At 44.0% G+C, this 115,343-nt stretch carries 89 protein-coding genes, 1 riboswitch and 3 other annotated features (2 of these 93 cut by a window edge); of the genes, 58 read left to right on the top strand and 31 right to left on the bottom strand.

Annotation, left to right across the window (positions count from 1 at the left end):
- The 3 genes from LJD61_RS07265 to LJD61_RS07255 form a co-directional block, all read left to right on the top strand.
- On the top strand, window positions 1–955 hold the end of the coding sequence (locus LJD61_RS07265; RefSeq protein ID WP_255226865.1) for an S-layer homology domain-containing protein. It extends 1,016 nt beyond the left edge of the window; the window shows 955 of its 1,971 coding nt (coding positions 1,017–1,971); its start codon lies beyond the left edge, outside the window; its stop codon occupies window positions 953–955.
- 131 nt (window positions 956–1,086) lie between these two features.
- On the top strand, window positions 1,087–7,773 hold the full coding sequence (locus LJD61_RS07260) for an immunoglobulin-like domain-containing protein (RefSeq protein ID WP_255226864.1): 6,687 nt from the start codon (window positions 1,087–1,089) through the stop codon (window positions 7,771–7,773).
- 265 nt (window positions 7,774–8,038) lie between these two features.
- Window positions 8,039–9,241 (top strand): RtcB family protein, encoded by a 1,203-nt coding sequence (locus LJD61_RS07255; protein ID WP_255226863.1) that lies wholly within the window; start codon window positions 8,039–8,041, stop codon window positions 9,239–9,241.
- 250 nt (window positions 9,242–9,491) lie between these two features.
- Here the strand turns inward: LJD61_RS07255 and LJD61_RS07250 are convergent, their stop codons facing one another.
- From LJD61_RS07250 to LJD61_RS07240, 3 genes are read right to left on the bottom strand one after another with little or no spacing between them, the layout of a single operon-like run.
- On the bottom strand, window positions 9,492–10,067 hold the full coding sequence (locus LJD61_RS07250; RefSeq protein WP_255226862.1) for a DUF3841 domain-containing protein: 576 nt from the start codon (window positions 10,065–10,067) through the stop codon (window positions 9,492–9,494).
- Window positions 10,043–10,600, bottom strand: a complete 558-nt coding sequence (locus tag LJD61_RS07245; protein ID WP_255226861.1) for a DUF3841 domain-containing protein — start codon at window positions 10,598–10,600, stop codon at window positions 10,043–10,045. Before LJD61_RS07245 ends, LJD61_RS07250 begins: the two co-directional genes overlap by 25 nt.
- Window positions 10,601–10,657: 57 nt before the next feature.
- Complete coding sequence (locus LJD61_RS07240; protein WP_255226860.1) at window positions 10,658–11,317, bottom strand: B3/B4 domain-containing protein; 660 nt, start codon at window positions 11,315–11,317, stop codon at window positions 10,658–10,660.
- Window positions 11,318–11,755: 438 nt separating this feature from the next.
- Window positions 11,756–12,018, top strand: a binding site (T-box leader).
- 54 nt (window positions 12,019–12,072) lie between these two features.
- Between LJD61_RS07240 and LJD61_RS07235 the strand changes: the two genes are divergently transcribed.
- From LJD61_RS07235 to LJD61_RS07185, 11 genes are all read left to right on the top strand, one after another.
- A complete protein-coding gene (locus LJD61_RS07235; RefSeq protein WP_408615005.1) occupies window positions 12,073–13,842 on the top strand; it encodes an alanine--tRNA ligase in 1,770 nt (589 codons plus the stop codon).
- A gap of 140 nt (window positions 13,843–13,982) precedes the next feature.
- A complete protein-coding gene (locus LJD61_RS07230) occupies window positions 13,983–14,516 on the top strand; it encodes an RNA polymerase sigma factor (protein WP_255226858.1) in 534 nt (177 codons plus the stop codon).
- Entirely contained in the window at window positions 14,503–15,630 is a 1,128-nt protein-coding gene (locus tag LJD61_RS07225; protein ID WP_255226857.1) for a hypothetical protein, read from the top strand. Before LJD61_RS07230 ends, LJD61_RS07225 begins: the two co-directional genes overlap by 14 nt.
- A 643-nt stretch (window positions 15,631–16,273) precedes the next feature.
- On the top strand, window positions 16,274–16,657 hold the full coding sequence (locus tag LJD61_RS07220) for an iron chaperone (protein ID WP_255226856.1): 384 nt from the start codon (window positions 16,274–16,276) through the stop codon (window positions 16,655–16,657).
- Between the two features lie 35 nt (window positions 16,658–16,692).
- Window positions 16,693–17,586 (top strand): DMT family transporter, encoded by an 894-nt coding sequence (locus tag LJD61_RS07215; RefSeq protein ID WP_255226855.1) that lies wholly within the window; start codon window positions 16,693–16,695, stop codon window positions 17,584–17,586.
- Window positions 17,587–17,899: 313 nt separating this feature from the next.
- Entirely contained in the window at window positions 17,900–19,066 is a 1,167-nt protein-coding gene (locus LJD61_RS07210; RefSeq protein ID WP_255226854.1) for a MalY/PatB family protein, read from the top strand.
- A gap of 228 nt (window positions 19,067–19,294) precedes the next feature.
- Window positions 19,295–21,202, top strand: coding sequence for a peptide ABC transporter substrate-binding protein (locus LJD61_RS07205; protein ID WP_255226853.1), 1,908 nt, complete (start codon window positions 19,295–19,297; stop codon window positions 21,200–21,202).
- 6 nt (window positions 21,203–21,208) lie between these two features.
- A complete protein-coding gene (locus LJD61_RS07200; RefSeq protein WP_255226852.1) occupies window positions 21,209–22,150 on the top strand; it encodes an ABC transporter permease in 942 nt (313 codons plus the stop codon).
- A 4-nt stretch (window positions 22,151–22,154) separates the two neighbouring features.
- Entirely contained in the window at window positions 22,155–23,093 is a 939-nt protein-coding gene (locus tag LJD61_RS07195) for an ABC transporter permease (RefSeq protein ID WP_255226851.1), read from the top strand.
- 8 nt (window positions 23,094–23,101) lie between these two features.
- Complete coding sequence (locus tag LJD61_RS07190; protein ID WP_255226850.1) at window positions 23,102–25,129, top strand: dipeptide ABC transporter ATP-binding protein; 2,028 nt, start codon at window positions 23,102–23,104, stop codon at window positions 25,127–25,129.
- Window positions 25,114–26,031 carry a cyanophycinase gene (locus tag LJD61_RS07185; RefSeq protein WP_255226849.1) on the top strand — a complete coding sequence of 306 codons (918 nt, stop codon included), beginning with the start codon at window positions 25,114–25,116 and terminating at the stop codon, window positions 26,029–26,031. The genes LJD61_RS07190 and LJD61_RS07185 overlap by 16 nt, the downstream gene beginning before the upstream one ends.
- Here LJD61_RS07185 and LJD61_RS07180 read toward each other — a convergent pair.
- Window positions 25,968–26,348 (bottom strand): hypothetical protein, encoded by a 381-nt coding sequence (locus LJD61_RS07180; RefSeq protein WP_255226848.1) that lies wholly within the window; start codon window positions 26,346–26,348, stop codon window positions 25,968–25,970. The genes LJD61_RS07185 and LJD61_RS07180 overlap by 64 nt on opposite strands.
- A 57-nt stretch (window positions 26,349–26,405) precedes the next feature.
- Here LJD61_RS07180 and LJD61_RS07175 point away from each other — a divergent pair, with 57 nt between their 5' ends.
- Window positions 26,406–28,460: a sigma 54-interacting transcriptional regulator gene (locus tag LJD61_RS07175; protein ID WP_255226847.1), complete on the top strand. Its 2,055-nt coding sequence runs from the start codon at window positions 26,406–26,408 to the stop codon at window positions 28,458–28,460.
- Window positions 28,461–28,542: 82 nt separating this feature from the next.
- Entirely contained in the window at window positions 28,543–29,709 is a 1,167-nt protein-coding gene (gene iadA / locus LJD61_RS07170) for a beta-aspartyl-peptidase (protein WP_255226846.1), read from the top strand.
- Window positions 29,710–29,726: 17 nt separating this feature from the next.
- Here the strand turns inward: iadA and LJD61_RS07165 are convergent, their stop codons facing one another.
- The 6 genes from LJD61_RS07165 to LJD61_RS07140 form a co-directional block, all read right to left on the bottom strand.
- Window positions 29,727–30,920, bottom strand: coding sequence for a 4Fe-4S binding protein (locus LJD61_RS07165; RefSeq protein WP_255226845.1), 1,194 nt, complete (start codon window positions 30,918–30,920; stop codon window positions 29,727–29,729).
- A gap of 13 nt (window positions 30,921–30,933) precedes the next feature.
- Window positions 30,934–32,517 (bottom strand): molybdopterin-dependent oxidoreductase, encoded by a 1,584-nt coding sequence (locus tag LJD61_RS07160; RefSeq protein ID WP_255226844.1) that lies wholly within the window; start codon window positions 32,515–32,517, stop codon window positions 30,934–30,936.
- Between the two features lie 11 nt (window positions 32,518–32,528).
- Window positions 32,529–33,251, bottom strand: coding sequence for a molybdopterin-dependent oxidoreductase (locus LJD61_RS07155; protein ID WP_255226843.1), 723 nt, complete (start codon window positions 33,249–33,251; stop codon window positions 32,529–32,531).
- 311 nt (window positions 33,252–33,562) lie between these two features.
- Window positions 33,563–38,635, bottom strand: a complete 5,073-nt coding sequence (locus LJD61_RS07150) for a ligand-binding sensor domain-containing protein (RefSeq protein ID WP_255226842.1) — start codon at window positions 38,633–38,635, stop codon at window positions 33,563–33,565.
- Between the two features lie 92 nt (window positions 38,636–38,727).
- A riboswitch (molybdenum cofactor riboswitch) is annotated at window positions 38,728–38,851 on the bottom strand.
- Window positions 38,852–38,923: 72 nt separating this feature from the next.
- Window positions 38,924–40,267 (bottom strand): MATE family efflux transporter, encoded by a 1,344-nt coding sequence (locus LJD61_RS07145; protein WP_255226841.1) that lies wholly within the window; start codon window positions 40,265–40,267, stop codon window positions 38,924–38,926.
- 157 nt (window positions 40,268–40,424) lie between these two features.
- Window positions 40,425–42,407, bottom strand: a complete 1,983-nt coding sequence (locus LJD61_RS07140) for a helix-turn-helix domain-containing protein (RefSeq protein WP_255226840.1) — start codon at window positions 42,405–42,407, stop codon at window positions 40,425–40,427.
- Window positions 42,408–42,653: 246 nt separating this feature from the next.
- Here LJD61_RS07140 and LJD61_RS07135 point away from each other — a divergent pair, with 246 nt between their 5' ends.
- The 5 genes from LJD61_RS07135 (at window position 42,654) to lpdA (ending at window position 48,030) form a co-directional block, all read left to right on the top strand.
- A complete protein-coding gene (locus LJD61_RS07135; RefSeq protein WP_255226839.1) occupies window positions 42,654–43,646 on the top strand; it encodes a dihydrolipoamide acetyltransferase family protein in 993 nt (330 codons plus the stop codon).
- Between the two features lie 68 nt (window positions 43,647–43,714).
- Window positions 43,715–44,695 carry a thiamine pyrophosphate-dependent dehydrogenase E1 component subunit alpha gene (locus LJD61_RS07130; RefSeq protein ID WP_255226838.1) on the top strand — a complete coding sequence of 327 codons (981 nt, stop codon included), beginning with the start codon at window positions 43,715–43,717 and terminating at the stop codon, window positions 44,693–44,695.
- Window positions 44,692–45,663 (top strand): alpha-ketoacid dehydrogenase subunit beta, encoded by a 972-nt coding sequence (locus LJD61_RS07125; RefSeq protein WP_255226837.1) that lies wholly within the window; start codon window positions 44,692–44,694, stop codon window positions 45,661–45,663. Before LJD61_RS07130 ends, LJD61_RS07125 begins: the two co-directional genes overlap by 4 nt.
- A 50-nt stretch (window positions 45,664–45,713) precedes the next feature.
- Complete coding sequence (locus LJD61_RS07120) at window positions 45,714–46,508, top strand: SDR family NAD(P)-dependent oxidoreductase (protein ID WP_255226836.1); 795 nt, start codon at window positions 45,714–45,716, stop codon at window positions 46,506–46,508.
- A gap of 115 nt (window positions 46,509–46,623) precedes the next feature.
- A complete protein-coding gene (gene lpdA, locus LJD61_RS07115) occupies window positions 46,624–48,030 on the top strand; it encodes a dihydrolipoyl dehydrogenase (RefSeq protein WP_255226835.1) in 1,407 nt (468 codons plus the stop codon).
- Here lpdA and LJD61_RS07110 read toward each other — a convergent pair.
- From LJD61_RS07110 to LJD61_RS07070, 9 genes are all read right to left on the bottom strand, one after another.
- Window positions 48,027–49,133, bottom strand: a complete 1,107-nt coding sequence (locus LJD61_RS07110) for a LuxR C-terminal-related transcriptional regulator (protein ID WP_255226834.1) — start codon at window positions 49,131–49,133, stop codon at window positions 48,027–48,029. The genes lpdA and LJD61_RS07110 overlap by 4 nt on opposite strands.
- A gap of 95 nt (window positions 49,134–49,228) precedes the next feature.
- Window positions 49,229–49,864 (bottom strand): BUD32 family EKC/KEOPS complex subunit, encoded by a 636-nt coding sequence (locus LJD61_RS07105; protein ID WP_255226833.1) that lies wholly within the window; start codon window positions 49,862–49,864, stop codon window positions 49,229–49,231.
- Window positions 49,864–50,364, bottom strand: a complete 501-nt coding sequence (gene mobB, locus LJD61_RS07100) for a molybdopterin-guanine dinucleotide biosynthesis protein B (protein ID WP_255226832.1) — start codon at window positions 50,362–50,364, stop codon at window positions 49,864–49,866. Before mobB ends, LJD61_RS07105 begins: the two co-directional genes overlap by 1 nt.
- Window positions 50,365–50,401: 37 nt before the next feature.
- Entirely contained in the window at window positions 50,402–51,127 is a 726-nt protein-coding gene (locus tag LJD61_RS07095; protein WP_255226831.1) for an energy-coupling factor transporter transmembrane component T family protein, read from the bottom strand.
- Window positions 51,124–51,783: an energy-coupling factor ABC transporter ATP-binding protein gene (locus LJD61_RS07090; RefSeq protein WP_255226830.1), complete on the bottom strand. Its 660-nt coding sequence runs from the start codon at window positions 51,781–51,783 to the stop codon at window positions 51,124–51,126. Before LJD61_RS07090 ends, LJD61_RS07095 begins: the two co-directional genes overlap by 4 nt.
- Window positions 51,731–52,474 carry an energy-coupling factor ABC transporter ATP-binding protein gene (locus LJD61_RS07085; protein ID WP_255226829.1) on the bottom strand — a complete coding sequence of 248 codons (744 nt, stop codon included), beginning with the start codon at window positions 52,472–52,474 and terminating at the stop codon, window positions 51,731–51,733. The genes LJD61_RS07090 and LJD61_RS07085 overlap by 53 nt, the downstream gene beginning before the upstream one ends.
- The gene (locus tag LJD61_RS07080; protein ID WP_255226827.1) at window positions 52,471–52,986 is read right to left on the bottom strand and encodes a molybdopterin-dependent oxidoreductase; all 516 of its coding nucleotides are present in this window, start codon (window positions 52,984–52,986) and stop codon (window positions 52,471–52,473) included. The genes LJD61_RS07085 and LJD61_RS07080 overlap by 4 nt, the downstream gene beginning before the upstream one ends.
- Window positions 52,976–53,527: an ECF transporter S component gene (locus tag LJD61_RS07075; protein WP_255226826.1), complete on the bottom strand. Its 552-nt coding sequence runs from the start codon at window positions 53,525–53,527 to the stop codon at window positions 52,976–52,978. Before LJD61_RS07075 ends, LJD61_RS07080 begins: the two co-directional genes overlap by 11 nt.
- Window positions 53,524–54,627 carry an alkaline phosphatase family protein gene (locus LJD61_RS07070; RefSeq protein WP_255226825.1) on the bottom strand — a complete coding sequence of 368 codons (1,104 nt, stop codon included), beginning with the start codon at window positions 54,625–54,627 and terminating at the stop codon, window positions 53,524–53,526. The genes LJD61_RS07075 and LJD61_RS07070 overlap by 4 nt, the downstream gene beginning before the upstream one ends.
- Window positions 54,628–55,174: 547 nt before the next feature.
- Window positions 55,175–55,424 (top strand) — a binding site (T-box leader).
- A gap of 55 nt (window positions 55,425–55,479) precedes the next feature.
- Here LJD61_RS07070 and LJD61_RS07065 point away from each other — a divergent pair.
- Window positions 55,480–57,210: a proline--tRNA ligase gene (locus tag LJD61_RS07065; protein ID WP_255226824.1), complete on the top strand. Its 1,731-nt coding sequence runs from the start codon at window positions 55,480–55,482 to the stop codon at window positions 57,208–57,210.
- Window positions 57,211–57,301: 91 nt separating this feature from the next.
- Window positions 57,302–57,517, top strand: a binding site (T-box leader).
- Between the two features lie 54 nt (window positions 57,518–57,571).
- Window positions 57,572–60,667, top strand: coding sequence for an isoleucine--tRNA ligase (ileS, locus tag LJD61_RS07060; RefSeq protein ID WP_255226823.1), 3,096 nt, complete (start codon window positions 57,572–57,574; stop codon window positions 60,665–60,667).
- A gap of 339 nt (window positions 60,668–61,006) precedes the next feature.
- On the opposite strand, the gene LJD61_RS07055 is transcribed toward ileS, so the two are convergent.
- A complete protein-coding gene (locus tag LJD61_RS07055; protein ID WP_255226822.1) occupies window positions 61,007–62,392 on the bottom strand; it encodes a sodium-dependent transporter in 1,386 nt (461 codons plus the stop codon).
- Between the two features lie 344 nt (window positions 62,393–62,736).
- Here LJD61_RS07055 and LJD61_RS07050 point away from each other — a divergent pair, with 344 nt between their 5' ends.
- On the top strand, window positions 62,737–63,312 hold the full coding sequence (locus LJD61_RS07050; protein ID WP_255226821.1) for a DUF3841 domain-containing protein: 576 nt from the start codon (window positions 62,737–62,739) through the stop codon (window positions 63,310–63,312).
- A gap of 1 nt (window position 63,313) precedes the next feature.
- Here LJD61_RS07050 and LJD61_RS07045 read toward each other — a convergent pair whose 3' ends face one another.
- The gene (locus tag LJD61_RS07045; protein WP_255226820.1) at window positions 63,314–63,979 is read right to left on the bottom strand and encodes a TetR/AcrR family transcriptional regulator; all 666 of its coding nucleotides are present in this window, start codon (window positions 63,977–63,979) and stop codon (window positions 63,314–63,316) included.
- A 238-nt stretch (window positions 63,980–64,217) separates the two neighbouring features.
- Between LJD61_RS07045 and LJD61_RS07040 the strand changes: the two genes are divergently transcribed.
- From LJD61_RS07040 to LJD61_RS07030, 3 genes are read left to right on the top strand one after another with little or no spacing between them, the layout of a single operon-like run.
- Window positions 64,218–65,543 carry a glycine/sarcosine/betaine reductase component B subunit gene (locus tag LJD61_RS07040; protein WP_255226819.1) on the top strand — a complete coding sequence of 442 codons (1,326 nt, stop codon included), beginning with the start codon at window positions 64,218–64,220 and terminating at the stop codon, window positions 65,541–65,543.
- A gap of 13 nt (window positions 65,544–65,556) precedes the next feature.
- Entirely contained in the window at window positions 65,557–66,879 is a 1,323-nt protein-coding gene (gene grdH / locus LJD61_RS07035; RefSeq protein WP_255226818.1) for a betaine reductase selenoprotein B, read from the top strand.
- Window positions 66,880–66,897: 18 nt separating this feature from the next.
- Window positions 66,898–68,370 carry a glycine betaine uptake BCCT transporter gene (locus tag LJD61_RS07030; RefSeq protein ID WP_255226817.1) on the top strand — a complete coding sequence of 491 codons (1,473 nt, stop codon included), beginning with the start codon at window positions 66,898–66,900 and terminating at the stop codon, window positions 68,368–68,370.
- Window positions 68,371–68,835: 465 nt separating this feature from the next.
- Here LJD61_RS07030 and LJD61_RS07025 read toward each other — a convergent pair whose 3' ends face one another.
- Window positions 68,836–69,201, bottom strand: coding sequence for a helix-turn-helix domain-containing protein (locus LJD61_RS07025; RefSeq protein WP_255226816.1), 366 nt, complete (start codon window positions 69,199–69,201; stop codon window positions 68,836–68,838).
- Window positions 69,202–69,420: 219 nt separating this feature from the next.
- Between LJD61_RS07025 and LJD61_RS20710 the strand changes: the two genes are divergently transcribed.
- The 4 genes from LJD61_RS20710 to LJD61_RS07005 all read left to right on the top strand — a co-directional run bounded on the left by LJD61_RS20710 (window position 69,421) and on the right by LJD61_RS07005 (window position 73,961).
- Window positions 69,421–69,492 carry a hypothetical protein gene (locus LJD61_RS20710; RefSeq protein ID WP_255226884.1) on the top strand — a complete coding sequence of 24 codons (72 nt, stop codon included), beginning with the start codon at window positions 69,421–69,423 and terminating at the stop codon, window positions 69,490–69,492.
- A 221-nt stretch (window positions 69,493–69,713) separates the two neighbouring features.
- A complete protein-coding gene (locus LJD61_RS07015; protein ID WP_255226815.1) occupies window positions 69,714–71,153 on the top strand; it encodes an amidohydrolase in 1,440 nt (479 codons plus the stop codon).
- Window positions 71,154–71,203: 50 nt separating this feature from the next.
- On the top strand, window positions 71,204–72,595 hold the full coding sequence (locus LJD61_RS07010; RefSeq protein ID WP_255226814.1) for an MFS transporter: 1,392 nt from the start codon (window positions 71,204–71,206) through the stop codon (window positions 72,593–72,595).
- 70 nt (window positions 72,596–72,665) lie between these two features.
- Entirely contained in the window at window positions 72,666–73,961 is a 1,296-nt protein-coding gene (locus LJD61_RS07005; protein ID WP_255226813.1) for an SLC13 family permease, read from the top strand.
- Window positions 73,962–74,025: 64 nt separating this feature from the next.
- On the opposite strand, the gene LJD61_RS07000 is transcribed toward LJD61_RS07005, so the two are convergent.
- Together LJD61_RS07000 and LJD61_RS20705 are read right to left on the bottom strand one after the other, a co-directional pair.
- Complete coding sequence (locus LJD61_RS07000) at window positions 74,026–74,346, bottom strand: hypothetical protein (protein WP_255226812.1); 321 nt, start codon at window positions 74,344–74,346, stop codon at window positions 74,026–74,028.
- Window positions 74,347–74,736: 390 nt separating this feature from the next.
- Entirely contained in the window at window positions 74,737–74,904 is a 168-nt protein-coding gene (locus LJD61_RS20705; protein WP_255226883.1) for a M56 family metallopeptidase, read from the bottom strand.
- Window positions 74,905–75,082: 178 nt separating this feature from the next.
- Here LJD61_RS20705 and LJD61_RS06990 point away from each other — a divergent pair, with 178 nt between their 5' ends.
- Both LJD61_RS06990 and LJD61_RS06985 read left to right on the top strand, forming a co-directional pair.
- On the top strand, window positions 75,083–76,219 hold the full coding sequence (locus LJD61_RS06990; RefSeq protein ID WP_255226811.1) for an aldo/keto reductase: 1,137 nt from the start codon (window positions 75,083–75,085) through the stop codon (window positions 76,217–76,219).
- A 190-nt stretch (window positions 76,220–76,409) separates the two neighbouring features.
- Complete coding sequence (locus LJD61_RS06985; RefSeq protein ID WP_255226810.1) at window positions 76,410–76,823, top strand: DUF3842 family protein; 414 nt, start codon at window positions 76,410–76,412, stop codon at window positions 76,821–76,823.
- On the opposite strand, the gene LJD61_RS06980 is transcribed toward LJD61_RS06985, so the two are convergent.
- Complete coding sequence (locus tag LJD61_RS06980; protein WP_255226809.1) at window positions 76,810–77,388, bottom strand: uridine kinase family protein; 579 nt, start codon at window positions 77,386–77,388, stop codon at window positions 76,810–76,812. The two genes, LJD61_RS06985 and LJD61_RS06980, sit on opposite strands and share 14 nt — an antisense overlap.
- Before the next feature lie 3 nt (window positions 77,389–77,391).
- On the bottom strand, window positions 77,392–77,913 hold the full coding sequence (locus tag LJD61_RS06975; protein ID WP_255226808.1) for an ECF transporter S component: 522 nt from the start codon (window positions 77,911–77,913) through the stop codon (window positions 77,392–77,394).
- A 268-nt stretch (window positions 77,914–78,181) separates the two neighbouring features.
- On the opposite strand from LJD61_RS06975, the gene LJD61_RS06970 reads away from it, so the two are divergent.
- From LJD61_RS06970 to LJD61_RS06875, 19 genes are all read left to right on the top strand, one after another.
- Window positions 78,182–79,021, top strand: a complete 840-nt coding sequence (locus LJD61_RS06970) for an AraC family transcriptional regulator (protein ID WP_255226807.1) — start codon at window positions 78,182–78,184, stop codon at window positions 79,019–79,021.
- A 284-nt stretch (window positions 79,022–79,305) separates the two neighbouring features.
- Window positions 79,306–79,905: a TetR/AcrR family transcriptional regulator gene (locus tag LJD61_RS06965; RefSeq protein ID WP_255226806.1), complete on the top strand. Its 600-nt coding sequence runs from the start codon at window positions 79,306–79,308 to the stop codon at window positions 79,903–79,905.
- Between the two features lie 6 nt (window positions 79,906–79,911).
- Window positions 79,912–82,284 (top strand): HelD family protein, encoded by a 2,373-nt coding sequence (locus tag LJD61_RS06960; protein WP_255226805.1) that lies wholly within the window; start codon window positions 79,912–79,914, stop codon window positions 82,282–82,284.
- Window positions 82,285–82,294: 10 nt separating this feature from the next.
- Window positions 82,295–82,531 carry an acyl carrier protein gene (locus LJD61_RS06955; RefSeq protein ID WP_255226804.1) on the top strand — a complete coding sequence of 79 codons (237 nt, stop codon included), beginning with the start codon at window positions 82,295–82,297 and terminating at the stop codon, window positions 82,529–82,531.
- Between the two features lie 218 nt (window positions 82,532–82,749).
- Window positions 82,750–83,052 carry an LPS biosynthesis protein gene (locus tag LJD61_RS06950; RefSeq protein WP_255226803.1) on the top strand — a complete coding sequence of 101 codons (303 nt, stop codon included), beginning with the start codon at window positions 82,750–82,752 and terminating at the stop codon, window positions 83,050–83,052.
- An 8-nt stretch (window positions 83,053–83,060) separates the two neighbouring features.
- The gene (locus tag LJD61_RS06945; protein ID WP_255226802.1) at window positions 83,061–83,627 is read left to right on the top strand and encodes a YdcF family protein; all 567 of its coding nucleotides are present in this window, start codon (window positions 83,061–83,063) and stop codon (window positions 83,625–83,627) included.
- Window positions 83,628–83,716: 89 nt separating this feature from the next.
- Window positions 83,717–87,163, top strand: a complete 3,447-nt coding sequence (gene addB / locus LJD61_RS06940) for a helicase-exonuclease AddAB subunit AddB (protein WP_255226801.1) — start codon at window positions 83,717–83,719, stop codon at window positions 87,161–87,163.
- 73 nt (window positions 87,164–87,236) lie between these two features.
- The gene (gene addA, locus LJD61_RS06935) at window positions 87,237–91,055 is read left to right on the top strand and encodes a helicase-exonuclease AddAB subunit AddA (protein WP_408614972.1); all 3,819 of its coding nucleotides are present in this window, start codon (window positions 87,237–87,239) and stop codon (window positions 91,053–91,055) included.
- Window positions 91,003–92,481, top strand: coding sequence for a sigma-54 interaction domain-containing protein (locus LJD61_RS06930; protein WP_255226799.1), 1,479 nt, complete (start codon window positions 91,003–91,005; stop codon window positions 92,479–92,481). The genes addA and LJD61_RS06930 overlap by 53 nt, the downstream gene beginning before the upstream one ends.
- 442 nt (window positions 92,482–92,923) lie before the next feature.
- Window positions 92,924–93,229, top strand: a complete 306-nt coding sequence (locus tag LJD61_RS06925) for a (2Fe-2S)-binding protein (protein WP_255226798.1) — start codon at window positions 92,924–92,926, stop codon at window positions 93,227–93,229.
- Entirely contained in the window at window positions 93,226–94,305 is a 1,080-nt protein-coding gene (locus LJD61_RS06920; protein ID WP_255226797.1) for an NAD(P)/FAD-dependent oxidoreductase, read from the top strand. Before LJD61_RS06925 ends, LJD61_RS06920 begins: the two co-directional genes overlap by 4 nt.
- A gap of 12 nt (window positions 94,306–94,317) precedes the next feature.
- A complete protein-coding gene (locus LJD61_RS20480; RefSeq protein ID WP_333783065.1) occupies window positions 94,318–95,082 on the top strand; it encodes a (2Fe-2S)-binding protein in 765 nt (254 codons plus the stop codon).
- The gene (locus LJD61_RS06905; protein ID WP_255226796.1) at window positions 95,075–96,223 is read left to right on the top strand and encodes an NAD(P)/FAD-dependent oxidoreductase; all 1,149 of its coding nucleotides are present in this window, start codon (window positions 95,075–95,077) and stop codon (window positions 96,221–96,223) included. The genes LJD61_RS20480 and LJD61_RS06905 overlap by 8 nt, the downstream gene beginning before the upstream one ends.
- 334 nt (window positions 96,224–96,557) lie before the next feature.
- Window positions 96,558–96,941 carry a 4Fe-4S dicluster domain-containing protein gene (locus LJD61_RS06900; RefSeq protein WP_255226795.1) on the top strand — a complete coding sequence of 128 codons (384 nt, stop codon included), beginning with the start codon at window positions 96,558–96,560 and terminating at the stop codon, window positions 96,939–96,941.
- Between the two features lie 18 nt (window positions 96,942–96,959).
- The gene (locus LJD61_RS06895) at window positions 96,960–99,083 is read left to right on the top strand and encodes an aldehyde ferredoxin oxidoreductase family protein (protein WP_255226794.1); all 2,124 of its coding nucleotides are present in this window, start codon (window positions 96,960–96,962) and stop codon (window positions 99,081–99,083) included.
- A gap of 12 nt (window positions 99,084–99,095) precedes the next feature.
- Complete coding sequence (thiS, locus tag LJD61_RS06890; RefSeq protein ID WP_255226793.1) at window positions 99,096–99,293, top strand: sulfur carrier protein ThiS; 198 nt, start codon at window positions 99,096–99,098, stop codon at window positions 99,291–99,293.
- Window positions 99,294–99,421: 128 nt separating this feature from the next.
- A complete protein-coding gene (locus LJD61_RS06885; RefSeq protein ID WP_255226792.1) occupies window positions 99,422–100,915 on the top strand; it encodes a YjjI family glycine radical enzyme in 1,494 nt (497 codons plus the stop codon).
- On the top strand, window positions 100,908–101,744 hold the full coding sequence (locus tag LJD61_RS06880; protein WP_255226791.1) for a YjjW family glycine radical enzyme activase: 837 nt from the start codon (window positions 100,908–100,910) through the stop codon (window positions 101,742–101,744). The genes LJD61_RS06885 and LJD61_RS06880 overlap by 8 nt, the downstream gene beginning before the upstream one ends.
- A 93-nt stretch (window positions 101,745–101,837) precedes the next feature.
- Window positions 101,838–103,313, top strand: coding sequence for a methyl-accepting chemotaxis protein (locus LJD61_RS06875; RefSeq protein WP_255226790.1), 1,476 nt, complete (start codon window positions 101,838–101,840; stop codon window positions 103,311–103,313).
- A 42-nt stretch (window positions 103,314–103,355) separates the two neighbouring features.
- Here LJD61_RS06875 and LJD61_RS06870 read toward each other — a convergent pair whose 3' ends face one another.
- The 4 genes from LJD61_RS06870 to LJD61_RS06855 all read right to left on the bottom strand — a co-directional run bounded on the left by LJD61_RS06870 (window position 103,356) and on the right by LJD61_RS06855 (window position 108,289).
- Window positions 103,356–104,954 (bottom strand): sensor histidine kinase, encoded by a 1,599-nt coding sequence (locus LJD61_RS06870; RefSeq protein ID WP_255226789.1) that lies wholly within the window; start codon window positions 104,952–104,954, stop codon window positions 103,356–103,358.
- Entirely contained in the window at window positions 104,932–105,618 is a 687-nt protein-coding gene (locus tag LJD61_RS06865) for a response regulator transcription factor (RefSeq protein ID WP_255226788.1), read from the bottom strand. The genes LJD61_RS06870 and LJD61_RS06865 overlap by 23 nt, the downstream gene beginning before the upstream one ends.
- A 124-nt stretch (window positions 105,619–105,742) precedes the next feature.
- On the bottom strand, window positions 105,743–106,111 hold the full coding sequence (locus tag LJD61_RS06860) for a DUF2500 domain-containing protein (protein WP_255226787.1): 369 nt from the start codon (window positions 106,109–106,111) through the stop codon (window positions 105,743–105,745).
- 174 nt (window positions 106,112–106,285) lie between these two features.
- A complete protein-coding gene (locus LJD61_RS06855; RefSeq protein ID WP_255226786.1) occupies window positions 106,286–108,289 on the bottom strand; it encodes a methyl-accepting chemotaxis protein in 2,004 nt (667 codons plus the stop codon).
- Between the two features lie 292 nt (window positions 108,290–108,581).
- Between LJD61_RS06855 and LJD61_RS06850 the strand changes: the two genes are divergently transcribed.
- From LJD61_RS06850 to LJD61_RS06830, 5 genes are all read left to right on the top strand, one after another.
- Window positions 108,582–109,853, top strand: a complete 1,272-nt coding sequence (locus LJD61_RS06850; RefSeq protein WP_255226785.1) for a double-cubane-cluster-containing anaerobic reductase — start codon at window positions 108,582–108,584, stop codon at window positions 109,851–109,853.
- 3 nt (window positions 109,854–109,856) lie between these two features.
- Window positions 109,857–110,108 carry a DUF3343 domain-containing protein gene (locus LJD61_RS06845; protein WP_255226784.1) on the top strand — a complete coding sequence of 84 codons (252 nt, stop codon included), beginning with the start codon at window positions 109,857–109,859 and terminating at the stop codon, window positions 110,106–110,108.
- Window positions 110,109–110,134: 26 nt separating this feature from the next.
- Window positions 110,135–110,896, top strand: a complete 762-nt coding sequence (locus tag LJD61_RS06840; protein WP_255226783.1) for an acyl-CoA dehydratase activase — start codon at window positions 110,135–110,137, stop codon at window positions 110,894–110,896.
- Window positions 110,897–111,010: 114 nt separating this feature from the next.
- The gene (locus LJD61_RS06835; RefSeq protein ID WP_255226782.1) at window positions 111,011–111,517 is read left to right on the top strand and encodes a gamma carbonic anhydrase family protein; all 507 of its coding nucleotides are present in this window, start codon (window positions 111,011–111,013) and stop codon (window positions 111,515–111,517) included.
- 157 nt (window positions 111,518–111,674) lie between these two features.
- Complete coding sequence (locus LJD61_RS06830) at window positions 111,675–112,976, top strand: glycosyltransferase family 2 protein (RefSeq protein WP_255226781.1); 1,302 nt, start codon at window positions 111,675–111,677, stop codon at window positions 112,974–112,976.
- A 182-nt stretch (window positions 112,977–113,158) separates the two neighbouring features.
- On the opposite strand, the gene LJD61_RS06825 is transcribed toward LJD61_RS06830, so the two are convergent.
- Window positions 113,159–113,722 carry a DJ-1/PfpI family protein gene (locus LJD61_RS06825; RefSeq protein ID WP_255226780.1) on the bottom strand — a complete coding sequence of 188 codons (564 nt, stop codon included), beginning with the start codon at window positions 113,720–113,722 and terminating at the stop codon, window positions 113,159–113,161.
- Between the two features lie 493 nt (window positions 113,723–114,215).
- Between LJD61_RS06825 and LJD61_RS06820 the strand changes: the two genes are divergently transcribed.
- Window positions 114,216–115,343 carry the 5' portion of a histidine--tRNA ligase gene (locus LJD61_RS06820; RefSeq protein WP_255226779.1) on the top strand. 183 nt of this gene lie beyond the right edge of the window, so only the first 1,128 of its 1,311 coding nucleotides appear in the window; it begins with the start codon at window positions 114,216–114,218; its stop codon lies beyond the right edge, outside the window.

Here is a 115,343-nt window from a genome sequence, read left to right as displayed (position 1 = left end):
AGCGGATGAATACGGACTGATACCCGATTCTCTGAAAGGGGCCGACATGACAAAGCCTATAACCAGAGAGGAATTTGCAGAACTGGCAGTAAAGCTGTATGAAAAGACAACTAATATGACAGCAGTGGCTGCTTCACCAAATCCTTTTACAGATACGGCTAATGCCGAGATATTAAAAGCATTTAAGCTTGGTATAACTACCGGTACATCTGCAACCACCTTTGCACCTAAAGCGCTGACCAACCGGGAGCAGGTTGCCACAATGCTGAGCCGCGCCATAAGGGTTATGGCACCCGGTGAAGATTTCTCCGCTGCGGGAGCTCCCAGCTTTACGGATGAGAAGGACATATCCCCCTGGGCATCGGAGCATGTGAAATTTATGAGCAAGAACGGGATCATAAAAGGCGCGGACGGCAAGTTTATGCCCAAGGCTATCACCACGGCACAAACAGCAGCAGGCTATGCCACCACCACAAGAGAGCAGGCTATTGCCATGAGCGTGCGCTCCTATGAGCAGTTCAAGGATATAAGCACCGCCGCTCCATCAGGAAGCAGCACCAATTCGGTTGCAGGGACATGGGTCCTCGGTACCCTGTCCGGGGGAACATTCAATGCGGTTTCAGGGAAATATGAAGGCGGAGCCTCAGGCCTGGGACAAATATATACTTTCAAGGGGGACGGAACCTATACAGCATTGGTGATCTGGTCAAACGCAATGTATTTAACAGGAAGCTACAGCGTAAAGGACGGAGTTCTCACACTTACCGACAGGGTTGCCGAGGAAAGCGATGATGACGGCAAGAGCTGGAGCGCCGAGGAAAAGTTGCCTGACAGCTGGGCATATTTCAATAGCATAATAGAGGGATCGGAGAAGTATCTTCTGATTGGACAGGAAGGTGCAGCACCCCCCCTCGTTGATAAGGCAAACGCCTTAAAATATAAGCTTAAAGAATAAATATTTTTCGGCTCCGGGTATTGTAAGAAGCTGTTTTGATAAGATCTGGCATTTTAAAATAAAAAGCTCTTTTTGCAATGATAAGGATAAAGTTATATCTAAATTTATAAGGTATGAAAGGAGAATAAGTTATGCGATTTTGCTTTATAAGAAACCGAATATTATCCGCCTTGCTGGCGGTATGCCTCATGTTGCCTCTATCGCCCGTGACGGCGAGTGCAGAAGGAATGCCCTTGGGAAATGCAGCCCCACTGGCTGCGGGTACCGTTAGCGTTACAACTGAGGCTGAGCTAAGGGACACTGTCGCTAATGCAGTTTATAAAGACTATACAATTAACATTGATGATAACATCAATCTAATCAGTCCGCTGACTATTGGCCAAAACATTGCCCTTACTTCGGATAATGGCTCAACATTGACTGCAGGAGCAAACAACATTGCCATTATCAATGATGCGGAGGTAACATTCAACGGGGATCTTCGGATCACGGGCAGCGGCAATTCTGTAGTCCAGGTAGAGGAAGGAGAATTTACCTTGGAGGGCACAGCATCCTTGGCAGGAACGGGAGCAAGTGCCAAAACTGTTTATGTACCGGCTGGCAAGGGCGGACAGATAAATATTAAGGGCGGTACTATAACAGGAGCGCGGGGGATAGGCATAGACGGAAAGTCTGCCAGCGTTACTGTCAGCGGCGGGCAAATCAACGGGACGGAAAATGCGATCCGCCTTGGGGGAACCGATTGTCAAGCGAGTATCAGCGGCGGGACGATGAGCGGGACATATGCTGTTCATATTGGTTCCAAGGATTGGATCAATATTTCCGGCGGTGATATTACTGGGAGCGCTCACGCTTTGTATGCCCTGAGCAAAGACACATATCTGACCGGCGGCAATTTCTTCGGCAAGGTTTCAGCAGGCGCTAATGGCGCTGCCATTAACATTACTGCTGGAAATGTAACTTTTAGCGGTTCCACTCCGGGAGTGTACTATTATGATACTATTGGCTATTATAGGGCATTTCTCACGGCACTCCCCGGCGTTCCGCTCGCCGCAATCCAGGGACAGCAGTCCACTGTATCGCTGACGGGAGCCTATAACGGGGTGACCTTTGCGGTTGATGCGGCTACCAGCGCTGAGTTAGAGGCAATCTCAAGCGGTTTAGGCGGCACAGCCGCGGTAAGCATGATGCCCACGGCTGCGGGAAACTACAGTCTGGTGCTGAACTCAGAAGTCGGTGGTCAGAAATTTAAGCTGACTTTGCCGGTCACAGTCGAATCGGCGGCTCCGCCGAGCGGTGTCTGCGCCATCGGCACAACCGTTTATCCCACTTTGGATGCAGCCCTGGCTGCGGTAGAGGATGCAACCCCTACCACCATCCGGCTGCTGCAGGATATTACCGTGACCCGTGATGCTGTTGGGACAGCAATTCCGGTATTGGGCATTGCCAATAAGCAGATCAGCTTTGATTTAAATAACCATACCTTGACTATCATGAACTCTTCTAATGCCTGGGTTCAGCAAGCCCTCAAAGTTCAAAACAGTACCATCACCTTTTCAGGACCTGGTATCTGCAATGTGGAGAACTACCGAGAATACGGGCTGTATGTTGACAATAGCACTATCACTCTTGACGGTGCAGCAGAACTGCATGTAAATGGTAATGTTAACGGAGTACAGGCATGGTCGAATTCCAATGTAACTGTAACCAGTACACAGCAGAGTGCTGACTACGGCAGTGCCGCCGATGCCCGCACCAAGTCACGAATCACAGTCAAAACTGATGCCGCTGCCAAGAATTATGCGGTTTATGCCACTGATGAAGACAGCATCGTACAGGTTGATGGCAACGCAACCTCCAACAACAGCACCGGGGTATATGTGTGTGATTTGGGAGCAGCATGGGTTAAAGGAAATGTATCGGGAACCACGGGCTGTGAAATCAGTGGCGGAGGCAATATCACCATAGAGGGTTCGCTGAATGGCATCGATAAGTATATCCGCATTTCAGGACATGATTATACCTCCGGCGATATAACAACGCCTACTGGTAAACAAGGTTATCTCACTTACGGCTCAGGTAACGGCACCAGCACCGTCTGGGTGAAGGATAACACAGTACCGGCAGGTACAACAGGCAATCCGGCTTGGGAGAAAAAAGCCTCACTGCCGTCCAGCAGTCCCATAGAGGATATGAAGTATCTTAACAGCACATTCTGGGCTGTAGGCTACAACAGCACGCTGCTGAAATCCGCTGATGGCGAAACCTGGACTAAGGTGGATGTGGGAAGCGAGTTTGACCGATTAAAGGGCGTTGCCTATGGGAATGGAACCTATGTCTTAGTGGGCACGTCAGGCGACTACTCCAGCCGAATCTATACCTCCGGTGACGGAGATGCCTGGACAGAAAAAGCAGCGGCCCCACAGCAGCTTAATGATGTCGCCTTTGGAAGCGGAAAATTTGTGGCCGTAGGCGGAGACAGCAATGTTTTAATCTCCACTGACAATGGCGAAACATGGCAAAGCAGGAAGCTGAACCAAGAAAGAGGCAAGATAACGAATCTCTTGTCCATCACTTATACAGGAACCAAGTTCGTGGCCGTGGGAGGGCGATCAGACACCGGCCAGCAGTACAAAGGCAGCATTTTAACCTCTGCTGACGGTGAAACCTGGACCTGGGCCCATGGAGACGTCAATAACACCATATGGGATATCACTTATGGCAATGGGACCTTAGTGGCCGTGGGCGGTAAGGACAGTGGCCCCTCGCTCATCTGCACCTCCTCGAACGCGGAAATATGGACAGTACTCAATACTTCAATTAAAACTTATTCATCTCTTTTCTCTGTAGAATTTGATGGAACCCGATTTATTGCAGCGGGTCGCACTAATTCCGGTAACAACGCCTTTATCACAATTTCAACAGACGGTGCTACTTGGACCGAAAATACAGATGGCGGGAAAGATGGCTTTAATGCGGCCGCCTCCAATGGCACTAAGCTTGTAGCCATGGATGGCTATGGGAGCATCTATAGCTCTGCTGTCACGGGCATTGGCTGGGAATACCGCAACAATGGCAGCACCTGGACGCTGAATGACGTGGCTTATAACAATAGCCTCTTTGTAGCGGTGGGAGTTAAGGGAGTCATCCAGACTTCAACTAATGGAACTAACTGGACCCTCCAGATTTCAAAGACTACGAAAGATCTGAATAGGGTGGAATATCTGGGCGGCCAGTTCATCGCAGTAGGGAAGAATGGAACTATTCTCACCTCAGTAAACGGTAAAGACTGGACGGTTAGAACCTCGGGAACGACGAATGAGCTAAAGGGAATCGCCTACAGCGGGGGCCAGTATGTTGTAATCGGGGGAGACAGCTCCCTTGGTTCGGTGGTGCTTGTGTCGGCTGATGGCGCAAGCTGGATATCCGCAGCCAGCGGCAGCCTGGTACGCTTTGACGCCGTGGCATACGGGGATGGTACGTTTATAGCGCTGACCAAAAACGGTGCGGCATATAGATCAACAGATGGCACGAATTGGACCCAAGCCACAGATCTACACAGATTCGCAAAATACCCCACTGACATGATCTACGCAGCCGGGAAATTCGTTGCGGTGGGCGGCTCGGGAGAGGTCTATTTATCCTCCGATAAGGGTGATAGTTGGACGATAGCCGAGATCGCTTTTGACCGATACAATAGGGGCATCGCTTACTCTAATGGCAACTTCATAGCCGTTGGAGAGTTGGGAAACATTATAGCTTCGGCGGATGGCGGCATCACTTGGTATAGCCAGCCCTCCGGCTTAGAATTAAACTCCCAGTCTTCAGATAATGATATGTACACCAACCTAAACGGCGTCACGGCAGGCCCCAATTGCTTCCTAGCAGTGGGTGAGCGTGGCTTGGTGCTTCAGTCCGATATGAGCGCAGTCTCGTCAGATACCGATGCCCATGATGTGGCTGTAGCCAAGGCTGCTCTCTGGGCTAACAGCATAAAACATAATGCAGACAATAGTCTGGGAAGCATCACAATGAATATGCATCTGATGACAGAATTATCTGCATCGAGTGAAGTAAATATAAGCTGGCAGAGCAGCAAGCCTCAGTATATCGCCAGTAACGGCACAGTCACCCGCCCTGCCTTGGCAGACGGCGATCAGGTGGTCTATCTGACTGCAACATTTACAAAGAATGCGGCTGTCGACAGGAAAACCTTTATAGTGTGTGTGCTTGCCTACGAAAATCAAGATATTGAGGATGTGCAAAACGCTCTGAATGCACTTACCTTTGATAAAATAAAAAATGCTAATACAGCCTTTGATAATATCATATCCGACTTGGATTTGAGCTATGCCCCGGGCAATGGAGTAAGCATAAGCTGGGCAAGCGACAGCAACTTGATTTCAACCGATGGCAGAGTGCTCCGTCCCGGGCAATCAATGGGTGATGTGACCGTTATGCTGACTGCAACCCTCACCAAGGGCAGCGTAACCCGCACAAAGAACTTTAATCTGACGGTCAAGGCAATACCAGCCTCTCATGTGCCTGTGACAGCTATCACAAACGGACCGTCAAGTGCAACGGCGGGAGCGCCGCTTACCCTGATGGCTACAGTCGTTCCGGCGAACGCTACGATACAGGTCATCACCTGGAGCGTAAGGGATGCCGGCGGCACAGGGGCAGCTATCGACGGCGATACGCTTCGCACAACAGCAGCCGGAACGGCAGTAATACGCGCTACTGTTGCAGGAGGCGGCTCCCATGGCGCAGATTACGCCGCTGATTTCCCCGTGACGGTGAGCGCACCAACCTACTCAATAACCATCAACAATGGTGCATCAAATATGTCAACGGCGGCAGCGGGTACGGTTGTTACGATTACAGCAAATACTCCGGAATCCGGCAAGCGTTTCGAGGGATGGATATACTCTCCCGGTATTTTCTTTGTAAACGGTACGGGAGTAAAAGATACTACGGCACAATTTACCATGCCTGCCCAAGCGGTTACACTGACGGCAACCTATGAACCTCTGCCGCCCGCTATTTACTCCATCACTGTGCAAAATGACGGCAACGGTATAGCAAGGGCCATGGTCAATTCAGGTAATGTCAGCTCGGCAGCCCCAGGCACAGAGATCACACTTGCAGCCACAGCAAACAGCGGTTATAAATTCAAGACATGGGAAGTTATCGGCGGCAGCGTGAGCATCACGGAAAACAAGTTCACCATGCCCGCAGAAAATGTAACTATAAAGGCAGTTTTCGAGCCGATTCCCCCAGCATCTTACAAAGTGGTTGTAAACGGCAGCTATGCGGCAGCCAGCGGTGCAGGAAGCTATGTACAAGGTGCGTCTGTTACCATCCATGCTGGCAGCCGAAGTGGTTACAGCTTTACAGGCTGGATTTCTCCTGATGGTGTTGCCTTTGCTAATGCAAGCAGTGCCACAACCACCTTTGCCATGCCTGCCAAAAACGTGACCGTCACGGCCAATTGGAGCTATAACGGCGGCGGAGGAAACTCCAGCGGCGGTTCCGGCTCCGGCAGCGGCTACACCCCTCCAGCCGGCTGGAACATCACCACCGACAAAAAGCCCAATCAGCCGACGATAGCATCAATGGACATAAATGCCGCAATCGGCACGAACGGGAACGCTGCCATCGCCATAACCGACGCAATGACCAAGGCATTGATTGAGAGAGCACAGGCCAAGGCAAAGGCAGGCGGTGAAACTGCGGACGGTATCGGCGTTGCGCTCAATATCCTGTTCGGCAAGAGTTTGGGAAGCATCACCATTACGGTTGAAGCCGCTGCCATTGACAGGCTGGAGCGGGAGGGTGCGAAGCTGTTTGGCATGAACAACCCCCTTGTGAGCTTTACACTGGATGCGGAGGCGATCAAGGAAGTCAACAAGCGGTCAGCCGGCAATGTGAGCTTTAACGCTTCACCCATAACAAAGCTCTCTGATGCGGCGAAGGGCCTCATCGGAAGCCGGCCGGTGTTTGACGTCACCGTCAGCTATCAGAAGGACGGCAAAAGAGCATATGTCTCCGACCTCAAAAAGGGTATGATTACGCTGGGTATAGCCTATACCCTCACAAGCATGGAGAAGAGCGGCAATCTCTACGGCGTGCATGTGGATAAAAACGGCAAGCAAACCCTGCTCACGAACTCCGGCTATGATAATAAACGCCTTATCTTTTCTTGTAATAAGATGGCAGCCTACGGCGTAGGCTACAAAACTCCGCCTCCTGTATTTACCGATACTGCAAAACACTGGGCAAAGGATGACATTGACTTTGCTGCCGGTCGCGGGCTTATCTCAGGCACGAGTGCGACCACTTTTTCTCCCAATATGGACATTACCCGCCAGGACTTCCTTATGGCATTGGGTAAATTGTCCGGCGCAGACATAAGCGGTTACAAGGAAAGCAGCTTCTCCGATGTTTCAGGCGCAAATCCCGCTATGCCCTATATCCAATGGGCGGTGAAAAATGGGATAGTGCAGGGCATTGGCGGCGGGAAATTCGGCCCGGACAGCGTGATCAACCGTGAGCAGATGGCGGTTATGATGGTAAATTATGCTGAATACGCAGGCTATAAGCTGCCTGTGTCACTTCAGGCCGTCACCTTTGCGGATGATGCGAAAATCAGTTCATGGGCAAAAGAAGCGGTAAAAGCCATACAGCAAAGCGGCGTTATCATAGGTAAAAATAACAATCGCTTTGATCCTGCCGGAAATGCTACCCGTGGGGAGGCTTCGACCATCCTGCGCCGGTTTGTGGAGCTTGTCATCGGTGAGGGCATGGTGCGAAGCTGAAGCCGGGATGGACGGCAACAAAGTAAAAGAAATCTATTGGGGTATATAAGCAGAATGGTATGTATATCTGAGCACGGTTATACATACCATTTACTTATTCCCATATGTGAAATAGCATTCATGTACTGTAGGGATAGAGCTTGGCGTACCGACAAATATCATCGAATATTGACTTATATTCTTAGTTTTCATAGAATAGAAGCAATGGCTGTCAAGTTGCATAGAACGGCGACAGATATTTGAATGTAATGAAAGGAAATCCCCTATGTTTGAGATAAAAGGAAAATACAATAGCGCTATTGTATATACGGAAAATATAGAACCCGGTGCCGTGGGTCAGATTGAAACCCTATGCAGTCAGGAGTTTGCAAAAGGCAGCGTTATCCGCATCATGCCCGATGTCCACAGCGGCGCTGGCTGCACAATAGGGACCACAATGACCATTGAGGACAAAGTCGTGCCAAATCTTGTGGGCGTTGACATCGGCTGCGGCATGGAGGTCATAAAGCTTGAAGACCGTCACATAGAACTCCAGAAGCTGGATAAGCTGATCTATGAGAAGATTCCCAGCGGATTTAATATACGGGATAAGGAGCACAGCTTCAATGATGAAATAGATCTGAGCCAATTGAAATGCAAAGGCGAGGTAAATCTGATAAGGGCGAGGCGCAGCATAGGCACACTTGGTGGAGGCAATCACTTTATTGAAGCCGACAGGGACAGCGAGGGCAGCTTATATATCGTCATCCATTCCGGAAGCCGCCATTTGGGGCACGAGGTTGCGAGCCTTTATCAGGAAGAAGCCTTTAAATCCCTTAATAAGAATACCAAGGCTGACCTTGAAGGCTTGATTGCCGAATTAAAAGCTTCCGGACGTGAAAAAGAAATACAGAAGGAGCTGAAAAGGAAAAAGGCAGAGATTCTCACCGATATACCCAAGGCCTTGGCTTATGCTTCAGGAGAGCTTTTTAAGGATTATATCCATGATATGAAAATTGTACAGAGGTTTGCAGATCTTAACCGCAAGGCTATGATACAGGAAATTGTAAAGGGTATGAAGCTTAAGGCTGCTTCACAGTTTACCACTGTTCATAATTACATTGATACAGAAAATATGATATTAAGGAAAGGTGCTGTTTCAGCTCAAAAGGGCGAGATTCTTTTAATCCCCATAAATATGCGTGACGGCAGTCTGATCTGCATAGGTAAAGGGAATGCCGATTGGAATTTCTCGGCTCCTCACGGTGCCGGGCGGATTATGAGCAGAACACAGGCCAGGAGCTCATTTACACTTAGCCAATTTAAAGAAACCATGGAAGGAATTTATACAACCTCTGTAAATAAAGAAACTTTGGATGAATGCCCTCTTGCGTATAAGCCTATGGATGATATAGTAAGAAATATAGGCGATACTGTGAAAATTATAGATAACATAATACCCATATATAATTTTAAAGCAGCGGAATAGGATATTGTTGATTGGTCATAAATACAGCCCTGTAAGTAAATATTCATTAAATATTAATTTGTAGGGCTGTATTTTTTTGAATAAAAGGAACATCGGAAGAAAAGTTCTTGAAATTCAAGATTATACCTGTCCTATTAGACTTACGGCAGTTGTCATAAACCAAATGGGAGGAACTGTTTTTCAAAATATACATTTTTCATTTCCTTTTTATTGGATACTTGAAGGCAAATTAGATAGTATTTAAAGCAGATCACACAATCCACTCTTTTTTTAGCTGCCATAATCCGGCCTGCACACTTCCTACACCGTCGGTATTTCCTGACTTTATCTTTTCATGATGGCGAAATAGCCTTTTCCAGCTATCCTGCACCTGACGCTTCATGTCGGGGTAAAAATTTGTGAGGATTACATCGCTTTCATTCCGAATTCCATAGTCGGCAAGCATTTGACTGAACCGTGCCTCATCAGCCTTGGTCTCGCCGATATATTGAAGGCAAAGTATCTTGTTCCAGTCATACATATCGAAAAATATCGCTTCATCTGCTGGAATACACAGCTGCAAAATCCTGCTGTTTGTTGATTGTTCAATACTATATAAATCTCTAAAAGCCCAGTAAGGGTATTCAGCTCCTTCCGGCTTTGGAAGATACTCTTCTGCTTCCATGGCAAACCAACTGTATGCCGCTACAAAAATCGGAGCGCTTTCTTCATATTTTTTTACCACATATTGCTGCTTGGAAAAGCAAATACCATCCCGTTCAAGAATGCTCACTACAACCTCTGATTGCGAGGAATAAAGCATTACCGTATTATCTTTGTCACCCATTCCTTTTTTACCTCCCATATGTTACCATAATTTTTATTGCTGCCAATAACGATAGATTCATCGAACAATCGGCTCCAACTGTCAATGATTTTCCTTTTTATCTGAGGATAAAACTGGGACATATAGGCTTTGGCATCGCTTATCCCATATTGCTCCAGAAGTTGCCGGTGGTGTTTGGCATCTTGCTCATCTGCCGGAATATAGGAATAATTGAGGATTGTCCCCCACTTGTCGATATTCACTCTCGTGATCAAGGAGGGATCCAATGTAAGCTCCAGTATTATGGTTCCCGTACTGGGAAGCATGGTTGCCTCCCTTGTGAAAGATACCCATATGGGGAATTCTGCATCATCCGGCTTTTGGGCGGTGCCGGGAGTATTTTTTACCAGCCAATTATAAGCCTCTAACACCAAATATGCGTGCTCATCCAAATCCTTGAAAATATATTCTTTTTTAGCTATATACCTGCCGGTTTCGTCAAGTTCTTTGGCGACATTTTCATTTTGCTTCGTCCAGACTGTAATGCTGTTCATCGGTTTTAACCTCCTCTCCTTTAGTATAGAGGCCTGCAAGGCAATATGTCTATATCATTAACTTATAATCTTAACATCAATTTCCTTTGCCCTGCAATGAGCAATAAGCAATTCTTGATACTGAGATGCAATTAAATCCAATTCATGGTTGCCCGAAAAGGAATAAACTACGCTTGAAATCCGATGTATACCCGGAGAAATCATTGCTCTGCGGCTATCACTGGTCGGATTCCCAAAAGCTCCTTTTTCGTCATATAAGGTGGGGAGATGCTCAATATTCAAAATGTCCTTGCCGATTCCCAGATAGCTCTCACCGTCGGGAGCACGCTTCCATTCTACTGTGCCGGATAAACAATCCGTATCGTAAGATCCTACCGAATATCCCGTTGTGATAGAAATCAAATTATTTATTTCCACCACATTGTTGATATGATATAAACCGTTCCCTTTTACGATACGCCGGAGCATTGCTTCCGCCGCATTGCGGTATGCTGTGGGAGATTTGCCAAGGTTGCGATAGGCAGTACGGGTATCTTTGATATGTATAAGCTCGGCCAAATCCGTCATTGTATAGCGGCTGTGGATATTGTCTATTGTTTTATCCAATAAAGCAAGCAGTTCAGCAGAGCTTTCTTTAACCTCGGCCTCGTAGCTCAGCACCATCAAAGCTGCTCCCGGACGTAACTCAGACAATTCTTTTGAGATTTTGACGTCCATTTTATTTCTCCTTTTGTTATAGTGAATCAGGCTCCTGCAGGTTTTGCGCCTGCTTTTTTTCCATTATCCTTTTATAGTTTTAGTATATAATGAAAATTGTATTAAGTAAAATGACACTTTTTGAACTTTAAATTGAAAATATCTCATATATCGGAAGATGGATTGGGATTTTTGAACGAGACTTCATTCAGAGGGGGATGGGAGCCCCCATTGAATGTTAGTCGAGTCCATACAAGGTGAATTGCCCCGCAAGGGCAAGAGAAGGTGCCCTGGGGCACTGGACTTAGCCGCTCTTGGCACCCGCCGCCTATAGAGGCGGGGGTCGCCTGTGCCCTGTGGGTATAGAGCGGGTTAGTTCAGTGATAAAAGCATTTAAAAGTGTCAAAGATAATCTTGACATATGTCAATGTTTGTGTTAACTTTTATACAACTTAAAATGCAAAGGTTATGAAGAGAGAGAGTAGATATTGGCCGGAGTCGCAGAGAGAAGATGGAAGGTGCGAATCTTCACAAAGGTTATATTGAAGCAGTCTCGGAACTATGAACCGAAAAGAGTGATCTTAGTAGGCTTCGTCGGAGCTTCCGCCGTTAAAAGGAACACGGTATCGGGTTATGATAGTATAAATGGCCTCGTACCGGCAGAGTGCAGAGATGATCTCTGAATTTAGGTGGTAACACGGACCGTATAGTTCGCCCTAAGCTGAATGAAATATCAGCTTGGGGCTTTTTTATTGAAAAAAGAAAGGGGAATGGCTATGAAAGCAAATGAATTGAGAAGAATGTATGTGGAATTTTTTGAAGAAAGGGGCCATAAAGAGATAGGCTCAGCTTCTTTATTTCCTGATAATGACCCAAGCGTATTGTTCACGACGGCAGGGATGCATCCTTTAGTTCCTTATCTATTGGGAGAAAAACACCCTCAGGGGAATAGGCTGGTTGATATTCAGAAATGCGTCAGGACAGGCGATATAGATGATGTTGGAGACGATACTCATGTGACATTTTTTGAAATGCTCGGGAACTGGTCTCTTGGGGACTATTTCAAGGAAGAATCTATCGTGATGAGTTATGAATTCCTTACTGAATATTTAAGAATACCTGTTGAGAAGCTTGCAGTGACAGTATTTGAGGGGGACGAAGCAGTTCCGAGAGATACGGAAGCAGCAGAGCTATGGATGAAAAATGGGCTGAAGGAAGAGCAGATTTTTTTCTATGGAAGAGAAGAGAACTGGTGGGGACCTGCCGGGAGAACAGGGCCATGCGGACCTGATACAGAAATCTTTTATGATATGGGGAAAGCGAAATGCGGGGATAATTGCGGTCCGGCATGCAAATGCGGAAAATATGTGGAGATATGGAACAATGTTTTCATGGAATACAACAAAAATGAGGCTGGAGGATATTCAGAGCTTTCACAGAAAAATGTTGACACAGGAATGGGTCTGGAACGCGTGCTTACGATCATGAATGGATTTCAAAATGTATATGAGACGGAATTGTTTCGGCCTATCATGAAAAAAATTGAATGCCTGACCGATTTGGATTGCGATGAAGGCAATACAAGAATGTTCAGGATAATCAGCGAGCATATGAGAGCTGCGGCTTTTATTTTAGGAGATCCGAAAGCGATCGCACCGTCAAATTCTGAGCAGGGGTATATCCTGAGAAGATTGATAAGGCGCGCCATTCGTATGATAAAAAAACTGGGCATAAACGAAAATATCCTATGCAATATCGCGGAAGCAGTCATTGAAGAATATGGAGGAATTTACGCTGAATTGGTAAGAAATAAAGCCTATATTTTAGAACAGCTTGAAAAGGAATACAATTTGTTCTCAAAGACTTTGGACAGCGGTCTGAAAATGGCAGAGAGGTATTTTTCCAATCTGGATGAGGGAAGCAATCTAAGCGGCGAGTTAGCATTTAAGTTATATGATACATTCGGGTTCCCGGTTGAATTTACTGTTGAGCTTGCTTCAGAAAGAAAAATAAATGTAGACATATCGGAGTTTGAACAAAAATATAGAGAGCATCAGGAAAAATCCCGGATAGGTGCAGGTGAAAAATTTAAAGGAGGCCTGGCAGATAATAGTGAACAGACGACAAAACTGCATACAGCTACACACCTGCTGAACGGAGCTCTCAGAGCTGTATTAGGGGGCAGCGTTTACCAAAGAGGCAGTAATATCAATGCAGAAAGGCTGAGGTTTGATTTTTCTTTTCATCGTAAGATGACGAAGGAAGAATTGGAAGAAGTCGAAAGAATAGTCAATGAGGCAATATTAAAAGAAATTGATGTTGAATGCAAAGAGCGGACTGTAGAAGAAGCCAAGGCGGAGGGTGCCATCGGTATTTTTGACAGCAAGTATGGAGAAGCTGTAAAGGTATATACCATTCCCGGCTATTCAAAGGAGATATGCGGAGGCCCCCATGCTATGAATACGGGAGAGCTCAAGAGGTTTAAGATTCAGAAGGAAGAAAGCTCATCCTCAGGAGTAAGGAGGATCAAAGCAACCATCGGATAAGTTATGATATAAGGGAAGAAATATAAAATTTTTGAACCAAATCAGAAGTTATTACAATATACAGGTGAGGAGTTAATCAATATATGACCCATTAAAGTTTGAAGGCGCCGTCAAACTGAGCTAAAGGAGGAAACAGCAGATTGGATGTAGAGGAATTGAGTCATTTAATTGAGAACTACGGCAAGGATGTCTATGGATTTTGCTGCAAACTGACAAGAGATAAGCACCAAGCAGATGATCTCTATCAGGAGGCTTTTTTAAAAGCCACGGAACTGTGCCATAGAATAGATGATACCCAGAATCCAAAGATATTCCTTATATCTATAGCAGCAAATACATGGAAGAATCAGCGGCGAAAATTCGGCTGGCGGCAGAGGATCGCAAAGATGGTGGCATTTCATGATGATCTTGATAATGCACCTGATATGATCGATGGAGCCACACCGGAGCATGTTGCGCTGAACAATGAACTTCATGCAATGCTCGATATGGCTTCGGCATCATTGAATGACAAATTTAAAATACCGCTGTATATGTATTACACTGCCGGGCTGCCGGTTGAGGATATCGCTTCTGCGCTCAAGATACCTGCAGGTACTGTAAAGAGCAGGCTTTACAAGGCCAGAAAAATGATTAAAGAATATATGGAGGTCAATGGCTATGAAGGATTTTGAAAAGTTAGACCAATTGCTCAGACAGGCTATTTCTTCAAACGATGAACCGGATGACAGTTTGAACCAGCTGATTATCCGTCAGGTGAGAGAGAAAAATCGGATGAAACGGGGAAATAGGAAGAAAATGCCCGCTGCGATAATATTTGCGATACTTGTCATAGTAACGTCTGTTTCGGCATTTGCCGCATGGCAGCTGCTCACACCGAAACAGGTTGCGGAGAATTTAGGAGATAAAAGTCTTGCCATCGCATTTGAAGGGAAAGATGCTTTAGCTATAAATCAGACTCAAGTCAGCGGTGATTATAAAGTGAGCTTGCTTGGGATTGTATCCGGCAAAGAGCTCAGCGATTTTAAACATTCAGCGGAAGACATCTATCCGGATAGAACCTATGCGGTAGTTGCTATTGCTAAAGCAAATGGTGCGCCGATGCCGGGAATGGACGATCCGGAATATGACGAAGTATCCTTTCTCGTTTCACCTTTCATAAAAGGCCAAAATCCTAAAGACATTAATATCTTTACAATGAATGGCGGATACAGCGCCTTTATAAGAGACGGGATAATGTATCGAATCGTGGAATGCGACGGTATAGAAATTTTTGCAGACAGGGGTTTGTATCTTGGTGTTATTTCCAATACCTTTTATGATATCAATGCCTTTAATTTTGACTCGGAAACAGGAGAGATCAGCCCTAATGCTGATTATAAAGGAGTCAATCTCTTGTTTGATTTGCCCATTGATCCATCAAAAGGAGACTACGAAAAGGCCGAAAAATATATTCAGACATTATCCGATGAGCAGTCATCGGATCAGAAGGATATAGATGAGGAACCGGTAGATTTGGAAACTTTATTGATAGGAGCTGCGATTATTCCGGAATCCGTGCAAGAAATTGCTCCGGACAAGGAAGGCATCATCGCTTATAGCTTCGATGGGCATGAAACCAGAACTCCTTTGGAGATCTTATTTGATGAAGGTCAGGTTGGCTTCTCCAACAATATCTATATGGGCGGCGATGAACATACAAAAAACATTATTGTTTTTTCAAGAGATGCTGATGGGGTCATCAAAGGCATGACATATAGGAAGAATAATGAGGATGCAAAGAGGTGATCACTGCGGCAACAAGAAAGCATACAAGGACGCTTAAAAAAGCGTCCTTAACTTGTTGATACAGCACCGATAAGCAGAATGGTATGTATATCTGAACAGGCCGGGGGACGGAAACCACTGAAAGACACAGAAATGTTTAACTAATCCCATATCACACTACAGTAAAATAGCATCCATGTATAGACTAAGTATGCTTATATAAAAATTGCCAATGACCCTTATGAGCTGAGCCTTAGAAAAGCCGTAAGCGAGGCACGGACGCCGAGCAAGCTTTCCAGGTCACGGATGACCTTTGGGAAGCGTAGGATTTTCTTAGGCTCAGTGAATTAGTGTCATCAATTTTTATATACTATACGTGACTATACATGGATGCTATTGACTATGGGGCTTTTATGCATGAAATCAACCTGGAAGCCCTTTTTTTATTGCCAAAACAGGAAAAACACTTTATGCTAAATATAACGAGGCTAATGTTATATTGAACGAGACTTCATTCAGAGGGGGATTCAACCCCCACTGAATGTTAGTCGAGTCCATACTGGACTTAGCCGCTCTTGGCACCCGCCGCCTATAGAGGCGGGGGTCTTAGAGCGGGTTAGTTCAGTGATCAATGAATGAATTTACAAAGAGGGGGAATCAAAGCATGGAAGAAAATAAGATTGATTCGGTAGATGAATATATCATGAATAGCCCTCCTGAGCTTCATGAAAGGCTTGAAAAGCTAAGAAAAGTTATAAAAGAAGCGGCACCGGATGCGGGGGAAAAGATTAGCTGGGGAATGCCTACTTTTGTACTGCATGGAAACTTGGTGCATTTTGCCGTGCATAAAAATCATATAGGATTTTATCCTGCTCCCAGCGGAATCGAGGCATTTAAGGATGAATTAGCGGAATATAAAAGCTCTAAAGGAGCGGTGCAGTTCCCCATAGCAAAGCCCCTGCCCTTTGAATTGATAAGCAATATAGTTAAATTCAGAGCTGCCGAGAACAAAAAATCAGCAGAGGAGAAATTGGAAAAGAAGAAATAGGTTTATATGCCGAATCGGCATCAGAGGAGGAAAGTATGCAGTCACATATTGGAGAAATGGCAGCTTTGGCTACGGCCATATGCTGGACAATCAATGCGATCGCTTTTGAGTCTGCAGGTAAAAAAGTAGGCTCTATGTCGGTAAATTATATAAGACTATTCATTGCCTTCTTTTTGCTTGGAATTTGTTCGTTTATTTCCCGAGGCGTTGCCCTTCCTGTTGATGCAAATGCACACACATGGTTTTGGCTTTTGATATCGGGCTTGATAGGCTTTGTGCTAGGTGATCTGTTCCTCTTTCAAGCATATGTGGAAATAGGGTCAAGAATATCGCTGCTCATCATGTCCGCAGCACCTCCTATAACCGCATTAGCAGGATTTTTGATCATGGGAGAAAAGATTTCTATCCTCGGTCTGGCAGGGATGTTTATCACCATGGGAGGCATATGCCTTGTAATACTTAGCAGAAACCCTGCGGAGAAAAAAATCCGGTTCAATCGTCCGGTGAAAGGCATTGCATATGCCTGCATAGGGGCCTTAGGACAAGCCTTCGGGCTTATTTTCAGCAAGCTTGGAATGGGCTCATACAATCCTTTTGCGGCGACACAGATCAGGCTGATCGCTGCCTTCATAGGCTTTACCGTTATCATAACAATGAAAAATAAATGGCTGGAGATAAGGGCTGCTTTTGAAGACAGGAAGGCAATAGGCCAGATAGCCATAGGAGCCGTATTCGGGCCCTTCATCGGAGTCACATTCTCTCTTTTGGCAGTTCAATATACTGCGACAGGCATTGTTTCATCCATAACATCCGTATCGCCGGTGCTCATAATACCGATTTCAATCATGATATTTAAAGAAAAGATACTCCCGAAAGAGATAGCAGGAGCCTTTATTTCCATAGCAGGAGTGATCCTATTATTTTTATAATTTAACTCGTTATGGTAGATGATAAAAGAGTATTTCACTGAACTAACCCGCCCTAAGAACCCGCCTCTATAGGAGGCTAATACTAAGGACGGCTAAGTCCAGCATGGACTCGACTAACATTCAGTGGAGTTGAAACCCCACTGAATGAAGTCTCGTTCAATGTGAAGAGGCTTAGAGTTTGTTAGTTTTGACGCAGCCCTATACAAGCTTACAAAGTCTTAGCCTCGAAGCTTTATACTTGTTATCAGCCAGCACAACGAGTTAAATCATAAGAAAATTTAAATATGCTTAAAAAGAATAAGGAGGAGAACTAATGGATTTTGATGTTTTGGTGGATAGAAGGAATACCGATTGTGTCAAATGGGATGGACTGAAAGACATTTATGGGCGGGATGATGTCTTGCCCCTGTGGATTGCCGACATGGATTTCAAATCAAGCCCGAAGATAATTGAAGCAATAATAGAAAGAGCAAAGCATGGAGTCTTTGGGTATCCCCTGGACTCTATGAAGACTTTCCAGTCCTTTATAGAATGGAACAGCAAAAGAAACAGCCTTTATATAGATGCGGAGTGGATATTGACATGCCCGGGGATAGTGACAGCATTTTGCCTTGGAATACTTGCCTATACAAAAGAAGGAGAAAAGGTGATGATACAAACTCCAGTGTATCCTCCATTCCATTCCGGCGTAAAGGACAATGGCAGGGTGCTGATAGAAAATGAGCTCATAGAAAAGGATGGATACTATACCATAGATTTTGAAAGCTTCGAAAAAAAGATAAAGGATAACAATGTCAAGCTCTTCATACTATGCAACCCTCATAACCCCATAGGCAGAGTCTGGAGTAAGGAAGAACTGGGAAAAATGGCAGACATCTGTTTGAAGCATGATGTGAAAATATTTTCCGATGAGATCCATTCAGACTTAATATTTCCGGGAAATAAATTTACCTCTATATTATCATTGGATGAAAAATACAGAAGCATAACAGCGGCGGCCATGGCACCGAGCAAAACCTTCAACATAGCGGGGCTTTCATCCTCCATAGTGCTGATACCCGGTGGGGATATGAGGAAGAGGTATGAAAAAATCAGTGAAGGTGTTGCAATAGGAGGGCTTAACATATTCGGGCTCACTGCCATGGAAGCAGCTTATAAATATGGAGAAGAGTGGCTGGAGGAAGTTTTAAAGTACATAGAGAAGAATTCCGACTATATGGAAGGCTTTATAAAAGAAAACATGCCCGAAGTCAAATATAGAAAGCCGGAGGCTACATATTTAGGCTGGCTGGACTTTAGAAAGATTTTCTCAAAGCAGAAAGATTTAGATGACTTTTTAATAAACAAGGCCAAAGTAGCGTTAAACAGCGGTATAACCTTCGGCAAAAACGGAGAAGGCTTTGTCAGAATAAATTTAGGCTGCCCAAGGTTTGTACTCATTGAGGCGCTCAACAGGATCAAAGGTGCGCTGGCAATATGATTTGAAGAAGCAGTGAATGCAGCTATTCGGCTGTGCTCACTGCTTTCGATGTACATAGCCGGAGTTCTTTTGGCGCTTATTGGTAGAAAATGTCCGCCAAATAGGCACCATTATAAAAATGCTTTTGCAGAGCCCTTATGTTTCAAGGCTTCCCGTTATGGCATAGATATTGCTTATAATTATTAATAAGTTCAAGGAGTATCTAAAAACAAAAAGGGGGAAGGAACTATGAAAAGACTGGCAGTATGGATGGTCATTATCAGCATGGCGGCTTTAGCTTTTACAGGATGTTCAAGCCAAACAAGCTCTGAAGTGAAATACGAAGATGTTTACCGCACAACTTTTTCCACTGAATACAAGACATTAAATCCTTACAACTTGTCATCCACTTCAGCCTATACTATGGTTGCCAATTCTATCGACGGGCTGGTTGAAAACGATAAATACGGAATGATCGTACCTTCATTGGCGGAAAGCTGGAAATCGAATGATGATTACACAGTCTGGACATATAAGCTCAGAGAAGGTATATTCTGGGTGGATCACACCGGTGCCAAGACCGAGTATGAAGTAACGGCCGATGACTTTGTCGAGGGTATAAGATATATTGCAGATCCCAAAAACGGAGCCAAGAATATCAGCACTATAAGCAAGGTCATAAGCGGATTGTATGATTATTATTGGGATCTTGCGGATATTGACGACGGAGAAGATATAGGCAAGACCCGCGAAGATGTTTTGAAATCCTTTGATGAAAAAGTGGGGGTCAAGGCGTTGGATAAATATACGGTGGAATACAGCCTTGATTCGTCTACTCCTTTTTTCAATTCATACCTGGTCATCGAATTGTTCTATCCCGTAGAGAAAGCATTTCTGGACAAGGTTGGGGAAGACTTCGGCACGTCAATGGACAAGATGCTTTATAATGGTGGTTACTATATATCCACATGGGAGAGAGATAAGCTGGTAGTGCTCACAAAGAATGAGCATTATTGGGATAAAGACAATATTTTTGTCAAAGAATTGAATTTCCAGAGGGTCGGAGATGAGATAACAGGTCTTGAGATGTTCCAGAGAGGCGAGCTCACTGGATGCTCCATAACGGCGGATCAGCTGAAGGCCTTAAAGGGCAGCGAATGGGAAAAGTATATCTATCTGAAGGATAAGAATACGGTCACATTTTGGTTCACGATGAACTTCATATCAAAAAATCAGGAATTCAGAACCTTTATAAACAATGTTAATTTCAGAAAAGCGCTGCTTTATGGTATAGACAGGGTGAAGATATCTGCTCTTTACGAGCCTGACAACCCGGAATTTTTCGTCAGAAACACTATTATTCCCGAAGATACGCTGATAGATCCCAATGGTGTGGATTATACGGATTATCCCGATCTGAAACCGATCAAAGAAAATATCCCATACGATCCTGCCAAGGCCAAGGAATATATGCAAAAAGCCGCAGCTGAGCTGTGCAATCCGGATGGGACCATAAAAGGATTGTCACCTGCAAAGGTTGATATGGGGAATATAGCGGAGTTTCAATCCGATGCAAAGCTTCCCGTGGAGCTTGTTCTTGCAACGACCACAGATCCGCTGGAGACTAAAAAAGCTTTGCTCATAGCTGAAATGCTTAAGCAGAATCTTGGAGAAGAGAATATAAAGGTCATCGTCGGTTATTCCGCAACAAGCTTCCAGGACGAAGTATTTTCACCCATGAATTTTGATCTGGTTGACGATTCCTACAGCTTCCGCTTCGCAGATCCTTCGGCAAACCTGGCAAGGCTTACCACGGATGGAAGCTTGAATGAAGGCGGATATGACATACCTGAGTATGATCAGCTTGTGGGAAAGGCATCTTTGGAAAACAACATAGCGGAAAGATATAAGCTGTTTTCGGAGGCTGAGAAATATATGTTGGACAATGTATATCTGATGCCTTATATGACGGGAGGAGGCTCATACAGGATGAGCAAAGAGCTGCCGTACCAGACTCCTATGGGCGGCTTCGGCCTTACCAGATTCAAGATGAAGGGCGCCAAAATACAGGATAAACCTGTAACCATCGAGCAGTATAATGAGCTGAAGGTGCAGCATGAAAAAGAAATGGCAGAAAAATTTTCAAAGGGGAATTAGAGTTCTATGAAAAGATATATATTGAGGAGGTCGCTGCAGTCCCTTGCAACGATCTGCCTTGTGATATTTGTCGTATTTATGATGCTTAGGATGATGCCTACCTCGGGGTATTTCACCAGAGAAGATTATCTGAACATGACGGAAGAGATGAGGATGGTGTATCTCAAAAATTTGGGGGTACTTGACCCGCCCCTCACTCAATTCAAAAATTTTGTGGTGAAGCTGGCCCAAGGAGACCTTGGGAGATCTATAACCGTTTACCCCAAGCTTAGCATAACTACTATATTGAAGGAGAAGGTCGGCTACTCGGCTGCCTTTGGGTTTGCCAGCATGGTGCTCAGCATAGGCATAGGAATGCCTATGGGCATGCTGATGGCAAGGTATAAGGATAAGCTTCCGGACCATCTCGGAACGGGGTATGCCGTTATCGTCCGAGCAATTCCCAGCTTGATATATTTATTCCTGTTTCAGGTTTGGGTATCCAAGATCTTTGGACTTCCAATGCTGTTTTATAAGGACAGGCCCGAATCCTGGATATTGCCGGCCATTTCACTCTCCATATCAAGCATAGCATGGTATGCCATATGGCTGAGGCGCTTTATGGTTGATGAGGAAAATCGGGAATATATCAAATTTGCGAAGGTAAAGGGCTTCTCTAAGAAATACATCATGAGAAAGCATGTCCTGAGAAATGCCTTGGTTCCTATAGCCATAGGAATTCCTTCTGATTTTCTTTTGATCATATCGGGCTCCCTTATTATAGAAAATCTTTATTCAATACCGGGAATGGGGGGCCTTTTGATAAACTCAATAAAACAAATGGACAATAACCTGGTTCAGATTTTGGTTCTGATATATGCATCTTTATCTGTCATAGGTGTGTTTTTAGGGGACTTGCTGGTCGTTCTTGTAGACCCCAGAATAAGACTGTCGGAAAGTGAAGGCTAGGGTTATGAGAGAATTATATGATGGAATAGAAATAACGGAAGAAATGTTTGAAAGCCTTGATTATGATGAAAGGCTGTCCGAAGAGGGCGGCTATACCAATTATTCTTATTGGAAATCCACCTTCAGAACATTTTTTAAGAGCAGGCTTTCCATATTCCTGATGCTGCTTATATTGCTGCTGGTGTCATTCAGCTTTGTCTATCCCTTGGTCTCCAAAACCGATCCTAATCAGGTGACGCTGGACATGGAAGATTGGAATGCCAAGTCAAGTCCGGAGCATTGGTTCGGCACTGATGGGCTGGGGCGGGACATCTGGGCCAGGACCTGGTACGGCACCAGGAATTCGCTGCTCCTGGCTTTGACCATAGCGCTGGTGGAAGTGGGCGTAGGCAGCATAGTGGGAGCTTTTTGGGGATACGTGAGGAAGATGGACGCCATTATGATAGAGCTCTATAATATAATCACAAATGTTCCGTCTACCGTTTATTTGGTGCTTCTATCCTATATCATGAAGCCCAGCTTTACCACCATAGTTATTGCACTGGCTTCAAGAGGCTGGATAAGCGAGGCAAAGTTTATGAGGAACAAGATCCTCACTCTCAGGGAAAGCGAGTATAATGTGGCATCCCAGTGCCTGGGCACCCCTCTTGTAAGAATTGTAAGCAAAAATATAATACCTCACTTGGTAAGTCTCATCATAATGGAAGCCGCATTGACTATACCCTACTCCATAGGATCGGAAGTTTTCCTTGGCTTTATAGGGCTGGGGCTGCCTCTGGACATGGTGACCCTGGGAAATATGGTGAATCAGGGCAGAGCCAACTTCATGCTGTATCCATACCAGATGCTTTATCCTACCTCCGTATTGTGTTTGATAACCATGTCATTTTATCTGGTGGGTAATAGATTTGCAGATGCATCAGATCCTAAAAACCATTTGTAGGAGGAAAAATGCAAACAAAAATTTTTGAAGCCAAAAATATTGAGATAAAATTTAATCTGCGGGGCAAGGTTCTCACTGCGGTGCGCAATTCATCCCTGGACCTGTATGACGGAGAGACCCTGGCTATAGTGGGGGAGAGCGGCTCGGGGAAGAGCGTATTCACAAAATCCTTTGTAGGCATGCTGGACAAAAACGGCTGGATAAGCTCGGGCGAGCTGCTGTTTGAAGGCAAAGACCTGGCCCGTTATAAAACGGAAAAAGAATGGCTGACCGTAAGAGGCAAGAAAATAGCCATGGTATTCCAGGACCCTATGACCTCATTAAATCCGCTCAAGACGATAGGGGAGCAAATAAGCGAGGTAATAACCTGGCATAGAGGCACAACCAAAGAGAAAGCAAGGGAAGAGGCCGTTGAAATATTGAAGATGGTAGGCATACAGGATGCGGAGCTGAGGTATAAGCAGTATCCCCATGAGTTTTCCGGAGGGATGAGGCAGAGAGTCGTTATCGCAACTGCAATAGCATGCCGTCCCAGAATATTGATATGCGATGAGCCTACCACAGCTTTGGATGTCACCATCCAGGCACAGATATTGAAGCTGATAAAGGATGTTCAGGCAGAGATGGGCATGAGCGTCATATATATTACTCATGATCTGGGTGTCGTCGCCAATGTGGCGGACAGGGTTGCGGTGATGTATGCAGGACAGATCGTGGAATACGGACTGAGCCATGAGATATTCAAAGAAGCCAGGCACCCCTATACCAAAGCCCTGCTGCTGTCATTGCCCCAGTTGGGAGTGAAGGGCAAGAGCTTGCATTATATTAAGGGGACCCCTCCTAATCTTTATAAGGAGATAAAGGGAGATGCATTTGCACCGAGGAATCCCGATGCCATGAAGATCGATGCGCTTTTGGAGCCTCCGTTTTTCAAGGTCAGTGAAACCCATTATGCCAAGACCTGGCTGCTCCATGAGAAGGCTGTCTCTCATAAGAGATTTGAGACCTCGGAGAGCTATGCTTCCGCTGCCCTGGACGGGAAGAAATATCCCGGGAGCAATAGGGACAAAAAGGAGATTCTGGTCTCATTAAAAGATGTGAGCGTAAAGTTTAAACTAAACGGAAAGGAATTCAAGGCGGTTTCGGATGTGAGCTTTGATATATACAGGGGTGAGACATTCTCTTTGGTAGGGGAAAGCGGCTCGGGCAAGACAACCATCGGAAGGGCCATAATGAAAATACATCCCACCTCGGATGGTATAATAGAATATAAAGGCAGAAGGGTAGACACAAAGCTTAGCAAGGTCGATATCAAGCATTTCAGGCAGAAGGTCCAGATGATATTCCAGGACCCCATGGCATCCTTAAACGAGCGTGCAAAGGTTGACTATATAGTTTCGGAAGGGTTATACAACTTTAAGCTTTTCCAAAGTGAAGAGGAGAGGAAGAGAAAGGTTGAAGCAGCCATGGAAGAGGTCGGGCTCCTCAAGGACTTCTTGACCAGGTTCCCCCATGAATTTTCAGGAGGCCAGAGGCAGCGCCTGGGAATAGCGAGGGCGCTTATCATGGACCCGGAATTCGTCATAGCGGATGAGCCTATATCAGCTTTGGATGTATCGATCAGGGCCCAGATAATCAATCTTTTGAATAACCTTAAGAAGGAAAGAGATTTGACATATCTGTTCATTGCTCATGACCTGAGCGTTGTAAGATTTATCTCTGACAGGATTGCCGTCATATACAAGGGGCATATACTGGAGCTTGCAGACAGTGAGGAATTGTTCAGGAATCCTCTGCATCCCTATACGAAATCTCTCCTGTCGGCAGTCCCTGTGCCTGATCCTGATGTTGAAAGGAATAAAAGCTTGATCGTGTATGATCCTAAGATGCATGACTACAAAGTTGATAAACCAATATGGACGGAGATTAAAAAAGGCCATTTTATCTGGGCTAACAGCCGGGAATCTGAAGGATATCTAAAGGAATTGGAAAAGCTGAATAAGCAGACAGGAGGCTTAATATGGGAGGAAAACTGATAATAGCCGGAGGAAATCTCAGCTATTGTGCAGCTATGATACACAGGCGTTTGATCGAATATGCGGGAGGAGCGGATGCGAAGCTCGCTATAATACCGACAGCATCAGGGCAGGATCCTGCAAGCACCATCGAATATGTGAAGGAGCTCTGGATCAAGCTTGGCGCGGACCCTTCAAATATTATCGTTCTTCCCGTTTACGGCGAGGAAGGCAAGGGCTGGAGGGAGCCGGCTTTGGGGGATGAAGGAAGCATATTGAATATGCTTGAAGGGATCACCGGCGCCTGGTTTACAGGCGGGGATCAATATTATGTACATAAGGCCTTTGTCCGGAAGGACGGCAGTGATACAAAAGCGCTGGAATACCTGAAAAAGGTGTTCCGGAACGGAGGCGTAATAGGAGGTACCAGTGCCGGAGCAGCCATAATGAGCGAAGTGATGATCGCTTCAGGGGATAATGCTACTGCCCTAAGCTCTCCCATATTATACGGTTATGAGGATTATGATGACAGCGATGAGAGCGGTGAAGCCAATCTGAGGATCGTAAAAGGTCTTGGCTTTTTCACGAAGGGAATAATAGACCAGCATTTTGACAAAAGGCCGAGGCTCTTCAGGCTTATCAGAAGCTTGACGGACTACGGCAGCAATCTGCATATGGGATATGGCGTCTCAGAGGATACTGCCATGGTCTATGACAGGGAAACAAAGAACATTACCGTGCTGGGCAGGGGCGGAGTTTATATAATAGACTGCAGCAAGGCAGAGAAAGCCAGAGACATTGATTCCGTTACGGTAAAAAATGTAGTCGTGAACGTCATCAAAGAAGGCGATTTATACAATCATCTAGGAAACATATTCCTGTTTGGGGACAGCCAGCTTGGTTCAAAGGAAGGGATAAGCTGAGCCCCCAGGAGGAGCATTATCCCACATAGGATATATGCATACATGGCAGCCTTGGTGACCTGCTCTTCAGAGAGCTCCTTGTTTTCAAAGCTGCTGTCATATTCATCTATGTTGTAAACTCCTTTGCTTTTGAAGAATGTCACTCCATCCAGCTTCAGATAGCATATCCAGCCCAATAGGAGATAGATCGCGCCGAAACAGGATGCGGAAAATATAAAGTAGATATTTGATTTCAGGATCAATTCACCGATTATGAATGAAATGGCAAGAGATATTGATAACCCAGAGAAAAGCTTGTTGTAAAATACAAACCTCATGATAACATCTCCAACGCTATGATATCAGTATTATAGCATGATGCAAAGCGGCTGACAATGAATAAGAATGTAAAAGGTGATAGTATGCAAAATAGGATTATCCTGATAGCAGGGTCTAAAAATACAAAGCAATTTTTATACAGGCAGCTCAGAGAGTTTATACCTGATACGATGACCATAGGGGCTTATGCCAGCGAAGATGGCATAGATCCGGTGCTGAAATGCGAATTATTGATAGTTTCAAGCGCCGGAATGAAAGAAGAGCTGGATCAGATGAACATCCAATATGATTGTGAAGATATCATAATCTGTGAAAGAAGCATAAATTTTGACTTTATTGATCAGGTAGCGGATCTTCCGGTGAATGAAGAGGTTTTATTGGTCAATGATGAAAAGGGAACAACGGAGAGTGCTATAAATGACTTGATAGAGCTTGGCCTGAACCATATAAAATATTACCCCTATTATCCGGGGATCCCCAACTATAAGAAGCTGGATACCGCTATCACACCCGGCGAGCCTGATAAAGTACCAAGCTGCGTTACAAGGATAATCAACATGGGGCCCCGCATCATAGATATAAATACCTTGTACAGCATCATGGATAAGCTTAATCTTGACAACCGGGATACAAGATTTATTACAAAGAGATATATGCAGAAGATAATAAATGTGTCCAAAAGCATTTCCGCCGTCAACAGAAGCGTGCAGACATTGAACGGCTACCTCAACAATATTGTGGATAATCTGGTGAACGGCATTCTGGTTTATGATGAGCAGGGATACATAAAATACGCCAATGAGGAAATGGGAAATGTATTTTCATTGGAAAAGAAGAGCATTGAGAACAAGAATCTGAAGAATATTGTTGACAAGGTGATGCTGCAATATTTTCTTGGCACTGATGTATATGAGAATAAGTCGCTGAGTATAATGGGCAATCAGGTAAAAATGTCCAAGTTCAGGATTCCTCACAGCTCTAATATCGTGGTCACTACAAACAGGGATGAAAAGAACAGCATGAAGAAGAGCTACTATCAGGACCTTCTGCTCAGGGGGCATCTGGCCAAGTATAATTTTGACGACATAATAGGGAGCAGTGGTCCTATTAAAGATACAAAGGCCGTCGCTCTCAAATTGTCAAAATCGGAGCTTACGGTTCTCATCGAAGGTGAAAGCGGTACGGGCAAAGAGCTTTTTGCAAGCTCCATACACAATAACTCAAAAAGGAAATACGGGCCTTTCCTTGCAATAAACTTCAGCGCTCTGCCGGATGAATTGATAGAAAGCGAGTTGTTCGGATATGAGGAAGGAGCGTTTACCGGGGCAAAAAAGGGAGGAAAGATAGGGCTGTTTGAATTGGCGGAGGGAGGAACCATATTTCTGGATGAAATAGGCGATATTTCTCCAAAGGTTCAGACAAAGCTGCTGAGAGTATTGCAGGAGAAAGAGGTCATGCCCTTAGGGGGCACTGTCATAAAGGGAGTGGATGTGAGGATAATTGCAGCTACCAATAAAAATCTTTACAAGATGGTTTTAGAAAAACAATTCAGATCGGATCTGTATTACAGGTTGAAAATAGGCTATATCAATTTACCGCCCCTGAGGAATCGCTTGAGCGATATAGAGGAGCTTGTGAAATACTTTATAAAGACTGAAGTCACTGAAGATGTGAGGGTATCTCAAAGCGTGCTAAATGAGTTCAAAAAATACAAGTGGCTGGGCAATATAAGGGAGCTTGAAAGCACGATAAAATATATGCTTGCGGTTCGTACGAGCAATATCTTGACGCTGGCTGACCTTCCCGACAGGAGGTTTTTTGTGGAGGATCTGAGCTATATGGTTGCAAGTGATGATGCAGGATATGACCATATAGACGATGAGACCAGGCTTATTTTAGAAGCAATAGAAGCGCTGCAGAATGAAGGCTTTGCAGCAGGGAGGGAAAAGATAAGCGAAAGGCTCAATGAAGCAGGCCATAACATAACCCAATATCAAATAAGAACAAGGCTGGAAAAGCTTGAGAAAAAGGGTTTCATCCGCATAAGGCGGGGTAAGCAAGGGACTATTCTTACAGAAAAAGGCTTAAGATGCTTGCATCAACGGATATAAATACATGCAAGAAGGCCGGAGACTCATAAAAGGAAGCAGGGAAGTCACCAAGAAATAGTTTGACTATATCAGGAGGGTTATCGTGGTATTATTGATTAAAAACGGCGTTATACTAAGCCCCGATCATGAAGGGCAAAAGGATGTATTGACTGCGGGCGGCAATATAGAGGCAATAGATGAAAATATTAAGCTATCGGGAATTGAATGTGAAACAATAGATGCCAAAGACTGTTATGTGGTTCCCGGACTTATAGACAGCCATGTCCATATCTGCGGGGGAGGAGGTGAAGGAGGATATAAGACCAGGACACCGGAGATCACGCTGACGGATATCACGATGGCAGGCGTGACCACGGTGGTAGGGGTCCTTGGAACAGATGGGACCACAAGGACCATGTCCAATCTCCTGGCCAAGACCTATGCATTGAATGAAGAGGGTGTGACAGCTTATGCCTATACGGGGTCATACCAGATCCCCGTGCGGACAGTGACCGGCAGCATAACAGATGATTTGATACTCATAGAAAAAATAATCGGCACGGGTGAAATAGCCGTATCGGACCATAGATCATCGGTTCCTACTGTAGAGGAGCTGTCAAGGATAGCCTCAGAAGCAAGGATAGGCGGGATGCTGTCAGGAAAAGCGGGGATAATAAACCTGCATCTCGGCGATGACAGGAGGCCCCTGGACATACTGTACAGATTGCTGGAGAACTCAAGCATACCTATAACCCAATTCCTTCCCACACATATGAACAGGAATAAATGGATATTCAAGGATGCTGTTGAATTCGGGCTGAAAGGCGGATATATCGATTTGACCACAAGCACCGTCCCTAAGTTTATAGAGGATGGAGAGGTATCAAGCAGTAAAGCCATAAGAATACTCCTTGAGGAAGGAGTACATCTGAATCAAATAACAGTGTCCTCAGACGGACAGGGAAGCCTTCCCGTATTCGATGAAGCGGGCAAGCTGAAGGAACTCAAAGTCGGCAAATCATCCTCCATCCTTGAATGTATAAGAGAGCTGCATTTTGATGAGAAGCTTGAAATAGAAAAGGCTATACGGATTGCCACCTCCAATCCTGCAGAAATACTCAGGCTCAGGAGCAAAGGGCGGCTAAAAGCCGGGTATGATGCGGACATAGTTATTTTGAAGAAAGAAAGTCTGGAAGTGGATACCGTAATATGCAAGGGACGCATAATGGTAAGAAGCGGGAGAGCAATAGTGAAAGGAACCTTTGAATAAAGCTTGGGGCATTTGCCCTAAGCTTTATTTACGGCATTTGCCACGCTTCTTATGAGTCCCTTGCTGGTTTTTGTGGCTCCGCTTATGCTGTCTACCTGAAGGCTTTGTTTTTTGATGATTTCTTTTGGAAGCATCATGAATACTTCCTCATACCAGCCCTTGCTCTCGTGATGCTCAATAATTTTTATTTCTGCGATCCTGCCCTCTGTGATGGTTATCTCGGTTAGGATTTTACCGGCGAAGCCCCTGGCTTCCCCCTGATAAGTGCCGTCCCTTAAGCTGCCGAGGCGGATATCCGCTCCATGTAAGCTTCCGGCAAACAAATGGGGCACACCGAGCCATATAAATATGAAAAGCGTCAGCATCAGCGATGCATAAGCCTTTAAAGATATTCTTTTTTTTCCTAAGGCATGATGGATTCCCTGAATACCTTGAGACTTGCAGCCATCTATACAATCCATGCATCTTATGCATTCCGGAGATATGGTGTCGCTGCCGGCAGAAAGCCTTATGCCCACAGGGCATCCATCCAGGCATATGCCGCATCGGCTGCAGCCGCTTCCATGTTTTAAGGAGAACAGGCTCAGCGAACCAAACAAGGCCTGGGCTGCTCCCAGGGGGCATAAATACCTGCAGAAGAATCGGGAGAGAAACATTGAAGCCAGGAAGACAGCCATCAATATGGCAAATCCCGTTTTCATTTCAGCCCAGTTATAAGGAAGCCTGAGCAGGCTCAGAAGCGCTCTCCAGGGAGATAAACCTGCTATGATCGCCCCATATCCGAGTATGGAAATAAGCAAAATGGATAAAAGGATGGGATATTTAAAGAACAAAGGATTGAAAGCCTTCTTCACTTTGGTGTCGAATCTTGGAATCTTCATTTTGCTTCCGAGCCAGGCAGAAAAGTCCTGCATGGCTCCTATGGGGCAGAGCCACCCGCAAAAGAATCTTCCGCCTATAACGGCTATGGTCAGCAAAGCTGCGGTCAATGCTGCGCTTTTGCTGATCCCTTCAAAGGTGTAGCTGCTGTCCGTTGCAAATTGATGCAATGCACTCCAGCCTCCATATGGATTTAAATCTCCTATTCCCAAAAGCTTAAAGCTCAGCTTCCCGTCGGTATAGAGATCGTAAAGGAGAACAATGATTATAAGCGCGATGAATATGGAAGCCTGCACAAGTCCCCGGCCATATCTTGTTCTAATTTTCTTCATAGCGTATCTCATCCTAATTCTGAATTTTGCTTATCCTGAGCATATCCTTTATGGTCATATCACCTGCTATTACATCCGCTTTATTGCCTGATGGCAGCAAATATGCGTTTTTTGCTTCGCTTGATGATATCCGGTACTCTTTCCCGTTCATATCTGTCAAAACTAGCTTATCCCCATTCTCCAAGACCATGCCTGCTTCCTCGAGAGCTGCTCTGAGCCTCATCGCCTTTCCCTGGGGGATGGTCTCTTCGTCGATGATCTTCATCATTACCCCAGGGAATATGACGGCATCTGTGGTAGTGGAGAAGTGGCTCATTTCTTTTACATTCATGCCCAGCTTGAAGGCGGGGCCGATGTTCATGGGAGCATTCTGCCCTTCAGTTTTGATATAATACCTGTCCCTGACCATGCTGATGGTTTCATTTTTTATCAGTCCGTCGGAGCCTGCCATAGTGAAGAATCCATTTTGATCCACATAGTCAAATTTGGATAGTATTTTGCCTACCAGATAGGACTTGTCCTTGCTGCCGTAATATTCATAGTAATAGGGCTCTATGTTTCTCACCAATGCATCAAATATGTAAACTCTTTGTATATCCTTGGGCGAGATGTGAGTATATAATTCGATCTTGTTCACCATCTTAACCCAGTAAACCCCCATCTCATCAGGAACAACTATCCTTACAGGCTTTTCTTCCCTGGGTATTTCTTTATCGTCAAGCATGGTGGCGAGAATTATATCTCTGCTTTGAATTATATCCTTGCTTATCATAGCATAATAATTATCCCGGCCTGTGATGCCGACAGCCTCGTAGGAATCAATATCTATGCCCTTCTTCTTCAGTATATCCTTCAGAAGCGGTCCTGAAGCCCTGGTATCGATCTTTACCCCTGTAGTTTTTTGAAGTATGGTTTCCGTGGTGACCTGGGGGTATTGAGCCAAATCTTCAGTGGTGATCCTCACGGAATTATCATCAGGCCATGAGATCATAAAGCTGTTTTCGTCCTTTTCCCACATTTCCTGCGATATGAAATTTTCCACCGGATCTTTTTTCACATTGGTCTCAAGATAATTCCAGGCTCCTATGGCAGAATTCACATTGTTCAGCACAGCCTGGCTGGATACGCTGGCTCCCGTTACCTGGACTATATCCGTGGGTTTTTGGGGGTCCAACACCACCCTGTTAAGATATTCAAGTAAGCCCAAACCCTCGAATCTGTCGGTAAACCAGCTTTCCTTTATGCCGTCGGCATAAAGAGGGGTGTCCCCTTGTTCAAGAATCCTTATCCCTGCGATTTTCCTTTGTTCATTATCCATGACTATCAAAGCCTTTATAGTGCCTTCATAGCCTGTGCCGGAGGCTATAAAAGCTGACGGCTTATCATCAATGCTGTAGATCTTTTCTATGGCCGGGAAATCCTTCTGTATAACGGGATCGCCGGACGCCCCGTCGATGAGCTTTATAGCTCCGGCCTGAGGCAGGATATCCTTTATCATCACCTTTTCTTTTCGAGTATCATTCATGAACCATAGTGCAGAGGATACTACAATAAGAAACACGAGGAGTATGATCATGTAAATATTTCTTTTCTTCATATTCCGCACTCCTAATCCACTACTATTTTGGCTATATTTTGCACCCATTGAGGTTTATTCACATCTCCCGGTTCCTTCTGCCCTATGACAAGGCGGAAGGGAGCTCCTTTCTGCGGATCATAATCGCTGCCGTTTTCATGCCAGGCGATGATGACAGGATATTTTTTATCCGGATCTTGCTCGTCGATATAATCCTCTTTTAAGGCTTGCTCCAGGGTCAGCTCCTGCTTGTAGCCGTCGAAAGCGATAAAGCTTATAGTTTTGGCATTTTTATTCAAGCCGGCCTTATCTAAAACTGCTTTTACCTTCACGCCTTTAAAGTGAAAATATTCCTTGGTGCCGTAGCTGTTCAATGAAAAGAAATCATCCTCAAAATAAGCGTCCTTCATGGCTTTTATTTCATCCAGAGAAAACAGAATGGATTTTTCTACGCCTGTACCTTCTATCTGAAAGCAGGCTTTATCATCCGATTTAGAAGATTCCTTTTTTTGCGGCTCTGCCGGAGCTTCTGCAGGTGTTGCCTTAAGGACATCTTCCGGAGGCTGCTCCTGGGGGGCTGCTTCTTCGGTTTCCTTTTGAACTTCCCCGGGCTGCTCATTGGCTTTCGTTTCGTCGGCGGTTTCTGCCAAGCCTGCAGCCGAAGCAGGAGGGATTTTTGCCTGGCATGCCGTCAATAGAGATAAGGATAACAAAAGGATCAATAAAATTGAAAATACATTATTCCTGTCTTTCATAGTTCACCTCCTTAGGTATAGAGCTCAGATCTCAGAACTCAGGGTGAATGTATTCCTCCTGGGTCAGGGGAAATGTCAAACACGAAAAGTCACTGAAACTTCACAAAAAATCACTGAAAGTTTGATAACATTAAACTTGATTCCACTGCATAAACTCTGTTGTCCTGGCTGATATAAGAGTGCATAGTGAAGGAGCTTAGAGTTTGTTAGTTTTGACGCAACCCTATGCAAGCTTACAAAGTCTTAGCTTCGGAGCTCTGCAGTTGCTATCAGTCAGGACAACAGATGAAAGTAGAGTGATTGCAGTAAAATCATTTTTTCATGAATATATTGTCCGTCAAAGCATGGACTACGCCGCCATTGCTTCCTGCCCACAGCGTATCTTCTGTTACGGCTATGGAGAATATCGAGTCTAAGCTGCTGATGTCCTGCCAATCTCCGTTGGCTCTGCTGAATTTCTTGCTCACTGTTTTTGGCTTCTTGCAGAAGAATATTCCTTTGGAGCTGGTTCCGATCCACAAACTGCCTTTGTAATCCACAGCAATAGTTCGTATTTCCGCATTATCCTTCAATTCGCCGGGGAGCAGTTCCTGTCCTGTATATTGAGCTTCAATCTCTCCCTTAGGGTTTACATAATCAATCCTGCCTCCTGCATTTTCCATGGTAGAGTAAGAACCGGACTTTACTACCCATGCTCCGCCCTGGGGGTCTATGGAAATGCTTCTTACCCATTGGTCGGCAAATTTAGTATTTTTGGTGTCTGTATATGCCTTTATAGCTCCTTCCTTGGTCATATAGGCATATCCGCCGCTGTATATATTCTTTTCCGCATCTGTTGTATCAGGGTAGCATCCTATCCAGATGCCGCCTTTGGTATCCGCCGTCAGTGTGCCGACTGATTGGGCGGGCAGCCCGCTTTCCTTGGTCCAGTTCTTCCAGCTGTTGTTGGCCGGGTCAAAGCAGACCAGGCCTGAAGCGGTGGCGAACCATATCTTGCCGCTGCTATCTATTTCCACGCTCTGCACAAAATCCGATATTAGATTGCCCTTGGTGCTTTCCTTTGTATAATGGATCACTTTTCCGTCTTTGAGATAAGCGGCCCCCTTTTGATTTTGAGGCTCCATGCCTCCGAGGGTAAACCATACGCCGCCTGCTTTATCTATGGCTATATCGTTTACATAGCTTCCCGGCAAGGTCATGGCATTTATCTTGCCTGCTGCATCCAGATAAGCCGCTCCGCCTCCATAGGTGCCTATCCAAAGGCCGCCTTTATCATCGGGGGCTACGGCTCTCACTCCTGCTACAGGCAATCCGCCCTTATCCCCGCCCAGATAGGAGGTAAATGCTTTTTCGGCAGGCTCTGATGAGGGGACACTGCCGATGTTTCCGTCTACTACTACCTTGACTACATTCTTCAGGCATGCTCCCTGGTTCAAGTGAGCGATCATCCTTATGGGCCCGCCTTCGTTGCCGCTGGTGTATCCGTCGCTGTTGGTATCCGTAACCAGCGGATTCCCGTCTGCAGCATAGGAAAGCATGATTATCTTTCTGTCCAGACCGTCTGCGATTCCTTTTTCCAGAGCATCCCTTCCGAATACGGACAGAACATCTCTTGAGAATCCATCTGATGCGATAACCTTCACAGAGGTGATGTCTGCTCCGGGCTTGAGCTCTGCCTTTTGGGTGATGAGCTTCCACAGGTCAAGGCCTTCATGCTGATGCTCCCCGATATAGGTATAGGAATCTCTCAGTATTATGTCATCCATGGCTTCAAGCTCACGGAGAGTATATTTCTTCTGGTTTGCCAAAGCAGTTCCGGTAAGCTCCAGATAGCTTTTGTCCAGATACTGGCTGTAGGCAGGGCTCATGTCATGCTTCCAGCTGGTGGCTTCAGAAGCTTTGACGGTTATCTCCACAACATTTTTTAGTATGTTGGAGGAATTGATGTCTTCTGCGGACTTCTGGCCTACTATTAGGCACAGAGGGCCTCCCGAATTGTTATAGCCGGGGTCATAACCCTTAGAGTCCTTATCCGGTACAAGCGGCTTGCCGTTTTCAAGATTGCTGTGGGTTATTGGGCTTGAGCCATAGGCCAATATCATCTTCAAATCCGCTGCTTTGGTTGCACCGTTGAGATAATCAGTTTTCATGACCTCCGACAATGAGAAGGTCAGGCTTTTTCCGTCTGCAGAGGTAAATACTGCTTCGCTGGCATTGGATTGGAGTCCTACATCCGCAGAGCGTAAGAAACTGTATAGATCTATCCCTCTGTAGCGGATCTGCTGTTCCGAAGCAGTCTTCTTCACGTTATAATCGGCTGTGATCGCGAGGGTCTGCTTGTCTTCTATGTCCGAAACCTTGAAGGTCTTAGGTGCACTGAGCTTAGTTCCCGGGCCTTCAATGGTTATGGTGCTGTTTTTCAGTTCGTTATAAGGTGATTCTATGTGGGCATATTTATCGGGCTGAAGATTTATTGCAATTGAAGCAACCGCATTTATGGATTTTTCTTGGGGCATGATCATCATAAGAGGCCCGCCGTCGTTCTTCACATTGATCTTCTCGCCTGTTCCGTCCGTATAGGAGCTGACATAACCCTTAGAATCCTTATCTGATGTCATGGGGGCGCCGTTTTTAGCAAAAGCCAGGATGGATTTTTTGCTGTTATAGAATATATCATCCAGGGATACGGTCAAGGATTCTCCCTCAGAGCCTGTAAAGATCACTGTGCCTTTGATCCCGGGTATCTGGGCCTTCTCCTTCAGGAAATAGCTCAGATCTATACCCTCATACAAATCGCTGTAAGCTTTATCGCCTTTTTTGACCTCGTAGAAATCCTTTACTCTAGCCTTAACTTTTTGAGTATTGGAGATATCAGCTCCGTAAATCATATTTTCTATATCTGCTATTGTATAGCTCAGATTCTTGAGAGTGCTTCCATCCATGCCTATCACTTTTACATCTATCTTTTGAGAAGCGAGAGATTTATAATTTTCGTCCGGATTCCCGCTGTGGGTGCTGTAATTGACTTCATTGCCCACGATTATCTTATCCAGCAGCTTGGCTTGCTTTGAGCCGTTGGCATGATGGTATTCTGTTTTGCCGGATATGATGCGCAGGGGTCCGCCGTCATTGCCAAGACCGCTCTTATAGCCGTCCAGAGTATTTTTTATGACATATGGATACCCGTTGACCCCATAGGCTACCAAAACGGGATAACCGGTGGATCTTAAATCATCTTCATCCTTGGAAGCGTATTTTCCGTCATTCAAATCGGCGGGATTCTTTTCATAGTATCCGAATAAAGCAGGGTTTGCTATCTGAGCCAAAGTAAATTTGTCAAAATCCTTATAGCCGTCTGTGGCGGTAAATTGCACTACGGTCTTGGAGTCTTCGCCCTTGGCCATGGCTTCGGGGACTCCGGATTTTTTCAGGAGCTCCCACAGCTTAACCCCTTCATATTCATTGACATACCAGTAGGTTGAGTTGGAGAGGCTATATTCGGCTCTATAGCCCATGCCGCCGGCAGCGGGCTTGCCGTCTTCGTACTTGACCATATCTTCTATTTGCTTCACTGTATAATTTACTTCTCTTCCGACCTTATCTCCCGTAACGGTTATTATGTATTGAGAATTCTCTGCTTTGTCGTAAGGGGCTTTATCATGCTTATAGCCCGGGGAGTCATTCTCTGCCACATAGATGTAGGCAATATTTCCGAACTTGGTATAGTTGGGGTTCGGATCAAAGCTGAAGGCTGATTTATCATAAACAAGCTTTATACAGCCATCTTCGTTGCCCAAGGACGCATCGGCACCGGCTCCTGCATCATAGATAAAGGGCCTTGGATTGGAGCCGTCCCGGTTTGCGGTTCCATAGGCTATGATTATGGGCTTGCCCTGTGCTTCAGCCTGGGCAATTTGCTCTAAGGTAAATTCTGCTATTGTCTGTCTCACCCTGTTTTTTAAGAGCACCTTATAGGCGGAATCGGTGAGCTTTATACCGGTTGTGCCGGAGGTCATATTCTTCAATAGGTATTCAAGACGGATTCCTTCATATTTAAGGACTGTCTCTTTCCCGCTTCGAGTATCCTTATAATCTCCGTGGAAGGCACCTGCATTTTGGTTCTCCATTTCTCTGATGGAGAGAGGTATGCTGGCCGCAAGGCCGGGACCTTCAAAGGTCAATGTTGCTCCTGTTATTGCATCTATATTGTAAGGTGCATCGCCGGCAACTCCGCCGTTTGTAATGTGCTTGTAAGAGCTCTTGGAATAGTCTGTTCCGCTGGACGGAGTGACCTTGATCTCGTTGACCAGCTTTATTAAGGAGCCATTTTGGCTGTATATCCTGAAATAACCGACTATAGCCGGGTTATCCTTTGCAGTGTCACAGACTGCTTTGGAGTCACCGGAGCCGGTGCCTGCTTCATAGGCAAGTATGTACTGCTTGGAGGAATCTTTTATATCTCCTACGGTAACGGGATCATTTGCATAGCCGTCGGCAGATATAAATTCTACTCTGTCCTTATCATCATAACCCTTCAGCAATTCGCCCAAGGGTACACCCACACAGTAGTCCGCCATCGGGCCTGTTTTTTTAGTGTAGGTCCAATTGCCCGCTATTTTAGGCATGAGAAGTATTTCAGCTCTTGTATAGTCCTTGTTCCCTATTTTCAGTACAGCAGGAAGCTCATCACCCACAAGTATTTTTTGTATGGTCTTATTAAACAGGGGGTTATTCTGTTCCTCTACATGCTGCTGGCCTACCATCAAGAGGGGTGCATCCTTATCAGTCAAAGCTTCTAAGGAACTGCTTTGAGGAATTACCTCAGGTTTTCCCCTATCGCCGGCTCTTCCGAAGGCTAGTATGGTATCCACGGGGATTTTGCCATCGGCTTGTCCGCTGCCCAGCTTTGGGAAATAATATCTTTCCATACCGTAGGAAGGGGTGGTCAATACCTTGGAAGTAGTAGAATCTCCTTTATGAGAAGGGTTGAAGGTGACCTTGTAACCATCCTTGGCTGCAAAAGCTATTTTGAACAGATCATATTTGTCTTTGGTAAAGCTTGATTTGCTCAGGAGATCATCGACTTTTACTCCCTTCCCAAGATATATGCTCTTGGTGGGAGTGGTGTTTATTGTGGAGTAAAGATTTGTAACATGCTGCATTGACATGAGTTCGCTTAGAGTATACGATTTTTCATCGGTCAATCCTATGCCCTGGCCCGTAACCACCAGGATAGGCTGCTCCGTCTCAGGAGTCCATGCTTCTGCGTATACAGAACTTCCTGATACATCCGGAGCTATAAGGCCAAGAGATGAAAAAATAAGGGTAAAGGCCGTTAAGAGCGCCAATACCTTCAAGGTTTTCTTAGTGCTTGAATAGCTCATAATGTTCTCCTCCTATTTAAAATTTTGGTACAGTTTACTCGCAATGGAAATGAGCAACAAAAAAACTTCTTTTATAGCAAAAAGAAGTTTTAAAAAGTCGGTTTATTACTCCTTTTCGCACTGGAAGGCACTGCAGTTTCCTGCAATACCCTTTCGTTTTATGCATCTTGCGCGTACAATTCGTTTAGATGCATAAAATCGGAGTATTTCTGTTTATTGAGCTTATGGAAATTATATCTATATTATAACGTTAAACAAGTGTCAATGCAAGGCCAATCCCCCTGTTGTTCAATATTCCGGCTCTTCCACTATATCGGAAGCACGCTTTATATAATAGATGCCGGTTAAGCAAGAGATCATGTCCGATATGGGAAATGACAGCCAGATGCCCGTTAAGCCCATGGATTTGGCCATTATAAACATAAGAGGGATGAACACTACAATTTGCCTGTAAATGGACAAGAGGAAGGACCCTCTGCCTTCCCCCATTGCCTGGTAAAAGTATATTGCAACATAATATACGCCTACAACGGGAAAAATGGATATTATGGTTCTCAGGATTCTTATGGTATCTATAAGCAGTTCGGAATCAGCCATAAAGAAGCCTATGATATATTGGGGGAAGATCATCATCAACAGCCACACAATAGCTGATGACACAGTCACATAATCGATTGCTTTTTTTACCACATCTTTTACCTTATCATAATTATCAGCTCCGTAATTAAACGCCGCTATAGGCTGCATGGAAGAGCTTATGCCGATCACGGTAATAAACAGGAACATTGAGATTCTTGTGGTAACACCTATTATTATCAATGCTTTATCTCCTCCGTAGGACAGGAGAAGGTTGTTCAATAGCACAGCTACCACTGCGTCGGATATTTCTATCACAAAGGTCGAAAAGCCTACCAAGAGGATCTCTGAAGAGATACCATGATTAAATCTGAGCTTCCAGCCTAAATTCAAGTCCTTTTTTACATAGCTGAATTTGTGCCATGCATATAAGAAGGATATGAACTGAGATAGAACTGTTGAAATTGCTGCTCCTTTTACGCCCAAAGGATAATAGGCCACCAATACATAATCCAGTATTATATTTAAAATAGCTCCTAAGCCTGTGGCCTTAAGAGTTATTCTAGGGTTTCCCAAAGCAGTTATTATATAGCACATTACTATGGTTAAAGATTGAAATATGCCTCCGAATATCACAGTACCTATATAGTCCTTGGCATAGGGCAATATATTGATGCTTGCACCCAGTCCTATTATTATGGGATCCAAAAGGAAATACAGGAGAGATGTAATTGCAGACATTATCAGTATGGTAAGGACCAAAGAATTTTTTATTACAGCTTTTAGATCATCATAATTTTTTTCTCCCAGATATCTTGATGCCGCGGTATAGGAACCCACAGCTATCAAAAGGCCCAGGGCAGAAATAAGGCGCTGAACAGGGAAGGCTATTGCCAATGCTCCTATGGCTGTGCTTCCCAGGTACCGGCCTACATATATGGTGTCCACCATGTTATATAGCTCTATGACTAATAGAGCTATGATGGTAGGCACTGCAAATTTAATGAGAAGTTTATCTGTGTTTTCTGATTTGAATATATTTCTATTGATTTTCATGTCGATCACAACCTTTCGTCAACGGACAGACATCATTCTCAATAAAAAGTATATACATATTTGTAATTTTTTTCATTCACCAAGGTAACCGTTAAAAGGTATAAGTTTAAGCACCTGAAGTTTTTCGTAAGTCGTCGAATAAATAAAAAGCACCATGTTATAGGTGCTTTTGTACTTTTTGAAGCTGAATCAAATTGGCTCCATAGCCTTCTAAGGCTGATATTATGTTAAAGACAGGGCTCTTGCCTGCATTATAGAATTTTACAGAAGGTCCGGATGCAGTGTCAAGCAGCTTTAGTTCTTCACCAGTCAAAGCTTTAGGAGCCCCGATGGAAATCCAATTATCGTAGGTTGATCCGTTTTTTTCATTTATATTGTAAGATATGACCCTGAAATCATCGGGAAGGGAAGATAAGTTGATGGAATATTTTCGCTTCAGCATGGTTCTCATTCCAGATTTTTTGAGGGCTCTATCTTTGATCCCAGGGCTTTTCAGCTTATCGTCATAGAGGTAGAGCAGTATCTGATAGTTTCCATCACTTTCGGTTATTATATATCCGTCTCCTTTATCGATCATATTTTCTCCCAGGAGGGATAGAAAGCTGTAGGCATAGTATGAAGGTTTTTTCATACCATATTTATTTATGAGACCCTTTCCGCCGAAGAAAACGGAATTATCAATTTCCTCATCACTCAATTCGTCAAAGAGTGCCGGGCACGGCATATCCTCCTTTTGGTTTATATAAGCATCGATGATCAGCGGTATCATATAAGTAGTATCATATAGAGGATCAAGGCTTAAGTCAGGCTTCCCGTTTATATCCTTGAAGGCACCTATGGGCCAATCCTTCATCGCATCTTCACCGAAAAATCCTTCGTAATATTTTATGAACAGATCTGTATCTATACCCTCATCATCCAATATGATCTGGGGGATTATATCCAATCTCATCAGTGAGGAAAATATCTCTCTCATTTCTTCCCAATATGCCAGCTGGGCAAAGGGATCAGTTTTTTTCAAAAAAACATCGCTTATTATCCCGTATTTGAAGTTTAAATCCTTCTTCGCTTGAGCTATATATGCCATTTTCCTTTGGGAATACAGCTCTTTGCAACAACCTAAATACACGGCCTCAATCCCTGTTGTCCATGAATCCCCATGGGTATTGCCGATCAGGTCGATATCCAGCTTTATTATCCTGTTTTCAGAATGAAATCTAGGATAATACTCAAGATAATTTGCAATATGCTCCAGAGCGGTACTAATAGGAAGAGTGTCATACTTTTTCATAGCCTCATATTCTTCGGCAGACAAGTCATGCTTCTTTCTATATTGCATCGGAGTGCATCTATAGTGCTTCTTAAAATGCTTATTGAAATATCTTGTATGTGAGAATCCTAATTCCTCTGATATTTCCGATATGGTCTTATTGGTATCCAGCAGAAGCTTTATGGCTTCTTCTACTCTGGTAAGATTAAGGAAATCATTGAAGCTGTACCCTACATTATTTTTTATGCCGTAGGATAGATAATGAGAGCTGAGATATTCTCTTCTGGCAATGTCCTGGAGGCTTATCCTGTTATGATAGTTGGAATATATATACTTTATTATCCTGTCATATCTCTCAAATTGAACCTCATTATCCTTCAGGCTTTCTTCATCGTAGATGAGATAATGAAAATTATTGATGAGATGATACAGCAATTCCACCAAAGTATCTTCTATAAACTCCTCAAAATCCTCGCTTCTCTGGAACAACTCGCACAGCAGTATAGCCAGGTGCTCCCGCAATTTTTCATATTTTTCGGATTTCTGCACATCCGCATCGGAGGTTTCAGTATAAAAAAACATATTCTCTATATCGTAATATTTATTTAAAAATCCGGTATCGATATTAAATATTAAAGCCTTGTTGTTGCCGCTTCTGCCGGATATGCTGTGGGCTTCGTCACTATTGATTATTTCTATCTGGCCTTCCTTTAGAACATGGGTTTCCGTTTCTATATTGACGCTGATTTTACCTTCTACTACATAGATTATCTCCATGGCCTTATGCCAATGAATAGGATAATGCTTACAGCTATGATAATGTACATTGACAGGCAAATTAGGCGCAAACTCTATAAACTCCCTTCTCATCATATCGGCTCCTCGCTATTAAGTTTATTTTGTATATTTATGAAAGGGATGGATTTAGTACCGCTAGTAAAATTGTATCAATATAGAATAACGGGGTCAAGTTTTAGAAGCAGCGGGCGGGAAATACGTAAAATGACGTATACTTCAGATGGCATTTTTACGCAATTCGTAGGATGAGATTAAATTTTCATATTGATAGAATGAAAGTATAAATGCATATAGTCATTTGCAAAGGGGGATAAAATCATGGCGGTTGAAGTAAATATGCCGAGGCTTGGGATGACCATGAAGGAAGGTACACTTGTCAAATGGTTGAAACGGGAAGGTGATCACGTAAAAAAGGGAGAATCGCTTGCTGAAATAACTTCCGAAAAAATAACCAATGAGATTGAGGCTCCCTCCGATGGTATCCTGGATAAAATCCTGGTTGGTGAAAATGAAACGGTGGACGTTGGTGTGGTTGTAGCTTATATTGCTGAATCATCCGGCGAAAGAAGCACAGTACAGGGGGAAGCAGTGGGAAACGGAAAAGAGCAACAGGAAGCAAAAGGGCCCAAGACCATACTTGAAGAAAAACCTCTCAGTGGCCTTAGAAAGGTGATAGGGGAAAGAATGGCAGAGAGTCTGCGGCGTTCACCTCAGGGAACTATGACCACACGAGCTGATGTGACTCAAATTATAGCTTTAAAGAATGACTATGCAGAACAAGGCCATAAAGTAACCGTCACCGATATATTTGTGAAGATAGTGGGGTTAGCTTTGGAAAAGAATCCGGTTCTTAATGCTTCCATAGAAGATAACAAGCTCATTTTTTACAAGTCGGTAAATATCGGTGTGGGAGTGGGTACTGAAGAAGGATTATTTGTGCCCGTAATAAAAAATGTGGAAACAAAAAGCGTACTGGATATATCAAGGGAACTGAAAGCTCTAGCAAAAAAAATCAAGGATAAGAGCATAAACTCTGATGATATGACGGGTGGGACTTTTACTATAAGCAATTTAGGAATGTTTGATGTTGACATTGTTACACCGATAATCAATCCTCCGGAAGCTGCCATACTGGCGATAGGAACAACTCGTAAGGAAGTAGTAGTATCAGAAGACGGTACAATGGCTGTCCGGCCTATTACTACTCTTTCTCTTACTGCTGACCATGCTGTGATGGACGGGCTACCGGCGGTTAGATTCTTAACATCTATAAAGGAAATCATGGCAAACCTAAATGGGTATCTGGTTTAGGTCGGAGGTGAAAGGAAGGATCAGCGCGACATTTTTACTGATGCAAAAAACAAAATGGAGGTGTAAGGATGAAATACTCAAAAAGTGAACTGCTTAAGTTTTATGAGCAGTTAGTGCTTGGGCGTAAGTATGAAGAAAAAATTATTGCTTTTCTGGCAAAAGGCAAGCTTCAAGGTTTTTTTCATCTGGGTATTGGACAGGAAGCTGCACAGGTTGGAGTTATTAATGCTCTAGGGCCCGATGATTATCTGGTTCCGACTCATCGTTTTCATCCCGGCCTGGCAAATAAGCTTGATTTAAAAAAGCTGACTGCGGAGCTGTTTGGCAAGAGCACCGGATATAATCGGGGCAAAGCATTTACCTTTCATATATCCAGCAAGAAGGATAAAATACTGCCGGTCAATGGTATGCTAGGTGCAGGAATACCGGAAGCCGTAGGTTATGCCTGGGCCTTGAAACAAGACAAAAAAGATGCGGCTGTGGTATGTGTTATGGGTGATGGAGCAGCGAGTGAAGGAAATGTGCATGAAGGCATGAACATCGCAGCTTTATTAAACGTTCCTATTGTTTTTTACATAGAAAATAACGGGTGGGCCATTTCCAATCCAATATACGAGCAGACCAAGATAAAGGATCTCTCCATACGCGGCATGGCTTATGGCATGCCCGGGGTAACTATTGACGGCAATGATGTTGTCAAGGTAAAGGAAACAGTTGAAGAGGCAATAGCTAAAGCTAAGAAAGGCGAACCCAGCGTAGTTGAGGCCAAGACTTATCGCTTTAGAGGGCATTTTGAAGGAGACCCTTGTTTCTATCGTGATAATAAGGAGTATGAAGAAGCGCTTAAGGGCGATTGTATCAAGAGGATGGAAAAGCTCCTGTTAGAGCAAGGTGTCACAAATATGCAGCTTGAAGAAATTGCCGAGAGTGTTCAGAAACGGATAGATGAAGCCTTTGATTATGCTGAAAATGCACCTATGCCTACCCCTGAGGAAACGTTAGACCTTGATCAGGTATATGCTACAAATCTGGGAGGTGAACTGCTATGAGAGAAATTACTTTTTCCCAAGCTGTGATGGAAGCCCAAATGGAAGAAATGGAAAGAGACCAGAACGTGTTTATCATCGGTGAGGATGTAGCCAAGATGGGCAGCGCTTTTGGCCAGTGCGCAGGACTCTATCAAAAGTTCGGCTCCAGCCGTATATTCAATATGCCTATCGCCGAATCCGGATATGTTAACTTTGCAGTGGGTGCTGCCATGGCCGGCAAAAGGCCCATAGCTGAAATGCAATTTGCCGACTTTATAGTTTTGGCTTTTGATGCTGTCGGAAATCAAGGGCCAAAGCAACGTTATATGTCCGGCGGCGAGCTGAGCGTGCCGCTGACAGTGAGAGCGCCCCAGGGCGCTGGTTTTGGCGCAGCGGCGCAGCATTCTCAATGTGTTGAAGGCTGGTTTATGAATTTTCCCGGGCTGAAGATTGTCATGCCTTCAAATGCATATGATGCCAAGGGCTTGCTTAAAGCCGCTATCCGTGACAATGATCCTGTACTTTTCCTGGAACATAAGGCTCTTCTTGGAATGAAGGGAGAAGTGCCTAAAGGAGAATATACTATTCCTTTGGGCCAGGCTAAAATAGTTAAGGAAGGCAAGGATGTGACGGTTATTGCGCTTCAGGCTTTAGTTCATCAAGCTCTGGAAGCAGCTAAGGAACTGGCAAAGGAAGGGATAGATGTGGAAATTATAGATCCGCGCTCCCTGATACCTTTAGATAAAGAGACTATCGGACAGTCAGTTAAAAAGACCGGACGAGCAGTCATTGTGCACGAGGCACCTAAGAGGGGCGGAATCGGAGGGGAAATCAGCGCTGTCATAAGCGAATATTTCTTCCCTTATCTCAAGGCGCCCATAAAGAGATTGGGAGCGGCCAATGTGCCTCTTCCTTTCGGAATGCCTGAACAGTATTGTCTGCCCAATAAAAACACCATCATAGAAAGCGTGAAGGAGATTTTAAAGTAAATAAAATTTGCTATAAATGGATAGAGCTAATCAAAATGAGGAGTGGTAGTATGGTTTCTATAAATTTAAATGGTAAAGCGGCTATTGTTACAGGTGCAGCAGGAGGATTGGGTAAAGCCATTGCTCTTAAGCTTGCCGAAGCGGGCTGTTCTGTAGGGATCGCCTATCGCAGCAATGATGAAGGAGCTTTAAAGACTGCAGAAGAGATCAGAAAAATGGGTGCAGCATCAAAAGTATTCAAAGTTGATACTGTTAAAGAAAAAGAGGTTTTCAATTTAGTTGATGCTGCAGTAAAGGAATTCGGAAGGCTGGATATTATGGTCAATAATGCGGGTATTGGTCTGATGAAGCCAATATTGGATCTGACCCAGCAAGAAATAGACAATCTAATCGACATAGACCTTAAGGGCACCATTAACGGATGCAGGGCGGCCTTGAAGCATATGATTCCCCAAAAAGAAGGTAAAATCGTGAACATATCCTCAATCGCTGCCAAAATGGGGGCACCTCAAGCAGCAATCTATGCGGCAGCCAAAGCAGGGATCATAGCTCTCACCAATTCGCTGGCCAGGGAGGTCGCACAAGATAATATAAACATCAATGCTGTTTCCCCAGGTATTATCAGAACAAATATGTGGGAAAAGCAGCTCGATCTTATGACTAACAGTGGAGATGAAAAGGTAAAAGATGAAGCTTTTAAAAGCTTCTCCGGTAGCCAAATACCACTCAAGAGACCCCAGGAACCTAATGATATCGCTAACATGGTTCTATTTCTCGTTTCTGATTTAGCCCAGAATATAACTGGTCAGAACATCAATGTGGATGGCGGGAGTGTCATTTACTAAATATTTGCAGTTAAAGGACTTTGACCTGAATAAAAGTTTGCAGGTCAAAGTCCTTTGTTCTTTATCCTTGACTAAAAAGCTGATAAGGTGAAAACCATATAAGGAGGATTATGTGATGAGCGGAAAAAGTGTTGTGGATATTGCAGTATTAGGGGGCGGCCCTGGCGGGTATGCTTCTGCATTGGCAGCGGCAAGACTGAAAGCGAGCGTGACGCTGGTGGAATATGAAACCTTGGGAGGAACCTGCCTGAATGTGGGCTGTATACCTACCAAGGCATTGAACCGCTGCGCCCAAGCGTATCAAGACACAATAAAAGCCGGTATGTACGGTGTTCACGCCGATAATGTCAAACTGGATTTTCAGAAAGCCATGAAATTCAAAAATCAGACTGTCAACCAGCTTACGGGTGGAGTTCAATATCTTTTGAATGCAAACAAAGTCAATATATTAAAAGGAAAAGGGCGTCTGATTTCCAATAGCTCCATTTTAGTAACTAAGGATGATGGTAGCACAGAAGAAGTAGTTGCGAAAAACATTATTATAGCAACGGGATCTAAGGAAATTGAGATACACGGATTTCCCATAGATGGGAGAAATGTGATCAACAGTACCCATGCTCTTGCTCTTTCGGAGCTGCCGAAAAAACTGGCTATCATAGGAGGAGGAGTTATAGGAGTGGAGTTCGCTTCTATATTTAGACGGATGGGAGCAGAAGTGTCCATTGTGGAGCTTTCTCCATCCCTCATTCCAAATGAAGATGAAGAAACAAGAGAAGCCCTCAAATGGTCTCTTGAAGAAAATGGTATAAGGATTTACACCAATTGCGTAGCACAGAGCTATGAAAAGTGTGGCATTGACGGCGGCATGAGCCTGAAGATTGAACAGAAGGACGGAAGCCATGTAAAAATTGAATGTGATAAAATTTTGGTTTGTGTAGGGAGAAAAGCGTCTGTTGAGGAAATTGGTTTCTCGGAATTGGGGGGAGATATAAAAAAAGGACGCATCGTAACCGATAACAGCATGAAGACAAATTTGGACGGGGTGTATGCAGTAGGTGATGTGACCATGAGTGAACAGTTAGCCCATGTCGCATATCAGGAAGCCAGGACGGCAGTTTTGAACATCATGGGTAAAGCATACGAGATCGATTATAGTGCAGTTCCTCATTGCATCTATTCCAGCCCGGAGATCGGCAGCGTAGGGATGAATGAGCAGTTAGCCAGAAAAATATGCAGCGGTGCAGCAGTAGCAAAGTCCTCATTTCAGGGCAATGGCAAGGCCTTGATAGAAGGGCAGGGGGACGGATATGTCAAGGTTATATACAACAAGGAAGACGGCAGAATACTGGGCGGATCTATTTTGGGCTCCAAGGCTACCGAGCTCATTGCGCAACTGGCCTTGGCCGTGAATAAAAAGTTGAGTGTAATGGATGTGATAAAAACTATACATGCCCATCCTACTTTGTCGGAGGCTGTGGGAGAAGCGTGTCTGGCAGCTATAGGTCTGGAATTGCACGGCTAGGCTTTCAGGGACTTCTTAATAATCCCCATCTTATATAAGATGGCCATTCTGCTGCTCACATTAAGCTTGTTGAATATGTTGTCAATATGAGTTCTGACGGTATTGCTGCTGATATATAATTTTTCACTGATTTCTCGGTTGTTTAACCCTTTGGAAATAAGTTCAATCACTTCCAATTCACGCTTTGTAAGATTGTAAATCTGTGCTGAGCATAAAAGATCTATTTTTTCTTTAGCTGAATTTTTAACTATATAGATTTGATAGTATGTTTCAATGCCTTTATAAATACTGGGAATGATTGAGAGTGAAATTTTAAATGTATATTGTTCAAAATTAGTATAGATGCAAGAACATGAGGTGATCTCATTAAGGTTTAAGCTCGATAAGACCATATTTATAATATCCTGAACAGGGTTGGGACAAAATTTATCATTAAGAATATCCCTGCAGAATGATTTAGCAATTTCATTGTAGTTGACCAATGAACGGCTGCCATCTAGAATTACCAAACCGATGGGCAGCTGGGAGACACAATTTTCATACATAAAATTTTCATGCTTGATTTGGGAGGTTTCCTGGTATTTATAAAGGTGATAAGCTATATATTTTGATAAATAAGTTAATATTTCTAAGTCTTTGGCTCTGAAATCCCCTTCTTCTTTTGACCTGAATACGCCTATTCCTCCAACCAGCTTATTATCTACATTCAAAGGGAGAGCAACCTCATAATAGAGGTTATCCTTCTTTAAAAAATCATTATAATACTCAGTGTCTTCAAATTGCTTATAAGGCATAATATCTGATATGGTAATGGCTTTTTTTGTGAGCATGAGCTGAGTAGAGAGGTTGACGGGATGAAAGATATCAGTTTTAAAGTAGTGCTGAGTGTACATATAGCAAAGCTTGTTGCTGATATTTAAACCCAGGGGATTGGTAAACATGCCGTTTTCATCCACAAGCAAAAAAGTCAGATTATTATATTTAAAAATATCGGCCAGATGCTTTAACACTCTATACCGGTAATCTCCTTCGCTTTCTTGTATTAGAGAAAGAAACCTGAGAATATTCTCATAATCATTTGCTTGCATAAGCTTCTTATCCATGCTGACACTCCTTTGTATAGAATAAATCAGTTATTTGCTGTTAATGTTATCTTTCTATAAAAGTTCAGAGTTTCCTCTAAAAACTCAAGAATGTTTTAAATATTCTTATAATTACTTCGATCCCTTCTTATCTTTGCCTCTGCTTTGCTCAGAAGCAAATACCTGGCCATATCCTTGAGTTCCGAACCGGAGTATTTTTCATAGCTCTTCAAAAGCGTTCTCATCATGAGATGCTTTTCTTTTGTGAAGGAGGGAGCATTCGTGAGCATGAAAAAGCATAGATCAGCCAAGTCCATGCGACCATCGCCGCGCTTCATTTCCTCAAAATCAAGACCATATATCTTATTATCGCTGTATATGAAGTTTTTCAGATTCACGTCACCCTTCAGCATGCTGAAGGCTCCGGCGGATATTTGATGCAGCTTGCTCATCCATAAGGCCAACTCATCAATCCAATCTCCCGTATCAAGGCTTTCCGCCAAATCATTCACCAGAATTCCTTCGATATGCTGTAAGAACAAGCGGCTTTCATCTTTATATATCACTTCGGGTACAGACAGCCCGGCCCGGCGGAGCATATTCAAGTTATTATACTCTACAGCCAATAAGTGAGCCCTTTCATTTTCATACTTCTTCATCACCGCTAAAACAGCAGAGGAGGAGGTATGTATTTTTACCTTATATACATGATTTCGCTTGCTGCTGAATTTTTCCACTATCTCTATATCCATTATACAGGCTCCCAATCCATGGCGGTGCTTTCCACCAGATCCGTAAGCCTCTCTATATCAGTAAAGGCATTGATGACGGAAAGATTTTTAAAGCGGGATATTTTGTTGCTTATCACGCCGCTTAACACAAATACGCTGGGATGCATGCGCTCCACCACATCTTCGACAGAGGATGCGCATAAAATCTTGGGAACCTCAAAATCCGTTACCCCTTCCAGTATTACAAAATCCTGATCATAGAATTTTAATATCTCAGGCATAGGCAATCTTTCCTTAAATAAAATATCCGTTTCATAAAGGCCGCGGGCGGTAACCAGCCCGGCTCCGGCTTTTCTATGCCTGTCCGTATTGGAGCCCTCCATGTCTATGGAGAACTCTTCATAATGTATATCCTTCACTGAGCCTACGGTATAATTGCGTTTGATGAGCTCCTTTATTATGCACTCTACCGTTGTGGTCTTGCCCGATTTTGAATATCCGTAAACCGATATGACTTTCATTTCGACGGCCTCCTTAGTAAATTGCTTTGCTGTGCTATTATGGCAGGCAGATAAAAATTATGATGATCAGCATTAAAGCTGCCAGTATAACAGTATAATCTGGTCCCCTCATTTTCAATATGCAATAGTCGGTTCTGCATGGGTATGCTCTGAAGGCTCTGCATTCCATGGAAAGGGAGATGTACCTGGCCCTGCTCAAGGCTTTAGCCACAGAAGGTGTCAATATGCAGGCATACAATGAAAGCTTCTGCCTTAGCGGTATCTTATCCAGATCCGCTCCTGCCAGCTGCACTGCAGCAATTGAGTCCGAAAACTCTTCTCTAAACAAAGGCAGAAATTTCATCGCCAGAAGAACCATAAAGGCAATCTCATAGGGCAGCTTCATTTTCGTCAGGCCGTATACTATCTCCAGAGGAGGTGCGGATGCAACTATCAGGGCAGAGAATATGACTATGGACATTCTCAACATTATGGATATGCCGCTCTCCAGTCCCATGGTGGTCAGTATCCTTATATTCCCTATACTAAATATGGTTTCTCCCCCTGAAGTAAATATGCTCTGCACCAAAGCCAATACCAGGAAGAAATACCAGAGCTTTTTTAACCTTTTCACCGATGCGGATAAGCAAATTGAAAAAAGCTTGCATAAGATCATGGTCATCAAAAGCAGCCAGAAAAGAGGCCATATTTCTCTTATCAATACTGCTGCTGATGAAATGATAAACAGTATGATGATCCTGGTTCTGGGGTCCGGCCTTATCATCGGATGTCAACTCCTTTTGGGTTAAGGTTAAGGATTGTATCCACATGGTGAATCAGGAATTCATCCTCATGGCTTACTATAATATAGCCTTTGCCTTCTTCCTTCAATGCTTCGAGGCATTTATCCAGCTGCTTTCTGCGCAATATATCCAAGCCTGTAGTAGGCTCATCCAGTATGACGAATTCCACATTACGTGAAAGCACAGAGGCCAGGGCCAGTCTTTGTTTTTCTCCTCTGCTCAGCTCCAGAGGAGAGGAATCCTTATATCTGGCAAGGTCAAATATTTCAAGATAATGCTTAAGCTTATAGTCCGCATCATCCTTGCAATCCGCATTCCCATATATGAAGCTGAAGCTCATCTGCTCCCAAACCGTAGGGCAAAACAGCTGCTTGTCAGGGTTCTGAAAGACATAGCCTACTTTTTTACCTATATGGGATAAGGAAATATTATTTATATTCTTGCCATCGAGATATATTTCACCTTGCTGAGGCTTGAGAAGCCCGAGCATAAGCTTGATCAAAGTGGTTTTTCCGCAGCCGTTTGGCCCCATAAGTCCTACATGTTGATCTTTCTCTATTGCAAAGCTTATATTCTCAAAAAGCTTATTTATTCTGGTATAGGAAAAAGTCAGTGAGTTTGCTGTATAGAAGCTCACGGTTCTCACCTGCCTTGATTCTTTGTTCTATCCTGCCGTCTTTCATGAGCAGGATAGTATCGGCCATCATAAGGTTTTCAAGGTCATGGTCGATGACTATGATGGTTTTGCCTTCTCTTTGAAGCAGCTTGATCCTGTCAATGATGAGACCCCTATTATCACTATCCAGCTGTGATAAGGCTTCATCAAGTATGATGACCTCGGGATCAAGGCTCAAAATGGAAGCCATGGCAGCCAGATGCTTCTCGCCGCCGGAAAGCAGAGATGGATTTTGGCTTCTTAGATGCTCTATGCCGAGAGTTTTTAAGACTCTTTCAATCATTTCTTCTATTTCCTCATAGGAGAGGCACAGATTTTCCGCAGCAAAGGCTATTTCAGCCTCTACGGTAGGCAGAAAAAGCTGATTGTCCACATCCTGGAAGACAATGCCGATTTTTTTGGACAATGCCGGCAGGCTGAGTTCTCTTATGCTTCTGCCTTCCAACAATATATCGCCTTCCATGATGCCCGGCAGGCTTTTGGGTATGGCTCCGCACAGGCAGAAAGCCAAAGTGGTTTTTCCGCAGCCGCTTAAGCCTGCAATTGCAGTGATGCTGCCTTTTTCAATCTTCATATTGATTGAATCGAGTATCATAGGACCGGCTTTTGCATATCTGAAGGATAGGCTTTGGACTTCTAATATGGGGTTCATTCTAAGGTTACCTCAACAACATATTTGCACCAGCGCTGGCTGAAGGAATCCGATACGGCTATAAGCTGGAAGGGGCCGCTTCCTCCGTTTTTCATATTTCCAAGAGGCTTGCCGTTTTTCTCATAAGCAAGGTAAACGCTGTTGTCAGCCAAAACTTCATTGGGCGATAATGCTATTACATAGCCGTCCAGCCCTTTTACTATTATTTTTGAAGAAGACTTTATCGTCTCATCGCTTATGGAGATCTTGTTCAATGCATCTTTAAGCAGCACTCCCTTGAATTTTCGGGAAGCGGGACCCGAGGAGGAAGTATCTTCTACAGCCTTGAATTCCTTTGAGTCCAAGCCGGTGATCTCATCAAAACTAAGCCTTGCCGAGTCCTCACCGGAGACAAAGCTGATCATTCCTTCTTCATCTGAAGCCTTATTAACAGACTTCATATTGATGTAGCTCAATGAGAGTGTTAAAACCGTCAAAATTGCAATTATCGCTATAAGCTTTTTATTTTTCATCTGCATCACCCTGTTTATTTATAGCCTTAGTTATTCTAAATGCTATGAGACCTCCCAGCCCTCCCGACAGCGACGCCGCACTGAGGGAAAGGAGCATGGGAATCATAGGAAGCCGGAAAAACATTAAAGAGGACAAAAAAGTCCCTGAAACATTGGCCAGAAGGCCAAGGGTAAAAAATCCCGCCGGGCTCATGAGCTTGTCTTTCAGAAGTTTAGCCGTCATATCTGCCAAAAGTCCTGGCACGGTGTATGTGATCATGCTGATGGCTCCGTGGGTTCCGTATACTCCGGTGATCATGACTAAAAGAGCCTGCACAAGGCCTATGAGAGTACCCGTGCCTATTTTCCTTGTCATGCCCAGGCCCAAAACTATCCAAAGCATATAAAAGCCGCCGGCGGCGGCGCCTCCGGGTATATAAAGAGGGCCTGTGATTATATGGACCAAAGGCACTATTATCGGCTTTATGCCTACTCCCAAAGCGGCGGTGAGTGAAATCACCACAAGATCGAACATGGAAAATCTTTTTAAAAACTTATTCATAGGCCACCTGCTTGCAATTTAATCTGTATAATGGGTATAAATAAATCTGCCTCGCAGAAAATGCCGTGATTGCCGCCGCCTTCTTCATCATGCATGCCATGGTCTGAGGTTATTATAATATCTCCCCTATAATCCTTTATCATATCTTCTATATAAGAATCCAAGATCTTGAGCTGCTCCAAAGCCTCTTGGGAGCTTGGCCCGTACTCGTGGCCAAAATCGTCGAAGGAGTGGAAATGAACCAGTAGAATATGGGGAGGATTTTGAATCTCCTTCATAGCGCTTTCATATATTTCATCATCGATGGTTCCATTGCCGTTTTCATCTATGTTTAAAATGGTCTCAACCTCTGTCGTAAGTATTTTTATATTTCCTTCTATGACCTTTGAGGTCTTACCTTTTCCAGAAGCTCTGTCAAATATGGCAGGCACCATTAAGGGGTTTTTCTCCCTGCTGTGTATGCCCGTATATTTTGGTGTCTCTCCCGTAACCATGGATGCAAAGGCCACATCGGTAATAGGAGGATATACTGTGAGAGCCCTGGTACCCTTACCCAGGGACTCCATAAAGGGTATCCAGCCCTCATTTAAGGCTTTTTCGTATTGGTCGTAGCCTAAGCCGTCGATATATATGATTAGGACCTTGTTTTCCATGTCTATAGATTGTAATGCCTTGCTTGATATATCCGTTATTCTCTCAAGAGGAGGGTTTTGGATTATGCCTATGGGATTCTCCACTGTAAAATTATCGGTCTTCACCATTGTTTTATTGCTTATAGTTTTTTTAATTTCTTCAATCGCGTTAGCATAAAGTATATCGCCATCCTGGGTATATACGGCAAATCCCGGGATTTTGCCTTCGGTATTTTTTATTACCGGCAGCTCTGACGGCTTCAGTCTTTGAAAATTGAACGAGGCTTCATTCAGCGGGGGATTCGACCCCCGCTGAATGTTAGTCGAGTCCATGCTGGACTTAACCGCCCTTGGGCACCCGTCTTCTTCCGAGGCGGGGGTCCTAGGGCGGGTTAGTTCAGTGATAACAATGCATGACAGAAGGACCGATAAGATTACAGCTATAATGTAAGAGTTTTTTCTAGACATAAGCGTTTCCCCCGTTTATGCACTGACGGTTATCTGCCATATTTGTTAAACTCAGGCGGGATAGCTCAGATGCATTTATCGTTTTAAGATACATTCTATATATATTCATATTTTCCTTCATAAAGCGCAATTTTCTTTGTATGAAGGCAGTCAAGCTCTATCGGCTTTCAGCTATGGCTTCGGTGCGGATTAAAGCTCTTTATCTCTCCCCTTTTCTAGCTTTGTACAGATGATTTAAGCAGGCCTGTACCCCTTGAAAACTCGGCCTTTGTTATTATTTTATTAACAAAGGCTTTGCTTGTCTGTTCATTGTTTCAGAATGGAAAATGCTGTATAATTAGAAATAAATAAAATATTGTGAGAGGCTGGTGACGATCATGAGCAATAATCTATTTTTTCATAACGGTCAGGGTATATTTGAGGATAGACAGGTAATGTTCAATGGAGAGAAGAAGGTTTGGATGAGCTTGCCAATTCTTACTAGCTGAGGGAAGGGCTTTGTTGTTGACATTTCATATTTTTTCTGCTATAGTTTACGAAATAAATACTAAAGGCTGTGAAAAGAAGCAGTAAGCATTTTGGATTTATCAGAGAGAAGATGGTTGGTGAAAATCTTTAATGAAAGAATGCCGAACCCCTCTTAGAGCTGTGAACCGAACGATTATTCCAGTAAGTTTCATCGGATTTCCTCCGTGATAAGGAAAGAGTATAAGGTGTTATAACATTTTGTATTTTTGAGTGCAGAAGATTTCTTCTGAATTTAGGTGGTACCGCGATTAGTACAGTTCGCCCTAAGTTGATATTATCGACTTAGGGCTTTTTGCATCAAATAAATATATTGGAGGTTTAAGAATGAAAGTCGCAAAGCTTGTAGGAGATAGGTTCAAAGAAAGACCGGCTGATTGCGAAATCGACAGCCATGCTTTAATGCTCCGGGGCGGGTATATGAGATACGTTGCTAATGGTATCTATTCTTTATATACTCCCCTTCGCCGCATCACAAGAAAAATCGAACAAATCATCCGAGAGGAAATGGATGCAATCGACGGGCAAGAAGTTTTGTTTCCCGTTGTTTTACCGGCATCCCTGTGGGAGGAATCGGGGAGATATGCAAGTGTGGGAAGTGAGCTATTGCGTTTCAAGGATAGGAACAGCATCCCCCTTGTTTTTGGAATGACACACGAGGAAGCCGCAGTGCAGCTTGTACGTGAATATGGACAGAGCTATGCAAAGTATCCTTTTATGGTTTATCAAATCCAGACAAAATTCAGGGATGAAGCCCGTCCGCGCGGCGGCCTTATCCGGGCCCGGGAATTTATGATGAAGGATGGGTATTCATTTCATACATCCCAGGAAGACCTTCAGCAGTATTATTACAGATGCCTGCACGCTTATGAAAAAATATTTGCCAGGACAGGTATCCCGGAAGTAATATCGGTTGCATCGGATTCAGGCATGATGGGCGGCAATGTTTCCCATGAGTTTATCCTGCTGACTGATGTGGGAGAAGATTCAATTGCTGTCTGCTCGGAGTGCGATTACCGGGCCAATATGGAAGCCGCCGAAAGCATCGTGCAAAATGAAGCAAGCGAGGCTTCTAAAGAGATAGCCCTTGTACATACTCCGGATATCCATACGATTGAAGATTTGAGCGGCTTTTTGAATATACCGGAAGAGAAGTCCTGCAAAGCCGTTGTATATCAGAAAAACTCGACAGATGAGTATGTCGTCTTATTTATCCGAGGGGATTTGGATGCAAATGAAACCAAGCTCAAAAATTATCTTGGTGAAGATATCCGCCCAGCGGATATTACAGATGGATGCGGATTGAACGCCGGATTTATCGGACCCTATAATTTGAAAGGCGATTTTATAGTTCTTTTCGATAAATCACTTAAAGGCTCGAACAACCTTGCCTGTGGCGGGAATATTCCTGATCATCATTATACAGGCTTGCAGCTTGAGCGCGACTGCGGCGCCATTGAATATCACGATTTTGCCAAAATCAAGGCCGGAGGCATCTGTCCGAAATGCGGCAAACACACCATATCCATTTCGCGCGGAATAGAGGTGGGGAATATTTTTCAGCTTGGCACAAAATATTCCCAAGCTATGAATATGCAGTACCTGGATAAGGACGGCAGCTCTAAATATCCTGTCATGGGCTGTTATGGAATAGGCATCGGCCGCCTGGCGGCATCTGTCTGTGAAGCGCATCATGATGCGTACGGGCCGATTTGGCCTATGTCAATAGCACCGTGGCAGGTTCACCTTTGCTGCATACGCTCAGATAATCCGGAAGCCAAGAAATCAGCCGATGAATTGTATGAAAAATTGCAAAGCTTAAATGTTGAAGTGATCTACGACGACAGAAGCGTCAGCACGGGTGTTATGTTTTCAGACGCAGACTTGCTGGGCGTTCCGGTCAGAGTCATAGTCAGCCCACGCAACATGAAGGAAAACTGTCTGGAGATAACAACAAGGGATAAAAAGATTTCTATGAAAGTATCACTCGACAAGGCTGTTGAAGCGATTACAAGCCTGGTAAGTGAATTGACGGATGAGGCTTGTTCAGCAAAATAAAGAATTTTATTGCAAGGAGAAAAAGTTTCAGCTCAAAAACCTGCTATTGACAAAGCCTGCTTCTATGATGTATAATAATATATTATTGCCAATAATGGCTGTGAAGAGGACAGTAGCAGGAGAATGCGTATCCAGAGAGATAATCGGCTGGTGAAAGATTATTTGCAAAGCTCTTGACGAATATCACCTTGGAGCCGGATTCCTGAACCGGAGTAAGGAATTCCGCAGTCATGCGTTAAGTTGACCGAGTGGCAGCTCCTTTTGGGGCTGTAATGAGGGTGGTACCGCGTGTCCAAACGTCCCTATGGTTTTTACCATAGGGCTTTTTAATTATACAAAGTATATGAGGAGATGAGCGAAAATGAAATTTAAACCTCTTTCGGAAAAGCCTGTGGCAGAGAGGGAAAATCAGATAGCCCGATTTTGGGATGAGATTGATATTCTCGACAAAGTAGTTGCTAACAGAAAAGGAGCAAAGCCCTATATATTCTACGAGGGGCCTCCTACAGCCAACGGCAGGCCAGGCATACATCACGTCATCGCCAGGACCCTGAAGGATTCCGTGTGCCGCTACCAGAGCATGAAAGGCCACGAGGTAAAGAGAAAGGCCGGCTGGGATACCCACGGACTGCCTGTTGAGATCGAAGTTGAAAAACAGTTGAAGCTTTCCAGCAAACAGGAAATAGAGGAATACGGCATAGCAGAATTCAATGAGAAATGCCGTGAATCCGTATTCACCTATGAAAGACAGTGGAGAGAAATGACCGAAAGGATGGGCTATTCCATAGATTTGGATAATCCCTATATAACCTTGAACAATGACTATATAGAGAGCGAATGGTGGATACTGGACAAATTTTTCAAGGAAGGCTTGATGTATGAAGGACATAAGATACTGCCCTACTGCAGCCGCTGCGGCACAGGCCTGGCTTCCCATGAAGTAGCCCAGGGCTATAAGGAAGTGAAGACGAATACTGTAATAGTCAAGTTCAAAAGAAAAGATGCGGAGGAATACTTCCTGGTATGGACAACAACACCCTGGACATTGCCTTCCAACGTAGCATTGACGGTAAACCCTAATGAGACCTATCTGAAGGCAAAACAGGGCGATACCGTATATTATGTTGAAAAGAATCTAGCCGGAAAGGTTCTCGGAGAGGATTTCGAAGTTTTAGAGGAGCTTTCAGGCAAGGATCTGGAGTATATGGAATACGAACAGTTGATGCCTTTTGTGAAAGCCGATAAGAAAGCGTTCTTTGTTACCGTTGCAGATTATGTAACTACCGAGGACGGCACCGGCATAGTCCATACTGCGCCTGCTTTTGGCGAAGATGACTATAACACCGGAAGAAGATATGACCTGCCTGTATTGCAGCCTGTTGATGAAACGGGCAAATTTACTGCCACACCATGGGAAGGCACATTCGTAATGGATGCGGATTTGGATATAATCAAATGGCTGGCTTACGAAGGAAAGCTTTTCAAGAAGGAAAAGATGGAGCATAATTACCCTCACTGCTGGCGCTGTCAGACTCCGCTTCTCTATTATGCAAAGCCCGGCTGGTATATAGAGATGACAAAGCTGAGGGATCAATTGGTAGAAAACAACAATAAGGTAGAATGGTACCCGGACTATGTGGGAGAAAAGCGATTTGGCAACTGGCTGGAGAATGTCAATGACTGGGCTTTGTCAAGGAGCAGATATTGGGGAACGCCCCTCAATATATGGAGATGCGAATGCGGCCATACCACTTCCGTAGGCTCCAGAAAAGAGCTTGTAGAGAGAGCCGTAGAAGAAATAGATGAAAAGGTCGAGCTTCACAGGCCCCATGTTGATAATGTCCACCTCAAATGCGATAAATGCGGCGGAATCATGACCAGGGTCACAGAGGTTATAGACTGCTGGTTTGACAGCGGTGCAATGCCTTTTGCCCAGCATCACTATCCTTTTGAGAACAAGGAAAATTTCCATGAATTATTCCCTGCGGATTTCATATGCGAGGGCATAGACCAGACAAGAGGATGGTTCTACTCCCTTATGGCAATATCCACATTTGTGATGGGAACCTCCCCATACAAGAGAGTTCTGGTCAATGATCTGATATTGGATAAGGAAGGCCGCAAGATGTCAAAATCCAGGGGCAACACCGTAGATCCCTTTGAGATGTTTGACAAATACGGTGCCGATGCTTTGAGATGGTACCTGCTGTATGTATCGCCGGCATGGACGCCCACCAGATTTGATGAGGACGGCCTCAAGGAAGTCATGAGCAAATTCTTCGGTACTTTGAGAAATGTATATTCCTTCTTCACTCTGTATGCAAATACAGACGACATAGATCCGAGGGAATTTTTCATAGAGTACAAGGAAAGACCGGAGCTGGACAGATGGATACTCTCGAAATACAATAATTTGCTGGCTCAGGTTGAATATGAGATGTCTATATACGACCTGACAAAGTCGGTGAGAAAGATTCAGGACTTCGTCAACGAAGACCTCTCCAACTGGTATATAAGACGTTCGAGGAGAAGATTCTGGGAAACAGAGCTTACAGACGACAAGAAAGCGGTTTACAATACTACCTATGAAATACTTGTCGGCTTGACAAAGCTCATAGCTCCATTCTCACCATTTATGGCTGATGAAATGTATAAGGATCTCACAGGCGAATTATCGGTTCATTTAGCCGACTATCCTGTTGCCGACAGATCTTTGCTGGAGCCTCACATAGAGGAAAGGATGGATCTTGTGAGAGACCTGGTAAGCTTGGGCAGGTCTGCTAGGGAGCAGGTAAGGATAAAGGTTAGGCAGCCTATTTCAGAGGTGCTGATAGACGGCAAATATGAAGATCTCATATTGGATCTGGTGCCTTTGATCCAGGAGGAGCTAAACGTAAAAGAGGTTGTATTTGCAAAGCATCTTGATGAATATATGCAATTCAACCTGAAGCCGAACTTCAAGATAGCAGGGCCTGTATTGGGCTCAAAGATAAAGCTGCTGGGCAAAGCATTGGCAGCGGTTGACGGCTCAGAAGCGGTGAAGAAGCTGGAAGCGGGAGAAACCTTGAAGCTTGCGGTGGACGGGGAAGTCCTGGATGTAATAAAGGATTATGTATTGATCACCATATCTGCAAAAGAAGGCTTCACCGTAGCCATGGAGAATAATCTGTTTGTGATATTGGAGACTACTCTCACCCAGGAGCTCTTGGATGAGGGCTATGCAAGGGAATTTATCTCCAAGGTGCAGCAGATGAGAAAGAATAACGGCTATGAGATGATGGACAGGATAAAGATATTCTATGATGGTGATGATGATATAGCCAAAGCTGTCAATATCTATATGGATTATATAATGAAAGAGACTTTGGCTGATGCTGTAGAGCACACCAAGGATGACAGCTTTGAGAAGCAGGACCTGAACGGTCATGACACAGGAATGAAACTGGAAAAACTATAAGTTCTATAAGCCCTATAAGCAATAGCATCCATGTATAGCCACGTATAGTATATAAAAATTGATGACACTAATTCACTGAGCCTAAGAAAATCCTACGCTTCCCAAAGGTCATCCGTGACCTGGAAAGCTTGCTCGGCGTCCGTGCCTCGCCTACGGATTTTCTAAGGCTCAGCTCATAAGAGTCATTGACAATTTTTATATAAGCATACTTAGTCTATACATGGATGCTATTTTACTGCAGCGGAATATATAAATGGTATGCATATCCGTGTACAGATATACATACCATTCTACTTATCTGTGCTGTATCATCAGCTTAACCGGCGATTGCCGGTTTTTCTATAGCTTTATTATATCTATTGAATTCAGGAAAACAATCAAAACCAGGATAGGGGTTATATATTTTAGAATAAACAAAAACAATCCTATCAAATTGCCGTTATTCAACCGGTCATTGTTTGACAGCTCTCGCCGGAGCGACGATATATCTGCAAAATGGCCCGCAAGCAGTGATATCAACAGGCCGCCAAAGGGCAGTAAGACATTTGAGGAGATAAAATCAAACAAATCGAAAAAGCTTTTTCCCGCGATAACCGTATTTCCAAAAACGCTCATCGGATGTACTGTTGCTATCCCTATTAAAAGTATTATAGCTGAAGTGAGCAGCACCGCTTTATTTCTGGAAATATTTTTTTCTTCGGTGAAATATGCTACAGGCACTTCTACAAGGGATAACATCGCTGTTGTAGCTGCAATGCCCGTGAGAACAAAGAAAGCTACCAGCAGCAATCCGCCAAAGGGGATTTTGGAAAACACCAAAGGTATTGTATTAAATAGCAGTCCCGGCCCCTGCCCCGGCTCCAATCCGAATGTGAAAACCACCGGGAATATGGAAATACCGGCAAGCATCGATACGGCCGTATCGGATATTGCTACCTTTGCCGAGGTGCTGATCAAGTTTGTCTCATTTGTGAAGTAGCTTCCGTAGGTTATCATGGTTCCCATACCAAGAGACAGCTTAAAAAAAGCAAGTCCCAGGGCGGCTAATATTACCGGGGCCGTAAGCTTTGTGAAGTCTACATGAAAAAGAAAGCTGAGCCCTTCTCTGGCTCCGGGCAGTGTGAGTGCTCTTATATCGCATATGATAATCAATGCAAAGAGGACAGGCATAAGGGTCTTTGTTATGCGCTCGATACCATTTTTTACACCGGCAACAAGTATTGCTGATACCACTATCAAAACGATAGCCTGCCAAAGCATAGGTGAAAAAGCGCCGCCTGCAGTTGCTCCGAACTGATCGGCTGTCATCTTTGCAGCCTCCTCCACGGATAAGGAGGACAGGCCGCCGAAATCACCTTTAATCGCCTTAAACACATAAGAATACACCCATCCGGCGACGGCGCTGTAAAAAAACATAATAAAAAATGAAGCCGCAACCCCCATATAACCGATGGATTTCCAAATCGGCTGATCAGGTCGAATCCCATGAATAGCGCCAACAGCATTTTTTCTGGCTTTTCTGCCTATAAAAAACTCTGAAATCATTACAGGCATCCCTATTAGCGTAACACATAATAAATATACCAGTATAAAAGCTCCTCCGCCATTTTGGCCTGTCAGGTAAGGAAATTTCCATATGTTGCCCAGACCCACTGCAGATCCCAGAGTCGCAAAGAATACCGCCAAAGTTGATGAAAAGCCCTCCCTGTTTTGTTTTCGGTCCATTTTTTCATGCCTCCTAAATTATGACGTCAATGCTAATATATATGAGAATGCATGTATAAACACATAATGAATAGCAAAAATTAAGGGCGATTGTAAAACATTGTGCATATTTATACATAATCGATATATAAAAATTATAATATATGTTTCACAATAATATGTCAATATTTTAATACTGGTATTATCTTATTTTACAGAAAGGATATGTATAAATTGCTAAAAATATATGGTAATATTGACTTGTTGAAACCATGAGCCGGGGATGTGCAATAAAAATACCTGTTTATGCTCAGAGCAAGAGAGAGTTTTACACCCTGGCATGATTTGAAAGAGGAGGCGCTGCGTTGCAAAAGATAAAGCTTTGGACCAGACAACATGAAAATGTATTAAAAAGCATTGAAGCTTTCGGCATATATAGGCCTAAAAAGGAGTTCTTGGAGCAGAAATTCGACTCCATCTGGGAATATTATTCGGAGGTTTACAGATGGTATATAGAAAGAGCCGAAAAAATAGTGCCGAGGCCGGAAGGAGCAGAGTTCCCAATATGGCTTTCTGTCAGATCGGATATGATGCTTCAGGCTGCGGAAAATAACGTCATAATTGAACTCGAGGCACCTGTGGACAAAGTGGTTTTTACCGACTCCGAAAAATGGGGCTATGTTATGAATTATTGGTATCTGCCCATTGACAAGAGGGATGAAGAAAAATTCAACGATGAGCTGAAAAGGGTGGGCATAGGAGATGAATCTGAATTATACATGGGCCACAAAGGCAACTTCTATCCTCACTTGAGAAGCAAGATAATCAAAAGCTGGGAAAGGCTTTTTGAAGGAGGGGAGGAGATAACCCCCACTGCTCAGGCTACCCTATGGGAAATAAGAAAAGAATGGGTAACTGGCATAACCGGATATGAACGCTAAACTAAACCTCAACTCCAAAGGACGCAAAAACCTGCTTCATATAGAAGAGAGTTCTTTGCTTTGCTTCTTCCGGTGAATAAGCTGCTTGGCCCATAACGAGCCTTGTCAGCATTCCTTGATGCAGGAGTATTATCATCTCGTTGATATCTTCTGCATTTTCAGCTTTTACATAGCCTTTTTTTATGCAAGGCTGCAGCAAAGTGAGATTTCTTTCATATATATTCTGGCCCAGGAGCATTGGTTTGATGTCTTCCTCCATATCCTCCAGTTCTTCCGGAAATATGGAGTAGTAATCCTTTATGGCATTGTTCAATTTAAGGCTGTGCTTTCCAAAGAATATTCCGTTGAAAATTTTTGGCATATTATAAGCGTGATGGCAAAAGCATTCCCACACCTTAAAGTACCTTTCTACCGGAGTATGGGCGCTCTTCGTATAGCATTTCAAATCATATATGTATTCTCTCAGATATCTCAATGAAGCATAAAAGGTCAAGTGCTCCAAGTCGTCAAAATAATTGTATAATGTAGCGCTGTTGTAGCCTGCTATGTCAGCTACTTCACGGGCAGACAAGGCTTCTATGCCCCGCTCATCTATTATCTGCTTTGCGGCGTCAATAAAATATCCCATCATCCTTCTTTTTTGCAAAGTCTTCTTATCTATCTCCATTACTATATACTCCTATAAAAAAATAATATTTTTCTCTTATTATAACATGCTTATATTCTAATAATAAACATAGAAGCTATTGATTATTTCTATATAAAATACAGCTTCTATAAAAAAATAAACGAGTTAATATAATAAACACGTTTACATTACAAACTATATTATGGTACAATAAATATGTTATAAAAATAACATACTTATGCTATTCATATAGAATAGCGATGAGAGGAGTGTAGCAATGAGACTGGAAATAGGTAATTTCTATGTAAAGGACATCGTGTTTGGAGCTAAAACGGAGTACAAGGATGGCGTTTTGACCATCAACAAGAAAGAAGCCCTCGGCGTTGTTTTTGAAGATGAACATATTACAGAAGCGGATCTCCTGATTGTTAAGCCCGGAGATATGGTTCGTCTGGTCCCTGTGAAGGAAGCTATCGAGGCGAGATGCCGTATAGGCGGAGGCCCGGTATTCCCGGGAGTGACCGGAGAGCTTATGCAAGCCGGAGAGGGCAGGATTCATGCTCTTAAGGATTCAAGCATACTTGTGGTAGGCAGACATTGGGGAGGCTTCCAGGACGGCCTCATTGACATGGGCGGAGAAGGCGCAAAATATACGTATTATTCGAAATTAAAGAATTTAGTTTTGGTTGGAGATACTGACGAAGACTTCGAGAAGAATGAACAGCAAAAGAAAAACCACGCACTAAGATGGGCAGGCATGAGACTCGCCGAATATGTGGGCAGAAGTGTTGAAAAAATAGAACCGGAGGAAGTCGAGGTTTATGAATTGGAGGCAGTGACAAAGAGAACGGCAGAGGTCAATGCGCTTTCAAGCGTAGTTCTGGTGCTTCAGCCTCAATCACAGATGGAAGAGCTGGGATATAATGACTTGGCTTATGGATGGGACTGCAACAGAATGCTTCCGACCTTTATGCATCCGAATGAAGTATTGGACGGAGCTATGATCTCCGGATCCTTTATGCCTTGTTCTTCAAAGTGGTCAACATATGATTTTCAGAACTTCCCAATGATAAAAAGATTATATCAGGAGCACGGTAAAACCCTGAACTTTATCGGCGTTATAATGTCAAACCTGAATGTGGCTCTTGAGCAAAAGCAAAGGGCGGCTCTTTATGTTGCACAGATTGCAAAATCTCTGGGCGCTGATTCAGCTATTGTAGCAGAAGAAGGCTATGGAAACCCCGATGCGGACTTTATCGCATGTATCGTTGCGCTGGAAGATGCCGGGGTCAAGACTATCGGATTGACAAATGAATGCACAGGGAGAGACGGTGCTTCACAGCCTTTGGTTGCTTTGGATGAGAAGGCAAACGCTATAGTGTCCTGCGGTAATGTTTCTGAGATGATCGATCTTCCTGCTATGGAAACAGTGATAGGAGAACTGGAAGCTTTGGCGAGAGACGGGCTTTCCGGGGGCTGGAGCAATGATGCAATACTGGGTCCATCGGTTAGAGCAGACGGCTCAATCATAATGGAAAACAATGCAATGTTCTGCGGAGATATGGTAGTAGGCTGGTCAACAAAGACCATGAAAGAGTTTTAAGGAGGTGTTTTAGATGAAAAAAGCTATTTTATATATAAATCAGTTCTTTGGACAAATAGGCGGCGAGGAAATGGCCGACCATGCGCCAGAGATTAGGGAAGGTCAGGTAGGCCCGGCAATGGAGCTACAAAAACAGCTTGGTGACGAATATCAGGTCACGCATACGATCATCTGCGGTGATAACTTCATGGGTTCGAGGCAGGAAGAAGCGATAAATGCAATATTAGGCTTTCTGGAAGGCAAGGAGTTTGATATATTCTTTGCAGGGCCCGCATTCAGAGCGGGAAGATACGGCAGTGCCTGCGGAAATATATGTAAAGCCGTGAAAGAAAAGTTCAGCGTGCCTGTTATAACTTCTATGAACGAAGAAAACCCGGGTGTTGACATGTTCAGAAAAGAAATGTATATATTTGAAGGCGGAGCCAGCGCAGCAGCCATGAGAAAAGATGTATCCGCTATGGCCAATTTCGCAAAAAAGCTGATGAATGGAGAAGAGCTCCTTTCGGCTTCTGAGGAAGGCTATTTCGGCAGAGGCATCAGAAAACAGGTATACCTGGATCCTTCCGTAAATGCCGCAGACAGAGTAATAGACATGCTTCTGAAAAAGGTAAAAGGCGAGGAATTTAAAAGCGAGCTTCCCATACCTCCATCAGATTTGATACCTATAGCACCAGCTATTTCACCGGAGGAACTGAGCAAGCTTCAGATTGCTTTAGTCACTTCCGGCGGTATTGTGCCTGTTGGAAATCCTGATAGGATCCAGTCAGCTTCAGCTACCAAGTGGGGCAAATATGATGTCACAAAGCTTTATGACCTGGCAGAGGGGGAGTTTATGACAATTCATGCCGGCTTTGACCCTGCAGCAGCTAATGCTGACCCCGACGTTGTTCTGCCTTTGGATGCCCTTCGCGCTTATGAGAAGGAAGGTAAGATAGGCGGAGTCTATAAGTATTTCTATTCTACTGTCGGTACCGGTACAACACAGGCAGAGGCAGCAAGAATGGGCAAGGAGATAGCAGTAGAGCTAGTTGCTGACGGTGTCAAGGCAGTTATACTCACGTCCACCTGAGGTACTTGTACACGTTGCGGTGCAACGATGACAAAAGAAATTGAAAAGGCAGGCATCACTATAGTGCAGATGGCTAATCTGATACCTGTTGCGAAGACTGTGGGAGCAAACAGAATGGTTCCAACTATATCAATACCATATCCCCTGGGAGATCCCGGCACACCGAAGGAAGTTCAGTTCAAGCTTCGATATCACAGAGTGGGTGTGGCTTTAGATGCACTTACTACAGATATAAAAGAACAAACTGTATTTAAAGTAAAAATATAATGAAATGAGGATTACCATATGAAGGAAGTTAAGAAAGACAATACGGTGTATATTATTTCCTTGATAGTGGTATTTGCCATTGTTGGCTGGGGCTTTGCGGCCCCGGCCAACTTTGGGAGTGCTGCTAATGCATTATTTAACTCCCTTGTAGATAATTTCAGCTGGCTTTATCTCATATCAATGTTTGTGTTCGTAGCATTCTGTGTTGCCATCGGTTTTTCTAAATATGGCAAAATAAAACTGGGGCCTGATGACTCAGTACCTGAATTCAGTACGGTTTCTTGGTTTGGTATGCTGTTCGGTTCCGGAATGGGTATAGGCCTTGTATTCTGGGGAGTAGCTGAGCCTTTGAATCATTTTCTGAATCCTGTAGGGATTGAAGGTGCTACTACAGAGGCAGCCAACTTTGCCATCAAGCAGTCCTTTTTCCATTGGGGTATTCATCCATGGGCCAATTATGCAGTAATAGGTCTTGCACTGGCATACTTCCAATTCCGTAAAAATGCCCCTGGACTTATAAGCAGTATTTTCCTGCCTCTTATAGGTGAAAAGGGTGTAAGAGGACCTGTAGGAAAAGCTATAGATATACTTGCCATATTTGCGACAGTTGCCGGTGTGGCTACCTCTCTCGGTATAGGGACACTTCAGATAAACAGCGGACTTAGTTACATGTTCGGGCTTCCTACTACAACAATGGTCCAATTATCAATAATCGCTGTAATAACCATCATATATATATGGACGGCGGTAAGCGGTATTGATAAAGGAATAAAGCTTTTATCTGATTTGAACTTGATTTTGGCATTTGCCATATTGGCGCTGTCTATAATTGTAGGGCCCAAGCTGGCTATGATAAATTCTCTCACAAACGGTATAGGAATGTATCTTGATAAGTTTGTGTATGACAGCTTCCATATAGAAGCCTTCGGCGACAACAGCTGGATAGGAGGCTGGACCATATTCTATTGGGCTTGGTGGATTGCATGGGCACCATTTGTGGGCACATTTATAGCCAGAATATCAAAGGGAAGAACTATAAAAGAATTTGTTATAGGAGTTATATTGGCTCCGACTCTTGCTTCCTTTATATGGTTTGCAGTATTCGGCTCTTTGGGAATCAACCTCGGTGCAGAGGTGGCAGCAGAGGCAACCAAGCTGACTGAGACAGCATTCTTTGTAGTAATGAGCAAATACCCGTTAGGATTCATAATATCCATAATTGCAGTATTCCTGCTGGGAACATTCTTCATAACATCAGCCAACTCTGCAACCTTTGTATTGGGCATGATGTCACAGCAGGGCGACCTGAACCCAAGCAATTCAAAGAAGGTCCTTTGGGGATTGGTACAGGCACTGCTCGCATTCGCATTGCTGCTTGGAGGAGGCTTAAAAGCGCTTCAGACAGCATCCATTGCAGCAGCCTTCCCATTTGCTATAGTCATGATATTCGCATGTGTGGCGCTTGTGAAAGCCTTGAAGCAAGAATTATAAAGCTATAAAACCGGCAGCAGCTCACTAGTGTTGCATCAAGGGAAAAATGAATAATTGACAAAATGAGAACTCCTTGTAACTGGTTTATGCTAGTTACAAGGAGTACCTTTATGACCATCAATTTACTTATAAGTATAAATTAATTAATTGCGAAGTATAGACTGGCCCTGTATACACAACTACTTTTATGGAATTTTATAGGATTTATGCACTGGATAAGAATATTCCAGCTTCTTCTGCCTGTTCCAATATTTTTGTCTATGATTTATCGTCTAAACTAATTTTTCATTATCTTTTCTTCCATCGTATCAATTCCCTAATAATCTAGTATAACACATTTTTCACAGTTCAATTACAATTTTCATAATTTCTCCGTAGCGGTAAGTCCATAAGCCGATTATAGCATTATTTGAAGGTTCAACAATCTTACCCAGCTCAGATTATTGAATATTTTTTGTTTCCGGTCTATTTTATCCCGTACTTATACCGTATAAACTCCATGACCTTTTCCATTTCCTTTTTAGCTTCAGGCGGAAGATCCTCATAAGGGCCGTTTTGCGTTTGCGGAGGGGAGGCGGAATATTTTCCGTAGCGGTCAAGTACCTTATCGGCCAATTCTTTTATATTGGTCCGCCCAAGCAGGTAATCAATGGAGACATCAAAGAAATCGGCCATCTGCTTTTTTATTTCATCACTGGGAACCCTTTTGCCGGACTCATATTGAGAGAGCGTTGTATTTGAAATATTTAGCATTTTTGCCAGTTCAAGCTGGCTAAGTTCTTTTTCTTCCCTTAATCTCGCAATTCTACTGCCAAGCAAATTATTATCCATCGGAATTCCCCTTTTCACATTTTGTGAATTTAATTTGACTATAGCATATTGCATAAATTTGAGAACTTATATTCACAAAATGTGAAAAAAATATTGACTTTTGCAATAAGTGAAAGTAAAATAGAAATTGTATATTTGCTGAATGTGAAATACGGGAGTAAAACAGTGAAAAAGAGCTTGACCGAATTACGAAGCAGAAAGAATATTACTCAGGCGGAAATGGCTGAAATTCTGGGAATCCTAATCTCAACATATAACATGTATGAGCACGGACAAAGGAAAATACCCTGAAAGGTAGCTTCCCATACAGCCCCAAAATACTAAGCGTTCAAGAGGAGGATATTTTTTTGCCCACTGTTTTCACAATTAGCAAAATAAACTACTAAAAAAAAAGAGTGTAAAACTGTGCAAAAACAAATCGAATTTTACATCGATAGCAAGCGTGATGAAAGGATCAAGGCTTGGGAAGTGCTTGTTAACCTGTATAAATCATGATAAAGGAGGTAGAGTAAATGACAAAAAAAGAACAAGCCATTGCTGCGGTAGACCGGTATTCCGATGAGCTGTGTGCTTTGAGCGACGCAATCTGGGATCACCCCGAGGTTGGCTACACGGAAAAATTCGCCAAGGAAACCTATTGCGCGTTTCTTAAAAAAGAGGGCTTTTCCGTAACCGAAAACCTAGGCGATATTCCCACGGCATTTTGCGGCAGCTATGGCAGTGGCAGCCCCGTTGTTGGCATTCTTGCGGAGTTTGATGCGCTTCCCGGTTTGAGCCAGAAGGCGGAAAGCATGGTCAAAGAGCCGGTAAAGGTCGGCGGCGCAGGTCATGGCTGCGGCCATAATCTGCTGGGGGGCGGCGCACTGGCTGCAGCCGTTGCAGCAAAGGCTTATCTGCAGGACGGACATGTGGGAACAGTGGTCTTTTACGGCTGTCCCGCAGAGGAAAACGGCTCCGGCAAGGCATTCCTTGCAAAGGCGGGCGCATTTGACAGGCTGGATGCCGCATTCTCCTGGCACCCGGGTGACTGCAATAGTGTGGGGATGGGCAGCACACTTGCAAACTACAAGGTGATTTACCATTTTCACGGGAAAACCTCTCATGCCGCGATTGACCCCGAACTGGGCAGGAGCGCGCTGGATGCAATGGAACTGATGAATGTAGGCGCCCAGTTCTTGAGAGAGCATATCTCCACTGAATGCCGCGTGCATTACGCGATCACAGACGGCGGCGGGGAAGCACCTAATGTGGTGCAGGATCATGCGGATGTCACTTATCTGATGCGCGCGCCGCAGCTTCCGGTGCTGACGGATTTGTATGAAAGAGTAACCGCCAACGCAACGGGGGCGGCAATCATGACAGGCACAACCGTGGACTGCGAGTTTGTTAAAGCTTGCTCCAACATGCTGCCCAATGTCGTCCTTGCAAAGGTCATGCAGAAAAACCTTGAAGAGCTGGGTGCCGCGCAATACAGTCAGGAAGACCGCGATCTTGCTGCGGCCATCGGCGCGACCATCGCCCAGAAAGGCAGTTTCTTTCGGGTGGTTGCATCACAGGTAGAGAACAGCGATCGGCGCACTGAGCTGTTAAAATATGCAGACGATGCTCTTTGCGAAGTGGTTCTGCCTTTGGGTAAGGAAAGCACGGGGCAGGCTTCCTCTGATGTGGGCGATGTGAGCTGGGTATGCCCGGTGGCACAGATTAGTATGGCTACCATGCCTGCCGGCACACCGATGCACTCCTGGCAGGAGGTTGCGGTCGGCAAAAGCGGCATGGCACACAAAGGCATGCTGCAGGCAGGCAGAGTCATTGCCGCATCTGTCATTGACACGCTGAGCAATCCAGACATTGTCGCCGCCGCAAAACAAGAGAAGAACGCCAGAACCAACGGAGTTCCGTTTGCTTCCCTTATCCCTGATGGGGTGAAGCCCTCGATCCCCGTCATGGCGTAAAACAAATCATATATTTTCAACCGGAAGAATCTACAGCGGGGGGGCCATACATGAATACTACTTCTGAGAACAATATTAGGCGGCGGCAGGTTCTTGCCGTACTATCACTTTTGACAGCACAGCCCATTTACATGTTCTATGTAGGGGCCCGATCAGTGGTGCTGAGCCAGATCCTGACGGAATTGAACGGGATGCAGTTTTTCAGCATCACTGTCATTCTCAGCTCCACCATTATGGCGATCACACTGCCGATCGCGGGCAGCATCAGCGACAAAATCGGCAGGCGGACAACCTATCTGCTAGGTCTTGGCGGTTACTGCATCGCAATGGTTCTGTGCGCCATGGCGCTTAACACGCCGATGCTCCTTTTGGGCATTTCCATGTGCGGATTTACAAACGGGTTCACTTCGTCCGTGACATACGCGCTGGTTTCCGACACTTTTGCGGAGGCGCAGAGGCCCAAGATCATCAGTTATATTTCTATTTTAACGGCGGCGTCTTCGCTGCTGGGCCCTGTGCTGGGCGGCGCCCTGACGGATTTTAAAAGCTGGCGTCTGGTTTTTGTACTACTGCTGGTGCTCGAAGCTTTGAATTTCTGCTGTGCTGCCTTTGGCATTCCACGCATAAAGCCCATCAGCACTGCACGCAACCTAGATTATCTGGGAATCGTCTTTTTTACCCTGTGCATTGCGCCATTTTTATACCTGCTGACAAGTGCGGGCGGCACCTTCTCATGGCTTTCGCTGCAGACGGCTCTCCTTACCGCTGTGTCGCTTGTGTCACTGGCAGCTTTGGTACGGCGTGAAAAAAAGCACAGTGCACCGCTGATTCCTACAGATGTGATAAAAACACATCCGGAATATCTGATCTGCCTGATCGTTACGATCACTGGCGGAATCTGCTATTCTGGCATGAACTATCTGGCGCTTTATTACCAAAATGTTCGCGGCATGAATGCCACCATGAGCGGTATGATGACGGTGCCCAGACAGGGCGGTATGATGCTGGCATCACTGCTGATCGGAGTTTATATTAGCCGAAAGCGCAAATACCGCAGGTCCTTGCTCATCGGTATCGGCGTGTTCAGCCTGGCGGTATTTCTGATCGCCCAATTCGGCACAGATACACTGATTCCAATTCTGCTGTTTTCTGAACTATTGTATGGTGCGGCAGACGGCATATCCGCAGTGGGACCAAGTTCCATAGCACAGCATTATCTATCAAAAGATGAGGTTGGCAGAGGGATGGCATTCTCGTCTTTTGCGGGCACCTTTGGAAACTCGCTGGGAGCGGCTTTGAATAGTGCCATTCTACAGGGCGCGCAAAATTTTGGGGGAAGTTTTTGCGATGGATTGAACAGTGCATTCTGGGTTTATACCGCCCTTTGTGCCAGCGTTTTTGCGGTGATTATTCGGTTCTGGCCTGCACACAGGGGTGCTTGAACAACTGCACCGGTTCAATTTCCATATCAACATCAACAGTAAATATTTATCAAGTAAAGGAGTGCACATAATGACTCAACAAACTATATGTCTTATTGTTTTTGTCGTTACCCTTATTGGGTATATTTCCAACAAGTGGCCGCTGGCACTGGTGTCCATGACCTCCTTCTTTGTCCTGACGATTACCGGCTGTCTTTCGGCTTCTGATGCCCTTGGGTGCTTTTCTAATAGTTCTGCAATCATTATGGCTTGTATGTTCATTGTGGCTGCAGGACTGAATCGCACCCAGATGATCCACAAAGTCACAAACCTTGTCTACAAGGTGTCGGGCGGTTCGTTTATTGCCGGTATGGCCGGCTACTGCTTGGTCACTGTGCTTATTGCACAGGTCGCGCCCAGCGCGATTTTGATCTTCACCATCTGCTATCCTCTAGTAGTTGATTTCTGCCGCAAAATGGGCAAGAGCCCTTCCAAGGGGCTGTTCTCCATTGCGCTGATCTCCATCGTGTCCGTTGTGGCTTTCCCCATTGGCTCCGGCGCCACGTCCTATATTGCGAATAATGAACTGTTCGCGACCTACGGCCTTGCCTATAAGTCGCATATGTTCGATCCGTTCCTGGTAAGACTGCCTTCTATTGTCATGGCTTATATTTGCGGCGTTTTCATCTGTCCCAGGTTTTGCCCGGATTACGGCCCGCTTGAGGGCGGCGCCGATCAGCAGAACCAGCAGAAAAAAACGGTGGAAAAGAAGCCTCTGGATCCCGTCCGTGAGGTCCTTGGCTACGGCATTTTCCTGGCCGTTGTTGTGGGCATTCTGCTTGCCTCCTATATCGGCATTCCCACATGGCAGATCTGCTTTGCAGGCGCGGTGCTGGAGATTCTCACCGGCGTGCTGAGCGAAAAAGAAGCGATGAGCGCCCTTTCTCTGCCCCCCATCTTCCTATATGTCGGCTCTCTTGGTCTGGGCAACGCACTGGTCAATACTGGCGCCGGCGACTTGATTGCCAGCTTGGTTACCAAGATGATCGGCAATGATCCCTCCCCCGTTTTCGTGTATGCGCTGTTCTGGATCGTCGGCTTCGTGATGACGCAGATGATGTCAAATCTTGCCCTGTATTCGGCCCTGACTCCGGTTGTGCTGCTTACCTGTGCATCTCTGGGCTGGAACCCTATCGGCCTGCTAAGCATGGTATTCACCGCCTGCTGGACCTCCTACCTAACCCCGCTTTCCACCGTTTGCGTCCCCTTCCTGATGGAAGTCGGCGGCTACAAGCAGAAGGATCTACTGAAGGCAGGCTGGCTCCCCGCGTTGCTGATCACGGCAGTCATGATCCCCTGGACTCTACTGATGTTTCCACCGTTCTAAAAAGTACTTAGTTCGTTTTATCTCATATGCATTGTTGCCTTCTTCTATGCAGAAAACGCCCTTTTCATCCCTCGTGTTTGTCAAGCAAAAGCGAATACCCGGCAATCGTAATCTTTCGCAGACCCCCAATTCGGCCTCGGTGCCGGATTGGGGGTCTGCCCTTTATCTGCAGAGCTGATGTTGCCCAACCAGCGATGTTGTGTATAATCTCCCCGCGGATGAAATCACCGTTACCGAGGGCAACACCATCTATCATATCAATCCCCACTATGCCGAGGACGGCTCTGAGGATGTTGTCACAAAGCTGTGCCGTATCATCCTTGAATTGTTTCGCATACTGGACAAAGCCACCGGCATTTTTGCCGCGCAATGCAAAATAGTGCATGGCTGCACTTCTTGTTTTTTGATTTTCTCCTTGACAAAAGGTGCCTGGAGACAAATAAGCAGTCGGAATCTGAAAGCGTGGAGAATCAGGCGGTAACCACCGTGATGATCGAACGGATGATGTCATACTTACGAATGCTGCCTTTGAAAGAACAGAATTTGATTCGCGGGCTGTTTTTCTTTGAAATGAGCAGAGCGCAAACTGGCAGTGGAAATAGACATTCCTCAGATGACGCTTCACTATCGGAAAAACAAAATCCTGAAGAAACTGCGCAAGTTCTTGGAGAAGCACTCAGGTGCCAGGCACGTAGCAGTTATTGATAATTTTATTGCCGTTTTCATACATACTCTCGGCATCGATAGCTTATGTTCTCAAGGGGTATTAAGAGTTTTATGCAAAAAAATAAGGACAATGTACGGATGTGATCAGAAAAGCCAGCGGCTTTATCAGATAGTCAAGGCGTCTGATATGCGTCCGTTCATGCGCTATCACATATTCCGTCTCATTTACACCAAGCCCTGTAGGAACATATATTTTGGTACGAATGAATCCCAGCACGAACGATGTTTTCTTTCCGTATTCAGTTTGTCTGTTGGATAAGTTCACAATTTATCCTTGTGACTTCTCGCCTTTAAGAGGCACTGTCTTTTCTATTAATTTAATTAAATATGTGGTAAAATTTAGACATGAGGTATACTAATGCCGAACAATCATCTATTATAGAGGGGGTTAAAGTATGCAATACAGAGAATTTAACAAACTGGGGGACAAGCTTTCGGTTCTTGGATTCGGCGCCATGAGGCTGCCGCTGAATGGTGATGATCCCGGCAATGTAAAGGAAAAAGAAAGCATAAGACTGATAAGATATGCCATAGACAATGGAGTCAACTATATTGATACTGCCTATAATTATCATAAAGGCAAAAGCGAGATGATAGTGGGGAAGGCTCTGAAGGATGGCTATAGGGATAAGGTTAAGCTTGCCACCAAGATGCCGGTATGGTTGACAAATGCATATGAGGATTTTGATAAGTATCTTAACGAGCAGCTTCAGAAGCTGGATACAGCCTATATTGATTTTTATTTATTGCATAATTTGAACAAAAAATACTGGCGCAAGCTGAGTGGCATCAATGTCCTTGATTTTGTTGATAAGGCCCTGCAAGACGGCAGGATCAAGCATATAGGATTCTCGTTCCATGATGATGTAAGCTTATTCAAGGAAATAATTGATGCATACGATTGGGATTTCTGTCAGATACAATATAACTATATGAACGAGAATTTCCAGGCAGGTACCGAGGGCTTAGAATATGCCGGCTCAAAGAATATACCAGTGATGATAATGGAGCCTCTCTTGGGAGGGAAACTGGCTAAAAGGCCGCCAAAAGAAATAAAGGATATATGGGATAAGGCGGCAATAAAGAGAACGCCTGCCGAGTGGGGTTTGAGATGGGTTTTAAACCATAAGCAGGTAGCGGTGGTTCTAAGCGGAATGAGCACCGCAAAGCAGGTGGAAGAGAACATCAAAACAGCTGAGACAGCACTTCCCGGTTCCCTAGAACAAGAGGAACTGGATATGATAAAGAAAGTATCGGAAAAGTACCGCTCAAGGATAAAGGTGGACTGTACCGGCTGCGGATACTGTATGCCATGCCCCAATAAAGTGTGGATCCCTTATAATTTTGAAATATATAATGATTTTTATATGTATGAAACCGATAGATATTCGACTGATATGTACAGGAGGCTAAAGACCGGAAACCAGGCAGCATCGGCCTGCGTTGAATGCGGCAAGTGCGAGGCCGCATGCCCCCAGGGCCTGCCTATTATGGAAACTTTGAAGAAGGTAGACGGCATATTGGGCAAGTAACTGGATTCAGAATTTATTGGAGAAAGCCTATTTTTTCAAATCAAAAGCTTCCTGGAATAAATAAAAATTAGTATTGACTCTCCTCCCGGGGAAGAGTTTATCATACTATTGAGGCCTCAAAAAAATGTGCACATGGGTGGGTTGACATGTTTAAAGCTAGGCAAGACCATAAATGGAAAGTAGGGATAATATGAGAACTGTAATAATAGACGGCCAGGGCGGAAAAATGGGCAAGATGCTTGTGGAGCAATTGAAGAAAAGCTTGCCCTCCCTTGAGCTTATAGCTATAGGCACAAACAGCATAGCGACCGCTGCCATGATGAAGGCAGGAGCAGATCATGGAGCAACAGGGGAAAACCCCGCAGTAGTCGTTAGCTCCGATGCGGATATCATAATCGGCCCCATCGGCATAGTCATCGCAGACTCGATGCTGGGAGAGGTTACGCCGGTTATGGCAAAGGCCATCGGGCAGAGCAAGGCCGAGAAAATATTGATTCCGGTAAATAAATGCAACAACCATGTGGTAGGCTCGCGGGACCTGCCACTATCCGAACATATAAAGCTGGCAGTAGAGCTCGTTGAGAGCATTATCAACGAGATGTAAATATCAAATCACATTTTTGGACAATGTTCATGTCTGAAAAATATTTATTTTCAAGAGGTATCCATTCATCCAAAAAACGGCGCAGCATATGCTCTCCGCTGCGCTCAAGGATTCTGCGCCTTTGCGTTTCCGCATCAATTCCCAGGAAAATCTTTAGGTCATATGCGTCGCACAGGGTGGGATGCATACTGTAAACACCTTCCACAATGTTGAGCTTTTTGGGGCAAACATTGATATAATCCGTCAGGATTCCCAAGGAGCAATCATATATTTGGTACTTGAACCTATAGTTCTTTTTAAGCTTGTCTAAAACCTCATATTTAAAGCGGATATAATCAACATTTCCTCCGGTCTCTCTCATCCTTTCCTCCGTTTTTTGATCGGGACTCAGGAAAAAATCGTCCATATGGAAAATATTGCAGTCATAAAGGCTGCCCAGGCGGGCGGCAAATGTGCTCTTGCCGCTGCCGCTATTGCCGTCAATGGCCACTATCACTTCTTTGCCTTCTTTTAGCAGCTCATCAATGGCGGAAATAGCCTCAGAATATATTCCCTCTTGTGCCACAGCTTATATCACCCTTTCCAGGTGCTTGTTTTTCTGGACAGCAGCATATATTAAGGGAATCAATATGAGCTGTATGATGATTCCGGGGAGAGCCGTTACAAAGGCGCCTGTCAAAAATGCGGACCAGGCATATGATTTCCCCGACAGGCTGAGCAAAAGCACATTGGCAATTCCCGATACCGCTCTGCCGGAGAGCATTGCGATTACAAGTGCAGCAAAGGCATTGACCTTCTTTGATGCCAATCCTATGACTGCACCATAGGCCGAAAGCTCAAAAGCCATGGATATGGCTACGGGATAAAGGGGAGGCATTCCTGTCAGAACGCTTGACAATAACGGTATAACAGCTCCTGCAGCTAATCCATGCCTCCAGCCGCATATAAGTCCGCATAATAAGACGGGAATATGCATGGGCAGAAATATGGAGCCGGATAGGGATAGGGCATGGAATGCAAAAGGAAGAACAATTCCTATGGCTGTAAATAGCCCTGCGAGAACGAGTCTTTGAGTCGATGATTTTTTCATTATAATTTCCTCCAAAAATAAAAATACCACAAAGCAAATGCTTCCCTTGAGAAAGCATATACCTTCGTGGTATAGTTTTACTGATTATGAGTTTAAAATTATAAGCAGGTTAACTACAGTTAACGGTTATTATCAGTATAGCACGAGGTATATAAATGTCAAGAAACATATCGCCTTTTGGAGCTATCTTGCAAGACAAATCAAAGCATTCTATGACAGGAAAAATGCCAGGAAAATTGGTATCGTATGTTTGTGGGGAGATGATCGAATGGATTGGATACGAAGCCTTAATAGAGCAATAGGTTATATAGAAGAGAATTTGCTTACGGATTTAAGCTGTGAAGACATAGCGGAGCATATCTATTCATCGAGCTTTCACTTTCAGAGAGTGTTTAGTTTGCTGACTCAAATGACAGTCGGAGAGTATATAAGAAGCAGGCGCCTTTCTCTGGCCGGGCAGGAGCTGATAATGTCAAAGGCAAAGGTTATCGACATCGCTTTGAAGTACAGATATGATACGCCTGAAAGCTTCACAAAAGCATTCAGCAGATTCCATGGAATAACCCCAATTCAAGCAAAAAGGGAAGGCTCTAATCTAAAATCCTTTAATCGTCTTATCATTAAAATTGAATTGGAGGGCGGTAGTATTATGGATTATAAGATCGTTAAAAGAGAGGAATACACTGTCATTGCGAAAACAAGATATTTTACTTCGGAAAGCAGCCTGCAAGAAATTCCTAAGTTCTGGTCTGAATATTTTGCAGATGGTTTACATGAGACTGTATGCCCTATGCTTGGGATTTGTGAACAACAAAAGACGGGTACTAAAGAGTTTCGTTATGGTATAGGCTGCGAATGCGGTGATGATGACCAAGTGCCGGAAGGCTTTGAAAAGCTGAGGATTCCGGCATATACATGGGCGGTTTTTAAATGTATCGGACCAATGCCCCGTACCATTCAGAATACATGGAAAAGAATATACAGTGAATGGCTTCCCCAATCAGAATATGAATTAATTCCGGATTATGATATCGAGTTATATAGCGATGGGGATAACCAGAGCGAAGATTATGTCAGCGAGATCTGGATACCGGTAAAAAAGAGATAATAGAAGATTAAAATGCAGCCAATATAGTTATTCAGTGAGATAAAAAGCCGGTTAAGGCAGTCCTCCATAGGACAGTATAAAACAAAATGCTATATGGGCAATGCCGAGCAAGATGTCTATAAACAAGGTATCGTTCAAATCGAACGGTGCCTTATTTTTTACTGAGATGCGAAGATAAAAATCAAATTAGCATAAGAAAACAGGGCTATTGACATTTGCCCAAAACGGATGTAAACTCTAATTACCACCGGTAATTACCGGTGGTAATTAGAGAGGTGTTTGCCATGAAAAAAAGTATAACAAAAGAACAAATTATTGAAACCGCACTGGATTTGCTCAAAGACAAAAGCGATATCAGGAGCGTAAATCTGCGGGAAATTGCGCGTGTTCTTGGATGCGCTCACACGAATTTATATAATTATTTTCCCTCTTTTAACGACTTGCTATGGGAAGCGCATATGGAAATAGAAAATCAGTTTATCGATAAGATAGCTCTGGAGCTTGAAAGCATACAGGATGATAAGCTCAAACTTTATCAGTTCTATTTTTCTTTGTCGGAGCTTTATTTAGATCACAAGGGCTGGTTCCGTCTTGCGTGGCTTGATTATATTGATGATGTGCGGCCGGAGCAGGATAAAATTACTACAGAAAAAGCAGTAAAAACGATGGTTGAAATACTGGAAGGCATCTGGCTGGGCATTTATCCTGACGCTCCTGCCCGGGAACGCATACACAGCGTTCTGCATGATGTGCATTGCTATATAGTCGGTGAAGTGTCAAACTTCATAAACGGCAGAGGGTTAATACAAGATAGCGAAATGCTCAAAAAGCATATTGCAGAAACTTCCGTAACCTTTTTTACTCTGGCTTTAAAGGAGGGGTAACTTCCTATGCAAAATTATGAACGGGAGCTAGCGAAGGAACTGGAGTATTTTCAAAAAACCATTGCACTGGTAAAAGCACAGCTGGAAAAAAAGCTTGAAACCAGTGAGCGCAGCAGGGGCAACCTTCTCTCGTCCAGAAAAGAAATGTGGGATGAAGCCGCGCATTCATCGGACGATTTTGACAATGTAGTAGAAATATCTCAATATTTAGAAGAACTGAATATGAAAACAGCATCTTATCTTGCCGGAACTAATGAAATACAAAAGCTGGAGAAGATGCAGGATTCCCCTTACTTTGCCCGTGTTGATTTCAGCGAAGCCGATACGCAAGAAAAAGAGAAAATATATATTGGCCGTTACTCTCTGATTGATGATGATACGCATAACATGTATGTATTTGACTGGCGTTCACCTATCGCTGGCATTTTCTATCGTTATGAGCTTGGTCAGGTGCAGTATCAAGCGCCCGGGGGCATTATACGCGGCAATGTTTCACTAAAACGCCAATACGAGATAAAGCGGGGAAAATTTGAATACTTCTTTGATGCCAATGTACAAATTGTTGATGAATTTCTAAGGAAGCTGTTGTCAAAAAACGCTTCGTCCAGGATGACCAGCATCGTGGAAACCATACAGAAAGACCAGGATATCATTATCCGCGATTCTAAGAATGAGCTTTTAATGGTTCAGGGTGTGGCGGGAAGCGGCAAAACATCGGTAGCCCTGCACCGCGTAGCATATTTGATGTATCAGGGGCTGTCATCAAAGCTGTCATCAAATAACATTGCAATCCTTTCGCCAAATGCCCTGTTTGCAAAATATATCTCAAATGTCCTGCCGGAGCTTGGGGAGGACAATGTTGAAACCTTGGCTTTTGAGGAAATATGCAATCAGGTATTTGGAAAGGATTTTCAAGCAGCTCAAACAAGAAACCAGTTTTTTGAAAAGCTTATCACTTGTACTATCGGCACACAAAAATATTTGATGAAATCCAGCATGGAGTTCAAGGCTTCCAATACGTTTGTCACCATGTTGAAGAGACTTGTGGCTTACTATGAACGCAAATTGATTCCCTTCGCTGATGTTGCCTATAACCATCAACAGCTTTTTGACAGGCATTTATTAAAAGCAAAACTGCTCAATGGGGATGCCCGGACACCGATTGCCTTAAGGCTAAAGCGAATAGAAACGATGATTCTGAAGGAAATCCGGGAAGAAAACAAATTCCGCCTTGCAGAGCTGGAACGGTTTATAGATAAATATCCAGACCATATCTATGAATCCCAGGCGTTTGCAAGAATGCTTTCCATCAGAGAAAACAGAATCTTGCTTGCCTATATTCGCAAATTTACGGAAATTGATTACGAAGCTCTTTACCGCAAAATGTTCCATGATAAAAGCCTGTTTTATGCTCTGGCAAAGGGATTGGAACTGCCGGAAAATATGGAAGAGATCAGACTGCAGACAGATGAATTGTTATCGCTCAAAAGCTCCCAATATGGGGATGCTTTGGCTATTACATTTTTGAAGATAAAATTGGCCGGCTGTGATTCCTATAAAAATATAAAGCAGGTCGTCATAGATGAGGTGCAGGACTATTATCCGATTCATTTTGAAATCTTGAATTTATTATTTCCTAAAGCAAAATATACGGTTTTGGGCGATGTCAATCAGACGATTGAAAAACAAACTGCATTGACCTTCTATGAGGATGTGGAGCGAATTTTAGATAAAAAATCATCTGCATTGCTTACATTATCGAAGAGCTTCCGCTGTACCAATCAGATTATCGCTTTCAGCACAAAATTTATCACTGAACTAACCCGCCCTAAGACCCCGGCCTCTATAGACGGCGGGTGCCAAGGGCGGTTAAGTCCAGTATGGACTCGGCTAACATTCAGTGGAGGGTTGAATCCCCCGCTGAATGAAGTCTCGTTCAATGATACGCCGGTAAAACAGGAATGTTTCAGCCGAGATGGTGTTCCGCCCGAAATTATATCCGGTGCCAATCGAGCGGATTTAGACGAGGGATTAAAAGAGTTTATCGAAAGCATGGAAGAGCAAGGTTATAAATCCATCTGCATCTTGTGTAAGAGCTTGAAAGAATCAGCCGCATTGTACAGCAGAATAAACGATTCGATAGATGTGGTTTTAATGGATGACACCTATATTACGGAGCTATCCGGCACGTTTATTACCCCCATTTATATGGCCAAGGGATTAGAGTTCGATGCTGTCCTTGTTTATGATGTTGACGATATGCATTATCAATCTGCCTACGATAAAAAATTGCTCTATATCGCATCGACAAGGGCATTGCATAGGCTGGCCCTGTTTTATATGGGCAAGCAAAGCCGATTTTTGATTGAGAGTGAATAGGAGGATGCCCATGACGATTGAAAAAGTAGCATATCTTCTTGCTGAAATTCTGGGAGAAGATGAAGAAGATATAACAGAACATACAGAGTTTACAGAGGAATACGGCATCGAACCCATTGATGTCGCAAAGCTGATCATAGCCGTTGAAAAGAAATTCGGCATTACAATACATGACGATGAGGCCGCAGACTTTCAAAATGTAGGCGATGTGGTAAGGCATATAAATAAAGTTCGTGAAAGCTATTAAGTCCCAATATTAAAAATGGAGTGCGCCAGTGAAACTTTACTATATATAACGTGAAAAAGATTTTACAGTAATAATGTTATCAGTCAGCATAACAGCTATGCAGAATATTTAATGCGTTATATATAGCAAAATAATCATTTGTTTGAGATTGATATAAGGATGATGTAAAATAGATTCAAGGATTATAACTAAAACTTATATTATGCGGAGGAGATAAAATGATCATCGATAATAACCCGAAAGAAAAGGAAGCCATGAAGGCCTTTCATAAAGGCGACCGCTCCCTTGGGCATAAGATTCAAGATGAATTTGTAGAAGAATTAAGAGCAAGCTTAGGGAAAACAGATCATTGCTCATGTCAAAAAGCATGTAAATATCATGGAAAATGCATAGAATGTGTTGCCATACACAGGGCTCACAGAGAGCATCTCCCCAATTGCTTTAGAAGTATGGTCAATGAAAGGATTGAAAAACTTTCTGAACTGACGGAACACACTGCTTTAGAGCAAATAGAAAAATAATGGATAAAATGAAGAAAAAAATCTTATTCCTGATAATGCTGATGATGCTGTGGTTTATTGGTCATATTGCAGTTATCGTTATAGATGGATTGAATGATGAACTGGGATACGCAGATGCAGCCGTCGTGCTGGGAAACAAGGTGGAACTAAATGGTCAGCCTTCGGTACGGTTAAAGTATAGGCTGGATAAAGCGGCAGAATTGTATGAGAAGGGATACTATAAGCATATTATTGTGAGCGGAGGTATAGGCAAGGAAGGCTTTGACGAAGCCGAAGTTATGAAGGATTACCTGGTGGGCATGGGAATTCCCGGAGATAGCATCATTGTAGACAGCAAAGGCAATAATACGTTTATGACGGCGAAGAATTCTAAAGAGATCATGACAAAGAGTGATTTCAGTTCAGTAATGGTCATTTCTCAGTTTTATCATATAACGAGATGTAAGCTGGCTTTTAGAAGGGTCGGCTTTGAAAAGGTATATGCGGGCCATTCCAGCTTTTTCGAGATAAAAGATATTTATTCCTTGATAAGGGAATTCTTTGGATACTATAAATATTTATTTATGAAAATATGAAGCCGGTTTAATTCCGGTTTTTTTATTTCACTGTCAGCATTTGGACAGCTATATGATATAATTATTAAAAAGACTAAGGCGGTGATGAGATGAGCCTTCATATAATATACGGCAGAGCGGGCTCCGGCAAGAGCCGTTTTTGCATAGAGGATATAAAAAGGAGCAAGAGGGAAAATCCGGATAAGACCCTCATCCTCATGGTGCCGGAGCAGTTTACCCTTCAGGGGGAGAAAAACCTGGTAAGGGCATTGGGAGCTTCGGGCATCGGAGAAGCCGAGGTGCTGAGCTTTAAGAGGCTTGCCCGCCGAATATTGGATGAAGTAGGCGGCGGGGCCAGAAAGCATGTCAACTCTGCCGGCAAGGCCATGATAATCCACAGCATACTGGAGAAAAGCAAAAGCAGCTTCAAGGCCTTCGGCAGATCTGCAGGCCAGCGGGGCTTCGTGGATAGGATGGCAGGCATGCTCAGCGAATTTAAGAGATACAACATAACCCCGGATTTGCTTGGTGAAACCAAGGATTTGATAGGTGACAGATTTTTGAAAGACAAGCTGGAGGACTTGCTGCTTATATATAAAAGCTATGATGAAATAGTCCACAGCAGGTACATAGATACGGATGATGATTTGACCATTCTGGCCCGCCGCATGGAAAAGAGCGATAAGCTGGCGGGAGCTGAGATATGGATAGATGAATTTTCCGGCTTTACACCCCAGGAATATGAAATAATAAAGAAGCTCTTGCTGCTGTGCTCAAGAGTCAATATCTGCCTTTGCACAGATTGCCTTGCAGGTGATGAGAAGATTCAGGACGTGGACGTTTTTTCTCCTACTAAATATACAAGCAGCCGCCTTGTTGAGCTTGCAAAGGAAATGGGAATAGATGTGGAGAGGCCTGTCGGCATGCAGGGAGACATACCCCATAGGTTTACCGGGAATATGGCTATAGCCCATCTTGAGAGAAACTTTTTTTCTTATCCTTACCAGGTATACAGGGAAAAGACCGGCAGCCTAGCCATACTGTCTGCGGCTGATCCCTACAGCGAGGTAGAAGCTGCAGCACGGCAGATCATACATTTTTGCAGGGATAAAGGCTTAAGGTACAGGGATATGGCGGTGGTGACCAAGGATCTGGACAGCTATGAAAAGCTGGTCAGGATTATATTCGGGGAATATAGGATACCTTTTTTTATAGACAAAAAAAGAGCGGTCTCCGACCATCCTCTGGCGATGCTGGTGCTCTCGGCTTTGGCCATAATACAAAAGAATTTTACATATGAAACTGTTTTCAGATACCTGAAAACAGGCCTTTCCGGCATTGAGACGGAAGAGGTGGATATTCTGGAGAACTATGTCCTGGCCAACGGCATAAGAGGCAGCCAGTGGTACAGCGAGGATGAATGGAGCTACAGGCTCAATTATTCCTTTGGAGATGAGGAAGCCGGGGAAGATGAGAAGGCTATAATAGAGAAAGTGAACCATATAAGGCACAAAGTGGCGGAGCCTTTGCTGGAGCTCAAAAAAGGGCTGAAGGAGGCCAGGTCGGCGCCTGATGCTTGCCTTTGCTTATATGAGTTTTTGTGCCATATAGGTATTCCCGACAGGGTGGAAGAGCTGGCTGAAAGATACAGAGAGCAGAAACAGCTCGAAACAGCGGAGGAATATAAGCAGATATGGGATGTGATAATCCAGGTTCTCGATCAAATAGTTGAGGTAAGCGGGGATGAAAGCATGACCCTGGAACGCTTATCCGGCTTTCTGAATATCGGCTTTTCCCAATATGACATGGGGCTTATCCCCCATTCCGGCGATCAGCTTTTGGTGGGCAGCATAGACAGGTGGAGAAGCCATGAGATAGAGGCTTTATTCATACTTGGAGTGAATGACGGGGTATTCCCTTCGGCAGCCAGGGATGAGGGCATGCTGTCGGACAGGGACAGAGAGATGCTGAAGTCTTTGGGGTTGGAGCTGGCATTGGATACCAAGACCAAGGCTTTTCAGGAGCAATACTTGCTGTACACTACCCTGACCAAGGCAGGCAGATACCTCAGGATAAGCTATCCTGCGGCAGACCATGAAGGCAAGGCCCTGAGACCGTCCTATGTCATCGGAAAACTGAAGAGGATTTTTCCCAATATGGAGAGCATGAGCACCATAGTGGGAGATGGGGAAGCTATGGATCTTATAGGGCCTCCTCTGCCTTCCTTTAATTATCTCATAGGTTTTTTGAGGAACCTTGCAAACAATGAGAAGGATGCAAACCTCTGGAAGGACGTATATTTATGGTTTTCGCAGAAGCAAGAGTGGCAGGATAAGCTGAAGCATGTAGCGGCAGGACTTCGATATACCAATGATGAAAGACCGCTGGCAAAGGAGAAGGTGAGCAAGCTCTACGGCAGTACATATAATTCCAGCGTGTCCCGTCTTGAGCGGTATGCCTCCTGCCCCTTCTCATATTATGTCCAATACGGCCTGAGGGCCAAGGAAAGAAAGGTGCTGAAGCTGGAAGCGCCCGATATAGGCAGTTTTTTGCACCTTGTCATCAGCAGATTTTCCGAAGGCTTGAAAAGGAACAATCTGAGCTGGAAGCATGTTGATGAAGCCTGGTGCCGGGCGGAGATAGACAAAATCATTGAGGAAATATTGGAAAGCATTCCAGGGCTTCCTTTCAGAAGGTCAAAACGCTACATATATCTTCAGGAAAGATTGAAAAAGGTTGTAACCCGCTCCATATGGCTTATAGCAGAGCATGTCAAAAAGAGCGGCTTTGAACCGGTGGCCTATGAGATGGCCTTTGGGGAAGCGGATGGCCTCCCCGCCATTACCCTGGAGCTTCCTACAGGGGAAAAGATCGTTTTAAAAGGCAGAATTGACAGGATCGACATATTGAAGACACAAAAAGGCACCTACGTGAGGGTAATAGATTATAAATCCGGCGCCAAAGAATTTAAGCTGTCCGATGTATATAACGGCATTGAACTGCAGCTCATAACCTATCTCAGCGCTATTTGGGAAAAGGGCCTCAAGGGCGCAGGTGGTACATATATGCCTGCCGGCATTCTTTACTTTAAACTGGATGACCCGGTATTGCGGATAGATGGCAAAAAGCCTCCTGAGAATATTGAGGATAAGCTGAAGAAAGCCATGAGGATGAAGGGCCTGGTCCTGGCGGACAAGGAAATAATCACCGAAATGGATCGGGATATAAAAGGGGATTCCTTGATAATACCTGCTGGCATAACCAAGGATGGAAGCTTGAGCAGCAGGTCCTCAGCCGCAACGGTAGAGCAGTTTGAAAGATTGAGGAATCATGTGAAGGAAACCCTTGTAAAGCTGTCGGCTGAGATGTTTACCGGCAATATATCCATATCCCCGTATAAAAGGAAGAAGTATATTTCCTGCACCTATTGCCCCTATTCCTCAGTATGCAAGTTTGAAGGGGAGACCAACAGCTACCGGCTCATCGGTGATATGAAAGACGAGGAAATATGGTCACTTTTGGGCAAAAAGGAAGAAAAGAAGATTTCGCTGCAATAACTGTTGTATTAACTGATATAAGAGTGCATCACCGCAATCGTTATCAGTCAATACAACAACAAAAGTGCCGGAAATGAGTTTTTGCAGTAAAATCAAAAAAAGGAGGGTATGGAAATTGGCTGATTGGACCTGCGAGCAGAAATCTGCTATTGAAGTCAGCGGCTGTGACCTGCTGGTTGCGGCGGCAGCCGGAGCGGGCAAGACCGCTGTGCTTGTAGAGAGGATTATCAGAAAAATAATAAATGAAGATAGTCCTATGGACATTGACAATATGCTCATTGTGACCTTCACTAACGCCGCTGCCTCGGAAATGAGGGAGAGGATTGGAGAGGCCCTGGGCAAGGAGCTTGAGAGAAAGCCCGAATCTTTGATGCTTCAAAGGCAAATGCTTCTCCTCAACAAAGCCAGCATCACCACCATACATTCTTTTTGCATGGATGTGGTTAAAAATAATTTTCACATGCTGGATCTGGACCCGGATTTTAGAATTGCGGATGAAACGGAAAGCGTACTTTTAAAGCTGGAAACCATCGAGGATCTTTTTGAAGAGAAATATGAAGCGGAGGACCAGGACTTTATCTATCTTCTTGACCGGTATGGCGGAAATAAGGACGATAAAAAGCTCCAGGACATGGTTTTGGATATATTTGAATTTGTGCAGAGCAGCCCATGGCCGGAAGAGTGGCTGAATAAGATGTGCGAAGCATATGATACCGCCGGGGAATGGGATTTTTCCCAAACCTCCTGGGCAAAAATTATAATGGAACATGGAAGGCTTGAAATAGAGGGAGCATTAAACCAGCTGTTAAAGGCTGGGAGGATAGCTCATAGAAATTCAGGCTATGAAAAATGCGCAGCCCAGCTGGCAGATGACATAAGCATGGTCAGACAGCTTTTCCAGGCTGCCCAAGGCTCCTGGGATGACCTTTACAATGCCTACATGAGCATAAATTTCTCCAGGCAGCAGGGGCCGGATAAGGCTGCTGATAAAACGGATTATGATGAATTGAAGGACTTGAGGAAGGATGCTAAGGAAAGGATCACGGGACTCGGTGACGGGCTGTTCAACTGCAGCTCAGAGGATATAAAGGGAGATCTGGATGCCCTCCATCCCATCATAGCCACATTATGCAGCCTGGTTTCTTCCTTCGGGAAAATGTATCTGGAGAGGAAAAAAGAAAAGGCCATAATAGACTTTAATGATCTGGAGCATTTCTGCCTCAATATTCTGACCCGGAGGGATGAAGATGGAAAGATCATTCCGTCTCCTGCCGCCTTGAGCATCAGGGATCGGTTCAAGGAGATACTGGTAGACGAATATCAAGACAGCAATCTGGTGCAGGAAGCCATCCTTTCTGCCGTATCCAAGAGGGATGAAGGCAATCCCAATATGTTCATGGTGGGAGATGTGAAGCAGAGCATCTACAGGTTCAGGCAGGCAAAGCCGGAGCTGTTTCTGGATAAATACAAAAGATATTCGGATACTGGAGGCTCATCGCATGAGGGAGGCTCATCACATGAGGGAGGCTCAAAGGAAAGAAAGATCAAGCTCTTTAAGAACTTCAGAAGCAGAAAAGAGGTTTTGGATGGGGTGAACTTCATCTTTCGCCAGCTCATGTCCTTATACCTGGGCGAGATCAACTACGATGAAGGAGAATTCTTAAACCCGGGAGCCGTTTTTCCTGATGATGAGGCGGGAAAGGATGAATACGGCCATTCCATAGAGCTGCATATAATAGATATGAAAAAAGATGAGTCCAAGGCGGAGGATGAACGGGAAGATCAAGGAAGCCGGGAAGACGGCACGGCTGAAGAAGCCGAAGACCTGGACTCCGTACAAATCGAGGCCAGGCTCATAGGAGAAAGGATATTGAGTCTGATGGGCTTGACGGGAGAGAGCTCTCAGCCTTTCAGAATTTATGACAAAGATTTGGGCGGCTATAGAAATCTGGAGTATAGGGATATTGTTATATTGCTGAGGACGGTAAAGGGTTGGTCGGAGGTTTTTATGGAGGAACTGGAGGCCATGGGCATACCTACCTTTGCAGATACGGGAACCGGCTTTTTCAAAAGGTCTGAAGTCCAGATAGTCATGTCCTTGCTTCAGATAATCGATAATCCGATGCAGGATATCCCTCTGATAGCCGTATTGAAATCCGCTATAGCGGGCTTCTCCTCCGAAGAGCTTATGGATATAAGGCTGGAAGACAAGGAAGTCAGCTTTTATGAAGCATTAAAAAAGATTTCCGGCCGGGGCGATGATCTGGGGAACAAGGCGAAGAGCTTTTTAGGAAGGCTGGATGACTGGAGGGAAAGATCTGTTCATTTGCCCACCGATGAGCTTCTATGGTATCTCATGCGGGATACGGGTTATTTCAGCTTTGTGGGTGCTATGCCCCAGGGGCATCAGAGGCAGGCCAATCTGAAGGTCTTGTTTGAAAGGGCCAAGCAGTATGAGGAAACAAGCTTCAAGGGACTGTTCAACTTTATAAATTTCATAAATAAGCTTAAGCTGAGCAGCGGAGATATGGGAAATGCCAAGATCCTGGGAGAAAAGGATGATGTGGTAAGGATAATGAGCATACATAAGAGCAAAGGCCTTGAATTCCCTGTGGTCATAATAGGGGGTGCAGGAAAGCAGTTCAATTTGCAGGATGCCAGAAAGACCATGCTGCTTCACGAAGAGCTGGGCTTTGGCATAGACCTGGTGGATCCCCGGGCCAGGATAGCATATTCCACTGTGCCCAAGCTGGCTATACAGCAGAGGATAAAGCTGGAGAGCCTTTCGGAGGAGATGAGGGTGCTCTATGTAGCCTTGACCAGGGCCAAGGAAAAGCTTATCATCACCGGATGTGACAAAAACCTGGGAAGATCGGTGGGCAGGTGGGCGGCAGCCCTGGATTCTCAGGAGGAAAAGCTAAAGGCGGATATGGTAGCAAGGGGAAGCAGGTATCTGGATTGGATAGGCTTGGCCCTGATACGCCATGAAGATTTCGGCAGCCTGCTTATGGAGTACGGAATAGACGGCAGCGAGTCACTAAAAATTCATAGAGATGAATCCAGGTGGGAGATAAAAGCCTGGAAAAAGGAAAGCTTTGTGAGAGAGAAGGCTGAGGAAGAGGAAGCCGAAGATGTAATGGATATGCTGGACGAGCTGGAAGCGGAGAAGGAAAGCAGAAAGCCGGATGAAGCTGTGGTAAAGAGGCTGGAATGGGTATATCCCTATCAAGGCTCTGCCGGGCTTCCTGCCAAGCTGTCTGTCACTGAGCTGAAAAGGATTACTGCAGGAACAGATGAAGATGAAGTAGTAAAAAGCCTGTTTAAATCAGAGTATTTAAAGAAGCCCAGATTCTTGGAGGGCAAGAAGGCTATGGCCTCTGCAGAGCGTGGAAGTATGATGCACTACATAATGCAGCATCTGGATTTATCCGATACCGATAGCATGGAGGCTATCAGAGTCCAGGTGCAAAGGCTTTATGAAGGGGAATACATAACCGAGGAGTGGGCAAGGGCCGCAGATATAAAAAGGATATACAGCTTTTTTTCCTCGCCCCTGGGCCGGAGGATTAAAATCTCTAAGAAGGTTTATAGAGAGATGCCCTTCAATATCGAAGCGAGTCCGAAGGAAGTATTTGCCGGTGGAGATATGGATGATTCCGAAGAAAAAATACTGATACAGGGTATAATAGACCTGTATTTTGAGGAAGAGGACAGATTGGTGCTTCTGGATTATAAGACGGACTATGTGGACAAAAATAATATAGATGAAGTGATCTCCCGCTACAAGACCCAGATAAGCTACTATGAGAAGGCTCTCCAAATCGCACTCAGGAGAGCCGTTGACGAAAAGTATATATATCTATTCCATACGGGAGAAACAGTCAGATTATGAGCCATCGGGAAAGGGGCTGATTATTATTTTTAAAATATTGGATGAACAGGACAAGGAGCTGGAAGTCATACTGGACAGCATAAAGGATGCCATCACCATAGTGGATAAAGACTGCATCACAAAATACTGGAACAAAGCTGCAGAGAAGATGTACGGCATAAGCCGCAAAGATATAGTGGGAAAGCATATCAGAGAGTTTTTCCCTTCTTCGTTGCTGCCTCGAATAATAAAAGAGGAAAAATCCTACGAGAACATATATAACAGCCCCAGAGAAAGCAGCTTCAACATCATAAGCGCCTCGCCCCTGTATTGCAAAGGGGAGTTGGTGGGGGGCCTGAGCCTGGACCGGGACATTACCGATCATATAAGGACTGCGGAGCTTCTGAGCAAGGCAAGATCAAACCTGGATGTCCTGCAGCAGGAGATCACCGCTATAAATAAAAATCACTCTTCCTTTTCCATGATTTTAGGCAACAGCAGTAAATTTCGAGAAGCGGTAAATCTGGCCAGAGATGTAGCACGCTCCAATATAAATGTGCTGATATGCGGTGAAAGCGGCACCGGCAAGGAGCTTTTTGCCAGAGCCATACATATGGAGAGCGGAAGGGAAGGCCTTTATGTGCCTATAAACTGCAGCGCCATGCCCAATGAGCTCATCGAAAGCGAATTATTCGGGTATGCGGCAGGAGCTTTTACGGGAGCCCTCAAGGAGGGAAGAACAGGCAAGATTGAGCTGGCTCATAAAGGAACTCTTTTTCTGGATGAAATAGGAGATATGCCCCTTCATATGCAGCCCAAGATACTCAGAGTGTTGGAAGATGGGGAAGTGACCAAGGTAGGCGGCGAAAAAAGCATCAAAGTCAATATCAGGATAATCGCAGCCACCAATAGAAATCTGAACGAAATGGTAGAGAAGGGAACCTTCAGAAAGGACTTATACTACAGGTTGAATTCCGTGCTTATCAACCTTCCGCCATTAAGGGAGAGAAAGGATGATATTCCTCTTCTGGCAAACAGGTTTGTTCAGAACTATTGCATGGAATACGGACTGAATATACTGAATATATCTCCCCAGGTAATGGACGCCTTCATACAGCATAATTGGGAGGGCAACGTGAGAGAGCTTGCCAATATCATAGAAAGAATGGTTGTAATTGCAAAAAACAATAAATTGAGCAGCCTGGATGTTAATACGCTGCCGGAAAATATAAATGTAAAAAAGAAGAGCTATAAAGATTCAGGGGACGAAAACTCCAATCCCTACGATTTAAATTATATACTTGCCAATGCAGAAAGGGATGCAGTGGTAAATGCCATGAAAATGGCTGAGAATAACAAGTCCGCAGCTGCAAAAATATTGAACATACCGAGAAGCACTTTGTATTTTAAGCTGCAGAAATACGGCTTATCTGATGGCTATATATAACGCATTAAATATTCTACATAGCTGTTATGCTGACTGATAACGATTGCTGTAAAATCATTTTCACGTTATATATAGGACCTAAACAATATTTTTTTAGGTTCGGATTGAGAACGCTGTAAAGATGAGTGACGACGTATTGACACACATGTCTATAAATGGACATGTGTTTTTTGTTTTTTTATTGACAAATAAAGCACTGAATTATAGGGGCAGTATAAGACATATATGCAAAGAGTGGTTCATATAGGCGCCTTTCAATTCACAGCCTTTGTTATATGATATGCAAAGATGAACAATTTAAATGTCGGTATATTGACATCGGTACTCCTCTTTATATTGCAAAATATTCTGAAAATATTGTATGACAAGGCATCCGGAAGTTGGCATAACATTTGCACTTGAATAAATAAGATATAGTAACTTTCAAATAGGGGGTATTTTTATGAGGATAGGGGAACACCCGATTTTGTCTTTTAAAAGAGGAGAAAAAATAAAATTCTATTTTGACGGAAAGCAGTACGAGGGCTTTGAAGGAGATACTATAGCTTCTGCTCTTCACGCCGCCGGAGTAAAGGTTTTGGGCCACAGCCACAATCATGGCAGGCCGAGAGGCTTTTACTGCGCCATAGGAAATTGCTCTTCCTGCCTGATGACGGTAGATGGAGAGCCCAATGTGAGAGTATGCATCGAGAGGTTGAGAAGCGGCATGGTGGTGGAGACTCAAAAAGGCAAGGGGGTATTGAGATGAAGATGACCGAGATCGCGATAATCGGCGGAGGACCTGCCGGCCTTTCTGCTGCAATAAGTGCGGCAGCTTCAGGAGCCAGAGTGACCTTGATAGAGAGAGATGATCACCTGGGAGGGCAGCTCAAAAAGCAGACCCATATGTTCTTTGGATCAAAGAAGCAATATGCCTCCACCAGGGGGATAGATATCGGGGATATCCTTCAAGAACAGCTTGCCCAGTATAAAGACAGGGTTGAGATATTGACCGATGCCACCGTTATCGGCATTTATGAAGACGGAGTGCTCACAATAGAGCAAAATGATAAATATATGAAACTGAAACCCCAGAGATTTATAGTTGCAACAGGGGCTTCCGAGAAATTCCTCACCTTTCCCAACAATGATCTGCCCGGTATATACGGCGCAGGTGCAGTGCAGACTCTCATGAATGTTTACGGAGTAAAGCCAGGGAGCGATGTGCTTATGGTAGGTGCAGGCAACATCGGGCTTATAGTGAGCTATCAGCTTATGCAGGCCGGAGTTAATGTAAGGGCGATAATAGACGCAGCTCCAAGAATAGGAGGATATCTGGTCCATGCTTCCAAGATAAGGAGAATGGGAATACCCATACTTACCTCTCATACAGTAAAATATGCTTACGGCAAGGATTCTTTAGAAAAAGTGACCATTTGGCAGGTAGATGAAAGATTCCAGCCTATACCGGGTACGGAGCAGGATATAGAGGCTGATGTCATGTGCATATCAGTCGGGCTGTCCCCGTTGGCGGAGCTGCTTTGGCAGATAGGCTGCAAGATGGCCTTCGTCCCTGAGCTTGGCGGCCATGTTCCTCTAAGAAATGAAAATATGGAAACGAGCCTTGAGGGTATATATATAGCAGGCGATGTTGCAGGCATAGAAGAGGCCAGCAGCGCTATGGTGGAAGGAAGGCTGGCAGGGCTTTGCGCTGCTTTTAGCCTGGGCTATAAAGCCGGGAACTATGAAGAACTCAGGAAGGATTGCCTGGAGCAATTGGACTCACTGAGATCCGGTCCTGTCGGAGAAAAAATATTGAAAGGCCTTGCAAAGGCTACTGCATAAGGAGGGATATAGATGTTAGAAAAGACAGGTATACCAACAAAGGAAGATATAGCCGGAGTAACTCCTTCTGCTGAAAGAAGAGGAAGGGGCCCCGTTGCTGTCATCGAGTGCTACCAGAGGATACCCTGCAATCCTTGCTATACATCCTGCAGGTTTGGAGCCATAAAGGAATTTGAAGATATAAATGACAGGCCGGAGCTGGATTTCGACAAATGTACAGGCTGCGGACAATGCATAGTAAACTGTCCCGGACTTTCTATATTTATAATAGATGAATCATATTCGGATAAGGAAGCTCTGGTAAAGATGCCCTATGAGTTTTTACCCCTCCCCAAGGAAGGCAGCTTTGTAACCGCTTTAAACAGAGAAGGTGCGCCGGTTTGCAGAGCCAAGGTAGTAAAGGTTCAGAATGCAAAATACCAGGATAGAACTCCCGTTGTAATCCTGGCAGTACCCAAAGAATATTCTATGGAAGTAAGATTTTTCAATGAAGAAGATTATTACAGTGATAACACATATGTATGCCGCTGTGAAGAATTGACCATGGGAGAGCTGAGAGAGCTCATCAGGATGGGTTATAGAACCGTCGATGAAATAAAGAGAATAAGCAGAGCCGGTATGGGCCCCTGCCAGGGAAGGACCTGCAGACAGCTCATCATGCAGGAGCTGGCTAAGGCCACTGGTCAGGAAATGAAGGATATGCCCATGACCACCTTCAGGCCCCCTGTAAAGACCATCAAGCTGGGAGCATTATTGGGAGGTGGCAAAGATGAATAAAACTGCAAATATGGTGATCATCGGAGGAGGCATATCGGGATGTTCAATCGCCTATAACCTGGCTAAAAAGGGCATTAAGGACATAGTGGTGATAGAAAAGCAATATCTTACCAGCGGCTCAACGGGAAGATGCGGTGCCGGCATCAGAATGCAGTGGGGAACGGAGAGGAACTGTCTGCTTTCTAAAATGGCTGTGGAATTTTTCGAAAATGCCAATGAAGAGCTGGGTGCCGACCATGACATTGAATTCAAGCAGGGAGGATATCTTATAGTCGCAGCTACTGAGAAGGAAGTGGAGCAGTTCAAAAAGAATGTAGTGCTCCAGAACAGCCTGGGGATACCCTCCGTATATCTTTCTCCAAAGGAAGCCAAGGAAATCATACCCCATATGGATGAGACCAAAATATTGGGTGCCACCTTCTGCCCCAGGGACGGGCACTTGAATCCCTTCCATACTACGGAAGCCTTTGCCCATGCGGCAAAAAGGCTGGGGGTAAAATTTATGACCTATACAACGGTAACGGGCATAACCACCGAAAATGGAAAGGTAACGGGAGTTCAGACGGACAAAGGATATATTTCCACGCCTATAGTAGTGAATGCAGCCGGCGGCTATTCCAAAATAATAGGGCAAATGGCAGGAGTAGAGGTTCCTGTATATGCCCAGCGCCATCAGATATTGGTGACAGAAGCGGTAGAACCGCTGCAAGGCCCCATGTATATGGGTTTTGCATTGAATATATATTGCCAGCAAAGTCCTCATGGCAGCTTCATCATGGGCAGAGGCGACGATAATGAGCCCACGGACTTGAGGATAACCTCAAGCTGGGAGTTCATGGAGGAAATGGCCAAAACCTGCTGCGAGCTGCTGCCGCTTTTGAGCAAGCTTAGAATAGTAAGGCAGTGGGCCGGACTATATACCATGACCGCAGATGCCCATCCTATATACGGCGGCGTCAAAGAGCTGGAAGGCTTTTATCTGGCCTGCGGCTTCAGCGGCCACGGCTTTATGCTGGGGCCTGCTACAGGGCTTTTGATGGCTGAGACTATTCTGGGAGAGCCTGCTTCTATACCTATTGATAATCTTGACAGGGATAGATTTGCAAGAGGCGAATTGATATTCGAGCCATCGGTGGTATAGAAAAAAGGAACACCGGGGAACGGGAGCACGGATTTACACGGAATCTTCCGAGGATTAACACTGAGGGGTATGTAATTATGTGCACAATTATGTCATCCTGAGGGCTCGCCCGAAGGATCTTAGACCACAAAGGAATACCTAAGATTCTTCACTAGCGTTCAGAATGACAGGCTAACGCATACAGGAACATTACTATTGTATTTTTTAATACGGATTCATACTTAGGCATAATTTAAATTTCCTTTCAGTGTTTTTCAGTGTTGATTCCGTGTCTTTCAGTGGTCTCCGTTCTCTGCTATAATTAAATATGAAGCCAATATTTGGAGGTGTAATGATGAAGGTACTAAGAAAAAAACCGGAAGCTTGTATAGCATGTCATGCCTGCGAGAATACATGTTCAAAGCTTTACTTCAAAGAAGAAAATCCGGAAAAAGCTTGTCTTAGAATCAACCAAATCGATTCAAAGCCTGAAATTATCACTTGCACTCAATGCGGGGGATGTATAGACATATGCCCGGTAGAGGCTATAAAAAGAGACAAAAACGGAATAGTGAGGATAGATAAGAAGAAATGCGTAGGCTGTTTTATGTGCGTAGGCTTCTGCCTTGAGCTTGCGATGTTTATGCATGACGATTATATAGAGCCATTTAAATGTGTATCCTGCGGCCAATGTGTCAAGGTTTGCCCCACAGGTGCCATTTATCTAAGCGAAGAATAACACGGGAGGTGAAAAGGGATGATCTTAAAGGAATACAGGTATGAATTAGGGAAAATCGAAAGAGGCTATAATAACAGATCCTTATATATAAACCTAGGCGATAACAGCATAAAGGAAAAAGAAGTGACCCAGTTAATGAAGGATAAATTTATCGGAGGCAAGGGCTTTGGACTCTGGCATCTTTGGAATGCCGTGACCCCTGAAACCAAATGGAACGATCCGGAAAATGAAATAGTCATAGCTCATGGACCTGTAGCGGGTATAACTCAATACGCTGGTGCAGGAAAATCTTTGGTAGTGACCCTGTCTCCCTTGACCGGCATGCCCATGGACAGCAACGTCGGAGGCTACTTCGGGCCGTACCTTAAGTTTTCCGGCTTTGATGCCCTTGAGCTTCAGGGAAAGGCAGACAAGGATGTAATAATATTCATAGATGGAAACAAAGGCATGGTTCAAATAATGGAAAGCGATATAGAAGAAAAAGACAGTCACATACTTTCTGAAATATTAACGGAAAGATTTGCAGAAAATGAGGAGGACAAGAGGAATGTCTCCGTAGTATCCACAGGAAGCGCTGCAGAACATACTTTGATAGGGCTCTTAAACTTCAGCTTCTATGATGTGAGGCGAAAAGGCACAAGGCTCAAGCAGGCGGGAAGAGGCGGCATAGGCACGGTGTTTAGGGATAAGAAAATAAAAGCAGTGGCGGTTAAGTTCCAGGGCACAAAGGGAAATCTTAATAATCCTGCCGACCAAAGCAAGCTGAACAGAACAGGGATAAAGTTCCACAAAGAAATGTGCTATCTGGACGAAAAGCAGAACAACATGAGAAAAATAGGAACGGCCAATATTATAGAAGTAATGGATAAATATGATCTGCTACCGACTCACAACTATAAATTCGGAAGCCATAAAGATACCTATAAAATAGCTTCGGATAAATTCATTGCCAGGGTGACTCAAGGAATGCCCGATGGCTGCTGGTATGGCTGCAGCATGTCTTGCGCCAAGGCTGCCGATGATTTTATACCTGAGACAGGACCCTACAAAGGACAAAAGGTTATAGTAGACGGACCCGAATACGAAAACGCCGCCGGTCTTGGCTCGAATATCGGCGTATTTGACAGAGACGGAGTATTGGAGCTCAACTTCTATTGCGACACCTACGGTATTGACACAATATCCTACGGGACCCTCACAGCCTTTGTGATGGAATGTTATGGAAACGGCATTTTAAACAAAGAGAGAACCGGGGGCCTGGAGCTTTACTTCGGCAATAAGGAAGCGGCACTGGAGCTGATGCATCAGATGTCCAGGGGCGAAGGCTTCGGCAAGATTGCAGGCTTAGGCATAAGAAGGATGAAGCAGATATTTGCAGAGGAATACGGCGCAGACCCGGCTTTTCTCCAGGATATAGGCATGGAGCAGAAAGGCCTGGAATACTCCGAATATCTGAGCAAGGAATCCCTGGCTCAGCAAGGCGGATATGGCCTCACCAATAAAGGCCCTCAGCATGACGAAGCCTGGCTCATATTTATGGATATGGTAAACAACCAAATACCAACCTTTGAAGATAAGGCAGAGGCTCTTCACTACTTTCCAATGTTTAGGACCTGGTTTGGACTTAATGGTCTTTGCAAGCTTCCCTGGAACGATATTGCACCCGCCGACAATAAATATACCGATGAGCCGGCAAAGATACCGAAGCATGTGCAAAACTATGTGGATATATTCAATGGAGTTACAGGAAAGAATATCGATAAGCATGAGCTTATAGTTCAATCCGAGAGAGTTTACAATTTCCAAAGGATATTCAACATCAGAATGGGCTATGGCAAGAGAATCCATGATAAGACCCCTTATCGATCCATGGGGCCTGTTACGGAAGAAGAATATCTGTCCCGGCAGGAGAGATATGATAAGCAGCTCAAGGAAATAGTGGGCTTTGAACCGGAAGGAAAGACCGCTCAGGAAAAGATGGCGGCTCTCAGGAAATACAGAGAAGATCAGTATGAGAAGCTGACAGACGCAGTTTATCAGAGAAGAGGCTGGACAATGGACGGAGTGCCTACTCCCGAGAAGCTGAAGGCAATCGGTATGGATCTGCCGGAACTGCTGGAAGTAGTACAAAAACATTTATAAAAGGGTGATTTTATGATAAGGGTTAATGGAAAAGAGTTTCCCTGGGAAGAGGGCATGACGGTGAGAAAGCTTTTAGAGCTCAAGAAATATGCCTATCCCAGAATCATGATAAAGATTAACGGTCAATTCGTCCGGGATGAAAATTTTGATACAACAGTCATCCATGACGGCGATGATGTACAGTGCATCCACCTGATGGCAGGAGGATGAAGAAAATAATTGTTATCTCTTAGGAATTATGTGCTTTATCATATGGGGAAAATGCATTATAATATAGGCATAGCGGCATGGAGTAAGTATAATGCCGTACAAGAGTAGTTTCAAAGGAGTTATGGATTATGGACGATATCAAAAATATAATCAAGGATACATCTTTGACCTATCAGCAGAAGGTTTTGACTCTTGCAAAAGCTGCAGAGAACAGCATAAAAGTATTAAATATCGATAATGAGACTGAGCGTTACAGGCAGGAAGGCGTCATATGCGACTTATTCGAAGGAAATGCTCCCTACAGGCCGAGGTATATTGTTCCGGATTATGAGGTCTTCTTAAAAAAAGGAAGCAAATTCTTGGGCCTGGAGCCGCCGCAAAACATTTGGGAGGCTGTAAACAGCTTGCTGATCCTATACAAAAATGTGCCTTCCATCACCTCTTTCCCCGTTTATCTGGGAAATATCGATACCCTACTGGAGAGATTCATAAAGGATGAGGATGAAGCATATCAGGCCATCAAGCTCTTTCTGCTTCATATAGACAGGACTATTACCGACTCCTTCTGCCACGCCGATATAGGTCCGGAGGACACAAAAGCAGGCAGGCTCATATTGAAAGCATCCAGGGAGCTGAATGCATCCATACCCAATATCACTTTAAAATACAGCGGCAAGACCTCTGACGAATTCGCACTGGATGCTATAAGCACAACCCTCTCAACAGCCAAACCGAGCTTTGCAAATCACGGCATGTTTGTAGGAGAGTTTGGTGAGGACTATGCCATAGCCAGCTGCTATAACGGCTTGCCTATAGGCGGAGGCAGCTATACTTTGGTGAGGATGAACATGGCCAAGCTTGGTCCAAAGGCCAAAGATGCAGAGGATTTCATAAATAATCTCCTGCCCGATGCGGTAAGCAAAATGGCTTCATATATGGATGAAAGGATAAGGTTCCTGGCGGAAGAAAGCGGTTACTTCCAGAGCAGCTTCCTTGTAAAGGAAGGGCTCATAGAGAATGACAGGTTTACTGCCATGTTTGGGATGGTAGGACTTGCCGAAGCTGTGAACCAGCTTTTGGGGGCAAAGGAGAAAAAGGACAGGTACGGATACTCAAAGGAAGCCAATGATCTGGGGGTAAGAATAATATCCAGGCTGGAGGAAGAAGTGAACAAGCATCATAACCCATACTGCAGGTTCTCAGGCGGCAAATTCCTTCTCCATGCCCAGGTAGGAATCGATACAGATATGAGCATAAGCCCGGGATGCCGAATACCCATAGGGGAAGAACCGGAAATATTCGATCATATAATGCATTCGTCACTTTTTCACAAATTTTTCCCATCCGGCATAGGCGATATATTCAGATTTGACAGCACCGTAAAGAACAATACCAAATATGTGCTGGATATTCTAAAGGGTGCCATGAATGTTGGCATGAGATATATTTCCTTCTATACCTCTGACAGCGATGTGGTAAGGATTACAGGCTATCTGGTGAAGAGGTCCGATATGGAGAAGCTGGAAAGAGGGGAGCAGGTATTAAACGGTGCTGCCGTATTAGGGCTTGGCGCAGTAAAAAATCAGCATGTGCTGGAAAGAAAAGAGAGAAAAAATGGTTAAAGGCCTTGTAAATAAAATTTTGCCCTTCAGTTCAGTCGACGGTCCCGGAAACAGGACCGCCATATTTTTGCAGGGATGCAATTTCAACTGCTTGTATTGCCACAACCCGGAGACAATAAATGTTTGCAGCAATTGCGGACTATGCATTGACAATTGCCCGGCCAAGTGCCTTGCAATGAAAGACGGTGCAATTTACTGGGACAAAGCAGCCTGCAAGGAGTGCGACAGCTGTCTTAGGGCCTGCAAGAATTGCAGCTCGCCAAAGGCAAAGATGATGAGCGTCAAGGAAGTGCCGGAGGCCATATCCGCTTTTAAGCCTTTCATATCGGGCATAACGATATCCGGCGGGGAATGCATGCTCCAGGCGGATTTTGTAATAGAGCTTTGTGAAGAGGTCAAAAAGCTGGGGCTTACATCCTTCATAGACAGCAACGGCTCTGTGCCCTTTTACGGAAATGACAGGCTGATAAAAGCCATAGATATGGTGATGCTGGATGTAAAATCCTATGACAAGGAAGAGCATAAAATGCTGACGGGCCAGGAAAATGAGATTGTGTTTAAAAATATGGAGTATCTTGCATCAATAGACAAGCTTTATGAGATAAGGACCGTGATAGTGCCTGATATTCTGGACAATGAAAGGAATGTGGATCTAATAAGCAAAAGGCTGGCGGCCCTCAATCCTCATATCAGATATAAGCTTATAAAATATAGGCCTGTAGGAGTACGCACCCATATGATAAAGAGCAGCGTTCCCACAGATGAGTTTATGAAAAGGTTGAGCAGCATTGCAAAGCATAACGGCTGCAAAGAGATAGTGACAGTATGATTTTTGGATTATTATTCCTTGAGCAAAGGATAGCAATATGCTATTCTTTGTATGTACAAGCTTATACGGCAATATAAAACAGGGGGGCATACTATGTTCAACAAAAAATATAAAAGACCTTGCGATGAAGCGATATGCATACTGGGATATGTAGAAAACAGAATGGAAGGAAAGCAAGAGGAGAAGCCCTGTGCTGAATATCATGTACACGGCAGAATGCTGAACTCCTTTGAAAAATTGTTCAACAATGAAAAGCAAATGGGCCAAGCGGCTAAAGAAATATTATCCATAGCAGCCTCGCTGAGCAATTTCGATGTCAATATGTCCCATATATCATACGGTTTAATGGATTTTGCTCATGAGATGGCTTTGCTCAGTGAATCAAATCTGGCTATCGTGGAGGAAACCACGGCCAGCATGAGCGAGGTAAATGAGACAGTAAGTGATACTTCAAATACACTGGAAAATTTGGCTGAAGCATCCCAAACCTTGATGTCCAGAAACAATTCGTCACTGTCGCAGATATCTGAAATAAATTCTCTCAAAGATAATGTGATGGACGATGCCAATATTATGAATGAGCAGATACATCAGCTTGTTGAAATGGCCAATAATGTGAATTACATAGTAAACAGCGTAAAAGCCATAGCGGATCAGACCAATCTTCTGGCCTTGAACGCTTCCATAGAAGCGGCAAGGGCCGGAGAGCACGGAAGGGGCTTCGCCGTGGTAGCCCAGGAAATAAGGAAGCTGGCTGATGATACCAAAAAAAGCTTAGAAGGCATGAATTCGTTTGTTATGAATATACACCAGGCTGCCCAGGATGGGAAAAAGAGCATGGACAATACTTTAAAGTCTACCGTTGAAATGAGCAAGAAGCTGGATGAAGTAACGGAAACAATAGGCAAAAATGTTGATATGCTGAAAACAACCATTGACAATGTTATGGAGATCAATAAATCCATGGATGGGATAAAAGTTGCAACCAATGAGATAAATCAAGCTATGGAGGCTTCAAGCGCAGATGCGGAAAGGCTAAGCGGCATGACAAAGTCCATAGCAGATGACGCAGCCAGCAGCGCAGAATTTGCAAAGCAGATCTCGCAGATAGACGATTCCCTGTCCGGTGTTGTCAAGAACATGATCCACGCATTGCAAGGCAGTATAAATGCCATAAACAACGAAGAACTGATCAAGAACATCAACCAGGCAAGGGACGCCCATAAAAATTGGATGAAGGTGCTGAGGCAGGCTGTCGATGAGATGAAGGCCTATCCTCTGCAGGTCAACGGATCAAAATGCGCTTTCGGACATTTTTACCACTCCATAAAAGTCAACCATCCTGAAATAAAGAAGGATTGGGAGTCCATCGACAGCGTTCATTCCGAGCTGCATGCTTTAGGGCATAAGGTCATTGAAGCGGTGAAAGAAGAAGACAGCACAAAGGCAAATCAATATTTTGCAGAGGCTGAAGAGCTTTCAAAGAATGTTTTGAATAAGCTTGAAAAGGTATTGGGCTTGATAGAAGCTCTTGATAAAAAAGGAGTACATATATTAAAGGAAAGCTAAGAGAAGGGATAACTGACTTAAAGAATCAGTTATCCCGGTTTTTTATGCTTTGGGAAAAGTGACGATAAGCTTGAACAAATCGCCGTCAATATTTATATGCAGGCTGCCTCCCTGGAGCTCAACCAGACTTTTGGTTATCGCAAGGCCCAAGCCAGAGCCTTCGGTATTCCTCGATTTATCTCCTCTGGTAAAGCGCTCCGTTATCTCGGAAGCATCGAAATTCATCTCATAGGAAGATATGTTCTTGAAAATAAAGCTGATATCCTTTTCATTTTCTTCCGTATCGATATAAACCCGGGTGTTAGGCATTGCATATTTGAGTATATTGCTTACCACATTGTCGAATATCCTATAGGTCCTCCTGCCGTCAAGCTCGCAGATCACTTTGTTTTCCGGCAGGCTTACTTTCATCTGCAGGCTGCTTTCGCTTATCTTTTCTTCCAGCTCCCCTAGAGTTTGCCTCAGGAGGGCTACAACATCCAGCTTTTCCGGATGCATCTCAATGTTGCCGCTGCTTGCCTTGCTCGCCTCAAACAAATCATCTATCAAGACCTTCAATCTCTTGGATTTTTTATCCAGTATATCTATATATTCTTTTCTGCTCTCTTCATTTGTATCTTCGTTTTTCAGCAAATCCACGTAGGTTATGATGGAGGTAAGAGGTGTTTTAAGGTCGTGAGAAACATTGGAAATAAGCTCAGCCTTCATATTCTGGCTTTTCACCTCTTTCTCTACGGCTACCTTGAAGCCATCTTTGATATTATTCAGATTTCTGGCATAGGGGCTGAGTATCCCCATATCTTCAGGGAGAACAGCGTCAAAATTGCCCTTAGCCAGCCGGCTGCTGGCTTCGTTCAGGACCCTTGCCTTATCCACTATCTTTGCGATATAGCTGAACAATACCCCTGTATAGACCAAAGCTAAAATAATTCCAAAGGGAAAAGTGAGAGAAATAAGCCCTAAGGCTATCAGGTTGATTCCCAATAGTCCAAGCAGCTTTTTATGAGAATCGTCAGTCGTATCAAACTCCAGAATTCCATTTGCAATTTTCTTAATGCTGTCTATAATATAGAAAAAGATTTTCCCAAATATGCTGTTTTTTATAAAGCCGTTAACAAAGCCCTTATGATAGATGTGCTTTATATGGCATATGCTCAAGTAGATCAAATTGTATAATACAAAAGTTACGGGTATTCCGATGAGGTAGAAATACCAATTTGCCTCATTAATTATTTCTACAAAGTTAAAGCCCGTGATATAATTTTGATTATATCCAATCACATTTATGCCTAAAAAGAATGGTATGAAGAATATAATCCAAGTTAATAGTTTAAATTCCAAATACATATTATTAAAAAGCTTTACAATACTTGCTTTGCTTTGAGAAGAATATGGTATAGAAAAAGCTATTATGATCAACAAAAGGATGCTTATACCTCCTATTGCAAGAATCAATACAATACAGGATTCTAATCTATCAAAGGAAGGAATACTGACAAAACTTGGCAATATATAGTTTTTCAAGGGTTCATATATGAATACCGAGATAACCGTTAAAATCAGCATCATCAAGAATATGCCCAATGTTGAGGACGTTAATAAGTTTCTTTTTATATCTTCATTTTTCAAATTTATATCCAATACCCCACACCACCTTCAAATATTTCGGCTCTTTCGGGTTGATTTCGATTTTTTCCCGAATCCTTCGTATATGGACTGTCACCGTATCAGGGTTGTAAGCCGGCTCATTCCATACCTTTTCATATATCTCTTCTATAGAAAATACCCGGTTTGGATTTCTCATAAGCAGATGAAGGATCTTATACTCGAGGGGAGTAATTTTGATGGGTTCTCCATCTGCAAAGACTTCTTTGCTTGCATCATTGAGCTCTATGCCGCCTATTTTTATCACATGATCCGGGACTGCCGAAGCGTTTGAGTAACTGGTATATCGCCGGAGGCATGAATTGACCCTTGCCAGCAGTTCCAGCGGATTAAAGGGCTTTGTGATGTAATCGTCGGCACCGATATTGAGTCCCAGTATTTTATCCATGTCTTCAGACTTTGCAGAGAGAAATATTACAGGCACGTTGCTGCTCTCTCTGATTTTCACCGTGGCTTGTATGCCGTCCATTCCCGGCATCATGATATCCATAAGGATCAGATGTATTTCCTGCCTTTCGAATATTTCCAGTGCTTCTATGCCATTATAGGCTTTAAACACATTATAGTTCTGGTTTTTCAGGTAGACCTCTATAGCGGCCGCTATTTCCTTTTCATCTTCCACGATAAGAATATTATACATATATGTATTCACCCCTGATTTCTCTGAGATATCTCTAATAGTTATGATAACACAGACTTTCTAAGATTCTACTACTATAATTCTTAAGAATTTCTTAAATAAAAATAGCGGCTGTAAAGCCGCTTTAGAATCTGTCCCTCTCAAAATGTATGAACCTGGTGCCCTGATGTGTCAGCATCCCTGTGTCCCCTTCAGCATGCATGCTGAAGAAGCTTTCGCTTACAGAAAACTCAGTCCGTTCTCCCATCTCATCCTCAAAGGTCATATAATAGCTTGTGTGAGCGCTGGAGTTTCCGCTCCCTCCCCATACATGGGTCCTCTTGGTCATAATCCTTGCCGGGATAGTAATTTCTTCCATGGAATTATTCCTGAAATGCTCTTTAACGGCACCCCCAACAGAGAATAGTATTGCGCCGGTTATGATAATAAAAAACACTATCACAATTATGGGTATTGCATCGAACATAAAATTTTCAAGCGGTGAAAAAAACATAATGAACTTCCTCCTGTAATAATGTATAAAATGTTTATTCAGATCAATTAACACTGAATGAAGTCTCGTTCAATATTATTTCTATATATAGCTGAAAAACCCTCTATAATTTATATTAAAAAATCGGATTCAAAAGAATCCGATTTTTAAAGCTTGCCTATTTTTATATATCTTCTAATAGCTAAACCTTATAATGCTCTCCTGCATTTCATTGGCCAGCTGAGCCAAAGACTCACTGGCATGTGCTATCTCGGCTATGGATGCGGTCTGCTCTTCGACCGATGCAGACGCTTCCTCCGTACCTGCTGCATTTTCTTCGGATATGGCTGATAGGTTTTGGATTATACTGATGACCTCATCTTTTTTAACCTCCATCAATTGTTCCGACTGATTGACAGCAGCGATCAATAGCTCCATATCTTCAATTGAATTAGCAATTCCTTCAAATTTAGTATTGGTGAGGTCTACACTTTTGGCTTGAGATTGTACTATCATGCCGACTTCTTTCATGGTTTTGACGGCATTTCCTATTTTTTCAGATAGCTCCTCAATTATTGCGGTGATTTCTTCCGTAAACTTATTGGATTCTTCCGCCAGCTTTCTTATTTCCTGGGCTACAACAGAAAAACCCCTGCCGGCTTCTCCGGCTCTGGCTGCCTCGATGGCAGCATTGAGAGCCAGCAGATTAGTCTGCTCCGCTATGTTTTTGATCATCCCGCTGGCGCTTTTTATTTTTTCAGCACTATTATTGGTATTTGAAATTATCTGGTATATTTCTTTTGCAGCTTCATTGCTGGAGCTCGTTTTGCTGACAAGGTCCTCTATGATCTCCAGGCCCTCATCTTTTAATCCCTTTATCTTATCTGCGGCAGCTTTCAAATTGCTTACATCCTGTTTGTTTCTTTCTATCAGACTGCCCAATTCTTCAATGCTGATGGCTCCGCTTTCCGTATCCTTTGCCTGGTCATTGGCACCTTTTGCTATATCCTCTATAGCTCTGGCAACCTCATCTGCAGCCGTAGAGGACTGCTGGCTGGTGGCAGTCAATTCTTCCGAAGATGAAGCAACATGCTGTGATACATCAGATATTTGCTTGATTAAATCTATAAGATTACTCTGCATGGCAGCCAGAGAATTCCCGATAGCGCCTATTTCATCTTTTCTTCTCAAGTATTTTAATGCTTTGCTTTTCTCATCAAATTTCAGATCATAATTTGACAATCTTTCTATTATCTTTGAATATTCTACAATGGGTTTTGATATAGAACTGCCAATGATGAAGGAAAAAGCTATGCCTAATCCGATAAATATGATTGCACCGGTAAATATTGCTGTCTTTAAATTATTCAGTCTGCCAAGGACTTCGCTTTCATAGGTTCCTATAGCTAGAATCCAGCCGGTGCTAGGGATAGGCTCTACACCCATATACCTTTTTTCCCCTAAAAACTCATAAACTGCAATGCCTTTATTGCCAAGACCTAACTCTTTAAGTGCTGATCCAACGGCTTTCATATCACCGCCGGTTTCTATATCAGACATTATATTCCTCTGCTCCATTACAAGATCCTTGCTCTCATGAGTGTACAGAGTGCCGTCTTTACCTAGAATAAAGGCATATCCATTTTCACCGAAGCCCATTTGATCGGTTATTTCATTTAATGATGAACTGTCCTTTCTCGCGATAAGAACGCCTGCAACACTATCATTCACTTTGATGGGTGCTGCCAGCATTATGACAGCTTGATTGGTGACTCTGCTTATAATCACGTCTGAAATATTTGCTTCTCCTTGAAAAGCTTTTTTGATATAGCTTCTGTCTCCGAGATCCGCCGTATCTCCGCTTGTTACATAATGGGCTATGCCGTCAGGAGTCACTATACCTATATCTAAATAGCCCAATCTTGAAACATCCTGTGCCAAAGATTCGCGCTGGATTTGCCAATCCATGGTTTGAGTTCTTGCACGATTAGCTACCTCTTGTAAAATGCTTAAATCCTTAGAAATAATTTCTTCAATAACCTTTACACCATCTTCGGCAGACATGGACAGGGCATCCTTTGTATGCTCCGATATGGCATCAGAGCTAAGCTTTATGGCAGTGTAACCTATACCTAATGATACTATAAGCATCAGGCAAGCTGTTATCAGGGCAATTCGTCTCGATAGGCTTAATTTCACGCGATCTCCTCCATTATTTTTAGCTTTTCATTATCATTTATGGTTATAGATGGTAGTTATTTTGGCAAGAAGTACAAGTATATCTATGAAATTATATATTATCCAGCATTACATGTCAATATAACAGTTTTATTGTCGAAGATTGTCTAATTGATATGGATGCTGACCTGAATATCTGCTGTTTCTATAGACATTATCAATGCAATGCAAATCCGGAATAGAAATAAACAATCATGAATAAAATGCGGACATGATATTATATTAGTGAAGTAATATCATGGGGGTATAGAAAATGGCAGATTATAGAGAATTATGGGGAAGACTCGGAATGGACTTGGAAAAGCATGATGTGTTGTGCGAGGTCCTTCCACAGTTATATGGCGGAGTTTATCTAAGCCAGGAAAACAGACCCGAAGGTATGAACTACTATAATTTTGTAGTATCGGAAGTCCACGGACTGAGGATCAAAGAGCTGGACGATCACAAAAAGCAGGGCGGCAAGGTAGTAGGCACTTTTTGCGTGTTTGTTCCTGATGAGATGATCCTTGCAGCCGGTGCAATCGGTGTCGGACTTTGTGCAGGCTCCCAGTTCTGGATAGAAGATGGCGAGAAGGTTCTGCCGAGAAATATATGTCCGTTGGTAAAGGCTTTTACAGGAGCCAAAGTAGGCGGTACCTGCCCATATTTCCAATCCTGCGACATGATAGTTGGAGAAACGACTTGCGATGCAAAAAAGAAAGCCTGGGAAGTGCTTGATGATTATGTGGATACCTATGTAATGGATCTTCCTCAGATGAAGAGAGACAAAGACTACAAGAAGTGGTCGGAAGAAATATACGACCTCAAGGCAAAATTAGAAAAGCTTACAGGCAATGAAATAACAGAAGAAAAGCTTGCCGAGGCCATTAAGCTTTGCAATAGAAAAAGACTGGCCCTGCAGAGGCTATACTCTGCCAGGAAGGCATTAAATGTGCCGATCAGCGGCAAAGACGCACTGCTCATATCTCAGATTGCTTTTTATGACAATCCTGAACGTTTTATAGAAATGACCAATAAGCTATGCGAAGAGCTGGAAGAAAGAATAAAAAATGAAGTATCGGTAAGCAAAAAAGATGACAAGAGAATATTGATAAGCGGAACTCCCATGGCTGTTCCAAACTGGAAAATACATCATATACTTGAGACCAGCGGTGCCATAGTTGTTGCTGAAGAGACCTGCACAGGCACAAGGTATTTTGAAAATCTTGTAGATGAGAGTGCTGCAACAATGGATGAAATGATCAATGCTCTGGCAGATAGATATCTCAAGATCAATTGCGCCTGCTTTACGCCGAACAAAGGAAGAGAAGATGATATCATCAGATTGGCAAAGGAATTCAAAGCAGATGGTGTAATATATAACAGCTTGCAGTTCTGCCATACCTACAATATTGAGTATGCTAACGTAGAGAAGGCCCTAAAAGCCGCTGGCATACCTGTGCTCTTTATTGAAAGCGATTACAGCAACGATGATGTCGGGCAGATTCAAACAAGAGTGGAAGCCTTCCTTGAAATGATAGGGTAAATCGTGGAGCTGGATTATTATATACTGTTCAATACTCATACTGATGGCCTGCTGCTGGAAAAAAGGCTGAAGGAGAACAATATAAAATACACCATAACTCCTACTCCCAGGCAGCTCAGCAAATGCTGCGGCATAGCAATAAAATATGACCATGAAGATGAGGAAGCCATCAAAGAAATCGTTGGCAGATACGGTATAAATATACTGGGATTTCACTCTATCGAGAGAAAAAATATAGAGATTAGATTTATTTAGCTTTGGATGCTTCCGAGGAGAAAAACATGATAACTATAGGGATTGATATTGGGTCTGTATGTGCAAAAGCTGCTGCCTATGACGGGAAAAACATGTATATGCTCATGCGGCCTACAGGGTGGAATCTGAGAGAAGCCGGAGAAGAGCTGTACAGGAAGGTGCTGGACAAAAGCGGAGGGCAGGAACGCGATGTGGCTGCAATAATCGGCACCGGTTACGGCAGAGTATCCATACCCTTTGCAACAAAGAGGGTGACCGAGATAACCTGCCATGCCAGAGGCGCCATATACCTGAACCCGCAGGCCAGGACAATAATAGATGTGGGCGGCCAGGACAGCAAGGCTATATCCATAGATGAGAAGGGCAATGTATTGGATTTCATAATGAACGACAAATGTGCCGCAGGCACAGGACGGTTTCTTCAGGTGATGTCCCATATACTTGAGGCAGAAGTAGATGAGCTTGAGGATCTGGCAGCTCAATCGGCGCCTAGGGACATAAACAGCATGTGTGCCGTATTTGCGGAAAGCGAGGTTATAAGCCTTTTGGCGTCGGGGGCTTCCAAAGCTTCCATAGCCTCCGGCATACTTCACTCCATATCCAATAAAATTGCACATATAGCCAACAGGATAAAAATAAGGGATTTGGTGCTTTTCACCGGCGGAGTTTCGAAGAATGACCAGATCAGGACCATACTTCAGAAAAAAATGAATTGCAGAATCTATTCCCATGCGGACTCCCAATATGCAGGAGCTATCGGAGCTGCATTGATCGGTTATAGGGCATAACCGGCAATTGCCTTAAGAGGATAGTACTTACGGTACTACCCTCTTATTTGTTATGATATAATCAAGCTGCACGCTTTAATGTATGCAGAAGAAGATTACACGGGAGGTCGGAAGATGATCATTGAATATCAAGGCAATATGCCGGAAATTCACTCCAGCTGTTTCGTAGCGGATAATGCCGCTGTTATCGGGAATGTAAAGCTGAAAAAGAATGCAAGCATATGGTATGGAACCGTGATACGCGGTGATGATAACTTTATTTCAATAGGAGAAGATACAAACATACAGGATAACTGCACCATTCATATCAACCGCTATTGCCCTACGATAATCGGCGATGGCGTGACTGTAGGACATGGCGCCATTGTCCATGCCTGCACCATCGGAAATAATGTATTGATAGGCATGGGCGCCATAATATTGGATGGCGCTGAGATAGGGGACAATGCGATCATAGCTGCCGGCTCCGTAATACCTCCCGGCAAGAAGATACCTTCAAATGTAATGGTCATAGGCTCTCCGGGAAAAATAACAAGAGAACTTGCGGAGGAAGAGGTGTTATCGCTGAGAGCAACGGCGCAGCACTATGTAGAATTATCAAATAAGCATAAAAAGAAATAAAAAGGCATTAGAGTAAATACTTACATGACAGAAACCGACAAATTTCATTATATTCTCCTTTACCTCATTGCAGCATAATGATAAAATAAACATGCGATAGACGATATTTAATAATAATTATTATTGTTAAATTATTGCAGTTATTTTAGGAGATTATATGAAAAAATACATCGCTGTAAAAATGAAGTTCTGGATTGGACATGCAGCTGCAGCTGCATGGACTATTTTTTCAATAATGCTGTCTTTGCCCTGGGTCTCAGATCTGGGCAGAATAGTTTCACTCCCTGTTGCTGTGATCATAATTGCAGGCATAGGCTATCTGCCGGGATATATAAATGCTTTCATGGTGGTCAGCTTGCTTTTGGACCGGCAGCCTCCCTTTAAGATCTCCGATCCCGATGATCCGATAACCTTAATAATCGCCTGCCGCAATGAGGAGAAAAATATCGCTGATACCCTCAGGTATATCAAGGGACAGGATTATAGAGGTGAAATAAATACCATAGTCGTGGATAATGATTCCACGGATAGGACTGCTGAAAAGGCTATGGAAGCAGCGGCGCAGCTGGAGCTTCCCGTACAAGTTCTGCATGAGCCGAAGCCGGGCAAGAACAACGCATTGAATAATGCATTAAATCATGTGGCTACGGATTATTTGGCAACCTTGGACGCAGACACTTTGCTCCATAAATCTGCCATAAAAAACTTGGTTGCAAGAATGAAATCCGCTCCGGAGCAAGTATGCGCTGTTGCAGGTGCTGTTCTGGCAAAAAACAGCCGGGAAAATTTTGTCGCAAGGATACAGGAATGGGACTATTTTCTTGGCATAGCCAGCATCAAGAGGCTGCAGGGGCTATATCAGGGAACTCTTGTGGCTCAGGGAGCCTTCTCCCTGTACAAAACAAGGGTGATAAAGGAAGCGGGAGGCTGGCCTGATGCAATCGGAGAGGATATAGTCCTTACATGGAACTTTCTAAAAAATAACTGTATGGTCTATTTTGAACCTCTTGCCGTGGCTTTTACAGAGGTACCTGCCAGTATGAAACATTTGTTCAGACAAAGAAGCCGTTGGGCTCGGGGAATGATAGAGGCCTTAAGTTTAGTGAAGCCATGGAAGCAGCCTATGGGGTATGTGCGATATATGACCGGCATAAATTTGATCATGCCATATCTGGATTTCATCTATACCTTTTGCTGGATACCGGGGCTTATATTTGCTCTTTTCGGCAAGTACTGGATTGTAGGCCCCTATACTCTTTTTGTCCTTCCCCTTTGTTTGGTCCAGAACTATGTTTTGTATAGCTATCAAAAAGGCGTATTTAGGTCTTTGAATTTAAGAATACGCAAAAATAAACTGGGATTTATTTTTTATGTCCTGTTTTATCAAATGCTTATGAGCCCCATGTCAATGTTAGGCTATTTCCAGGAATTCTTGAAACTGGATCGGGTTTGGAAATAGAAAGTAAAATACCCTCCCCTATTCTTTGTTCCAAGCCATATTATATATTCTTTTCCTACTGGAGCATATATCCTTGAGCAGCCCGGAGCTTTTTTGAGTTTCGCAGATCCCTGATAATATGCTTGAAGTTATCCAACTCGATTTATGATGGGGTTTAAAACTCTCCTCACAAGGATAAGTCGTTAATCTTTAATATTCTTAATCCATCTATAGTCGTTTTGCGCTTCTTCATCGCTTGTGTAGATATTCATGAGCTTGCCAAGCTCTACAGCAAACTCCACAAAGGCTTGACCCGTCGATGTGATTATATTGCCGTCAATTACTACGTCTTCATTCAACACATGGGCCTTTTGGAAGAGTTCGATATAATCCTCATCTTCCCTAATTCCAGATGAATCACCTGTACATCTTTTATTATCTAGAATGCCATAACTGGCCAAAAGAGACGGCCCTCCGCATATGGCTCCAATATGTTTATTTTTGGAATTAAGAGTAGTGATAAAGTCTCTTAGCACCGTATTATCAAAAAGATAGGAAGGATTTCCGCCCGGAACCACGAACAAATCTATTTCATCGGGGTTAAGCTCACCTACAGTTTTGTCCGGCAGAAACTTCTGCTTTTCTTCACTTATATATACTTTATTCTCTAAGGCAGCAGTAAAGACATTTTTCTCTCTAAAAATAAGCCCCAAAAGCACCACCTCAAATTCACAAAAACCGTCATAGTAAAAAATACATACATTCACATAATCAACCCCCATTTTATATAAAATAATAACCCTACTAATATTTAAACCTATAATTGCCATATATGTCAACAATAACATTGACACCATCATAAAAGAGCAGTATACCTAAAGAGTTCTCAACTATTATATGGCTGAATATTATCTTGAAGTTTTGGTACCGCAATGGTATTATCTATTAAAAGCGATAAAGGAGAAGCCCGCTATGATTTGCCCTATTGTTTCAAAACTGAATAATCATATCCATCATCATAGGAAGCGTGCTTGCAGCTAGGAAATAATCCGTAGGTGCAAGCACTGATTGTGCTTGTGCCTGCGATGGTGTTGATATCATAAAGAGCCGTGCAGGTATAAAATCTGCATAGCTCTTTATTTTTTTAACAGGCAAGAAAGTATAGCTTCTAAAACAGTGGTAATGTAGGGCTCAACTTTATGAATGGCAGGGTTCCCCAGTAAAAAATTGGCTAAGATAATCTTTAAGGAGGAGCTTATAATGGAATTAAAACTTCGCAATTTGAAGGGTACGAAAGACTATTTGCCGGAAGAGCAATATATCAGAAACAAGATTAGAAAAACATTGGAAGATACCTTTGAGAGATATGGATATCTGCCACTTGAGACCCCTATTCTCAATTACTATGATGTGATGGCCTCAAAGTATGCAGGAGGTTCAGAGATTTTAAAAGAGGTCTATAGGCTGAAGGATCAGGGAGAGCGCGATATCGCTCTAAGATATGACCTGACCGTTCCTTTTGCAAAAGTAGTAGGCATGAATCCGAACCTGAGACTTCCCTTTAAAAGGTATGAAATAGGCAAGGTATTCAGAGACGGCCCGGTGAAAACAGGGAGAAACCGTGAATTCATCCAGTGCGACGTGGACATGGTAGGAGTAAAGTCGGTCATTGCAGAAGCCGAATTCATGGCCATGACTGCGGAGGTATTTGAGAAGCTGGAGCTTGATGCCTATGTGTCGTATAATAACCGGAAGCTTTTATCCGGCATTATCACCAGTGCCGATGTAAAGGAAGAAAGCATAAATGAAATTATCTTATCTCTGGATAAGATAGAAAAGGTAAAAGAGGACGGGGTCCGGCAGGAGCTTATGGAAAAGGGCATAGAAAATGAGACTATCTGCAGTTTGCTTTCAATTTTGAAATCAGCAAAGGATGAGCCCCTGGAGTATTTCAGAAACAATTGCAGCAATCCCATGATTGCAGAAGGGGTAAAGGAATTGGAAGAACTGGGGGCTTATCTAAATGCTATGGGTATTGGATCCAAAGCAAGGCTCAATCCTTTTCTGGCAAGAGGACTTGATATATATACGGGTACAGTTTATGAAATATTCCTTTGCGACGGCAGTATTACCTCCAGCATTGGAGGAGGGGGAAGATATGACCGCATCATCGGAGGCTTTTTGGATAACGGAATAGAATATCCTGCAGTAGGCATATCCTTCGGTCTTGATGTGATTTATACTGCATTGTCCATACAAAATAAAGATGGCTTCAGATCACCTGTAGAATTCTATATAATCCCCATGGGTACAGAGGTGGAGTCGATGAAGCTGGCCCAAGAGCTCAGGCGCAATGGTTTCTATGTTGATATAGAAATGACCGGCAGA

It is taken from the genome of Lutispora saccharofermentans (assembly GCF_024363565.1).
Classification (GTDB): Bacteria; Bacillota; Clostridia; order Lutisporales; family Lutisporaceae; genus Lutispora; species Lutispora saccharofermentans.
The sequence above is the reverse complement of the archived record's forward strand: the minus strand, read 5'-3'. Positions and strand labels throughout refer to the sequence as shown.

Excerpts from the sequence above, each read along its gene's own strand:
- addA (WP_408614972.1), top strand. The coding sequence starts at position 87,237 with ATGAGTTTTTGCAGTAAAATCAAAAAAAGGAGGGTATGGAAATTGGCT.
- LJD61_RS07135 (WP_255226839.1), top strand. The coding sequence starts at position 42,654 with ATGGCGGTTGAAGTAAATATGCCGAGGCTTGGGATGACCATGAAGGAA.
- LJD61_RS07195 (WP_255226851.1), top strand. The coding sequence starts at position 22,155 with ATGAGAGAATTATATGATGGAATAGAAATAACGGAAGAAATGTTTGAA.
- LJD61_RS07200 (WP_255226852.1), top strand. The coding sequence starts at position 21,209 with ATGAAAAGATATATATTGAGGAGGTCGCTGCAGTCCCTTGCAACGATC.
- LJD61_RS07180 (WP_255226848.1), bottom strand. The coding sequence starts at position 26,348 with ATGAGGTTTGTATTTTACAACAAGCTTTTCTCTGGGTTATCAATATCT.
- LJD61_RS06920 (WP_255226797.1), top strand. The coding sequence starts at position 93,226 with ATGAAGATGACCGAGATCGCGATAATCGGCGGAGGACCTGCCGGCCTT.
- LJD61_RS06840 (WP_255226783.1), top strand. The coding sequence starts at position 110,135 with ATGATAACTATAGGGATTGATATTGGGTCTGTATGTGCAAAAGCTGCT.
- LJD61_RS07165 (WP_255226845.1), bottom strand. The coding sequence starts at position 30,920 with ATGAAGAAAATTAGAACAAGATATGGCCGGGGACTTGTGCAGGCTTCC.
- LJD61_RS07085 (WP_255226829.1), bottom strand. The coding sequence starts at position 52,474 with ATGAACCCCATATTAGAAGTCCAAAGCCTATCCTTCAGATATGCAAAA.
- LJD61_RS06965 (WP_255226806.1), top strand. The coding sequence starts at position 79,306 with ATGAAAAAAAGTATAACAAAAGAACAAATTATTGAAACCGCACTGGAT.
- LJD61_RS07185 (WP_255226849.1), top strand. The coding sequence starts at position 25,114 with ATGGGAGGAAAACTGATAATAGCCGGAGGAAATCTCAGCTATTGTGCA.
- LJD61_RS06830 (WP_255226781.1), top strand. The coding sequence starts at position 111,675 with ATGAAAAAATACATCGCTGTAAAAATGAAGTTCTGGATTGGACATGCA.
- LJD61_RS07255 (WP_255226863.1), top strand. The coding sequence starts at position 8,039 with ATGTTTGAGATAAAAGGAAAATACAATAGCGCTATTGTATATACGGAA.
- LJD61_RS07105 (WP_255226833.1), bottom strand. The coding sequence starts at position 49,864 with ATGGATATAGAGATAGTGGAAAAATTCAGCAGCAAGCGAAATCATGTA.
- LJD61_RS06960 (WP_255226805.1), top strand. The coding sequence starts at position 79,912 with ATGCAAAATTATGAACGGGAGCTAGCGAAGGAACTGGAGTATTTTCAA.
- LJD61_RS06880 (WP_255226791.1), top strand. The coding sequence starts at position 100,908 with ATGGTTAAAGGCCTTGTAAATAAAATTTTGCCCTTCAGTTCAGTCGAC.
- LJD61_RS07140 (WP_255226840.1), bottom strand. The coding sequence starts at position 42,407 with ATGAGAAGGGAGTTTATAGAGTTTGCGCCTAATTTGCCTGTCAATGTA.
- LJD61_RS06955 (WP_255226804.1), top strand. The coding sequence starts at position 82,295 with ATGACGATTGAAAAAGTAGCATATCTTCTTGCTGAAATTCTGGGAGAA.
- LJD61_RS07225 (WP_255226857.1), top strand. The coding sequence starts at position 14,503 with ATGAAGGATTTTGAAAAGTTAGACCAATTGCTCAGACAGGCTATTTCT.
- LJD61_RS06985 (WP_255226810.1), top strand. The coding sequence starts at position 76,410 with ATGAGAACTGTAATAATAGACGGCCAGGGCGGAAAAATGGGCAAGATG.
- LJD61_RS06905 (WP_255226796.1), top strand. The coding sequence starts at position 95,075 with ATGAATAAAACTGCAAATATGGTGATCATCGGAGGAGGCATATCGGGA.
- LJD61_RS06950 (WP_255226803.1), top strand. The coding sequence starts at position 82,750 with ATGATCATCGATAATAACCCGAAAGAAAAGGAAGCCATGAAGGCCTTT.
- LJD61_RS07075 (WP_255226826.1), bottom strand. The coding sequence starts at position 53,527 with ATGAATAAGTTTTTAAAAAGATTTTCCATGTTCGATCTTGTGGTGATT.
- mobB (WP_255226832.1), bottom strand. The coding sequence starts at position 50,364 with ATGAAAGTCATATCGGTTTACGGATATTCAAAATCGGGCAAGACCACA.
- LJD61_RS06900 (WP_255226795.1), top strand. The coding sequence starts at position 96,558 with ATGAAGGTACTAAGAAAAAAACCGGAAGCTTGTATAGCATGTCATGCC.
- LJD61_RS07215 (WP_255226855.1), top strand. The coding sequence starts at position 16,693 with ATGCAGTCACATATTGGAGAAATGGCAGCTTTGGCTACGGCCATATGC.
- LJD61_RS07145 (WP_255226841.1), bottom strand. The coding sequence starts at position 40,267 with ATGAAAATCAATAGAAATATATTCAAATCAGAAAACACAGATAAACTT.
- LJD61_RS07245 (WP_255226861.1), bottom strand. The coding sequence starts at position 10,600 with ATGAACAGCATTACAGTCTGGACGAAGCAAAATGAAAATGTCGCCAAA.
- LJD61_RS06865 (WP_255226788.1), bottom strand. The coding sequence starts at position 105,618 with ATGTATAATATTCTTATCGTGGAAGATGAAAAGGAAATAGCGGCCGCT.
- LJD61_RS07040 (WP_255226819.1), top strand. The coding sequence starts at position 64,218 with ATGAGACTGGAAATAGGTAATTTCTATGTAAAGGACATCGTGTTTGGA.
- LJD61_RS07235 (WP_408615005.1), top strand. The coding sequence starts at position 12,073 with ATGAAAGCAAATGAATTGAGAAGAATGTATGTGGAATTTTTTGAAGAA.
- thiS (WP_255226793.1), top strand. The coding sequence starts at position 99,096 with ATGATAAGGGTTAATGGAAAAGAGTTTCCCTGGGAAGAGGGCATGACG.
- LJD61_RS07130 (WP_255226838.1), top strand. The coding sequence starts at position 43,715 with ATGAAATACTCAAAAAGTGAACTGCTTAAGTTTTATGAGCAGTTAGTG.
- LJD61_RS06925 (WP_255226798.1), top strand. The coding sequence starts at position 92,924 with ATGAGGATAGGGGAACACCCGATTTTGTCTTTTAAAAGAGGAGAAAAA.
- LJD61_RS06990 (WP_255226811.1), top strand. The coding sequence starts at position 75,083 with ATGCAATACAGAGAATTTAACAAACTGGGGGACAAGCTTTCGGTTCTT.
- LJD61_RS07070 (WP_255226825.1), bottom strand. The coding sequence starts at position 54,627 with ATGTCTAGAAAAAACTCTTACATTATAGCTGTAATCTTATCGGTCCTT.
- lpdA (WP_255226835.1), top strand. The coding sequence starts at position 46,624 with ATGAGCGGAAAAAGTGTTGTGGATATTGCAGTATTAGGGGGCGGCCCT.
- LJD61_RS07250 (WP_255226862.1), bottom strand. The coding sequence starts at position 10,067 with ATGGGTGACAAAGATAATACGGTAATGCTTTATTCCTCGCAATCAGAG.
- LJD61_RS06835 (WP_255226782.1), top strand. The coding sequence starts at position 111,011 with ATGATCATTGAATATCAAGGCAATATGCCGGAAATTCACTCCAGCTGT.
- addB (WP_255226801.1), top strand. The coding sequence starts at position 83,717 with ATGAGCCTTCATATAATATACGGCAGAGCGGGCTCCGGCAAGAGCCGT.
- LJD61_RS07160 (WP_255226844.1), bottom strand. The coding sequence starts at position 32,517 with ATGAAGAAAAGAAATATTTACATGATCATACTCCTCGTGTTTCTTATT.
- LJD61_RS07240 (WP_255226860.1), bottom strand. The coding sequence starts at position 11,317 with ATGGACGTCAAAATCTCAAAAGAATTGTCTGAGTTACGTCCGGGAGCA.
- LJD61_RS07260 (WP_255226864.1), top strand. The coding sequence starts at position 1,087 with ATGCGATTTTGCTTTATAAGAAACCGAATATTATCCGCCTTGCTGGCG.
- LJD61_RS07150 (WP_255226842.1), bottom strand. The coding sequence starts at position 38,635 with ATGAGCTATTCAAGCACTAAGAAAACCTTGAAGGTATTGGCGCTCTTA.
- LJD61_RS06975 (WP_255226808.1), bottom strand. The coding sequence starts at position 77,913 with ATGAAAAAATCATCGACTCAAAGACTCGTTCTCGCAGGGCTATTTACA.
- LJD61_RS07000 (WP_255226812.1), bottom strand. The coding sequence starts at position 74,346 with ATGCACTATTTTGCATTGCGCGGCAAAAATGCCGGTGGCTTTGTCCAG.
- LJD61_RS07175 (WP_255226847.1), top strand. The coding sequence starts at position 26,406 with ATGAATAAGAATGTAAAAGGTGATAGTATGCAAAATAGGATTATCCTG.
- LJD61_RS07110 (WP_255226834.1), bottom strand. The coding sequence starts at position 49,133 with ATGGATAAGAAGCTTATGCAAGCAAATGATTATGAGAATATTCTCAGG.
- LJD61_RS07065 (WP_255226824.1), top strand. The coding sequence starts at position 55,480 with ATGAAAGTCGCAAAGCTTGTAGGAGATAGGTTCAAAGAAAGACCGGCT.
- LJD61_RS07220 (WP_255226856.1), top strand. The coding sequence starts at position 16,274 with ATGGAAGAAAATAAGATTGATTCGGTAGATGAATATATCATGAATAGC.
- LJD61_RS07005 (WP_255226813.1), top strand. The coding sequence starts at position 72,666 with ATGACTCAACAAACTATATGTCTTATTGTTTTTGTCGTTACCCTTATT.
- LJD61_RS06945 (WP_255226802.1), top strand. The coding sequence starts at position 83,061 with ATGAAGAAAAAAATCTTATTCCTGATAATGCTGATGATGCTGTGGTTT.
- LJD61_RS07210 (WP_255226854.1), top strand. The coding sequence starts at position 17,900 with ATGGATTTTGATGTTTTGGTGGATAGAAGGAATACCGATTGTGTCAAA.
- LJD61_RS07095 (WP_255226831.1), bottom strand. The coding sequence starts at position 51,127 with ATGATAAGGCCGGACCCCAGAACCAGGATCATCATACTGTTTATCATT.
- LJD61_RS07010 (WP_255226814.1), top strand. The coding sequence starts at position 71,204 with ATGAATACTACTTCTGAGAACAATATTAGGCGGCGGCAGGTTCTTGCC.
- LJD61_RS07045 (WP_255226820.1), bottom strand. The coding sequence starts at position 63,979 with ATGGAGATAGATAAGAAGACTTTGCAAAAAAGAAGGATGATGGGATAT.
- ileS (WP_255226823.1), top strand. The coding sequence starts at position 57,572 with ATGAAATTTAAACCTCTTTCGGAAAAGCCTGTGGCAGAGAGGGAAAAT.
- LJD61_RS07205 (WP_255226853.1), top strand. The coding sequence starts at position 19,295 with ATGAAAAGACTGGCAGTATGGATGGTCATTATCAGCATGGCGGCTTTA.
- LJD61_RS07125 (WP_255226837.1), top strand. The coding sequence starts at position 44,692 with ATGAGAGAAATTACTTTTTCCCAAGCTGTGATGGAAGCCCAAATGGAA.
- LJD61_RS07190 (WP_255226850.1), top strand. The coding sequence starts at position 23,102 with ATGCAAACAAAAATTTTTGAAGCCAAAAATATTGAGATAAAATTTAAT.
- LJD61_RS07120 (WP_255226836.1), top strand. The coding sequence starts at position 45,714 with ATGGTTTCTATAAATTTAAATGGTAAAGCGGCTATTGTTACAGGTGCA.
- LJD61_RS20480 (WP_333783065.1), top strand. The coding sequence starts at position 94,318 with ATGTTAGAAAAGACAGGTATACCAACAAAGGAAGATATAGCCGGAGTA.
- LJD61_RS07015 (WP_255226815.1), top strand. The coding sequence starts at position 69,714 with ATGACAAAAAAAGAACAAGCCATTGCTGCGGTAGACCGGTATTCCGAT.
- LJD61_RS06970 (WP_255226807.1), top strand. The coding sequence starts at position 78,182 with ATGGATTGGATACGAAGCCTTAATAGAGCAATAGGTTATATAGAAGAG.
- LJD61_RS07080 (WP_255226827.1), bottom strand. The coding sequence starts at position 52,986 with ATGAAAAATAAAAAGCTTATAGCGATAATTGCAATTTTGACGGTTTTA.
- LJD61_RS07025 (WP_255226816.1), bottom strand. The coding sequence starts at position 69,201 with ATGGATAATAATTTGCTTGGCAGTAGAATTGCGAGATTAAGGGAAGAA.
- LJD61_RS07030 (WP_255226817.1), top strand. The coding sequence starts at position 66,898 with ATGAAGGAAGTTAAGAAAGACAATACGGTGTATATTATTTCCTTGATA.
- LJD61_RS06860 (WP_255226787.1), bottom strand. The coding sequence starts at position 106,111 with ATGTTTTTTTCACCGCTTGAAAATTTTATGTTCGATGCAATACCCATA.
- LJD61_RS06885 (WP_255226792.1), top strand. The coding sequence starts at position 99,422 with ATGGACGATATCAAAAATATAATCAAGGATACATCTTTGACCTATCAG.
- LJD61_RS06895 (WP_255226794.1), top strand. The coding sequence starts at position 96,960 with ATGATCTTAAAGGAATACAGGTATGAATTAGGGAAAATCGAAAGAGGC.
- LJD61_RS07055 (WP_255226822.1), bottom strand. The coding sequence starts at position 62,392 with ATGGACCGAAAACAAAACAGGGAGGGCTTTTCATCAACTTTGGCGGTA.
- LJD61_RS06875 (WP_255226790.1), top strand. The coding sequence starts at position 101,838 with ATGTTCAACAAAAAATATAAAAGACCTTGCGATGAAGCGATATGCATA.
- LJD61_RS06850 (WP_255226785.1), top strand. The coding sequence starts at position 108,582 with ATGGCAGATTATAGAGAATTATGGGGAAGACTCGGAATGGACTTGGAA.
- LJD61_RS07155 (WP_255226843.1), bottom strand. The coding sequence starts at position 33,251 with ATGAAAGACAGGAATAATGTATTTTCAATTTTATTGATCCTTTTGTTA.